Origin of the sequence: Pseudomonas sp. URMO17WK12:I7, assembly GCF_003269045.1 — a bacterium.
Lineage (GTDB): Bacteria > Pseudomonadota > Gammaproteobacteria > Pseudomonadales > Pseudomonadaceae > Aquipseudomonas > Aquipseudomonas putida_J.
On the sequence record NZ_QLTL01000022.1, the window covers coordinates 1 to 86,484 of the forward strand.

Consider the following 86,484-nt stretch of genomic DNA (forward strand, 5'->3'; position numbering starts at 1 on the left):
GGCGTGCGCCAACTCGAAGCCGGTCGCTGGTTCGAACTCACCCAGCACCCGCTGTACGAGCGCAAGGCAGCCGAGGCCCGGCAGTTCCTGCTGATCGAAGTGCAGTTCTTTGCCGAAAGCAACCTGCCCATGGCCCAGCAGCGCCGCGAAGCCCCCGGCAGTCTGGCACCCTTGTTCAAATCGGTACGCCCGGCACCGGACGATTCGCTGCTCGGCTCGAAGCTCAGCGAAGCCTCCTACGGCTTCTTCCTCAACACCTTCGAAGGCCAGTTGCACAGCGCGCCCTACCGCAGCCCGTTCGAGCACGCCAAGCCCACCTTTCCCGGCCCGCAAACTGCCGTGGTGTTCACCCCCTCATGCTCGCTGGCCCCACCGTCCTGAGAAAAAGCAGAAAGGCGGTAGCAGGCCTGATGTTCGATGAACTGTTGCTCAAGTCCAGGGGCAGCGGTAAGAGTGTCTATGCATTCAGCCTCGAATACCCCGGCACCCCAGGGTGCAGCCTGGAGCCCTACACCTTGCTCGAACTAAGCACCGTGGACAGCGGGCCTGGGTTCAAGAATGACGAACAGACCCTGCAGTTCTGGGATCGTTTGACGAGCAACTTGAAGCGCCTTATAGCGCTCAACCCTCCACGAACAGCAACCCGATCGCCAACAGCAACTGCACCGCAATGGTCCAGCTGAACCAGGCAGGCCGGCGCCCGCACAGCCAGACCACGGCATTGAGTACCAAGGTGATCACGTTGGTCAGCCAGAAGAACGTGAGGCCCCACATGACCGGGTCGCTCCCCAGAAAAGGCGCATAGCCACCTGAGTCGGCGGCGACATAGAGCGAGAACAGCACGCCGATTACCGCGATGGCGAGGGAGGTAAAGCTGAAGTAGCGCGACAAGCGGGTTGCAAAAGGCGTCATGCGGGGCGGTGCTCCTTGAAAAGGCGCAGTTTACCCAGAACCACCCACGCCACAAACCATGCCTGGCCGCCCCTGCCGTTGGAAATGCTGTTAACTTGAGCGTTCCCCACCGCCAAGGACTGCGCCATGTCGCCACGCCCCACTACCCCCACCGGTTTCGTCCGCGTCCGTGGCGCCCGCGAGCACAACCTGAAGAACATCGATGTCGACATCCCCCGCGACGCGCTGGTGGTGTTCACCGGTGTGTCCGGCTCGGGCAAGTCTTCGCTGGCCTTCTCCACCCTCTACGCCGAAGCCCAGCGCCGCTATTTCGAGTCTGTCGCGCCCTATGCCCGGCGGCTGATCGACCAGGTCGGCGTGCCGGATGTCGACGCCATCGAAGGCCTGCCCCCGGCCGTGGCGCTGCAGCAGCAACGCGGCACGCCCAGCGCACGCTCGTCGGTGGGCAGCGTCACCACGCTGTCCAGTTCTATCCGCATGCTCTACTCCCGCGCCGGCAGCTACCCGGCCGGGCAACCGATGCTGTACGCCGAGGACTTCTCGCCCAACACCCCACAAGGCGCCTGCCCGGAGTGCCATGGGCTGGGCCGGGTCTATGAAGTGACCGAAGCGACCATGGTCCCCGACCCTTCACTGACTATTCGCGAGCGTGCCGTGGCGGCTTGGCCGATGGCCTGGCAGGGGCAAAACCTGCGCGACATTCTGGTGACCCTGGGCTATGACGTCGACATCCCCTGGCGCGACCTGCCGCAGGAACAGCGCGACTGGATTCTCTACACCGAAGAGACGCCCACCGTGCCGGTGTACGCCGGCCTGACACCGGCGCAGACCCGCGCCGCACTCAAGCGCAAGCTCGAACCCAGTTACCAAGGCACCTTCAGTGGCGCCCGGCGCTACGTGCTGCATACCTTCATGCACTCGCAGAGCGCACAGATGCGCAAGCGCGTGGCGCAGTACATGCGCCCCAGTCCATGCCCGTTGTGCCAAGGCAAACGGTTGAAACGGGCGGCGCTGGACGTGACCTTTGCCAGCCGAGACATCGGCGAGCTGTCGCGGCTGCCGCTGCAGGCGCTGGCCGAGGTGTTTCGCCAGGTCGCAGCGCCGGGCTACCTGGAGCAGCACGATGACAACCTCACCCTGGAGAAACGCCTGGCCGCGCAACGCATCGCCAACGAACTGCTGGAGCGCATCGACACCCTGATCGACCTGGGTCTGGGCTACCTGGCGCTGGAGCGCAGCACGCCGACGCTGTCGTTTGGCGAACTGCAACGCCTGCGCCTGGCCACCCAGCTCAACTCGCAGCTGTTCGGCGTGATCTACGTGCTCGACGAGCCCTCCGCCGGCCTGCACCCGGCAGACAGCGAAGCGCTGTTCGATGCCCTGCAACGGCTCAAGCAGGCTGGCAATTCGGTGTACGTGGTGGAGCACGACCTGGACACCATGCGCCGCGCCGACTGGTTGGTGGACGTCGGCCCCGCTGCTGGCGAGCATGGTGGGCAGATCCTCTACAGCGGTCCGCCGAGCGGCCTGGCACAGGTGGAGGCTTCGCGCACCGCCGCCTACCTGTTCGCTGATCCGCAGCGCAACCTGCGCACGCCACGCCAGCCGCAAGACTGGCTGGCACTCGAAGGCATCTCCCGCAACAACCTCCACAACCTCAGCGCCCGCTTTCCGCTGGGTTGTTTCACTTCGGTCACCGGCATTTCTGGTTCGGGCAAGTCGAGCCTCGTCAGCCAGGCCCTGCTGGAGCTGGTCGGGGCCCATCTCGGTCATGCCGAGCAGAAGACCGAACCTGAAGAGCAAAGCCTTGAGGATGAACCTGAACAGATAAGTGCCGGGCGCGTCAGCGCAGGCCTCGACAGCATCAAGCGGCTGGTGCAGGTGGACCAGAAGCCGATCGGCCGCACGCCGCGCTCCAACCTCGCGACCTACACAGGGCTGTTCGACCACGTGCGCAAGCTGTTCGCCGCCACCGAGCAGGCCAAGGCCCGCGGTTTCGATGCCGGCCGTTTCTCGTTCAACGTGGCCAAGGGCCGTTGCGAAAATTGCGAAGGCGAAGGCTTCGTCAGCGTCGAGCTACTGTTCATGCCCAGCGTCTACGCGCCCTGCCCGACTTGCCATGGCGCACGCTACAACCCAGAGACGCTGGCGGTGAGCTGGCAAGGCATGAACATCGCTCAGGTGCTGCAACTGACCGTCGAGCAGGCGCTGGCGGTGTTCGCCGAGCAACCACCGGCGCGGCGTTGCCTGCAGGTGCTACAGGATATCGGCCTGGGCTACCTGCGCCTGGGCCAGCCGGCTACCGAGTTGTCCGGTGGCGAGGCGCAGCGGATCAAGCTGGCCACCGAGCTGCAGCGTGTGGCGCGTGGTGCGACCTTGTATGTGCTGGATGAGCCCACCAACGGGCTGCACCCGCAGGATATCGACCGCTTGCTGGTGCAGCTCAACCGGTTGGTCGAGGCGGGCCACAGTGTGGTGGTGGTCGAGCATGACATGCGGGTGGTGGCGCAGAGTGACTGGGTGATCGACATCGGGCCGGGGGCTGGGGATGCGGGTGGGCGGGTGGTGGCCAGTGGTACACCGCAGGTGGTGGCGGGGTGTGCTGACAGCCGTACTGCCGCGTTTCTCGCCCGGGCTTTGTAGAGCCGGTACCGGCCTCTTCGCGGCTAAAGCCGCTCCTACACGGGACGCGCATCTCCTGTAGGAGCGGCTTTAGCCGCGATGAGGCCGGCACAGGTGGATGAATCCTTCCTATACTTCCCCTGGCATCCCGCATGCCGTCTGCCCAAAAACGCGATACCTCACATAACAACAAATGAGGTGGCAAATGGTCTGGCAGCAAATCTACGACCCGTTCGCAAGCCCCGTGCTCTCCACGCTCATGGCCGCAGTGCCGGTGGTGGTGATGCTGGCAGCACTGGCCTTCTTCCATATCAAAGCGCACATCGCTGCCCTGCTCGCCCTGGGCTCGGCGCTGCTGATCTCGATCTTCGCCTTCGGCATGCCGGCCAACATGGCAGGCTCGGCTGCGCTGTACGGCGCTGCCAATGGCCTGCTGCCGATCGGCTGGATCGTGCTGAACATCATCTTCCTGCACCGGCTGACCACCGAGAACGGCTCGTTCAAGGTGTTGCAGGACTCGCTGGCACGCATCACCGACGACCGCCGCCTGCAGTTGCTGCTGATCGCATTTTGCTTCGGTGCTTTCTTCGAAGGTGCGGCTGGCTTCGGCACGCCGGTGGCGGTGACTGGGGCAATCCTTATTGGCTTGGGCTTCTCGCCGCTGGCGGCGTCCGGGCTGGCATTGATAGCCAACACCGCACCGGTAGCGTTCGGCGCACTGGGCACGCCGATCATCACCTTGGCCAAGGTCACCGGGCTGGATGAAATGGAGCTGTCGGCCATGGTCGGTCGGCAACTGCCGTTCTTTTCGGTGATTGTGCCGTTCTGGCTGATCTGGGCCTTTGCCGGCTGGCGCAAGATGCTCGAAGTGTGGCCGGCGATCCTGGTGGCTGGCGTCACGTTTGCGGTGCCGCAGTTCCTGGTGTCGAACTTCCACGGGCCCATGCTGGTGGACGTGATCGCCGCGTTGATCTCCATGGCCTGCCTGACCGCCTTCCTGAGGGTATGGAAACCGGCGACGGTGCACACATCGGCGGCGCTCACCGGGCGGGTCGACGATTCCAAGGTCGAGGACGACGGCAAAGCAGGCGCCGCGACCACCTTCGCCCAGAGCGACCCGCGCAGCGTGTTCAAGGCCTGGCTGCCCTGGATCATTCTCACTGTGTTCGTGTTCGCCTGGGGCACGGCGAGCTTCAAGAACCTGTTCGACACCCGCCCGGCGCTCGACCCAGCTAGCGGCGCGGCGATGCTCGACCCACAGGGCAAGCCGATGCGTGAAAGCAACCCGGTGTTTGCCCCGGTGTTCACCTTCGACGCGATCCACCAGCAGATCGAGAAGGTGCCGCCCGTTGTCCCGGCGCCTAAAAAGGAAGACGCCCAGTACAAGTTCACCTGGTTCACCGCCACCGGCAGCGGCATTTTCCTCGCGGCGGTGCTGGGCGGGCTGCTGATGGGCTACTCGCCACTGGCACTCGGGCGGCAGTACCTGCGCACGCTGTGGGTGGTGCGTTATTCGCTGATCACCATCGTCGCCATGCTGGCGCTGGGCTTCCTCACGCGCTACTCGGGGCTGGACGCAACCATGGGCCTGGCGTTCGCCGCCACGGGTATCTTCTACCCGATGTTCGGGACCCTGCTGGGCTGGCTGGGTGTGGCGCTGACCGGGTCGGATACGGCCTCCAACGTGCTGTTCGGCGGGCTGCAGCGGGTGACGGCGGAGCAGCTGGGGTTGAGCCCGGTGTTGATGGCGGCGGCCAACAGTTCGGGTGGGGTGATGGGCAAGATGGTCGATGCGCAGTCGATCGTCGTGGCCTCCACTGCGACCCGCTGGTATGGGCATGAAGGCGAGATTCTGCGCTATGTGTTCTTCCACTCGATCGTGCTGGCGGTGCTGGTGGGTGGACTGGTGACACTGCAGGCTTACGTAGCACCGTTCACCGCCATGGTGGTGGGCCGGTAACGGTAGGTCATGGGCTCTTCAGCGCCTGGGCGATCGAGCGCCGCCCGCGCGGCGCATCGCGGATAAATCCGCTCCTACGTTTGTTGCAACGTGGCCATGCCTGTGAGGCCATGGTTTTTAGCCTTGTTTGCAAGGCTCAAGACCTGCACCAGGGCGGGCAACCATGGCTTAACAGGTTCGGCACGTTGCAACAAACGTAGGAGCGGATTCATCCGCGATGCGCCGCGCGGGCGGCGATCGATCGCCCAGGCGCTGAAGACCTTGAGCCAACCACCTGTTCCCACACCCATCACCCCTGAAGTACAGTCAGCCCCATGGACAAATACACCCCGCGCCAGTGGCTCCCGCACGAGAAGCCCAGCCTCCCCGGCTCCCCTTCCACGCCTCTGCACACGCCGGCCAAGCGCCTGGCGTACGGGGTGGTCGGCCTGCTGGTGGCAATTACCGGTGGCCTGGGGAACGCACTGGTCACTGCCAACCTGGTGTTCCTTCAAGGCGCGCTGGGCGCGACCAGCGCCGAGATGGCCTGGCTGCCGGCGGCGTATGTGATGACCAACGTGTCGATCAACCTGCTACTGGTCAAGTTCCGCCAGCAGTTTGGTCTGCGCGCCTTCACCGAGGTGTTCCTGGTGCTGTATGCCCTGGTCACCTTCGCCCACCTGCTGGTCAACGACCTCAACTCGGCCATCGCGGTGCGTGCCGCCCACGGCATGGTTGGCGCGGCACTCAGCTCGCTGGGGCTGTACTACATGATTCAGGCGTTCCCTGAACGTTGGCGGCTCAAAGCCATGGTGCTTGGCCTGGGCGCCTCGCAGCTGGCCCTGCCGCTGGCGAGGATCTTCTCCGAAGACCTGCTGCAGATCGCCGAATGGCGTGGCCTGTACCTGTTCGAACTGGGCCTGGCACTGGCCGCTCTGGGCTGCGTGCTACTGCTCAAGCTACCCCCCGGCGACCGCTTCAAGACCTTCGAGCCGCTGGATTTCCTCACCTTCACCCTGATGGCCAGCGGCGTCGCCCTGCTGTGCGCCGCACTGTCGCTCGGGCGCATCGACTGGTGGCTGGAGGCGCCGTGGATCGGCGTTGCCCTGGCCTGCTCCATTGCCTTGATATTCACCGGCCTTGCCATCGAGCACAACCGCCAGAACCCGCTGCTGATGACACGCTGGCTGGGCAGTGGCGCGATCATCCGCCTTGGCCTGTGCGTGATACTGATCCGCATGGTCACCTCGGAACAGTCCACCGGCGCCGTGGGCTTCCTGCAGGTGTTGAACATGGGTAGCGAGCAGATGCGCTCGCTGTACTGGATCATGCTGCTCGGCGCCGTGGCGGGCCTGGCCAGCAGTGCGCTGACCATCGACCCCAAGCACCTGATCATCCCGCTGTTCGTTTCGCTGATGGCGATGGCCGCCGGGGCGTTCATGGACAGCAGCTCGAGCAACCTCACGCGCCCGGCGCAGATGTACTTCAGCCAGTTCCTGCTGGCTTTTGGCAGCACGTTCTTCCTCGGCCCGTCGATGGCCCTGGGCATCAGCCATGTGCGGGCCAACCCGCGCAACCTGGTGAGCTTTTCGGTGCTGTTCGGCATCTGCAACAACCTCGGTGGCCTGATCGGCGCGGCGCTGCTGGGCACCTTCCAGACCTGGCGCGAGAAATTCCATTCCAGCCACCTGATGGACCGCCTCAGCTACCTCGACCCCTTGGTCAACGCCCGAGTGCAAAGCGGCGGCGCCGGTTATGCCGGGATCCTCGCCGATCCGGCACTGCGCAGCGAAGCCGGCCTGCGCGTGTTGGCCGGCGCCGCCACCCGCGAGGCCAACGTGATGGCCTACAACGACGTGTTCGTGCTGATCGGCAGCATCGCCGTGCTGACCATGATCTGGATTACCATTCGCGGCTCCTGGCTATGGTACGTCGCCCGCCAGGCTGCTTCATCCGACTCCACCAGCGGTACTGCCAGCCGATGACCGAAGAAACCCGTACCACGACCACCACCGCCATTGCCGAAACCCCGGAAGGCAGCACCCCACCCAGCGAACCGAGCAGCCCGTTGCGCACGCGGCGGGTGCGCATCCTGTCCTCGATCAGCTTCGCCTGCGTGGCACTGGCCGGCATTTTGCTGGTGCTCTACGCCTGGAACCTGCCGCCGTTCAGCAGCGCCATCGAAAGCACCGAAAATGCCCTGGTGCGCGGCCAGGTGACGATCATTGGGCCGCAGCTAAGCGGCTATGTCGTCGACGTGCCGGTGCATGACTTCCAGTTCGTCAAGGCCGGCGACCTGCTGGTGCAACTGGACGACCGCATCTACAAGCAGCGCCTGGCCCAGGCCATCGCCCAGCTGCAACAGCAGCAGGCAGCGCTGGCCAACAACCTGCAGCAGCGCAAGAGCGCCGACGCCACCATCGCCCAACGCCAGGCGGCGATTGGCGACGCCTCGGCCCAGGCGACCAAGGCCAAGGCCGACCTCGGCCGCAACCAGGCGCTGGTCAGTGATGGCTCGGTATCGCGCAGCTCGCTGGACCTGGCCCGCGCCAGCGAGGCCGCCGCCGTCGCCAGCTTGGCCCAGGCCAAGGCCGCGCTGGAAATCGCCCGCCAGGACCGCGAAACGGTGGTGGTCAACCGCGCTTCGCTGGAGGCCTCGGTGGAAAACGCCAAGGCCGCCGTCGAGCTGGCCCGCATCGATCTGGACAACACCCGCGTCACCGCCCCGCGTGACGGCCAGCTGGGGCAGATCGGCACGCGCCTGGGTGCCTACGTCAATTCCGGTGCGCAGCTGATGCCACTGGTGCCCGATACCCTGTGGGTGATCGCCAACATGAAGGAAACCCAGATGGCCGACGTGCGCATTGGCCAGCCGGTTACCTTTACCGTCGATGCCTTGAACCACTTGAAGCTGTATGGCCACGTACAACAGATTTCGCCGGCCACCGGCTCTGAGTTCGCGCTACTGCAGGCCGATAACGCCACCGGCAACTTCGTGAAGATCGCCCAACGCATCCCGGTGCGCATCACCGTCGACCCCGGCCAGCCAGACGCCGCGCGCCTGCGCCCGGGCATGTCGGTGGTGGTGAGCATCGATACGCGCAACAAGGAATGACGCCCCCATGCAGTTGAACAACCTGATCCGCCGCCTGGACCTGGTCACCTTGCAGCTGTTCGTGGCCGTTCACGAAGCAGGCAGCCTGACCCGTGCTGCGGCGCGCGAGGCCATCGCGGTGTCTGCTGCCAGCAAGCGCCTGAATGAACTGGAGGGCGCGCTCGGCTCGCCGCTGTTCCTGCGCCAGGCCCGCGGCATGCAGCTCACCCCGGCCGGCGAGACCCTGCTGCACCATGCCCGGCGCATGCTGTTCAACCTGGAGAAGATCGGCCTGGAGCTGGGCGAGCACCTGCAAGGCGTGCGCGGTTACGTGCGGATGCTGGCCAACCTGTCTGCGATCATCCAGTTCTTGCCCGAAGACCTTGCCGCGTTCAGTGCCGACCATGCGCAGATCAAGGTCGACCTGGAGGAGCGCCCGAGCGGTGGCGTGGTCCAGGGCCTGCTTGACGGTGTCGCTGACCTGGGCATCTGCTCTGGCGACAGTGATACCCGCGACTTGCATGCCGTGCCCTACAAGCGCGACCAACTGGTGCTGGTGGTGCGCCAGGGGCATCCACTGGCAGAGCTACCGCAGGTGGCCTTTGCCGAGACCTTGGACAACGACTTCGTTGGCCTGCACTCGGCCAGTTCGATCAACATGCGCACAGTCGAGGCCGCACGCCGGGCCGGCAAGGTCCTGCGCCTGCGCATTCATGTGCCGAGCTTTGATGCGGTGTGCCGCATGGTGCAGGCCGACATGGGCGTGGGTATCCTGCCGCGCAAGGCCTTCGAACTGTTCGGTGGCGCACTCGGCTTGCGCGCCGTGGCCCTGAGCGACGACTGGGCCGAGCGCGAGTTGCTGCTGGTGGCACGCGAGCTGGAGGCGCTGTCGCCGGTAAGCCGGTTGTTGTTCGAGCAACTGCGGGGAGTCGAGCAATAGCCGCCAAAAGGTCGGTACATGAGCAGCACCAACCCTTCGCGTTTCGCGAACGGTAGTTGCCGACACAGGATTGGTGCCCTGCTTCTGCCAGCCTTACCCTCTACCTCAAAGTCCAAGAACAATGAGGTACGCAACATGCCCGCTCCCCTCGAAGGCATCCGGGTGCTGGAAATCGGCACGCTGATCGCCGCGCCCTTTGCCGCCCGCCTGCTCGGTGAATTCGGCGCCGAAGTGATCAAGATCGAAGCCCTGGGCCAGGGCGACCCCCTTCGCAAGTGGCGAAAGCTGCACGACGGCACTTCACTCTGGTGGTACCTGCAATCACGCAACAAGAAGTCCCTGGCGCTGGACCTCAAGGCCGCCGAAGGCCTGGCCATCGTCAAGCAGTTGCTGCAGGAAACCGACGTCCTCATCGAAAACCTGCGCCCCGGAGCCCTGGAAAAACTCGGCCTTGGCTGGGACGTACTGCATGCGCTCAACCCACGCCTGACCCTGGTGCGCATCTCCGGCTACGGCCAGAGTGGCCCGTACCGTGACCGCCCGGGCTTCGGCGCCATTGGCGAGGCCATGGGCGGCATCCGCTATACCACGGGCGAGCCTGGTGCCGCACCGGCGCGTGCCGGGGTCAGCCTGGGCGACTCGCTGGCCTCGCTGCATGCGGTCATGGGTGCCCTGCTGTCGCTGTTCAATGTGCGCGCCAACGGTGGGCTCGGCCAGGTGGTCGATGTGTCGCTGGTGGAAAGCGTGTTCAACCTGATGGAAAGCTTGATCCCCGAATACGACCTGCTTGGCCACGTGCGTGAGCGCAGTGGCGGCGCGTTGCCCGGTATTGCGCCGTCGAACACTTACCGCACTGCCGATGGCGCCTTTGTGGTGATCGCCGGCAACAGCGACCCGATCTTCCGCCGCCTGATGCAGGCCATCGGCCGGCCCGACCTGGGTGCAGCCAGCGAGTTCGCCCACAACGACGGCCGCGCCGCCCAGGCCGCGCGGCTCGACGACGCCATCGAACAGTGGACCCGCCAGCATTCGATCGACGCGGTGCTGGCCGCGCTGGAACTGGCTGAAGTCCCGGCCGGGCGCATCTACTCGGTTGCCGATATCGTCAATGACCCGCACTACCAGGCACGCGACATGCTGCTCGACAGCCAGTTGCCCGATGGCACCGCTGTGCGCATGCCGGGCATCGTGCCCAAGCTCTCCGCCACGCCAGGCCGTGTCGACTGGCAAGGGCCGGCGCTGGGCGAGCACACCGACGACGTGCTTGGTGGCCTGGGGTTCGCTGCCGCCGACATCGCCCGCCTGCGCAGCCAGGGGGTGGTGCAATGATCCCAGCCAACCCTGAGCAGCTGATCATCCAGGAAGTCGCACCGCGCGACGGCCTGCAGATCGAACCAACCTGGGTCGCCACCGAAGACAAGATCGCCCTGGTCGACGGCCTTTCACGCCTGGGCTTCAGCCGTATCGAGGCCGGCTCGTTCGTCTCGCCCAGGGCGATCCCGGCATTGCGCGACGGCGATGCGGTGTTCCGCGGCATACAGCGCCACCCGGGGGTGGTCTATGTAGCATTGATCCCCAACCTCAAGGGCGCCGAATTTGCCTTGGCGGCCGGCGCCGATGAGCTGAACCTCGTGCTGTCGGCCAGCCAGTCGCACAATCTGGCCAACATGCGCATGCGACGCGAACAATCGCTGGCGGGCTTCGGTGACATCGTGCAGGCCGTGCAGGGGCGGCCGGTCAGCCTCAATGCCACAGTGGCGACCGCCTTCGGCTGCCCGTTCGAGGGGCGCATCGATGAAGACCTGGTGCTGCGCCTGCTTGATGCGTACCTGGAACTGGGCGTGCACGGCGTGACCCTGGCCGACACCACCGGCATGGCCAACCCGCGCCAGGTCGAACGCCTGGTACGCCGCAGCCTGGAGCGGGTGCCGGCAGGCATGCTCACGCTGCATTTCCACAACACGCGGGGCCTGGGCCTGTGCAACGTGCTGGCTGCCTATGAAGCCGGGGCGCGTCGCTTCGATGCCGCCCTCGGCGGGCTCGGTGGCTGCCCGTTCGCCCCGGGTGCGTCCGGCAACATCTGTACCGAGGACCTGGCCAACCTGTGTGCCGAAACCGGCATCCCCACCGGCATCGACCTCGATGGCCTCATTCGCCTGGCGCGGGGCCTGCCTGCCCTGCTCGGCCATGAGGTGCCCGGCCAGCTGGCCAAGGCCGGCCGCAATTGCGACCTGCACCCGCTGCCGGCCGGCCTGCCCGCCTGATCCACTGCGGTAACCCGGGGTTCGCCCCACCAGACAACAAGAACAACAGGGCCGCCAACGTCGCGGCCCGACTGGAGAACACACAATGAGTCTTTCCGCCCTGCACACGGCTGCCGATGGCACAACCGACAGCGAAAAAGCCCTGGTGCGCAAGGTCGCCTGGCGGTTGATGCCGCTGATCATGGTCTGCTACCTGTTCGCCTTCTTCGACCGCATCAACATCAGCTTCGCCAAGTTCCAGCTGCAGACCGACCTGGGCTTCAGCGACACCGCCTATGGCCTTGGCGCCAGCCTGTTCGTGGTCGGTTATGTGCTGTTCGAGGTGCCCAGCAACCTGATGCTGTACAAGGTTGGCGCACGCCGCTGGATTGCCCGCATCATGATTTCCTGGGGGCTGGCCACGGCCGCGATGGTGTTCGTGAGCAACGAGTGGCAGTTCTATGCGCTGCGCTTCATCATCGGTGCCATGGAAGCCGGCTTTGCCCCGGGTGTGCTGTACTACCTGACGCTGTGGTTCCCCAGCCACTACCGGGGCCGCATCACCTCGTTGCTGTTCCTCGCTTCGGCCTTCGCCGGGCTGTTCGGTGCGCCGTTCTCGGGCCTGATCCTCGGCCACCTCGACGGTGCCTTGCAAATGCGCGGCTGGCACTGGCTGTTCCTGCTCGGCGGCCTGCCTTGCGTGGCCCTTGGTCTGTTGGTGCTGACCCGGCTCAAAGACCGCATCGAGGACGCCGGCTGGCTGAACCAGGCGGAAAAGCAGCTGCTGCTGTCGCGCATCGACCCGCCGCAGGCCGCCCATGGCCAAGGCTCGTTGCTGCAGGCCATCCGTATTCCGGGTTTCCTGACCCTGGGGCTGATCTACTTCCTGATCCAGATTGCATCCTATGGCCTGAACTTCTGGGCGCCGCAGCTGATCCGCAGTGCTGGTACCGAAAACCCGTCGATGATCGGTCTGCTGACGGCCATCCCCTACATCTGCGGCGCCATTGCCATGGTCGTGTGCGGGCGCCTGTCGGATGCCACGGGCGAACGGCGCTGGTTCACCGCCGGGCTGATCTCGCTGGGCGCGCTGGGCTTCCTCTGCGCCGGGCTGTTCGATGACAACACGCCGTTGCTGCTGGTGTCCCTCGGCCTGCTGGGCGCAGGTGTGGTGGCATCTATCCCGAGCTTCTGGGCATTGCCACCGAAACTGCTGGCCGGGGCTGGCGCCGGTGCAGCCGGGGGCATCGCCTTGATCAATACCTTGGGCCAACTGGGCGGTATCGTCAGCCCGGTACTGGTGGGCCGCATCCGTGACCTGACCGGCACCACCACACCGGCGCTGTACCTGATTGCCGGCGCCTGCGTGGTGACGGCGCTGCTGGTACTGTTCGCCCTGCCAGAGAAACTGCGCACACGGGATGTACCGAACCGTTGAGGCCCTTTCGCGGGCAGCCCGCCCCTACAGGAAAAGCAGTACCTGTGGGGCGGGCGTGCCCGCGAAAAAGCCGACACGGGTTCGAACTGTGAACCCGTTCGAGATGCCGTCTTGCCACGATTGCGCCGCTCTAGGCCGTGGGTTCTAATGCCCGACCCCGGCTTATCTTCGCCATCCAAGGACGCTTGAACATGTACAGGAAGATCGTACCGCTGGCGCTGCTGGCCACCCTGGCCGGCTGCTCGGACACCAAGGACGCCAGCGAGGCCAACTTCCACAAGGCGGCCCAGGCCTACCTCGACACGCAGTACCCCCACTGCTTCGTGGTCACCGATTTCCCCACCAAGACCCAGGACTTCGACGTCACCGGCACCAACAAGGCGCTGCATGCCCTGGCCAGAGTCGGTATCGTCAGCGAGCAGGAAATCTCCCGCGTCGAAGTGCCGGAGCGCCTGTGGCAACCGGCCCGCACCGATATCTACTATGCCTACGACCTCACTGACGAGGGTCGCAAGTACTACAAGGCCGATGCCCAGAAGATGCTAAACGGCCAGACCCGCGGCGGGCTGTGCTTTGGCAAGGCAGAGGTGACGGCGATCGAGCAGTTCAGCGAACCGGGGCAGATGATGGGCCACACCGTTGCCGATGTGACCTACGCCTACAAGATCACCGGCCTGCCGGACTGGGCGGCCAATGACGACGTCAGGGCCAACATCCGTGACCTGGGCACTGCCGTGGCGACCCTTGATAAGCCGGCCCGGGAAAAACGGGTAATGGTGCTGACCAACAAGGGCTGGGTGCACGAGCGTTTGTTCGACAAGTAAGGTTTACAGCCACCAGGCCAGAACCACCGGCAGCCAGAGGAACGACAGCACGGTCGAACACATCACCAGGTTCGCCACCTGCTCCGGCTGCCGGTTGGCGCGCACCGCCATCAGGTAATTGAACACCGCGACCGGCATCGCCGACTGCACCATCAGCACTGCCCGCTCCATGCTCTCCATGCCCAGGGCCGCGCCCACCGCCCAACCTACCGCCGCACCCAGCACGATGCGCACACCGCCCAGCAGCAGGCCGCCGCCGATATGCTGCGGGCGGATGCTGGCCAGCGACACGCCCAGGGTCAGTAGCATCAGCGGGATCGACATGCCGCCCAGCAGGTCGGCGGTGTTGGCCAGCCAGCGTGGCAGTTCGAAGTCGAGGAAGATGATCGGCATGGCGCCGGCCAGGCTGATGACGATCGGGTTGCGCAGCAAGGCCTTGAACGAGGCGACCGTGCCGGAAATGGCCATGCCCAGGGTGAACTGCACGATCGACAAGGTCAGGAAGAACGCCACCGCCAGGGCCAGGCCATGCTCGCCGAAGGCATACAGGCTGATCGGCAGGCCCATGTTGCCGGTGTTGGGGAACATGAATGCCGGCAGCAGCACCCGCCAATGCTGGCCCGAGACGCGGCACACCAGCAGCCCGGCCACAGCCATGCCCACGGTGCATAGCAGGCAGGCCATGGCCATGCTGGTGAACGCCGTAGCGTCCAGCTCGGTGCGGCTCAGGGTCGACAGCACCAGCGACGGCGTACCGACGGTCATGACCATGCGGGCGATGAATTCGGTGGGGTAATCAAGGCCTTTGCGGGCCCAGGCGTAGCCGATGCCGGCGACGATGAAGACCGGGGCGAGGACGGCGAACAGCGAAGCGAGCATGGGGCGGGCCTTCCTTGGTGAGAATGCCGATTATGCCGCAGCCTTGAGGAATCTGGGGCCGCTGCGCGACCCTTTCGCGACACAAGGCCGCTCCTACAGGAGATCGCACGTCCTGTAGGAGCGGCCTTGTGTCGCGAAAGGGTCGCGCAGCGGCCCCAAAGATGTCAGATCAGGGCACAAAGCTGTCGCATCCCGCCCTGCGTCGTCTCGTCGCAGGCCTTGGCCTCTTGGGCAAATCGATCACAACCCGTAGAATCGCGCTTCCTTTTCGCCCGTCGCCTTGAACGGTGGCAACCGGCAGCAACGACAGAGTCCAGGCCTGAACACATGGTGCCCATGTGAAATAGGCTCAACCGAATCCGCCCGGCCCCGCTCTTTCAGGGGCCAGCGGTTGAGTCTTGCCCAGGTCGCATCCAGCCCAGGCACATCCGTGCAGCTTTTTCGGCCCTTGATGGGTCCGTTTGGCGTGCGCGTTCGAAGAGGCGTTTTTCTGACCGCCACTCCAACTTGAGGTTTGTATGTCTCCGCGTTTGCTGGCCATGGCGCTGGCGCCCCTGCTCGGGCTGTTCATCATTGCCCTGGGCAACGGCTTCATGTCTTCCCTTACCACCCTGCGCCTGGACGCTGCCGGAGAATCGGCAACGACCATCGGCATCGTCTCGTCGACCTATTTCATCGGCCTGACCCTCGGGGCCATCTTCAACGACCGGCTGATCCTGCGCATCGGCCATATCCGCGCCTACACCAGCTTCGCCTCGCTGATCGCCGCTACCATCCTGCTGCAGGGGCTGTTCTACGACGTTACCTGGTGGTCGGTGCTGCGGCTGATCAATGGCTGGGCGGCGGTCGGTGTATTCCTGGTGATCGAAAGCTGGCTGCTGCTGGCCGGTGACGCGAAGATCCGCGGGCGCCTGCTGGCGCTGTACATGATTGCTTTCTATGGCGCAGGTGTGATCGCCCAGGCCGGCCTTGGCGAAATCACCCACCTGGGCGACAGCGCCCCGTTCATGCTTGCCGGCATGCTCGCCGCACTGTCGGTACTGCCGATCGTGATCCTGCCGCGGGTATCGCCACTGCTGGATCAGGTCGAGCCGCTCAAGCCACGGCAATTGCTGGGCGTTGCCCCGTCGGGGCTGGTCGGCTGCTTTGGTTCGGGTGTGGTCATTGCGGGTATCTACGCCCTGTTGCCGCTGTACCTGCAGCGCATCGGCCTGGATGTCGGCGAAGTCGGCAACATGATGGCCTGGGTGATCCTCGGCGCCATGCTGTTGCAATACCCGGTGGGGCGCTGGTCCGACCGCAAGGACCGCCAGGATGTGCTGATTGCCCTGGCCGGGCTGTGCATGGTGCTGTCGCTGGTCACGGTGTTCCTGCCTTCGGATTCGGCCCTGCTGCCGGCCATGCTGTTCCTGCTCGGTGGCGGCGTGTTCGCGCTGTACCCGGTGGCGGTCAGCCATGCTGCCGACCGGGCGCCATCCGACGCCCTGGTGCCGATGATCCAGGGCCTGCTGCTGATCAACTCGCTGGGCTCGGCCATGGCGCCGCTGGCGATTTCGCCGGCGATGACCGAATTTGGCGAAGTGGGGCTGTTCTGGGCCTTTGCCGTGGTCAACCTGGGCATGGTGTGCTTCTTCCTCTGGCGCCGCGGCAAGCGCCCGGCGGCGGAGCACCCGGCGCCGTTCACGGCATCGACCACCTTCTCGCCGACCGGCGCGGAGCTGCGGGTGACCGAGGACCTGATGCATGCGGCGCAGGAACACCCGCCCCTGGAGCCCACCGAAGCGGCTGCACCAACCGCGCAGCCAGACACCAAGTAAATGCAGGGGCCGCTTATTAGCGGCCCTTTTTTTTGACCGCCCGTCGCCCATGGGGCACCCCAGCCTCCTCCGCCAGCCAAACGAATGACAGATCATCCTCCCAGGAGACTTGCCATGACCCGCATTCATTCGCTGTTGCTCGCCCTCGCCATGGGTATCGCCACCACCACCAGCTACGCCGCGACGGACATGACCAATACCGACAGCCACCCGAAAACCGACCAGCGCGGTGGCAAGACTGCCGGTGAAGGTAGCAGTGTCAACAACCCGGGCGGTTCCAAGGACAACGACAGCAGCGACACCGGCAGCAATACCGATGCCGCCGACGGTGCCGCTGGCGGCTCCAACAGCACCGGCGAAGCCACAGGCTCCGGTGCCGGCCACACCGGGGGCACTGCCGAAGACCAGGACAGCCGCTGACCGGTAGCTGGTCTACACTGCGGCGCTAAGCCCTGCAGAGGAATCGCCATGAACCTCAAACCCTGGCTGCTCGCCGCCTTGCTGCCTTGCACTGCCATGGCTGCTGGCGGCGATTCTGCCGCGCTGGCGATCAGCTCGTCGTCATTCACCGATGGCGGTGTCATTGCCCTGCAGCAGGTCGGGCCCGACCCGGCCTGTGGTGCCGGTGAGGGGCGCACGCCACAATTGAGTTGGAAGAACCTGCCCTACGGCACGCAGTCGCTGGCCCTGGTGATGTTCGACCCGGACGGTGGCAAGGGCCTGGGGGTGGTGCACTGGATTGCCTACGACATCGACCCGTCGCTTGGCGCGCTGGAGGAAGGCGCCGGCTGGCAGACCAGCCAGGCACTGATCGTCGGGCGCAACTCGCACGGCACCATGACCTACCGCGGGCCTTGCCCGCCAGCCGGCGACAAGCCGCACCACTATGCACTGACCCTGATCGCTACCGACCTGCCGCTGGGCACCTTGCCCGAAGCACTGGACCGCAACGGCTTGCTGGAACTGCTGCAGGGGCATGCGCTAGGGGCGCAGAGCCTGGTTGGCCGGTACGGGCACTGATTGCCGAGACTGGCATTGCTTGTAGGAGCGGCCTTGTGTCCCGATAGGGCTGCAGAGCAGCCCCAGGATCTATGCGTTGGAGCAGAAGGTGCTGGGGCTGCTCTGCAGCCCTCTCGGGACACAAGGCCGCTCCTACAATGACCGCGTCCCATCAGCGCCAGTAACGCGAATCATCGACGATTTTCGCATGACTTTCGAACAACCCCGGCAGCTGTTCCTTGAGATAATCGATCCAGGTCCGCACCTTGGCATCCAGGTAATGCCGCGACGGGTAGATCGCATACAGCGCGTTTTCACGTAGCCGATACGGCGCCAGCAGCCGCCGCAGGCGCCCCTGTTCGATGGACTGGCTGGCGGTGTAGAACGGCAGCAGGCCGATACCCATGCCCAGTTCGCTGGCCACCAGCATGGCGTCGGCAACGTTGGTCAGGAAGCTGTCACGCGGGGCGATCACGCAGTGGTCGAGCCCCTGGGGGAACACCCAGTCACCTTCATGCATCGGATAGGCCATGCGCAGGCAGCGATGCTCGTGCAGATCTTCCGGCCGCTCGGGCACGCCATGGCTCTCAAGGTAGCTGGGCGCCGCGCAGGGGATGCTGAAGATGGTGCCCAACGGCACGGCAATCAGCTGCGAGTCGGGCAAGGCCTCGTCCACCGTGATCACCACATCATGCCCCTCGGCCAGCGGGTCGGGGTTGCGCTGGGACAGCGTCAGCTCGATGGCCACCTCCGGACATAGGGCGTTGTACCCGGCCACCAGCGGCATCAGCAGCATGCCCAGGCCGTGCGGGCAATGCAGGCGCAAGCGGCCACGCGGGGTGAGGTGCGCGCCGCGGGCTTCATCCATGGCCTCGTCGGTCAACGCCATGATCTGACGCGCCCGCTCAAGAAACCGCTCGCCCGCCTCGCTCATGCGCAGGCGCCGGGTGGTGCGGTGCAGCAGGCGGGTTTGCAGCTGGTTCTCAAGCTCGGCAACGATCCGCGACACCTGCGCCGCTGAAATGTCGAGGGCATTGGCGGCTGCAGCAAAGCTGCCGCACTCCACTACCCGAGCAAAGGTACGCATGGCGTGCAGCATGTCCATGGGGGTTCGGCTCCTAGATCGATCTTATTCGTACGTTCCAGGCAGGAATCTATCACGACTTAGCCCATTTATTGAGGATCACCAATGAATACATCATTGGTAAAACATTGGAAAAGGAGCCTGCCATGAAACGTTCTATCGCTTTTGTCGCCCTGTCTGCCGCCCTTGCCTCGTTTGGCGCCTTCGCCGATACGCCGGCCAGCCAGCCGACCGCCAGCAACTATGAGTACGGTATGCCGCTGGATGTGGCCAAGGTCATCTCGATCACCCCGGCCAGCAACGCCGCCGACTGCCAGGTCGGTACCGCGCACATGGTGTATGTCGACCACAAAGGCCAGAAACGCGAAATCGACTACCGCGAAATGGGCAACTGCTCGCAGCAGTGAGTCAGGCCAGTACCGCGTTGATCCAGCCAATCTGCCGAGCGAACTCACACAGTTTTTCCTGCGGGATGGCATCGCGGGCACGCTCGAAGTTGGCCAGGCTTTGCTGTTTCTGACCCAACATACGCTGCCACTTGGTCAGGAACGCCGGGCTTTTCTCACGCATCAGCACTGGGCCGAAATACAACTCCTCGGCACTGTAGGCCACCGCCTCGTCGGGTTCGGCCACGATGATCTCGTAGTCGAAACGGTTTTCCCGCAGCAGTTCTTCGCTGACGATCCGGTAGCCGTTATGCATCAGCCAGCTGCGCAGTTCGCGCTCATCGCCATTGGGCTGCAGGATCAGGCGCTCGTTGCCGTTCAGGCGCGCCTTGCCACGTTCTAGAATTTCGCACATGGTCTTGCCACCCATGCCGCACAGGCTGATGGCCGATATGCGGTCGTGGGGCTCGATGGCCTCCAGGCCGTCGGCCAGGCGCACGGTGACGGTTTCGCTCAGGCCATTGCGGCGCACGTTGCGCTGCGCTGACGCGTAAGGCGTCTGCGCCACCTCACCGGCCACCCCGGCTTCGATCACGCCCCGCAGCGCCAGTGCCACCGGCAGGTAGCCGTGGTCCGAGCCGATATCGGCCAGGCGCGCGCCTTGCGGCACATGCGCTGCCACACGCTCCAGGCGCATCGATAATGTCTGTTCGTTCAACTCCGGCCCCTTGCTCAACAATCGGCGGCGATTCTGACCGCCTGGGCTCGGTATTTCAATGCATAGAGGCCCAACGGCTCGACCCTTGCGGCCTGCTCGCGTAGGCTTGCCACTTTCCTTCCGTTGCAAGGCAAACCCCCATGGCAGATCTCATCTTCACACCGGATTCCGACGCCGAGTCCATTTCCTCCGACGTCGCCGAATACAACGGCATCCTTGTGACTACCCAGATTCCGGCCGATCTCGGCGCCGACATCACCCAGCAGAGCGAGAGCACCCTGCAGGCCCTGAAAGACGCGCTGGAAAAAGCCGGCAGCGGCATGGACCGGGTCATGCACCTGACCATCTACCTGACCGACATGGCCGACCGCGCCGCGTTCAACGAGGTCTACCAGCGCTTCTTCAGCAAGCCGTGGCCAGTGCGTGCCGCGGTTGGCGTGGCAGCGCTGGCCTACCCTGAGATGCGCGTAGAAGTCACCGCGATGGCTGCCAAACGTTAACCCGATTCGATCTGTGGTTGGCCCCTGGGGCTGCGTTGCAGCCCCCGCGATTCCAACCTTCAAAGCAGGACGCTGCATGCATTACCCCCCTTTTCGCCGCAAGGCCCTGATCGCCTTGCTGCCCGGCCTGGGCCTGTGCCCGCTGGCCCAAGCCGAAACCGCCACCACCTTCAACCTGCTGGAACCGGTGGTGGTCACCGGCACCTACACGCCCAACCCAAGCTTCGACCTGCCCTACTCCATCGACACCGTCGACCGCGACCAGATCGCCGATGGCCAACTGGGCGTCAACCTGTCGGAGGCGCTCAACCGCGTACCCGGCCTGGTAGTGCAGAACCGCCAGAACTACGCCCAGGACCTGCAGATTTCCTCGCGTGGCTATGGCGCCCGCTCGGCCTTCGGCATCCGTGGCATCAAGCTGCTCAGCGACGGTATCCCGGCCAGCACCCCGGATGGCCAGGGCCAGGCGGCCTCGTTGAACCTGGACGTGGCGGACCGCATCGAAGTGCTGCGCGGCCCGGCGTCTGCCATCTACGGCAGCAATGCCGGTGGCGTGATCCAGATGTTCTCCCGCGATGGCTCCGGCCCACCCAAGGTGGGCGCCGAAACCACCTTCGGCAGCGATGGCTTCAACAAGAACCACGTCTACAGCGAAGGCGGCAGCGAGCAGGCCGGCTTCCTGGTCGATGCCTCGCGCATGGACACCGACGGCTACCGCGACCACAGTGCCGCCCGCCGCGACCAGACCTTCGCCAAGGTGCACGTCAAACCGGACGCAGACAGCCGCCTGGCACTGATCTTCAGCACCCTGGAGCAGAACGGCACGCAAGACCCGCTCGGCCAGACCTGGGACGCCTACAAGCACGACCCACGCTCGGTGGCGGCGCGCGCCGAGGAATACAACACGCGCAAGAGCATCCACCATCAGCAGGTGGGCATGAACTACGAGCGCTATTTCGGCGATGCGACCCTGCAGTTCAACCTGTATGCCGGCAAGCGCAGCGTCATTCAGTACCTGTCGATCCCGAAGACGATTACCACATCCAAGGATGTCGTTTTACCGAATCCAGCTAATGCACGGGGCGGCGGCGTGGTCGACTTCGACCGCGAGTTCCACGGCGGCACCCTGCGCTGGATCCAGCCGGTCAGCGCCGCCCCCGGCAACCTGACGCTGACTTTCGGTGCCGACTACGACCGCAGCCGCGACGACCGCCGTGGTTTCCAGAACTTCAGCGGTAACACCCTGGGCGTGAAAGGCGACCTGCGCCGTGATGAACAAGACACCGCCACCAGCCTTGACCCCTATGTGCAGGCGCATTGGGAACTGGACCGCTGGACCGTGGATGCCGGCTTGCGCCACAGCAGCATGGAAATGGAAGTGGACGACCGCTTCCTGGCCAACGGCGATGCCAGCGGCTCGAAGAAATACCAGCGCACCACACCGACCCTGTCGGTCATGTATGCCTTTACCCCGGACCTGCACGGCTACATCAGCGCCGGCAAGGCCTTCGAAACCCCGACCCAGGCGGAGATGGCCTACGCTCCCGGGGCACTCGAAGGCTTCAACTTCGGCCTGGAACCGGCTACCAGTACCCAGTACGAACTGGGCCTGAAGATGCGCCCGGATGAACGCACGCGGATCAACGCGGCGATCTTCGAAATCCGTACCAAGGACGAGATCGTGGTCGCGGCTTCGACCGATGGCCGTACCAGCTACCGCAACGCCGGCAAGACCCTGCGCCGCGGCTTCGAGCTGAGCGTGCAGCGCGAGCTGAACGCGCAATGGCAGGCCAACCTGGCCTATACCCTGCTCGATGCCACCTATGACGAGGCCTTCACCCAGGGCACCGCAACCATCGACAAGGGCAACCAGCTACCGGGCGTGCCGCGCAGCAGCCTGTTCGGCGAGCTGGTGTGGAAGCCGCGCGACGGTATCAGCATGGGGCTTGAGGGGCAGTACCGCAGCAAGGTGTATGTCGAGGACACCAACGACCAGCATGCGGCGCCGGGTTATGCGGTGTTCAACTGGCGCACGCAGTTCCAGCAGCATGTTGGGCCGTGGACGTTCCACCAGCTGGTGCGCCTGGACAACTTGCTCGACCGCCAGTATGTGGGCTCGGTGATTGTCGGCGATGGCAATGGCCGCTATTACGAGGCGGCGCCAGGCCGGTCCTGGTATGCCGGCGCGGGGCTGGAATACCAGTTCTGACTGCTTAGGGGCTGCCCTGCAGCCTTTCGCGGGCATGCCCGCTCCCACAGGGACCTGACCTGGCCTGGAGCTGATGGAGAACCTGTGGGAGCGGGCTTGTCGGGGCGCCGAACCGCCGCGAAAGGGCCGGTACAGCCAGCACACCTCTCGGCACTCAAGGATGCCACCCGCCCTATTCCCCGCTACAATGCCGCCCTAAACCGTGACAGCCCGAACCTATAACGACATGTCCCTTCCAAAGAATCACCTGGAACTGCTCAGCCCTGCCCGCGACGTGGCCATCGCCCGCGAGGCGATCCTGCACGGCGCTGATGCCATCTACATTGGCGGCCCGAGCTTCGGCGCGCGCCACAACGCCTGCAACGAAGTCAGCGATATCGCCGAACTGGTCGAGTTCGCCCGGCGCTACCATGCACGCGTGTTCACCACCATCAACACCATCCTCCACGACAACGAGCTGGAACCGGCGCGCAAGCTGATCCACCAGCTCTACGACGCCGGCGTCGACGCGCTGATCGTGCAGGACCTGGGGGTGATGGAGCTGGATATCCCGCCGATCGAGCTGCATGCCAGCACCCAGACCGATATCCGCACCCTGGAACGGGCCAAGTTCCTCGACCAGGCCGGCTTCTCCCAACTGGTACTGGCGCGCGAGCTGAACCTGCAGCAGATCCGCACCATCGCCAGCCAAACCGACGCGGCCATCGAGTTCTTCATCCACGGTGCGCTGTGCGTGGCCTTCTCCGGCCAGTGCAATATCTCCCACGCCCAGACCGGGCGCAGTGCCAACCGCGGTGACTGCTCCCAGGCCTGCCGCCTACCGTATACCCTGAAAGACGACCAGGGCCGCGTGGTGGCGTTCGAGAAGCACTTGCTGTCGATGAAGGACAACAACCAGACCGCCAACCTGGCCGACCTGGTCGATGCCGGCGTGCGCTCGTTCAAGATCGAAGGCCGCTACAAGGACATGGGCTATGTGAAGAACATCACCGCCCACTACCGCAAGGAGCTGGACGCCATCCTCGAAGGCCGCCCGGAACTGGCCCGCGCCTCCAGCGGCCGTACCGAGCACTTCTTCCTGCCCGACCCGGACAAGACCTTCCACCGTGGCAGCACCGACTATTTCGTCACCGACCGAAAGGTCGACATTGGCGCCTTCGACTCGCCGACCTTCACCGGCCTTGCGGTCGGCGTTGTGGAGAAAGTCGGCAAGCGCGACCTGCAGGTGGTCACCGAAGTGCCGCTGACCAATGGCGACGGCCTCAACGTGCTGGTCAAGCGTGAGGTGGTGGGTTTCCGCGCCAACATCGCCGAGCCGCGTGGCGAGTTCGAGGAAGACGGCCAGAAGCGCTATCGCTACCGCGTCGAACCCAACGAAATGCCGGAAGGCCTGCACAAGCTGCGGCCGAACCACCCGCTGTCGCGCAACCTCGACCATAACTGGCAGCAGGCCCTGCTGCGCACTTCGGCCGAGCGCCGGGTCGGCGTGGAATGGCATGCGGTGCTGCGCGAACAGCGCCTGATGCTGACGGTGAGCAGTGAGGAAGGCGTCAGCGTGCAGGTGGCCCTGGACGGCCCGTTCGGCGTCGCCAACAAGCCACAGCAGGCACTGGACCAGTTGCATGACCTGCTCGGCCAGCTGGGCACCACGATCTACCACGCCAACAGCATCGAGCTGGATGCGCCGCAGGCGTTCTTCATCCCCAACTCGCAGCTCAAGGCCCTGCGCCGTGAAGCCATCGACGCGCTGACCGCAGCCCGTGTGCAGGCTCACCCGCGCGGTGCGCGCAAGGCCGAGACCACGCCAGCACCGGTGTACCCGGAGTCGCACCTGTCGTTCCTGGCCAACGTCTACAACCAGAAGGCGCGCGACTTCTACCACCGCCATGGCGTGCAGCTGATCGACGCGGCGTACGAAGCCCACGAGGAGCACGGCGAAGTGCCGGTGATGATCACCAAGCACTGCCTGCGCTTCTCGTTCAACCTGTGCCCCAAGCAGGCCAAGGGCGTGACCGGCGTACGTACCAAGGTGGCGCCGATGCAGTTGATTCAGGGCGATGAAGTGCTGACCCTGAAGTTCGACTGCAAGCCGTGCGAGATGCATGTGATCGGCAAGATGAAAAACCACATCATCGACCTGCCGACGCCAGGTAGCGCGGTGGCCCAGGTGGTTGGCCATATCAGCCCGGAAGATCTGCTCAAGACCATTCCCCGCGCCCCGCACTGATGTTCAGTCCGTGAGGCCCATTCGCGGCTAAAGCCGCTCCTACAGACGGCGCAATACCTGTAGGAGCGGCTTCAGCCGCGAAAGGGCCGCTCAGCGGCCCCGTTTTTTGTCTCAGAGAATCCCCAACCCGCGCGCGGTACGGTCCACCGCAATGCGGGTTTTCTCCACCAGCTCATCCAATTCGCTGTGGTTGGCCACCAAGGCCGGCGCCATGATCATCCGCCCCAGGGTCGAACGAATGATCACCCCTTCCTCGAAGCCATAAGTGCGGCACTGCCAGGCCAGGTCGTTTTCATTTGCATAGCGTTTGCGGCTGCCCTTGTCTTCGGCAAACTGCAGTGCCGCCACCAGGCCGGCGCCTTGCACCTGGCCAATCAGTGGGTGGTTGGCGAACACTTCGCGCAGGATGCGCTGCAAGTACGGGCCGGTGTCTTCCTTGACCTGGCGCACGATGCCTTCATCGCGCAGCGCCTTGAGGTTGGCGATGGCCACCGCTGCCGCTACCGGGTGCCCGGAATAGGTCAGGCCGTGGGCAAACACCCCGCCCCGCTCGACCAGTGCCTCGGCGATGCGCTTGCTCAGCACCAGGCCGCCCATCGGCACGTAACCTGAGGTCAGGCCCTTGGCGATCGACAGGGTGTCCGGCTCGAAGCCGAAGTATTCATGGGCGAACCACTCGCCAGTGCGGCCAAAACCACCGATCACTTCGTCGGCACACAGCAGCACGTCGTACTGGCGGCAGATGCGCTGGATTTCCGGCCAGTAGCTTTCTGGCGGGAAAATCATGCCACCCGCGCCCTGGAACGGCTCGGCGATAAAGCCGGCGACGTTCTCGGCACCCAGTTCAAGGATCTTCTCTTCCAGCTGCAGGGCGCAACGGCGACCGAACTCGGCCGGGGTCAGGTCACCGCCTGCGGCGTACCAGTAGGGTTCGTCGATGTGCGCCACATCCGGGATCATGCCGCCCATCTCATGCATGAATTTCATGCCGCCCAGCGCAGTGGCTGCGAGGGTCGAGCCGTGGTAGCCGTTCCAGCGGCCGATCATGATCTTCTTGCTCGGCTGGCCAACCACCTGCCAATAGCGGCGCACGGTGCGGATCAGCACCTCGTTGGCCTCGGAGCCGGAGTTGGTGTAGATGGCATGGCTGTAGTGGCCTGGCAGCAGGCTGAACAACAGCTCGGACAGTTCGATCACCGCCGGGTGGGTGGTGTGGAAGAACATGTTGTAGTAGGCCAGCTGGTCCATCTGCGTGGCGGCGGCGGCAGTCAGGTCCTTGCGGCCGTAGCCGAGCTGGGTGCACCACAGGCCCGACATGCCGTCGAGGTAGCGCTTGCCGTCGCTGTCCCACAGGTGCAGGCGCTCGCCACCGACGATCACGCGCGGGCCTTCGGCGTTCAGCGCCTTCTGGTCGAGGAAGGCGTGGATGTGGTGGGCGGCGTCGCCGGCCTGGTAGTCACGGGTATCGCGCTGGGCTTGCAGCTTGGCTTGGAACGGTGCGTTCATTGTTGTTCTCCAGGGTAAAACGCGGCGTGCAGTTGTCCCTGCCAGACCGCTGACAGTAAAAATCGGGTGGGGTGAAGCGGCGCGTTCAGCGCCTTCGCAGGTAGCTTTCCAGCGGGTCTTTGCTCAGGCCTTCCTGAGCCTGGGCGAGCGAGTCGATGAACAGCGAAAACAATTCGGACTGCTTGGCGATATCGAGCTTGGTGTACAGATTCTTGCGGTGGGTCTTGACCGTGTCTTCGCTGATGCCCAGGCGCTCGGCCAGGGAACGGGTCGAGTGGCCGCGCAGCAGGTACTGGGCGATGCGGCACTCGCGCTCGGTGAGCAAAGAGGAGCCGAAGTTGTTCAGTGCGGCGTTGATCTGCCGGCCCAGGGCGCTCTCGAAACGCCCGCCGATGGCGTCGACGTCGAGGTGGCTCCACTGCCGCCGTACGGTGGCCACGACCCACGGGGCCACGCACTTGAGGTCGTTGACCTGCTGACGGTCCAGGCGGCGGGTGCTGGCCAGGGCCACGGCGATGGTCAGGTGTTCGTCGAGCGGCACGATGAAGTTGAGCTCGTCTTCCAGGTGGGCGTGCTGGTAGAACGCCAGGTAGTACTCGCTGCGCTTGAAGTGGTCGGGGGCGACGTCGCTGAGGCGGTAGCAACCGGGGGCGATGCCGTCCATGCAGGCGCGGTAGAACGGGCACAGCAGGTAGTAGCCTTCAAGGTACTTGTGGATGTTGCCTTCTGGCAGCCAGGGGCCTTCCTCGTCCTTTTCGAACAACGCCGAGGGCAACCCTTTGCGTGGGTAGAGGAACACGGTGATGGCCTGGCATGGCGCAATCAGCTTGAGTGCGGCGAACAGCGCCTCGACAAAGCCGGGCGAGCCCTGAGCATCGACGACACGGGCCATCTGCGCATACCAGTCGGGCGATTTCAGCCGGTCTTTGCTCATTGTCGTGATCCCATGCCGGGGTTGTTGTGGTTGGAATTCTTGCATGGGGCAGTGGTACAGGCCATCACCCTTCGGGGTGAGGGGGGGGAAATTGGCTTGGAGCGGGTAGGTTTTCAACGACGGTCTTGCAGCGCCTATCCGATCGAGCGCCGCCCGCGCGGCGCATCGCGGATGAATCCGCTCCTACATCTATTCCGGGCCAATCAGTCCTGGGGATACACCGGTGTCCAGCTTGTTTGTTCCCTGCAATATCCAAGGTGACGCTGTTGCCGTACCCCTTTCTCCAGCCATGCGCCAAGGGTACGCGCGCCAAGGGCGCAGGAATAACTGGCCCGAAACAGATGTAGGAGCGTATTCATCCGCGATGCGCCGCGCGGGCGGCGCTCGTTCTCACAGACACTGCAATTCCATCGGCAAGCACCTATCAGCCCCTACGCATCCTCCCCTGCTGGATGCATAGCATTTGACGCCACTCGCGCCGCATGCTCTCCTTACGCCTTGCGTCAGGTGCCCCCCTTGGGGGTGAAACGGGAAATCGGTGCGTCACAGGCCCTCGCCAGGGCCGGGCAAATCCGGTGCTGCCCCCGCAACGGTAAGCGAGCGAAGCATCCAGACCACTGTGCCACGCAGTTCGGCATGGGAAGGTGATGCTTTTCAAGGAGCCCTGCTCCTCCTCGCAAGCCCGGAGACCGGCCTGGCGTTCATGAACACCCCGCGGTGGGCGGGCGCTGTCGCATTCCCTCGGGTGCCTCGCCCCCGGGGCTGCCGCGCCTGTCCCATGCCCTTACAAAAAGCAAAGCAGAGGATCGCGTCATGCCCATCACCAGCGCCAAACACAGCATCGCCACCCCCGTATCCCTCAGCCAGCGCATGGTCATCGCCGTCGGCGCCAGCCTGCTCGGCCTGTGCCTGGTCTACTTTGCCGGCTTCTCGCATATCGAAGCCGTGCACAACGCCGCGCACGACACCCGCCACAGCGCCGCCTTCCCTTGCCACTGAGGCTGCCATGATCAAGCGTATCGCCCGCACTGCCGGGTTCAGCGGCCTGCTCGCCGCCCTGTTGCTGACCCTGCTGCAAAGCTTCTGGGTCGCACCGCTGATCCTCCAGGCGGAAACCTACGAATCGGCCGCCCCCGCAGCCGAGCACCACAGCCACGGCGAAGAAGCCAGCGCCGGCCACAGCCACAGCGAAGAAGCCTGGTCGCCAGAGGATGGCTGGCAGCGCATCCTGTCGACCACCGGCGGCAATCTGGTGGTTGCCGTCGGCTTCGCCTTGATCCTCACCGCCCTCTACAGCCTGCGTGAACCGAGCCGCACCAGCACTGGCGCACTGTGGGGAATGGCCGGCTTTGCCGTGTTCTGCCTGGCACCGACCCTGGGCTTGCCACCAGAACTGCCAGGCACTGCCGCCGCCGACCTCGGTCAGCGCCAGAGCTGGTGGATCGGCACCGCAGCCGCCACCGCACTGGGCCTGGCATTGCTGGTGTTCGCCCGCCATGGGTTGCTCAAGGCACTGGGCGCGGTACTACTGGTAGTGCCCCACGTGGTCGGCGCGCCACAGCCGGAGGTCCACGAAAGCCTGGCCCCGCAAGCGCTGGAAAATCAGTTCAAGATCGCTTCCTGGCTGACCAACGCGGCGTTCTGGGTGGCCCTGGGCCTGCTCAGCGCCTGGCTGTATCGCCGCTCCAGCCACGCCTGATGGCTATCGACCCAACCCTGCCGGCGTTGTACGCCGGCTTCGGTTGCCGCCGGGGCTGCCCGGTGGAGGTTCTCGATACCTTGTTGCAGGAAGTGCTGCAGCGTCATGGCCTGAGCACCTCAGCGCTTCACGGCATTGCCAGCATCGCCGGCAAAGCCGATGAGCCAGGCCTGCAACAACTCGCCGCACGTCACGCCCTGCCGTTGCTGGTTTTCGATGCCGGGCAACTGCAGGCGTTCGAGCCACAACTCAGTCACCGCTCCCCTGTCGCCTATGCCCACAGCGGCTGCTGGGGCGTGGCCGAGAGCGCGGCACTGGCCCTGGCCAGCCTCAGTCACGCTCGCGCCACACTCAAGGTGGCCCGGCAGGTGCTCGGCCCCGCTACCCTGGCACTGGCCTGCAGCAGATAATCGCATTTTTCACCTATTCAAGGATTTGCCATGACGGTCTACTTCATCGGCGCCGGCCCCGGCGATCCGGAACTGATCACGGTCAAGGGCCAGCGCCTGATCCGCCAGTGCCCGGTGATCATCTACGCAGGCTCCCTGGTACCCGCCGCGGTGCTCGAAGGCCATCGTGCCGGGACGGTCATCAACAGTGCCGAACTTCACCTTGAGCAGATCATCGACGCCATCCGCGCCGCCCATGCCAAGGGCCAGGACGTGGCCCGGGTGCACAGTGGCGACCCCAGCCTGTACGGCGCCATCGGCGAGCAGATCCGCCACCTGCGCGAACTGGGCATCGACTACCAGATAGTCCCCGGGGTCACAGCCACCGCAGCCAGTGCGGCGCTGCTTGGCTGCGAACTGACCCTGCCGCAAGTGGCACAGACGGTCATCCTCACCCGCTACGGCGACAGCTCCCCCATGCCCGCAGGCGAACAGCTCGGCGACCTTGCCCGCCATGGCAGCACCCTGGCCATTCACCTCGGGGTCAAGCACCTGCCACGCATCGTCGAAGAACTGCTGCCCCACTACGGTCCCGACTGCCCGATCGCAGTGGTTCATCGCGCCACCTGGCCGGATCAGGACTGGGTGCGCGGTACGCTGGCCGATATCGTCGAGCAGGTTGCCAGCAAGGGCTTTCGACGCACTGCACTGATCCTCGTCGGCCATGTGCTCGGCGATGCACCGTTCACCGAGTCGGCGTTGTACCGCGCCGGCCACGCCCACCTGTACCGCCCCGGCGAGTAGCATTGCAAAGGCGACAAAGGGCGGAGCAGACTGCACATTCCACCAGACCGGAGGGATACCCATGCTGGAGCTGCGCCCTAATTGTGAATGCTGTGATGCCGATCTGCCGGGCGATAGCCCGGATGCGATGATCTGCTCTTTCGAATGTACCTTCTGCCGCCACTGCGCCCACAGCCGCTTGCAGGGGCGCTGCCCGAATTGCAGTGGCCAGCTGCTGGCCCGCCCAACACGGGTGGGCCAGGCCTTGAGCAACAACCCCGCCTCGACCCAGCGCGTCCTCAAGCCACACCCGGCCTGCGCCTGACCTTCCCCCCAGCACAGGTATCGTCGCCTCTGGCGATGCCTGTAACGGCATTTTTGTAGGAAATTTCTACAATACCGGCTTGCTTGTTCAACATATCTATACTCGCCATTACCTAGGATCCGGAATGGTCGTATCGTGCCGCACAGCAGAAAAAGCTTGCAGACGTCTCCTGATTGCTTCGGGGGGCCGACCACATTCCGACAGGAGTTAGTGACATGACAACAGTGCTGATCGTTGATGATCATGCCATCGTCCGTTTTTCCTTGCGCATACTGCTTGAGCGTGAGCGCTTCCGTGTCGTCGGCGAAGTCGACAATGGCAGTGAAGTGGCGCAGAAGGTGCGCGATTTGCGGCCCGATGTGGTGGTGCTGGATATAGGGCTCCCCGGCCTGGATGGCATGGAGGTCATCAAGCGCCTGCAACAACAGGAACCAGCACCGAAAATCATGGTGCTGACCGGGCAGGCCACCGATCTTTACGTACGCCGCTGCCTGGATGCCGGCATCGGTGCATTTGTCACCAAAGGCGAGGATCTGGACGCCGTAGTATTCGCCCTCAAGGCCCTGATCAAAGGCTACTCCACCTTTCCGCAGATGGCGGTCAACAGCAACACCCTGGAGAGCGAGCCTGAGCGCCTGAGCAGCCTGTCCAACCGTGAGATGGAAGTGCTGCGGCGCCTGAGCCGTGGTGAAAACAACAAGAACATCGGCGCCTGCATGAACCTCAGCGCCAAGACCATCAGCACCTACCGTGGTCGCATCATGGAAAAGCTCAAGACCGAGTCATTGGTGGAAATGGTTGATCTGGCCAAACGCAACCATGTCAACTGAACACCCGGGCAGTATGGAGCGTGTCCTGGCCTGCCTGACGCTGTTCATCACCCTGGCCTGCTTACCGCTCATGGCCTTCGCCGAAAGTGAACCACGGCATTTGCTGGCACGCGCCACCAGTGCCGCGCCCCCCCTGCAACTGGATGCAGCCGATCGCCAGTGGCTGCGCCAGCGCGGCGTCTTGTTGCTGGGAAGTTCCCGGCCAGATTACCCGCCGTTCGAGATCAACGTCAGCCCGGCTGATTATGAAGGCCTCAGTGCCGACTATGCCGGGCTGATCGCCGAACAGCTGGGCATCCCGATCGAAGTCAGGCGGTTCGGCAGCCGCCACGAAGCGATCGACGCATTGCGCACAGGCAAGATCGACTTGCTGGGCAGCTCCAATGGCTTCGAAGCAGCCGATGCCCAGCTCAGTCTCAGCGTGCCCTACGCCGATGATCTGCCAGTGATCGTGACGCGTCAGGATACACCCCTGAAGCTGAGCAACGACCTGGCCGGTTTACGCTTGGCAATGGTCGACCACTACCTGCCGGGCGAGACCGTTCGCGCGCTCTACCCTAAGGCACAACTGAGCCTCTATCGCTCGACCCTGGCAGGCCTGGCAGCGGTCGAGCTGGGTGAGGCGGACGCTTATCTGGGCGATGCCATCAGTACCGACTACCTGATTGGCAAAAGCTACCAAGGCACGATGAAGATCGACCATTTTTCACAGGTGGCACCCGCCAGCTTTGCCTTCGCTTTCGCCAATGACAATGTGCGGCTGCACCGCCTGGTCGACAGTGCCATGGCCAGGATCACCGAAAGCGAACGCCTGAATATCCTGCGCCGCTGGAGCAGCGGCAATACCAGCTTGTTGCTTGAGCGTCACCTGTCGGCACTGACAGACGAAGAGCTGAACTGGATAGCCCGCCATCCGACCATAAGCGTGCTGGTCGATACCGCCCTTGCCCCGCTGACCTTCAACGACGCCCAACAGCATATCAACGGGATTACCGTCGACCTCCTCAAACAAATTACCCTGCGCACCGGCTTGCAGTTCGAATTCATCGAACGAGACACCGTGCAGCAGATGGTCGAACAAGTTGCACGCGGAGAGGCACAGATGATCGGGGCACTGGGCTATGGCACAGAACGCGCGACGCAGCTGCGCTATACCCGCCCCTATCTGGTCAGCCCACGCGTGCTGGTGACCCGCATTCAGGCGCCCTCGCCCTTGCAAGATGGAAACCTCGATACGCAGCGCATCGCCCTTCTGCATGGCTCCCACCTGCGCGACGAAGTGATGCGCCGCTTTCCTCATGCGAAACTGGTCATGGTCAACAACCCCCTTGGCCTGATGGAAGCAGTGGCCAATGGCGATGCTGACGTCGCCTATAGCAGCTATATCAATGCCTCGTACTACACCAACCACGTATTCAAGGGGCAACTGCGTATCGCCAGTGTCATGGACGACGAGCCAGCTGCCGCCGCCTTCGCCGTGGCACCTGACCAGCCGCAACTGCAGGCCATCCTCGACAAGGCACTGATCAGTATTCCCCCAGAAGAGCTGGGTCAGTTGATAAACCGCTGGCACACCAGCACCTTGGTCAGTGACAGCCCTTGGCGCAACTACCGCACACTGACACTGCAAGTGCTGGTGCTGTCAGCCCTGCTGCTGGCGGGCGTGGTGTTCTGGAACAGCTACCTGCGCAAGTTGATCCACCAACGCACCGAAGCTCAACGCGCGCTCCAGACACAACTGGCCTTCAGCCGCGGGTTGCTGGAGCAGCTGCGCCAAGCCAAGGACGAAGCCGAACAGGCCAGCAAGACCAAAAGCGCGTTCGTGGCGACCATGAGCCATGAGATACGTACTCCCATGAACGCGGTGATCGGCTTGCTGGAGCTGGCACTGAATGACAACCGCTCTGGCCGTTGCGACACTCAGGTCCTGCAAACCGCTCACGACTCCGCCATCGGCCTGCTCGGGCTGATCGGCGACATCCTCGACATATCCCGCATCGAAACCGGGCACATGACCCTCCAGCCTGTAGCGACCGACCTGGTCGACCTGGTACGCAGCACGCTGCGGGTATTCGAGGGCAATGCACGGATAAAGGGCCTGCACCTGCAAAGCGAGCTGCCTGACGAGCCACTCTGGGTCCTGGCCGACCCGTTGCGGATCAAGCAGATCCTTTCCAACCTGCTGAGCAATGCGATCAAGTTCACTGACCGTGGCGACGTCGTGGCGCGCCTTGCATTCAAACCCTCGGCGGCAGGCGAAACCGTGCTGATAGAGTTGGGCGTGAGCGACACCGGCATCGGCATTGCCCCCCAGGATCAGGCGCGGCTGTTCAACACCTTCACCCAGGCCTCAGGCCCACGGGCCAGCCAGGGCGCTGGCCTGGGCCTGGTGATCAGCCGGACGTTGGCCGAGCTTATGGGCGGCAGGCTCGACCTGCAAAGCGTGGAAGGCGTCGGCACCCGCGTGCGCGTCCAGTTGCAGCTTGTACCGAGCGCGCCAGCCGCACCGGTGGAGCTCAACCAGGACGACGACGAAGCCGTCAGCGGGCAACTGAATGTGCTGGTGGTCGATGACTACCCTGCCAACCTGATGCTGCTGGAAAAGCAGCTCAACAGCCTCGGCCACCAGGTGACGCTGGCCGAAAATGGCGAAATTGCCCTGGCCTTGTGGCAAGCGCACACATTCGATCTGGTCATCACCGACTGCAGCATGCCGGTGATGGACGGCCATGAGCTGGCCCGCAGGCTGCGCCAGCTGGAGCAAGCCAGCGGGCAGCCCGCCTGCAGCATTCTCGGAGTGACAGCCAATGCCCAGGCCGAAGAGCGTCAACGCTGCCTGGAAAGCGGCATGGACGACTGCCTGTTCAAGCCCATCGGGCTGCGCACACTGAAGGCTCACCTGCCGCACCTGCGAACCAGCGCGCCGACGTCAGCCCCCAACACAAGCGGCTTCGACCTCAACGAACTGCGGCACCTGACCCAGGACGACCAGCAGCTGACCAGGCGCCTGCTCGAACAACTGACACACAGTGCCCAGCAAGACCTGGCCGCCCTGCAAGCGCTTGGCCCCGCCAGCGACCACGAGGCATTGCGTGCCCTTGCCCACCGTATAAAAGGGGGCGCCAAGATGCTGCGGGTACGTGGCGTGGTCAAGGATTGCGAAGCCATCGAACAGGCACACGCCCTGGGGCTGCCGACGGAGGCATTGCGCCTGCAGCTGGAAGCGAGCCTGCAGGCCTTGCTGAGGGAGCTGGGCAATTCCCTCAGTGCAATTGCAGCGTCGAGCTGATCTGGCTGATGGCGTCGACCACGTGGCGGGAGCCCTGCTGGATTTCCATGATCACCGTCCCCGCCTCGTTGGCCAGCTCAACGCCCCGCCCGGTACGTGACAGGCTCGACTGCATGCTGGCCACGGCGGTCAGCGACAGGTCGTGGTTCTGCCGCACCACATCGACGATCTCCAGCGTCGCCTTGCTGGTGCGCGCCGCCAGGCTGCGTACTTCATCGGCAACCACGGCAAAGCCGCGGCCATGCTCACCGGCCCGGGCCGCCTCGATGGCCGCGTTCAAGGCCAGCAGGTTGGTCTGGTCGGCGATACCACGGATAGTCAGCACGATCTGCCCGATCACATCCGATTGCTTGCTCACCGCATCGATGCTGCGCGCGGCATCATTGAGTTCCTGGGAAATCTGCTCGATCACCGCCACGGTCTGCTGCACCACCTCGGTACCCTTGCGCGCGCAGGCATCGGTCTGCACCGAGCTGGCGTGGGCTGCATCAGCGGCGCTCTGCTGGGTGCTGACCTGCGCGGTGATGTCGCTGGCAAACTTGACCACCTTGTACAGGCGGCCCTTGCTGTCGAAGATCGGGTTGTACGAGGCCTCCAGATAAATTGTCTGGCCCTGCTTGTTGACCCGTTCGAAGCGGTGCGAGTGATACTCGCCGCGATTGAGAGACGCCCAGAACTCGCGGTACGCGCTGGATTCGCGCTCATGGGGCAGGCAGAACAGCCCATGGTGACGGCCCTGCACTTCTTCGAGGGAGTAGCCCATTGTCTGGAGGAAGTTGCGGTTGGCTTTGATCACCCGCCCTTGCGGGGTGAACTCGACCACGGCCATGGAGCGACCAATGGCCTTGAGAAGGCTTTCGCTTTCATGTTCGTCCTTCACCCGCTGGCTGATGTCGGCCGCCACCTTGATCACGCTGGTAACCTGCTGTTGCTCGTTCACCACCGGCATGTAGCTGGCCTCCAGCCAGACTTCACGGCCAGCCTTGTCGACGCGTTCGAAGGTGCCGCTGATGGCCTTGCCTTGGCCCAGTTCCTGCCACAGTTGCTGGTACTCGGCACTCTTGGCATAGCCGGGGTCGCAGAACAGGCGGTGGTGCTTGCCACGCAGTTCATCAACGTTGTAGCCCATGGCCTGGCAGAACTGGGCATTGGCATCGAGGATGGTGCCGTCAGGGGCGAACTCGATCATCGCCATGCAGCGGCTTATGGCCGCGAGCTTCGCCTGGGCTTCGGCCAGGGCCTTGTGGGTGCGCTGAATCTCGATCAGGTCAGACTTGCGGTGGAAATCGAACATGGTGCCAGGATCCTCGATGCTCGGATTTTCCTGAGCATAGATCGGCATTTTTGCCGTGCAAGCCAGTTGATATCACTTTCTGATTAACCAGTTACAGGCAGGTCCTGAAAAACCTCATGAGCTCTCGCGCACCATCAGTTCAAAGCCAAGGTCTTGCTGCTCGGTTGCCACTCGCTTGCCATCGAGCAGTGCCAGCAATGCCTGTGCTGCGCCCCGACCAACGGCTGCCCTTGGGGTGCGAATAGAAGTAAGGCGCGGCACCATGTGCGCCGAGGCAGGCAAGTCGTTGAACCCAACCATTGCCACCTGGCGCGGCACCTCGATGCCTTGGCGCAACGCCTGCAACACCGCGCCCTGGGCAAGGTCGTCGTTACAGAAGAAGATGCCATCCACATCGGGGGCCTGGGCCAATAGCTGGCTGAACAGTTCGCTGCCCAATGCAATGGACGACGGTTGCGGTGCGAGGATCTCCAGCTCGCTGGCCAGCATGCCGGCTTCGGCAAGGGCCTGGCGGTAGCCTTCGGCACGCTGCATCACACGTGGGTCGAGCTGCGCGGCAATGAACGCAAGGCGCCGCCGGCCACGCGCAATCAGGTGGGCTGCGGCGGCCCGCCCTGCCTGCTGTTGGGAAAAGCCCACCGACAACGCGCCAGCCTCACCGCCCAGTTCCATCATGTGCACGCAGGGCACGCCGCTGGCTGCCAGCATCTGCCGCGACGCGTCGCTGCGGTCGAAGCCGGTCAGCAGCATGCCGCAGGGCTGATAGGCCAGATAATTGCGGATCAGGTTTTCTTCTTCGTCGATATCGTAGTGATAGTTACCAATCAGTACTTCGAGCCCACGCGGGCGCATCACCTCGTGGATGGCCTCCAGGGTGTCGATGAACAGTTGGTTGGACAACGACGGGATCAGCACCACTACCGATTGGCTGCGCGCCGACGCCAGCGCCCTGGCTGCATGGTTGGCGACGTAGCCCAGGGACGCGGCGGCGGCCATGACCTTTTCCACCAGTTCCGGGGCAACCGTGCTGACCCCGCGCAAGGCGCGCGAAGCGGTGATCGGGGAAACCCCGGAAAGCCTGGCGACTTCTGCCAGGGTGGGACGACCTGTGGTGCGGGAGCCTGTGCGGGTCATGGATGTTGTAATTTTACTACTTGCAGGAATGGGGAACGGCCACTAAGGTAGCGCTGTCTCAGGACGCAGGCAATGTAATCTTTGGTAGTGGCCACTACAGCGCTCTGCCAAGCGTCCATACTGCGTAAGGACAAGACCAATAACACCGGGGAGGTGGCGTTTCGTCAGCGACGAGACAGCGCTATCTCACCCCGCAGGAGGTACTGATGAATTCTCCCCTGTCCGCCATCGTGGTGATGGGCGTGGCCGGTTGCGGCAAAAGCTGCGTCGGTGATGCCATTGCCAAGCGAAGCGGCGGTCGCCTGATCGAAGGCGACGCCTTTCACCCTGCCGAGAACATCCGCAAAATGAGCGCTGGCATCCCTCTGGACGACGCTGACCGTGCCGGCTGGCTGGTGCGCCTGGGCCAGGAACTGCAAGCGACGGTGAAGTCTGGCGAACGGCCGATCCTCACCTGTTCGGCGCTCAAGCGGCGTTACCGCGACACCCTGCGCGCGGCAATGCCGGAGCTGGTGTTCGTATTCCTCGAGCTCACCCCCGCCGAAGCAGAAAAGCGCGTACTCGCCCGCCCCGGCCACTTCATGCCGGCCAGCCTGATCGACAGCCAGTTCGCCGCCCTCGAGGCGCCCCATGGCGAACCCCTGACCTTGCCGCTGGACGCCACTCAACCCATTGCGGTACTCGCCGAAACGGTAGACGCCTGGCTAAAGCCCTGCGGTGAGCGGAACCTGGCGCGGACTGCCTGAACCGGCGGTTTTTCCGGCTCACCAAAGACAGCGCTGTCTCGACGCCTGAAGGCGGCGAAAGTTCCATAAACGCTACGCCAAAAACAACGATAAGACCGAGGCATCAAAACCATGTTCGGACTGGCTACAGATACCTACCTGCTGCTCGACGCGCTGGTCACCATCGTCGGGCTGATCTTGCTGATCACCTATTTCAAGGTCCACCCCTTCGTCGCCCTCACCCTGGCCGCCGGTTTCCTCGGCCTGACCTCCGGCATGCCAGTGGCCAAGGTCATGAAATCGTTCCAGGACGGTTTTGGCGGGGTGCTCGGCTTCGTCGGTATCGTCCTCGCCCTGGGGACGATGCTTGGCAAGCTGATGGCCGACTCCGGTGGCGCCGACCAGATCGCGCAAACCCTGATTCGCGCCTTCGGCAAGAAGAAGGTGCACTGGGCAATGATGTTCGCCGCCTTCCTGGTGGGCATCCCGCTGTTCTTCGAGATCGGCTTCGTGCTGCTGATTCCGCTGGTGTTCATCGTCGCCCGGCGTTCCGGGGTGTCGCTGATCAAGATCGGCATCCCACTGCTGGCCGGCCTTTCCGTGGTGCATGGCCTGGTCCCGCCACACCCGGGCCCGCTGCTGGCCATCGGCATCTTCCATGCCGATATCGGCAAGACCATCTTCTATGGCTTGCTGGTCGCGTTGCCCACGGCAATTATCGCCGGCCCGCTGTTCGGCAACTTCATTGCCCGGTACATCCCCGGTAACCCGTCGCAGGAACTGATGGACCAGATTGCCAAGGAGTCGGACCAGAGCAACCTGCCCAGCTTCACCATCACCCTGGTCACCGTGCTGCTACCCGTGGCGCTGATGCTGCTCAAGACCTTCGCCGACGTGGTACTACCGGCCGAGCACATCTTGCGCCAGTGGATGGACCTAATCGGCCACCCGATCACTGCCCTGCTCGCGGCCCTGTTGCTGGCCTTCTACACCTTCGGCTCGGCCCGTGGCTTCAGCCGCCAGCAGATCATGAAGATGCTCGACCAGAGCCTGGCCCCGACGGCGGCAATCGTGCTGATCGTCGGTGCCGGTGGCGGCTTCAAGCAGATGCTGGTGGATACCGGCGTGGGCAACGTGATCGGGCAGATGGCCGTGCAGGCAGAGATTTCACCGATCATGCTGGCCTGGCTGGTGGCTGCGGTGATCCGTATCGCCACAGGTTCGGCGACTGTGGCGACCATTACCGGTGCTGGCATCGTCGCCCCGGTGATCGACCTGGTGCCTGGGGTCAACCGTGAACTGCTGGTGCTGGCCACCGGTGCCGGCTCGCTGATCCTGTCCCACGTCAACGATGCCGGCTTCTGGCTGGTGAAGCAGTACTTCAACATGACCGTGGCGGAAACCTTCAAGACCTGGAGCATGATGGAGACGATCCTGTCGATCGTCGGCATCATCTTCATCATGGCGCTGTCGACGGTGGTGTGACCGTTGATCGGGATCATGGCACCTGAGCACCTCGGGTAGGGCCCAACACAGATATGAGCCCTACCCTACGCAAAGGAGCCTGCCATGAACCGTTCAGCCCTGCTGCTGATTGCCCTGCTCACCTCGCCATTGGCCCTGGCGGTCGGCACCGGGCCGACCTACCCCGATGACCCGCACAACCCGGCGCCGCAGCCGGGTGTCGACAGTACCCTGAACCCAATCGAGAAACCCATGCCCAGGGATACCGACCCGCGTATCCAGGGCAATGACCCAGAGAGCCCCCCGGCCAGGCAGAATGACAACCGTGACTTGCCAGGGATGGATGGCAGCGGCTCGGAAGGAACCGGGGGCCAAGGCGCCAATGGAAGCAACGGTAGCCAGCGTTAATCCCCTTTGAACGCCAGCCAAACGAAACAACCTGTGGGAGCGGGTTTACCCGCGAAAGCGTCGGTGAATCCACCATCGCCTTTGCGTGTAAACCCGCTCCCACAGGTTGATCGTGAGGCGTCTACCACTGGCGTTTGTCAGGCCGGGTAAGCCCCAGCTTCTCGATACGATACCGCAGCATGTCCCGAGACAGGCCGAGCATGCGTGCCGACTTGGTGACATTCCAGTCGGTACGGTCCAATGTCTTGCACACAAGGTCCCGCTCCATGTCCGGCAGGCTGGTGCCGGGCTCCGGCTCATGCCTTGGCATTTCGTAAACGGTCGCGGTGGGCTGAGCTACCAGCGGCTCGTCGATCAAGGACGTGCACAGGTTCAGCTGATGCGCCTGCACCACCTCATTGGGCGCCAGCAGCACGGTCTGCTCCAGCATGTTGCGCAGTTCACGCACATTGCCCGGCCAGCTGTAGCTCAACATCAACGCTTCGGCCTCGGCACTGAAGCGCAGGTTCGGCTTGCCGTAACGGCGCCCGTGGTGCGCCAGGAAATGCCGGGCCAACAGCAGCACATCCTGGCCGCGGGCATACAGACGCGGCACTTTCAGGGCGATGATGCGCAAGCGGAAGAACAAGTCACGGCGGAACTTGCCTTGCTGCACCATCTGTTCGAGGTTGCAGTTGGTGGCGCTGATCACCCGCAGGTCGACCTTGCGTTCCTTGACCGCACCGATGCGGCGGATGCTGCGATCTTCCAGCAGTTTGAGCAGCTTGGCCTGTAGCACCAGGTCCATCTCGCCGATCTCGTCGAGGAACAGCGTGCCCCCATCGGCCGCTTCCACCAGGCCAACGCGGCGCTCCTTGGCGTCGGTGAACGCGCCCTTCTCGTGGCCGAACAGCTCGGCCTCAAGCAGGTTGGCCGGAATCGAGGCACAGTTGAACTCGATGAACGGCCCTTTGCTGCGCGAGCCGTCGAAATGCAGCGCGCGGGCAACCAGTTCCTTGCCGGTACCGGTCTCACCTTCGACCAACACCGGTGGCAGGTCGTCCATGGCCATGCGCCGCTCGGCATCGAGCACTTGCTGCAGGGTGTGCTTGAGGGTCAGCATCACTGGCGACTCACCGATCAGCGCCTGCAACCCAGACTTCTGCGCCTCGCGTTCCTGGTAGAACGACAGGGTGCGCTCCATGCGCTCGGCAGCCAGGGCCTTCTCCAGGGTCAGCTTGAGCTCGGCCAGCACCACCGGTTTGGTCAGGTAATGGAACGCGCCCTCCTTCATGGCCTGCACGGCGTCTTCGACATTGCCGTAGCCGGTCATCATGATTACCTTCAGGTCCGGCGCCTGCGACACCAAGGTGCGCAGCAGGTCGTGCCCGCTCATGCCGGGCAGCGAGTTGTCGGTCAGTACCGCATCGGGCTGGACCCGCTTGATCTGCTCCAGCGCCAGTTCCGCACTGTGGCAGAGCGTCACCTCGAAGCCCTTGAGGCTCAGATAGGTGCGAATGTTGTCGCCGAGGATTTCATCATCCTCAACTACCAGGATGCTGTGCTCCATGGTCCCCTCCCGCTGCGATATTGAAAGTGAGGCTGACGCGGGTTCCTTCCTCTTCTCGGCTGCTCAGGCTGACCGAGCCGCCAAAACGCTCCATGATCCGTTTGACCAGGGCCAGGCCTACGCCAAGGCCGCCTTGCTTGGTGGTGTAAAAAGGCTTGAACACCATTCTTTCCTGTAGCTGACTCATGCCCTTGCCGGTATCGCTGAGCAGCAGTTGCGCGCGCTCGCCATCCAGCGCGCAGACCTGCGCATGCAGGACGCCGCCCTTGGGCATGGCTTCAAGTGCATTGGAAAACAGGCTGTTGAGGATCTGCGTCAGCTGCAGGGGCTGGCTGGCCACCCACTGCGACTGTGGGCCTTCGAAGCTGAAACGTACGCCATTGCGCTCGATCTGCTGGGCAAAGGCCAGGTGGGTATCTTCGATGGCCGCCACCAGGTCCACCGCCTCGGCACAATCGCTGGTCGGGCGCAGCGACACTAGCAGCTCCCGTACCCAGCGCGACATGCGGTCGACCTGGGTGATGATGTCGTTAATGTTCTTCTGCGCCTGCGGGCTGGCAATTCCTTCCGCCAGCTCGGCGCTGGAGCGGATATTGGCCAGCGGGTTGCGCAAGCTATGAGCCACTGCCGAAGACATCTCGCCCAGTGCCACATAGGTTTCGCTGGCCACCAGCCGATCTTGTTGCTGCTGCAGCATGTAGGCGGCGCGGCGCACGATCCAGAACAGGCCGAAGTAGATCAGCGCCCCGCCCACCAAGGTCGAGGCCCAGATCAAAACGTAACCGCGCTGGATACGGCGCACCAGATCCTGCGGCTCCTTGTAGATCTCGACCATGGCCATGACCTGCTCGCCCTGGCTGTCGAACAAGGGGATGTAGTTTTCGATGAACAGGTAATTGGGCTCGCGCAGGAATTTCTGCTCTTCGCGGTCGTCTGCGGCTTTGTGGTAACTGGCCGATACCGCCTTGCGTGAGCGAAAGGCGCGGTTCAGGTCGCCGTCGGCTTCAATGCGTTTGCCGATCAGCTCGGGGTTGGTGGACCAGACGATGGTGCGGTCACGGGCATAGGCGTTGGCCAGCAAGATATCCGGCAAGTGTTCGACGTGGTCGAGAAACTCGACCCGGGTCGACTCGGCCAGGGCCGGGCTCACTTGCAGGTGCTGTTCATCCAGGCGCGGGTTGAGCAGTTCGCCCATGGTGGTGCCGGGCGGCAGCTGCGAATGGCGCACTTCGGCCAGGGCCAGCGACTGGATGAACTGGGCGGTGAGCATGGCATCGCGCTCGACACTGTCGCGCACCACGAAGCGGGTTGAGACGTAGCCCAGGCCGCCAGCCACCGAAGCGATAATCATCAGGCTGATCACCGAGAACCAGCGCAGCAGGTTGAACTCGCGAAGCGGCGCGGCCAGCCCACTGCTGCCAGGCAGTGCGGCGGGTTTTACCGGAACCTCTTCATCCAGCATCTGCATCGCGTCGTTCCCGTGCAGGGAGTCCGTTCATAAGGTGGTCATCGTACTGCTACCGACAGTAGCAGATTGATAGCACCTCACCAGGGCAGCTGCTGCCGCCATTTGCCGCGCGTTACCTGCTTCACGAACCTGCAAGAAGCCAGCCAGTACGGGAAAACAATGGTCAGATCAATATAAATCAACACGTTATGAGCTATTTATGATTTCCAGTAGAGGATGATCCCCCACATGTGGGTGGCGTTTACCCAAAAACTATTAAATATTTATTTTTCAGTTACTTACACTAATAGCACTACTTATTTTGTGATGAATTCACCAACCGAAAACTGAGCGAGACCCGCGTGCCATGGCCTTCGCTGCTACTCAACCGAACTGAACCGCCAAAACGCTCCATGATCCGCTTGACCAGTACCAGCCCCACACCCAGCCCGCCTTGCTTGGTACTGAAAAATGGCCTGAACGCCAAACGCTGCTGCTGTTCGTTCATGCCCTTGCCGCTATCGGCAAGGCGCAAGGTCAAGCTGCGGCGGTCGCGCTTGACCACTTCGATACGCAACCGCCCACCCTGCTCCATCGACTCCATGGCATTGGCGATCAGGCTGTTGAAGATCTGCCCGAGCAACGCTGGGTGGCCAAGTACCTGCACTGGCGGTATCGGTTGCACATCCAGGGTTACCCCGCTGCGCGTGAACGACACGGCATAACTCTGCAGGCTTTCCTGCAGCACCTGGGGCAAGTCGACCGGCACCGCTTCATCATTCAGCGGCCGCAAGGATTGCAGCAGTTGGCGAATCCAATGCGACATGCGGTCGACCTGGCTGATGATGTCGTTGATGTTGCGTTGCGCCGGGCCTTCATCGAAGGCCTGAGCCAGTTCGGCGCTGGAGCGGATGCTGGCCAACGGATTGCGCAGGCTGTGGGCCACCGCCGAGGACACCTCGCCAAGGGCCACATAGGTTTCACTGTTGATCAGGCGTTTCTGCTGCACCGCCATCAACCGCGCAGCGCGGCGCATGATGCCGTACAGGCCGATGTAGACCAGTGCCGCACCGATGGTGATGGCCAGCCAGATAAGAATCAGGCCATGCTCGATGCGCACGATCAGGTCGTGGGGCTCCTTGTAGATTTCCACCATCGCCGTGACGGTATTGCCATCGGCATCGAACAAGGGGATGTAGTTTTCGATGAACAGCTGTTCTGGCGGGGTCACGAACTTCCGTTCAGCGCGTGCCTGCTCGAAATTGTGGTAGCTGGCCGAAACCCGCATCTTGTACTCGAAAGCGCGGTCCAGGTCGTCATCAACTTCGATCAGCTTGCCCATCAACGCCGGGTTGGTCGACCAGATCACCGTGTGGTCCGGGGCATAGATATTGGCCAGGAGCATGTCCGGCAGGTGTGCGATATGGTCAAGGAACTCACCACGGGCCTTGCGCCGCGCCTCCGGGTCGACGTCGGGCATGGCCGTGCGGTCGGTGCGTGGGTCGAGCAGTTCACCCATGGTGCGCACATTGGGGATCGACACGTGGCGCACTTCGGCGTCGGCGATCGAAGTGATGAACTGCGCCGTAAGCAGGGCGTCGCGCTCGATGCTCTCATCGATGATGAACCGGCTGGAAATAAGCCCAAGGCCTGCCGCCACCGAGAGGATGATCGCCAGGCTCACCCAGGCATACCAGCGCAGCAGGTTGAACGGCCTGCGCGGGGCTGCGGCTTCATTGCCTGCGGGTGCCTCGATTGCTTCGGAACGGGGGGCGATGTCCATGACGGACTCCACTGCAGGGCACCTGTTGAAAGGTTATAGCCCAGAGTTGGGTAACCATGGCGCTGATTGCGGACGAGTTGCGCCACTTTCGCGACGCAAGGCCCGTTCAAAGTGGCGAATCATCGGCCAGCCCCTGCAGCTTGCGGTACTCGCGCAACACGTTCGGCACATAACGGCGGGTTTCGGCGAACGGCGGTACCGCACCGCGCCGCCGCACGGCATCCGGGCCTGCATTGTAGGCGGCCACGGCCAGGGTGATGTCATTGTCGAACAGGGTCAGCATGCGTTTGAGGTAACGCGCCCCACCCTGCACGTTGTCTTCGGGGTCAAGGAGGTCTTCCACGCCCATCTCCTTGGCCGTGTCTGGCATCAGTTGCATCAGCCCCACCGCCCCAGCCGCCGAACGGGCCTTTGGGTTGTAGCCAGATTCTGCCTTGATCAGCGCATGCAGCAGCGCCAGCGGCACATCGTAATCGCGGGCCGCCGCCGCCACCAGTTCGGCGTAAGGCCGCCCGGTGACCAACTGCGCGCCGGCCGGGCCAGCCTGGGCAAGGGGTTCGCTGATTACCCGTTCGTAGTGGCGTCCTGGCCGATGGACGTTGCTCAGTACATAGCTGCCATTGGCATCGACTGAAATGTACATGTCGGCCTGGGCGGTTGCCGCCACCAGCCAGGTCACTACCAGGATCACCACTCGCATGTCGGTCGCCTCCCCGCCGTGCTCTCCCCCGATATGGGGGAAATGCCCCGGAAAACCCGGGCTTTTGTCCTACGACGCAAGCACCATGCCGCTTGCCATGGCGCATGGCGCAAGGCCCCGAGGCAGACGTGCACGGCTGTTGCATGGGGCTTGGAAACGCGTGTCCCCATGCAGCGGAGGGCTTCACCATGCAGCGCAGATCCAACCCCCAACGTGGCTTCACCCTGCTTGAACTCCTGGTGGTCCTGGTGGTGCTCGGTTTGTTGGCCGGCATCGTCGCGCCCAAGTACTTCAGCCAGCTCGGCCGCTCGGAAGCCAAGGTGGCCAAGGCGCAGATCGAAGGCTTGGGCAAGGCCTTGGACCTGTACCGCCTGGAAGTGGGCCATTACCCCAACAGTGAGCAGGGCCTGCAGGCGCTGGTCACCGCCCCCAGTGGCGAGGCGCGCTGGTCGGGGCCCTACCTGCAGAAGGCCGTGCCGCAAGACCCATGGGGCCGCCCTTACATCTACCGCCAGCCCGGCGAAAACGGCGGTGAGTACGACCTGCTGTCGATGGGCAAGGACGGCCAACCCGGCGGCGATGGCGAAAACGCTGAAATCACCAGCTGGCAATGAGGAGAACGGCCATGCGCTATAGCCTCAAGGCCCTGGGCAGACAGGGCATTGTGCAGATACAGATCGACGCCGAGGACGCCGAACACGCGCGTCGCCAGGCCGAGCACCAAGGGCTGCGGGTGGTCAGCGTGCGCGGCCAGGGCAAAACCCTGCGAGGCCTGGGCTGGCGCCGCGCGGCGAGTTTCGACCTGGTGCTGTTCAGCCAGGAACTGACCACCCTGCTGCACGCCGGCCTGCCACTGATCGATGCCCTGGAGAGCCTGGCGGAAAAGTCCCCCCTCGGGGCCACGCGCAAGGTCCTGACGGAGCTGGTGCGCCAGCTCTATGAAGGCCGCTCGCTGTCCCAGTCACTGGCCCAGCAGCCGCGAGTCTTCCCGCCGCTGTATGTGGCACTGGTGCAGTCCAGCGAACGTACCGGCGCGCTGGGCGATGCCCTGGCCCGCTACATCGGCTACCGCCAGCGCCTGGACCTGGTCCGGCAGAAGCTGGTGGGCGCTTCGGTCTACCCGTTGTTGCTGTTGCTGGTGGGTGGTGGCGTGGTGCTGTTCCTGCTCGGCTATGTGGTGCCGCGCTTCAGCCTGGTGTTCGAGGGCATGGGTAGCGAACTGCCCTGGTTATCGCGGGTGCTGATGGATGTCGGCCTGTTCCTGCATGCCCAGCAGTTGCCGCTGGCACTGGCGGTTGCGGGCGGCATCGGTACATTGGTGGTACTGCGCCGCAACCCACGGGTACGGCGCTGTGCATCACGGCAACTGAGACGGTTGCCAGCCTTGCATCAGCGCCTGGTGATGTATGAACTGGCGCGGTTCTATCGCTCGCTTGGGATCCTGCTGCAGGGCGGCATCCCGATTCTCACCGCCATGGGCATGGCCCACGGGCTGCTTGGCAGCGCTTCGGCGCAAGGCCTGGAACAGGCCAGCCGACGCGTAGGTGAAGGGCTGCCGTTGTCGGACGCACTGGAGGCTGGCCAACTGGTTACCCCCGTGTCGCTGCGGTTGCTGCGGGCGGGGGAACAATCGGGGAACCTGGGGGAGATGCTCGAACGCTGCGCGGATTTCCATGATCAGGAAATCGGCCGCTGGGTGGAGTGGTTCGTGAAACTGTTCGAGCCGCTGCTGATGACCTTCATCGGGCTGCTGATCGGCGGGATCGTGATCCTGATGTACATGCCGATCTTCGACCTGGCTTCGAGCATTCACTGACCTCAGTAGTCGAACCGGTCCACCGCCCGCCGCCGCTCGTTGTCATCGCGCCGGTCATAACTGGCAGTGGTCTGGATGTTGGCATGATGTGCCAGCTTCTGCGCAATCGACAGGTCATGCTCTTCGATCACCCGGGTGATGAACGCCCGGCGAAAATCATGGGGCATGATCTTCACCCCCACCTGAGCGCCGCGCTGGCGGGCAATGTAGTAGATCGCATGCTTGGTGATACGTGCGCGGGTAATGTGGTTGCCACGGCGAATGCGGTTGAACAGGAACGGGTCGTCCGACGCGCCCTCGGGTAGCGCCTGCCGGCGCAGGTCCAGCCAGGCCTGCAGCTTTTCGAATGCCCAGGCCGGGGCGTACTTGATCAGCTGCCGGTTACCCTTGCCGGTGACCTGCAGGCTGCGCGCCTGGAAGTCGACCTGGTCGAGGTCGATATCCACCGATTCCGACTTGCGCATGCCGGTGCCGTAGAGCAAGGCGATGATCGCCGCATCACGCACGCCCTGCGGCCGCGGGTCGGCCTCGCACAAGTCCATCAGTTCGCGAATCAGGCTGCGCCGCAGGTTGCGCCCGGGCGGCAGGCGGCTGCCAGACGCCGGCTTGACCTCGCGGATGCGCAACAGTTGCTCGTGGTCGATCAGGCCTTGGCGCCATGCCTCGTTCATCACCCCGCGTACGGCATTTACATACAGCGATGAGCTGTTAGGTGCATAGCCATCGGCGCGCAATGCCGCGACCAGGCCAATCACATGGCCAGGCTCAAGCCGGTGCCAGGGTACATCGACGAGGTTGCAGTCGACGAAACCGAGGCGGTCGGCGGCATCCTGGAGGATGTAACGCATGGTCTGCTGGCTGGAGGGTGCCAGCCGGGCCAGGTATTGCAACAACGGGTTGTGGGGAAGGCTGGACACAACAACGAATCCTGAAGCGAATCAAAGCGAAGGCAGGCAATGTTACCGTAACCCGGCCAATTGATCGAACCGCCGGCCGCTGTGGTCTAGAGTGAGTTCACACTTCCTGCCTGCGAGCGCCCATGGCTTTCCACCGCCTCACCCGTACTCACCCCCGCCTGAGCATCGGTGCCGTTGCTGGCCTTGTCGGCGCCTGGTTCATTCCGGCCGATGACGCCATCCAGCGCACCCTCGCCGGCTGGAACCTCGGCGTCTGGCTATACCTGCTGCTGGTGCTCTGGCTGACCTGCCGAGCCACTCCCGAAACCGTGCGCAAAGTCGCCCGGGTCGAGGACGAAAATGCCGGCCTGGTGCTGTTCACGGTGTGCATCGCTGCCATCGCCAGCCTGGCCGCCGTGACCCTGCAGCTGGTCTCCAGTCGCGGCTTGCAAGGCAGCGCGCTGGCCTTGCACTACCTGTACACCGGGCTGACAGTGGCAGGTTCGTGGCTGCTGATCGGCTGCATCTTCAGCCTGCACTACGCCCGCCTGTTCTACACCGGCGACAGCAAAGAACCGGCGCTGCGGTTTGCCGACGGTGAGCGCAACCCGGATTACTGGGACTTCCACTACTTCTCGTTCACCATCAGCGTCGCCGTGCAGACCTCCGACATCGGCGTCGGCGGGCGCGGCATGCGCCGGGTGGTGCTGGCGCATTCACTGGTAGGCTTTGTGTTCAACACGGCGATTCTGGGCTTCACCATCAATATTGCGGCAGGCCTGCTCGGATAAAACGGGCCACATGTAAATGGCGACCTAGTAATTCTATCAGTTGTTCGGTAGACCGTACTCGATAGAATCATGGCATGACGATAGACAGAGACTGCCACGATGCCCCGCACACTTAAATCATCCGAACACCTTCAACGCGATCAGGCAAAATTACAAAATACCGCGCATTCAAATCGTTGCTATTCGGCTTATGGTTTTCATGCATGCTCCGCACTTTCTACAGGCCTCGCTTTCACAGGCCAGTTTCTGGACATGAAATCGGGCTGCTACTTACTGGGTAACGGATATCGTGCTTACAGCCCTCAGCGGATGCGGTTCAACCAGCCAGATGAAGCGTCGCCCTTCGGTCGGGGAGGGATAAATGCATATATGTACTGCCAGGGCGATCCCATCAATCGTATCGATCCAACTGGCCGTTTCGGCGAATGGCTCATCAACATGCTTGATGCTAGCTTCCCACGCGCCCGGACCGCCCCCCCTCCCGTACTCGTTAGGCAGATAAGCCAGGGGACGCCAACTCGTACCGCGTTCCCTGGTGTTCGTCGCAGAAACCATACAAGCATTGACATGCCAACAGAACAAGTTCGTTTTGAGAGCGTTAATCCCCAGCCACGAAGTTCTCAGCCTTCGGTAATTATCAACGAACTGAATTCCCCTCAAACATCGCAGCGCCTTAATCAGACTGGACTGGAACTACTAGATGCAATAAGTGATTTCCCTTCATTCCTATGGCCTAACTCCCTGGTCGGACCTGCGCTGTATTTTGCAGGTTCAGTACTAGGCGGACTAGCCTTGACACCGGTCATCGGGACATTGCCATCAGTTTTAGGGGCCAGCACGGTAAGCCTGGCCACCGTTATCTTGGCAACTCCTCTGGGTACTGAACTCATCCACCGTCCTGCACAGACCTTGCAGCTCATTAGGCAAGATCCTTCGGCAGTGATTCAACGGATGCATGGCCTTTAAGCATCGCATGTATTTCCTTTTTTCAGCTGAAGTCGTTTCTCGCATTTTGGCATCGGCATGCACCAAGTAATGCTAGCGCACTCAGAGGTAGGCTTTGTGTTCAACACGTCGATTCTTGGCGTCACCATCAACATTGCTGCAGGCCTGCTCGGCTAGCACACGCCCGGCACAGGCAGCGATGCGCCTGCAGGCTTGCTCCAGGCTTTCTGCATCCAGCACCAGCCCCATGCGCACATGGCCCGCCGCACTTGGTCCGAACGCATCACCCGGCAAAAGTGCCACACCCTCCTCCAACAGCAGGCGCTGGGCAAAGGCCTGGGCGCTCAGCCCAGTGGCACGGATATCGAGCATGACGAACATGCCGCCTGCCGGGCGATGGGCAAGCACTCCCGGGCAATCCACCAGGGCTGCACAGACACGGTCGCGCCGCTGCCGATAGGCCTCGCGCATCGCGTGCACGGCCGGTAACTCCTGCTCGAGTGCCGTCTGGACACCCGCCATGACGAACTCCGGCAAGCCGAACAGCATCGCCACGGCCAAGGTGGCGAGGTGTGTAATCAACGCTTGCGGGCCCACCACCCAACCCACCCGCCAGCCGCTCATGGCGTGGGACTTGGACACGCTGTCGATCAGCACGCAGCGCTCGGCCATGCCTGACAGACTGATCGGGTCTGCCGGCTCACCGTCGAACAGCAATCCGCTGTACACCTGATCGCACACCAGCCACAGGTCATGTTCCCGACACAGCTGCGCCAGCAGCGCCATGTCCTGCGGCGAGATGGCAGCGCCCGTCGGGTTATGCGGGGTGTTCAGCAGCAGGCCACGGGTACGCGGGGTTATCGCCCGGGCCACCGCCATCGGGTCAAGGCGAAAGCCCTGCTCAGGGCTGACAGGTACCTGCACGGACAGTGCCCCACAGGCACCTAGCACGCCTTGATAGGTGACATACATGGGCTCGGCGACGATCACCTCGTCACCGCCTTCGAACAGGCATTGGCAAACCGCATACAACGCGCACTGGGCTCCGGCGAGGACCATCACCTGGTCGGCCGAGACATGCGCGCCAGTGCGCCGGGCAATTGCCTGGCGCAGGGCCAGGCTGCCGTGCACGTCGCTGTAATGGGTCTCGCCACGCTGCAGGCTGGCTATGGCTGCCTCGACCACCGCTGCTGGCGTGTCGAAGTCCGGGTCCCCCACCGACAGCAGAAAGATCTCGCGCCCTTCGCAGCGCAGTGCCTGGGCCCGGTAGTGAATGTCCCACGCCGAAGCGGCGTCGCCGGCGATGCGTTGGGTGAGCGTGGAAAAGCGCATGACTGTCTCCTTGTCTGCCCAGCTCGCACCGCTCGTCCGAAAACGTTGTGTGCCTAATTACCCTAAAAATAGCAGAGCAAACCGGCAACCATGCGGACATGGTGCGGGGAAAACGTTTGCGTGGCCAGTTGCCGCCAGACGGCCCGCATGACCGCTCTGTGACCGCTGTCATGCATTAATACAATTGTCTTGTATTGCGCCAAACATGGGCTTTGGCAAGTGCTATGGTTAGGTTCCCGGCGGCCGAGCAAACGGCTTCCAATCACCGCGTCCAGGCTAGGACAAGGAGGCTGGCATGAACAAGATGACGTTCCCCAACGCCTGCCAGGTGATGCGCTGGCACTTCCATCCGCTGGGCTTCGAGGCCAGCATGGATGCGCCGCGCAGCATGGTCGCACGACTGTTTGACCGGGCCACGGGCCAGACCCTGCTGGCCATCGCCGGCATCCCTTGCACGGCAATCATGGCGGCAGCTGATGTCGAGCGCATCATCGAGGCCGTGGAAGCCGAGATGGAGGCCTTTGCACCGGCCTTTAGCCTGCTTGATGCAGGCTAGACAGCTGCCTCGCTTTTCTCACGCAACGCCTGCAACTTGCCCATGAACTGCTCGGCCGGCACCGGCTGACCAAGCAGGTAGCCCTGCAGTGAATCACAGCCCAGGCGGGTCAGGAAGTCCTGCTGGCGGTTGGTTTCCACCCCTTCGGCAACGATGCGCAGGCCCAGCGCCTGGCCCAGGGCGACGATCGCCGAGACAATCGCCGCGTCGTCACTGTCCTGCTCCAGATCACGCACGAAACCGCGGTCGATCTTCAGTTCGTTGGCCGGCAGGCGTTTGAGGTACATCAGGCTCGAATAACCGGTACCGAAGTCATCGATGGACAGGTCCACACCCATGTCGGAGAGCCGCTGCAGCACTCTCAGGCTGGCATCGGCGTCGTGCATGGCGGTGGTTTCAGTGATTTCCAGGGTCAGGCGGTTGGCCGGCAGGTGGTTTTCCCGCAGGGCACGGGCGACGCTGTCCACCAGGCCGGTGTGGCAGAACTGGATGGCCGACAGGTTGACCGCCATGCGCCAGTCCGCATGCCCCTGCTCGACCCACTGGCGCATCTGCCGGCAGGCTTCGCCCAGTACCCACTCGCCGATGGGGATGATCAGGCCGGTCTTTTCCGCCAGGCCTATGAAACGGTCCGGCAGCATCAGGCCGTGCTGTGGGTGCTCCCAGCGCAGCAAGGCTTCGGCACCGATCGGTGCGCAGGCCTGGGCGTCGAACTTGGGCTGGTAGTGCAGGCGGAACTGGCCTTGCTCCAGGGCTATGCGCAGGTCCTGCAACAACTGCAACTGTTGACGGGCGTTGCTGTTCATCGACGCGTCGAAGAAGCTGTAGCCGTTCTTGCCGGCACTCTTGGCGTGGTACATGGCGGCATCGGCGTTGCGCAGCAGTTCGAGCTGGTCCTGGCCGTTGCCGGGGTACAGCACGATCCCCAGGCTCGCCGTCAATTGCAGGTCGTGCTCGGCGACACGGAACGTGCGCGACACCAGGTTGACCTGCTTGACCGCCACATCCATGGCGTCTTCCGGCTCCTGCAGCTCCACGAGCAACACGAACTCGTCGCCGCCAATCCGCGCCAGGGTGTCCTGGCTGTGCAGATGGCCACGCAGGCGGGCCGCCACGGCCTTGAGCAGCAGGTCGCCGACATGATGACCAAAGGCATCGTTGACCGGCTTGAAACCATCAAGGTCGATGAACATCAGCGCAAAACAGCCGCCCTGCTCCGCCACCTTGCCAATCGCCTGTTCGATACGGTCGGACAACAGCGTGCGGTTAGGCAGCCCGGTCAGGGTGTCGTGCAGTGCCAACTGGGTCAGCTCCTGGTTGGCCAGGGTCAGCGAGTGGGCCAACGCTGCCGTGCGCGCCTCCAGCCGTGCATCCAGCACCGAGGTCAGCAAGGCCACGGCAAGCACCGCCAACGTGGTGATCAGCACCAGATAGACCAGGCCATCACCCTGCAGGCCGCTGGCCAACGCGCCGCAGTAGCTGCCCTCGGCAAAGTTCGCGGCGGCCATTGCGGTGTAGTGCATGCCGACGATCGCAACGCCCATCACCATGGCCGCCAGGCCGCGAATCTGGCGCACGTACGGGGTGTGCTGGCGCAGGCGGAAGGCTATCCACAACGCGGCTGCCGAAGCACCGACCGCGATGGCCAGCGAGGCGCCGAACAAGGTCGGGTCGTAATCGATGCCGGGCAGCATACGCAGCGCCGCCATGCCGGTGTAGTGCATGCAGGCGATGCCGGTGCCCATGATCAGCGCACCGAACGCCAGCTGCAGCTTGGGCAGGCTGGGCTGGCTGACCAGCCACAGGGCGAAACCTGAAGAGAGCACGGCAATCACGAGAGAAAGCACGGTCAGGCCGATGTCATACCCCAGGGCAATGGGCAGGCTGAAGGCGAGCATGCCGATGAAATGCATCGACCAGACGCCAATACCCATGGCCAACGCGCCCCCGCCCATCCACAGGTGCACGGCCCGGCCCTTGGCCGTGGCGATACGGCCGGTCAAGTCAAGGGCGGTATAGGAAGCGAGGATCGCCACGCAGAGTGAAATCAGCACAAGCGCAGAGGAATAACTACCGTTCAGCATTGGAAAATCCAGCCCGGGACAGGGGGCCCGAAAAAACTGACGATTGTACTCAAGCTTTGGCGAAACGCACGGGGTTTGTGCGAATGGGAATGGATCCAAAGAATGGTAAGGATCCTCAAATTGCTTGAGCTAGAGCGCTTTCGATGGCAAGTGCAGGCATATTGCCACTTGTCGGTTGGCTCGCCGCTTGCAGGCGCGGCCTTGCATCGCGAAAGGGCCGCAAGGCGGCCCCGGCGATATTGGCAGCGAAGCTGAAAACCGGGGCTGCTCTGCAGCCCTTTCGCGACACAAGGCCGCGCCTACAAACACCCGGCCACCCATCGAGCACGCTTCACTCCTGCTGGTCACTCCTGCTGGGCAAACGCCTGTTCGGCATCCCAGCCACCGCCCAGGGCGGCAATCAGTTGCACGCTGGCCACCAGGCGCCCTTGCAGCAGGGTCAACGCACTGCGCTCGTTACTCAGCGCGGTAGTCTGCACGTTGACCACGTCGAGGTAGCCGATCAAGCCGGCGCGGTACTGGTTCTCGGTCAGGCGCAACGATTCGCGTGCCGACTCCAGCGCTTGCTGGCGTACCACCGCTTCGTCAGCGTACACCTTCAACTGCACCAGGAAGTTTTCCACTTCCTTGAAGCCGTCGAGCACGGTCTGCCGGTACTGCGCCACCGTCTGGTCATACACCGCCCGGGTGCGGTCGACCTCGGCGCTGCGCTTGCCAGCGTCGAACAAGGTCAGCGCCAGTTGCGGCCCCACCGACCAGTAGCGGTTGGGCAGCTCGATCCAGTTGCTGAAGCTGCTGCTGGAATAACCACCACTCATGCTCAGGCTCAAGTCCGGGAAGTAAGCGGCACGCGCCACGCCGATATTGGCGTTGGCGGCCATCACGTTGCGCTCGGCCGAGGCGATGTCCGGGCGCCGTTCGAGCAGTTGCGACGGCAACGTCACCGGAATCTGCGGCAGCGCCGGAATCTGCTTGCTGTCGGCCAGGGAGAAATCAGCCGGGGCCTTGCCCAGCAACACGGCGATGGCGTTCTCGAACTGTGCGCGCTGCCAGATCAGGTCGATCAGGTCGGCCTGGGTGGACTTCAGCTGGGTACGCGCCTGGGCCACTGCATCCGGGCCAGCAACGCCGGCCCGGTACTGGTTTTCGTTCATCCGCAGCGAACGCTCATAGGTCGCGACGGTCGCTTCGAGCAAACGCTTCTGCTCGTCGATCACGCGCAGCTGCAGGTAGTTCTGCACAAGCTCCGACTGCTGACTGAGGCGGATCGCAGCCAGGTCGGCAAAGCTGGCCTCGGCACTGGCCTCGTTGGCATTCAGGGTCTCGCGCAGCTTGCCCCACAGGTCGATTTCCCAGCTGACGCCCAGCTGCGTGTTGTAGGTGTTGCGGATACCGCTGCTGTTGTTGGACAGGCTCGAGCTGGAACTGCCGGTGCCTTGTGCCGAGCGGTTCTTGCTGGCGCTCAGGTCCAGGCTGGGGAACAGCGACGCCCGGCTGCTGCGTACCAAGGCCTGGGCCTGGCGGTACTGGGCTTCCGATTGCGCAACGGTCTGGTTGCTGCGGTTCAGCTCCTCGACCAGCGCATTCAACCCGGCATCGCCGTAGATCTCCCACCAGGCGCCACGGGCGATGGCATCGGACGGGTTGGCCTGGGTCCAGCCCTCGGCCTGCTTGTACTGCGCCGGGGTGCTCAGCTCCGGGCGGTGGTAGTCCGGGCTCAGGGTACAGGCACTGAGCATGGCCACGCACAGCGCGGCGCCAGCCAGGCGTGAGCCCCGCCCATGGGTCAGCAGCTGCAAGGCTCGGTGAAGTGGGGTCTGGGCGAAGTTCATAGCGGCGTGTCCAGGGCGGCGTCGGTGCGTACACCGCGCCATTGGTTGAATCGGTGACGCAGGCGGTCCAGGTACAGGTACACCACCGGCGTCGTGTATAGGGTCAGCAGCTGGCTGACGACCAAGCCACCAATGATGGTCAGGCCCAGCGGCTGGCGCATCTCGGCACCTTCGGCGCGGCTGATCAGCAGCGGCAAGGCGCCAAGGATGGCCGCCAGGGTGGTCATCAGGATCGGCCGCAGGCGCAGCAGGCAGGCGCGGCGGATCGACTCTTCCGGGCTCAGGCCCTGGTGGCGCTCCAGTTGCAGGGCCAGGTCGATCATCAGGATGGCGTTCTTTTTCACCACGCCGATCAGCAGGAACAGGCCCAGCAACGAAATCAGGCTGAACTCGCCACCGGTGACGTACAGCGCGAGCAAGGCACCGACACCGGCCGAGGGCAAGGTCGACAGAATGGTCAGCGGGTGGATGTAGCTTTCGTAGAGGATGCCGAGCACCAGGTACACCAGCACCAGGGCACCGAGGATCATGAACGGCTGCCCTTCCTGGGTCTTGGCGAACGCACTGGCCGTGCCGCCGAGCTTGGCGATCACTTCCTCGGGCAAGCCCAGCTTGGCCACTTCCCGCTCTACCGCGGCCATGGCCTGGTCGGGGCTGTAGCCTTCGGCAACGTCGAAGGCGATGTCTTCGGAGGCGAACTGGCCTTCGTGGCTGACGCGGTCATTGGCCAAGCTGTTTTCGTAGTGGGCAATGGTCGACAGCGGCACCCGCGCACCCTCACTGGTGATCACCTGCACCTGTTCCAGTGTGCTCGGGTCCCAGGCGTATTTCGGGTTGATCTCCAGCACCACCTGATACTGGTTGAGGCTGTCGTAGATGGTCGAGATCTGCCGCTGGCTGTAGGCGTTGTTCAGCACGGCGGTGACCATGTCCATGTCGATGCCCAGGCGCTTGGCCTGGTCGCGGTCGACCACCAGCGTCACTTGCTGGGTACCGGAGCCGTCACGGGCGTCGATGGCGGTCAGTTCGGGCAATGCGCGCAGCGCCGCGACCACCTTGGGGAACCACTGGCGCAGGGCCGCCAGATCACCACTCTGCAGGGTATACAGGTATTGCGAGGACGTCTGGTCACGGCCACCGCCGCCCAGCTGCAGGTCCTGGTCGGCCATCAGGAACAACCGCCCACCCGGCACCTTGGGCATTTCCTTGCGCAGGCGTTCGATGACCTTCTGCGCATCGAGCTTGCGCTCGTTGATCGGTTTCAGGCGCACCAGCACCATGGCGTTGTTGGTGCCACTGTTGCCACCGATGAAGCCAGCCACGCTCTCCACTGCCGGGTCGGCGAGCAAGGCGCGGCGGTAGATTTCCATCTTCGGCTGCATCACGTTGAACGACAGACCGTCGTCACCGCGGATGAAGCCCATCAGCTGGCCCGTATCCTGTTGCGGCATCAGGGTCTTGGGCACCACCACGTACAGGGCGATGTTCAGGCCGATTGTCGCCAGCAGGCTGACCAGCGTCAGGCGCTTGTGGCGCAGGGCCCAGCCGAGGCTGCGGTCGTAGGCGCCGACCATGCGCTGGTGCGCTTTGTCGCTCCAGCGTTGCAGGCGTGTCTGCTCGGCGCGGTGGGGCGTGAGCCAGCGCGCGCAAAGCATCGGCGTGAGGGTCAGCGACACCACCAGCGAAACGATGATCGCCGCCGCCAGGGTGATCGAGAACTCCTGGAACAGGTTGCGCACGATGCCGCCCATGAACAGGATCGAGACGAACACGGCCACCAGCGAGACGTTCATCGACAGCAAGGTGAAGCCTACTTCCCGGGCACCGAGGAACGCCGCACGCATCGGTGGCTGGCCGTCCTCGATATGCCGCGAGATGTTCTCCAGCACCACGATCGCATCGTCCACCACCAGGCCGGTGGCAAGGATCAGCGCCATGAGCGACAGGTTGTTCAGCGAGAAGCCACAGAGGTACATCACCGCGAAGGTGCCCACCAGCGACACCGGCACCGCCAGGCTCGGGATCAGCGAGGCACGCAGGCTGCCGAGGAACAGATAGACCACCAGGATCACCAGCACCACGGCGATCAGCAGGGTGTGCTCGGCCTCCTTGAGGGTGGCCTTGATCACCGGCGAGCGGTCCATGGCCACATTCAGTTGCACACTGGCTGGCAGCAGCGACTGCAGGGCCGGCAGCTGTGCCTTGATCTGGTCGACGGTCTCGATGATGTTGGCGCCAGTCTGGCGGTTGACCACCAGCAGCACGGCGCTCTGGTCGTTGAAGAAGCCGCTGTTGTAGCGGTTCTCCACGGCATCGGTGACGGTAGCCACGTCAGACAGGCGCAGGATGGTGCCGTTCGACTGGCGGATCACGATCGGCTCGTAGTCCTTGGCGGTTTCCAGCTGGTCGTTGGCGCGCACCTGCCAGTTGCGCTCGGCGTCTTCGACGAAGCCCATGGGCCGGCGCTGGTTGGCGTTGGACACCGCCGTGCGCACCTCGTCCAGCGACAGGCTGTACTGGTTGAGCAGTTGCGGCTCGACGGCAATGCGCACCGCTGGCAGCGAACTGCCCCCGATCTGCACTTCCCCTACCCCGCTGACCTGGGCCAGGCTCTGCGACAGGATGGTGTCTGCCAGGTCGTACAGCTGGCCCTTCTGCAACACGCTGGACGTCAACGAAAGCACCATGATCGGCGCCTGCGACGGGTTGATCTTCTTGTAGGTGGGCATGCTGCGCATGCCGCTGGGCAGCAGGTTGCGCGTGGCGTTGATCGCCGCCTGCACCTCACGCGCGGCGCCGTCGATGTCACGGCCCATCTCGAAGCCGATGATCACCCGTGTAGAGCCCTGGTTGGAGCTGCTGGTCAGGGTGGTGACGCCAGCGATGCTGCCGAGCTTGCGCTCCAGCGGCGTGGCCACGGTGGCGGCCATGACCTCGGGGCTGGCACCGGACAGGTTGGCCGACACCACGATCACCGGGAAGTCCATCTGCGGCAACGGCGACACCGGCAGCAGGCCGAAGCTGACGCTGCCGAGCAGCATGATCGCCAGGCTCAGCAGCATGGTCGCCACTGGCCGGCGAATGAAAGGTCCGGACAGGTTCATGCCTCGGCCTGCTGCGCGTCAGCGGCCGGGCGCCAGCGGCGGGCCAGGCGGTCGAAATACAGGTAGATGACCGGAGTGGTGAACAGCGTCAGCACCTGGCTGACCAGCAGGCCGCCGACCATTACCAGGCCCAGCGGCTGACGCAGCTCGGCACCGGAGCCGGTGGCCAGCATCAGCGGCACGGCGCCGAACAGCGCGGCCAGGGTGGTCATCAGGATCGGCCGGAAGCGCAGCAGCGCCGCCTGGTAGATCGCATCATGGGGGGCCATGCCCTGGTTACGCTCGGCCTCGAGGGCGAAGTCGATCATCATGATCGCGTTCTTCTTGACGATGCCGATCAGCAGGATGATGCCGATGATGGCGATCATGCCCAGGTCGTTGCCGCTGAGCAGCAATGCCAGCAAGGCACCGACCGCCGCCGACGGCAAGGTCGAGAGGATGGTCACCGGGTGGATGTAGCTCTCGTAAAGCACGCCCAGCACGATATACATGGTCACTACGGCCGCCAGGATCAGCAGCAAGGTGCTCGACAGCGAAGCCTGGAACGCTTCGGCAGCACCCTGGAAGCGGGTCTGCACGCCGAGCGGCATGCCGATGTCCTGCTGCACCTGCTCGATCACCTTCACCGCTTCACCCAGCGACGCACCATGGGCCAGGTTGAACGACAGCATCACCGCCGGGAACTGGCCGATGTGCGAAATGGCCAGTTGCGCCTGACGCTGCTCGATGCGCGCCAGCGCCGACAGCCGCACCTGGCCGCCATCGGTGGCCTTGACGTGGATCGACTCCAGCGCCGACGGGCCAATGTTGGACGCGTCCTGCGACTGCAGCACCACCCGGTATTGGCTGGCCTGGGTATAGATGGTGGAAATCTGCCGCTGGCCGAAGGCGTCGTACAGGGCGTTGGTGATCTGCGACACCGTGATGCCAAGGCGGCTGGCCATGTCACGGTCGATCACCAGATACACCTGCAAGCCCTTGTCCTGCAGGTCACTGGCGACGTCCTTCAGCTCCGGGCGTTCCTGCAGGGCGTGCACCAGCTTGCCGCTCCACTGCGCCAGCAGGTCGGCGTCAGGCGAGGACAGGCTGAACTGGTACTGGGTACGGCTGACCCGGTCCTCGATGCTCAGGTCCTGCACTGGCTGCATGAACAGGCGGATGCCGACCAGCTTGTCGAGTTGCGGCTGCAGGCGGCTGATCACTTCACCAGCGGTGACATCACGCTCGCCGTGGGGCTTGAGGTTGATCAGCAGGCGCCCGCTGTTGAGCGTAGCGTTATCGCCGTCGACACCGATGTAGGACGACAGGCTCTGCACCGCCGGGTCCTGCAGGATGACCTTGCTCAGGGCTTGCTGGCGCTCGCTCATTGCGGCGAACGAGGTGGACTGCGGCGCCTCGGAAATACCCTGGATCACCCCAGTGTCCTGCACCGGGAAGAAGCCCTTGGGCACCACCATATACAGAAGCACGGTAAGCGCCAGGGTGGCCACGGCCACCAGCAGGGTCAGCGGCTGGTGCCTGAGCACCCACTGCAAACCACGGCCGTAATGCTCGATCAGCCAGTCGATCCAGGCACCGCTGGCGCGGTAGAAGCGGCCCTGCTCTTCTTCCTTGGGCTCACGCTTGAGCAGGCGCGCGCACATCATCGGGGTCAGGGTCAGCGACACCACCAGGGAAATCAGGATCGCCACTGCCAGGGTAATGGCGAATTCGCGGAACAGGCGGCCGACCACATCGGCCATGAACAGCAGCGGGATCAGTACGGCAATCAGCGAGAAGGTCAGCGAGATCAGGGTGAAGCCGATCTGCTTCGCGCCCTTGAGTGCCGCCTGCAGCGGCGTTTCGCCTTCCTCGATGTGGCGCGAGATGTTCTCGAGCATGACGATGGCGTCGTCGACCACGAAGCCGGTGGCGACGGTCAAGGCCATCAGCGTCAGGTTGTTGACCGAGAAGCCGGCCAGGTACATCACGCCGAAGGTGCCGATCAGCGACAGCGGCACGGCGATCGAGGGAATCAGGGTAGCGCTGAAGCGGCGCAGGAACACGAAGGTGACCATCACCACCAGCACGATGGCGATCAGCAGCTCATGCTTGACGTCCTCGACAGCGGCGCGGATGGTCTGGGTGCGGTCGGTGAGCACCGATACATCCAGGCCGGCTGGCAGGTTGTCGGTGATCGATGGCAGCAGCGCCTTGATGCGGTCAACCACCTCGATGACGTTGGCACCCGGCTGGCGCTGGATGTTCAGCAGCACGGCCTGGTTCTGGTTGGCCCAGGCGGCCAGGCGTTCGTTCTCGGCGCCGTCGACGATTTCGGCGACATCCTTCAGGCGCAGCGGCGCGCCGTTGTTGTAGGCCAGGATGAGGTTGGCGTATTCCGCAGGCGAGCGCAGCTGGTCGTTGGCGTCGAGCATCGATACCCGGGTCGGGCCATCGAAGTTGCCCTTGGGCTGGTTGACGTTGGATGCGCCGATCAAGGTGCGCACGTCGTCGAGGTTGAGGCCGTTGGCGGCCAGTGCGTCTACGTTGACCTTGATCCGCACCGCCTGGCGCTGGCCGCCGGCGATGCTGACCATGCCCACGCCGCTGATCTGCGCAAGCTTCTGCGCCACGCGGGTGTCGACCAGGTCGTTGAGCTTGGGTAACGGCATTGTCTTGCTGGAGATGGCCAGGGTCAGCACCGGGGTGTCGGCCGGGTTGACCTTGTTGTACACCGGCGGTGCCGGCAGGTCCGTGGGCAGCAGGTTGCTGGCGGCGTTGATCGCGGCCTGCACCTGTTGCTCGGCAACGTCCATGTTCATGTCCAGGCTGAAACGCAGGGTCAGCACCGAGGCGCCGCCGGAGCTGGTCGAGGCCATTTGCTCCAGGCCCGGCATCTGGCCGAACTGGCGCTCCAGCGGGGCGGTGACCGCGCTGGTCATCACCTGCGGGCTGGCACCTGGGTACAAGGTCATGACCCGGATGGTCGGGTAGTCGACCTGGGGCAAGGCCGACACCGGCAGCAGCTTGTAGGCGATCAGGCCGGCCAGAACGATGGCCAGCATGGTCAGCGTGGTGGCGACCGGGCGGAGGATGAACAGGCGTGACAGGTTCATGCGCCCGCCTTGGCTGCCGTTGTGCCGGAAGTCGCTTCACCGGTCTGTGCCGAACCCTTGGTGTCCTGGCCCTGCAGGTGCTGGCCGGGGGTGGTCGGCACTTGCGAGCTGTCCTCGACCACCTCGACCTTGGTGCCTTCACGCAGGCGGTCAGTGCCTTCCAGCACCAGGCGGTCACCGGCCTTGAGCCCCTCAAGGATGACACTGTTCTGGCCATCGCTGGCGCCGACCTTGAGCTTGCGGATATTGACCGTGTTCTGCTCGTTGACCACGTAGGCGAAGGTGCCGTCGTTGCCGAACTGCACGGCCGCAGCCGGGGCCATCACCACCTGTTTGAGGGTGTCGGCCAAGAGGCGCACATTGACGAACTGGTTGGGGAACAGGGCCAGGTCCTTGTTCTCGAAGCGGGCCTTGAACTTCAGGGTACCGGTGGTGGTGTCGATCTGGTTGTCGATACTGCCCAGCACGCCGGTCGACTGCAGTTTGCTGTCGGTGCGGTCCCAGGCTTCAACCGGCAGGCTGGCGCCGCTGCGGTAACGCTCTAGCACGGTGGTCAGCTCGGTTTCGGGCAGGGTGAAGGCGACACTGATCGGCTCGGTCTGGGTGATCACCACCAGGGCGGTAGTGTCGTTAGCTGCCACCAGGTTACCCAGGTCGAGCTGGCGCAGGCCCACACGGCCATTGATCGGCGCGCGGATCTGGGTGAAATCGAGGTTCAGGCGGGCATCGTTGACCTGGGCCTGGTTGGTCTTGACCAGCCCCTGGAACTGCGCGACCTGGGCTTCGGCGGTGTCGAGCGTCTGCTTGGCGATGCTGTCCTGGGCGTACAGGCCCTTGTAACGCGCCAGGTCGACCTGGGCGTTCTTCAGTTGCGCCTGGTTCTGCGCCAGGGTGCCTTCGGCCTGCTGCAGGGCTATGCGGTAGGAACGCGGGTCGATTTCGGCGAGCAGATCGCCGGCCTTGACCTGCTGGCCCTCCTTGAAGAGGACCTTCACCAGTTCGCCTGCCACACGGCTGCGCACATTCACCGTGTTGGTCGCGGTGACCGTGCCCAGCGCCTTGTAATAGAGCGGGAAGTCACCTACCCGCACCGGCTCGACGCGCACCGGCACCGGGTCGGTGGAGCCGCCGAAGCCCGGCCGGCCACCCATGCCCATGCCCACGCCCTTGCCGCCGCGCCCTTCACCGGCCGCTTTGTGGGCAGGCGTTGCCGCGGGCCACAGCCACCAGGCCAGCAGGGCCACCAGCAGCAGGATCAGCAGGCCGACGAGCCAGCGACGAGGGGATCGGGAATTGGACACTTGCATGGGTTGAACGAACCTTGTTCGGAAATGGCGGCTTGAGGAGGTTGAACGATAAGCACTGGCATCGTTATAGCAAAGGCTCTTTACCAGAGGTTTACCTTTGCCTGACGTTGCCAAAAGACTGAACTTTAAACGAAAACGGCCCGGAACGCGTTCCGGGCCGTTACTGGGTGTTGCTTGGAGCGATGGCGGGCTGACGAGTTCCTTTACCTGTTCCGGCCCTTTCGCGGGTAAACCCGCTCCCACAGGGATATCACAGCGTTCATGGGCTGCGCCGAACCTGTGGGAGCGGGTTTACCCGAGAAAGGGCCGGAGCAAGCTGAAACAGCCGCGCCTGCCCTCAATCCTTACTTCAATACAGCCAGGGCTGCATCGTAGTTCGGCTCGTCAGCGATTTCGCCAACCAGCTCGCTGTGCAGCACCTTGTCGTTCTCGTCCAGCACCACCACGGCGCGGGCAGCCAGGCCGGCCAACGGGCCGTCGGCGATGGCAACGCCGTAGCTTTCGAGGAACTCGCGGCCACGCAGCGTCGACAGGTTTTTCACGTTTTCCAGGCCTTCGGCACCGCAGAAGCGCGCCTGGGCGAATGGCAGGTCAGCCGAGATGCACAGCACCACGGTGTTGGCCACGTCGTTGGCCTGGGCGTTGAACTTGCGTACGGAAGTGGCGCAGGTCGGGGTGTCGACGCTTGGGAAGATGTTCAGCACCTTGCGCTTGCCGGCGTAGTCCTTCAGCGACTTGTCTGCCAGGCCTTCACCGACCAGGGAGAATGCCGGAGCCTGGGCGCCGGCCTGTGGCAGGTTGCCTTTGACCTGAACCGGGTTGCCTTTGAGGGTCACTTGAGCCATGACGAAATCCTTATGCTGGGTTTGAAAAGGACACTGAGTTAAGCATGAAGGCGGCCGGGTGCCTATGGGTACGTTGAAATTGTTCTATTGGCAGACAATTCTTGTGGACAAAAAAAAGCCCGGATGGCGACAAGCGCCCCGGGCTTTTTCTGATGCGGACAGTGAATCAGCCGATCAGGCTGTACACCACCGAGGTCAGCGCAACCAGGCCGATCACCACTACGAACACATTCGACAGCGTACCGCTGTACTTGCGCATCGACGGCACACGGCGGATGGCGTACATCGGCATGAGGAACAGCAGCACGGCGAGAATCGGGCCGCCGAGCGATTCGATCATGCCAAGGATGCTCGGGTTGAGCGTGGCGACAATCCAGCAAACCACCAGCATCAGTGCGGCGACCACCCGGTCTAGGGTCTTGGCACCCGGGCGTGCGCCGGTCTTGGCGATGATGCCCTTGAGGCCTTCACTGGCGCCGATGTAGTGGCCAAGGAACGACTTGGCAATGGCGACGAAGGCAATCAGTGGCGCGGCAAAGGCAATGGTCGGGTTGCTGAAGTGGTTGGCCAGGTACGACAGGATCGACAGGTTCTGCGCCTTGGCCTCGGCCAGCTGGGCACTGCTCAGGGTGAGCACGCAGCTGAACACGAAGAACAGCACCATCACCACCATCAGCAGGTGGGCGCGGCGCAGGATCTGGCCGCTGCGCTCGTCAGCGTGCTCGCCATAGCGGCGCTTCTGGTCGACGGCGAAGGCCGAGATGATCGGCGAGTGGTTGAACGAGAACACCATCACCGGAATGGCCAGCCACAAGGTGTGCAGGAAGGCCGAACCCGACGGCACTTGGGCGGCGCTGTCGAGGATGCCACCGGTCCAGTGCGGGATCAGGTACAGGCCCAGCAGCCCCAGGGCAACGATGAACGGGTACACCAGCAGGCTCATGACCTTGACCGTGGCCTGCTCGCCGCAGCGCACGATTGCCAGCAGGCCGAGGATCAGCACGAACGACAGGATGGCCCGTGGTGGCGGCGCCATGTGCAACTGGTGCTCCATGAAGCTGCTGACGGTGTTGGTCAGTGCCACGCTATAGATAAGCAGGATCGGGAAGATCGCGAAGAAGTACAGCACAGTGATCAGCGCGCCGGCCTTGATGCCGAAATGCTCTTCGACCACTTCGGTGATGTCGCCACCGCTGCGCCCGGACAGCACGAAGCGGGTGAGACCACGGTGGGAGAAGTAGGTCATCGGGAAGGCTAACGCGGCCAGGATCAGCAGCGGCCAGAAGCCGCCGAGGCCAGCGTTGATCGGCAGGAACAAGGTGCCTGCGCCAATGGCTGTGCCGAACAGGCCCAGCATCCAGGTGGTGTCGTTACGCGACCAGCTGCCGAGGGTGGCGGGGGTCGATTCTACAAAGCGTTGTTCAACGCTTGGGGCCTGCTCATTCATTCCGGGTGAAGCTCCACTCGCAAGACTGCAACAGGCTGAGAATGGCGAAATAGACGTCGCCCAACTCAACCGGATATAGAGGGGCGCGATTGTGCACGGAAAGGTTGCACTTGCGAAGCCCTTTTCCGAGGAGCGGTTGCACTTGTCTTTACAAGTGCGTTTTACAGAGGGGTTGTTTGTAGGTGCGGCCTTGTGGCGCGAAAGGGCTGCAAAGCGGCCCCGGCAGTTTGTGGCGTTGCACAAATCCGGGGCCTTTCGCGACAAAAGGCCGCTGCCACAAGGGCCGCGCAGGCCCGAGAATTACTTCTGAACGGCGGCGAAGGCTTCGGCAACCCGTTGCAGGTTGGCCGGACGCAGCCCGGACATGCACACCCGGCCGCTGTCGATCAGGTACACGCCGAACTCGTCACGCAGGCGACGCACCTGCTCGACGCTGAAGCCGGTGTAGCTGAACATGCCGCGCTGGCGCAGGAAGAACTGGAAGTCCTGGCCTGGCAGCAATACCGCCAGGGCATCGACCAGCGCCTGGCGCATGTCGAGGATACGCTTGCGCATCACTTCCACTTCAGCCGCCCACTGGGCGTTGAGTTCGGCATCGCCGAGCACGCCAGCTACCAGCTGGGCACCGAAGTTGGGCGGGCTGGAGTAGTTGCGACGCACGGTGGCCTTGAGCTGGCCGAGCACGCTTTGGGTGGTGGCTTCGTCGTCGCAGACCACCGACAAGCCCCCTACCCGCTCGCCGTACAGCGAGAAGATCTTGGAGAACGAGTTGCTGACCAGGCACGGCACGCCGGCACGGGCCATTTCGCGGATGGCGTAGGCGTCTTCCACCAGGCCTTCACCGAAGCCTTGGTAGGCGATGTCGAGGAACGGGATCAGCTGACGCGCCTTGACCACTTCCACCACTTGTTGCCACTGGCCCTGCTCGAGGTCGGCGCCGGTGGGGTTGTGGCAGCACGGGTGCAGCAGCACGATGCTGTTGGCCGGCAGACCCTGCAGGGCCTGCAGCATGCCATCGAAGTCGACGCCACGGCTGGCCTGGTCGAAGTACGGGTAGGTGTGCACCTTGAACCCGGCACCTTCGAAAATGGCGCGGTGGTTGTCCCAGGTCGGGTTGCTGACCCAGACTTCCGACTGCGGGAAGTAGCGCTTGAGGAAGTCGGCACCGACTTTCAGTGCGCCGGAACCGCCAACGGTCTGCACGGTGGCCACACGCTTGCCGGTCACGGCCGGGTGGTCGGCACCGAACAGCAGCGCCTGGATCGCCTGGCGGTAGCTGGCCAGGCCTTCCATCGGCAGGTACAGCGAGGCTTCGTGGTCAACACCGGCGATGCGCTTCTCGACCGCATCGACCGCCGCCAGCTGCGGCACCACACCGGCCTCATCGTAATACAGGCCGATACTCAGGTTGACCTTGTCGGCGCGCGGGTCGGCCTTGTAGGTTTCCATCAACGAGAGGATCGGGTCGCCGGCATAGGCATCGACATGTTTGAACACAGCGTGCAGCTCCTTGGATCAGGACAGTTCGGAAAGACTGCCCTGAGGATACCCGGAGTCGGGCCCAAGGAACATCACATAAGTGCAAGGTTGTCTATGCAACTTTGCACAGGGAAGATTTGCACTGGATTCTTCGCGGGTAAACCCGCTCCCACAGGGACGCACCCACCTTGAGCCCTGCGCTGCAGCTGTGGAAGCGGGTTTACCCCGCGAAAGGGCCGGTTCAACCGAGCAATTCCTTCAGGCCTTGCAACTCTTGTTCGGTCACCGCCACCCCTTCTCGCTCGGCCTGCTCCCGCTCGCGGTAGCGCCGCTCGCCCGGCATCCGCGATAACCCCGCGGCTTGCATATGCTCGACCAGCTCGCGGCTGCGCTGGGCAAACCGCTCACCCTCGGCCTTGCTCGGGTCAATGACGATGATCAATTGCCCGGTCCACGGCGTCTTCGCCCCCGGGTGCCCCGACCAGTCGAACTCCCAAGAGAAATGCCCGCCGGTCAGCGCCGCCGCCAGCAACTCGACCATCATCGACAGCGCCGAGCCCTTGTGCCCGCCGAAGGGCAACAATGCACCGCCCTCGAGAATGGCCTTGGGGTCGGTGGTCGGCAGGCCTTGGGCATCCACGCCCATGCCTTCGGGCAATAGCTGCCCGGCACGCGCGGCGATCTGCACGTCGCCGTGGGCCATGGCGCTGGTGGCCATGTCGAAAACGATCGGATCATGCCCCGCGCACGGCGCGGCGAAGGCGATGGGGTTGGTGCCGAACAACGGTTTGCGCGCACCGTGCGGTACCACGCAGGTCATGCTGTTGACCACGCTCAGCGCGACCAGGCCTTCATCAGCAAACGGCTCGACATCGGGCCACAGCGCAGCGAAATGGTGCGAGTTGTGGATCGCCAGCACGGCGATGCCGGCGCTGCGGGCCTTTTCCACCAGCAGCCCACGCGCCGCTGCCAGGGCGGGCTGGGCGAAGCCACCGGCGGCATCCACGCGCACGTAGCCTGGCGCCACATCGGTCACCTGTGGCGTGGCACGCCCGTCGACCCAGCCACTGGCCAAGGTCGAAACATAACCGGGAATACGAAACACGCCGTGGCTGTGGGCGCCATCGCGCTGGGCACTGGTGCAATTGTGGGCAAGCACGGTGGCCACCGCTTCGCTGCAGCCGTGGCGCTGAAAGATCGCTTGCAACAGCTCCTGCAATGCAATGAAGGGCACGCGCACGAGCGGGCTGGTGGAAGGTGCGGACATCTGTAGCTCCTTTCTTGGAATTGGAATGGCAACAGCGTGTGCAACGACAAAAACTTTCCGATAAGTGACAGCTATCTGTCAATTGTTGACGCCATGACAGAAAACAGCCATTTTCTATTCCACGCCTCGCCTGGAGCAGCAGCATGAGCCAACCGATCAAGCAACGCCTGGAAAACAGCCTGCCCGGGGCCGCCGCCTCAGGCCGCAAGATCGCCAGCTACATGCTCGCCAACCTGCACGAACTGCCGTTCCAGACCTCGGCCAGCATTGCTGCCAAGCTGGGTGTAAGCGAATCCAGCGTCGGTCGCTTCTGCCGCTCCCTCGGTTATGCCCATCTCAAGGCGCTCAAGCAAGACCTGCAGAGCGACCTCGGCGATGGGCCATGGCTGGTGGGTGATCGCCTGCAAGAATATCGCCAGAACGAGGACGTCAGCGACAACGCCGGCAGCCTGGAGCTGGAAATGGCCGCCCTGGTACGTGTCCACGAATACCGCCAAAGCGGCGCCTGGCACGCCGTGGCAAAACGCCTGGCGGAAAAGCCGCGGGTGTGCATCGCCGGCTTCCAGACCGAGCGCGGCATCGCCATGTGCATGAGCCACCTGCTGCAATACCTGCGCGACGGCGTACTGCTGGTCGATGGCAGCGCCGGGCACTTCGGCGACGTGCTGCTCGGGCGCAGCGAGGACGCCACCCTGGTGGTGTTCGAAGCCCGCCGCTATTCACGCCATGCCCTGCAGCTGTGCCAGAAGGCACGTGCCGCCGGCATCCCGGTCACGCTGGTGACCGACACCTTCTGCGACTGGGCTGATGCCCATGCCGACGAAGTGTTCCGCATCCCCACCGAATTCAATCTGTTCTGGGAATCCACCGCGACCATGCTGTCGTGGGTGCACCTGATGGTCAACGAGGTCTGCAAGAAGCTCGGGCCTGATGTTGAAAAACGCTTGGAAGCGACTGCCGCTCTACATAACGAGTTCGTCGGCTACACCTCGTGGCCCGCGGGCAAACAACAATAGCAAGAGTGCAAGAGGTGCGAGATGAACAAGACCATGGCCATGCTGGGTGCGTGCGCTTTGCTGCTGGCAGGCAACGCCAGTGCCGAAACCCTGCGCTTCGCCACCGAAGGTGCCTACCCGCCCTTCAACTATGTCGATGCCGATAACCAGCTGCACGGCTTCGACATCGACATCACCCACGCCCTGTGCGAACAGATGAAGGTCGAATGCACCCTGGTCGCCCAGGACTGGGAAGGCATCATCCCGGCCCTGATGGCGCGCAAGTACGATGCCGTGGTGGCGTCGATGATCGACACCGAGGAACGGCGCAAGAAGATCGCCTTCACCGACCACTACTACCGCACCCCACTGACCGTCGCCGTGGCCAAGGACAGCAAGATCAGCGACGCCCAGACCCGCTTCGACGGCTATACCGTCGGCGCCCAGTCGTCTTCGACCCAAGCCATCTATGCCGAAGACGTGTACGCCAAGGCCGGCGCCGACGTGAAACTGTACCCGACCATGGACGAGGCTAACGCCGACCTCGCCGCCGGCCGCCTGGACGGCGTGATCGCCGACAAGTTCCCGCTGCACGAGTGGATGAACAAGAACGGCGGTGACTGCTGCAAGATCCTCGGCGATGTTGCCGACACCAAGGCCGACGCCGCCATTGCCGTGCGCAAGGACGACGACGCCCTGCGCCAGCGGCTGAACAGCGCACTGGCCGCGATCGTCGCCAACGGCACCTACCAGAAGATTGCCAGCAAGTACTTTGCCTTCGATATCTACAACTGATCTTCGGAAAACTGCGCTATCGCTGTAGGAGCGGCCTTGTGTCGCGAAAGGGCTGCGTAGCGGCCCCAGGAATTATGCAACCGCACAGATTGCTGGGGCCGCTCTGCGGCCCTTTCGCGACACAAGGCCGCTCCTACACAGAAGTCGCGCAGCCCATCCAAGGGGTTCGTCATGCTCGATCAATTGTCCTTGCTGTCCTTCGCCAGCGGAGGCTGGGGCCAGGCGTTGCTGGCCGGCGCGCTGGTTACCGTTTCCCTGGCCCTGGCCTGCCTGCCCATCGGCCTGCCACTGGGCCTGGCGGTCGCCCTGGCGGCGCGCTCGCGCAAGCGCTTTGCGCGCGCCTGGGCTACCACGTTCTCCACCGTGTTCCGCGGCCTGCCCGAGCTGCTGACCTTGCTGATCATCTATTACGGCTGCCAGATCGCCGCGCAAAAGCTGCTGGCGGCGATGGGTTATGAAGGCGAGTTCCTGATCAATACCTTCCTGGCCGCGATGATCGCCTTCAGCCTGGTCTTCGCGGCGTTCTCCAGCGAAATCTGGCTGGCTGCGTTCAAGACCCTGCCCAAAGGGCAACTGGAGGCCTGCTCGGCCCTGGGCCTGAGCAAGCGCACCGGGTTCTTCAAGGTGGTGCTGCCGCAACTGACCCGCATCGCCCTGCCGGGGCTGTCGAACAACTGGCTGTCTCTGCTCAAGGACACCTCGCTGGTGTCGACCATCTCGCTGGTCGACCTGATGCGCCAGACCAACCTGGCGGTCAGCGTGACCAAGGAGCCGATGTTCTTCTATGGCGTCGCCTGCCTGGGTTACCTGCTGTTTTCGGCCGCCTCGGGACGGGTGTTCGCCTATATCGAACGCCGCAGCAACCGCCACCTGCAAGGAGCACGCGCATGAGTGCCGAACAACTGCTGGGCCTGGTGCTGGACCCGGACCTGCTGGACCGCTACGGCCCGCGCTTCGTCGATGGCCTGCTGGTGACTGCCAAGCTGGTGGCGATCTCCTTCAGCCTGGGCGCCGTGTTCGGCCTGCTGCTGGCCCTGGCGCGCCTGTCGCGCCACCAGCTGCTGCAGCGCATGGCGGCTGGCTACATCTACTTCTTCCGCGGCTCGCCACTGCTGGCACAGCTGTTCTTGCTGTATTACGGCCTGGGTTCGCTCAAGGGCTTCTGGCAGGACGTGGGCCTCTGGTGGTTCTTCCGGGAAGCCTGGTTCTGCACCTTGCTGGCGTTCACCCTGAACACCGCCGCCTACCAGGCCGAGATCTTCCGCGGCAGCCTGATGGCCGTCGCGCCGGGCCAGTACGAAGCGGCACGCGCGCTGAACCTCAAACGCTCGACCACCTTCTTCAAGGTGATCTTGCCGCAATCGTTGCTGGTGGCCATCGGCCCGCTGGGCAACGAGCTGATCCTGATGATCAAGGCCAGCGCCATCGCGTCCCTGGTGACCATCTATGACCTGATGGGCGTGACCAAACTGGCGTTCTCGCGCAGTTTCGACTTCCAGATCTACCTGTGGGCCGCGGTGCTCTACCTGCTGATCGTCGAACTGGTACGGCGCTTGCTCAAACACCTGGAAGCCCGCCTGGGCCGCCACCTGAACTGAACGAAGGATACATCCATGCATTGCCAGACCCTTGTTCTTGGCGCCGGCATCGTCGGCGTCAGCACCGCATTGCACCTGCAGGCTCGCGGGCGCCAGGTGATCCTGATCGACCGTGACGACCCCGGTAGCGGCACCAGCCATGGCAACGCCGGGCTGATCGAGCGCTCCAGCGTGATCCCCTATGCCTTCCCCCGGCAGTTTGGCGCCTTGCTGCGCTATGGCCTGAACCGCCAGCCAGATGTGCGCTACAGCCTGCTGCACCTGCCCAAGGCGGCTCCATGGCTGCTGCGCTATTGGCGACAGTCGGCGCCCGGGCGCCTGGCCGGGGCAGCGGCCGACATGCTGCCGCTGGTGCAGCGAAGCGTCGAGGAACACGACGCGCTGATCCAGGCGGCCGGCCTTGAAGGGCTGATCCAGGCCAAAGGCTGGATCGAGGTGTATCGCGACCCGGCGCTGTTCGAACAGGCCAAGGCCGAGCTCAAGGGCCTGGCCCGTTATGGCCTGCAATACGAAATCCTCGAACGCGGCCAACTGCAGGCCCGCGAGCATCAGCTCGACAGTGCCGTGGTCGGCGGCATCCACTGGCTCGACCCGAAGACCGTCAACAACCCGGGCGCCCTTACCCGTGGCTATGCCGCCCTGTTCGTGCAGCGTGGCGGGCAGTTCCTGCATGGCGATGCGCGCAGCCTGCGCCAGGCGGGCAGCCAGTGGCAGGTCGACAGCCAGCGCGGGCCGATTACCGCCGACGAGGTGGTGGCCTGCCTGGGCCCGCAGTCGGGCGAGCTCTACGAGCGCCTGGGCTACCGCATTCCGCTGGGCATCAAGCGCGGTTACCACATGCACTACGCCACCCGCGACGGCGCGCAGCTGCAGCATTCGATCTGCGACACCCAGGGCGGCTATGTACTGGCCCCCATGGCCCGCGGCGTGCGCCTGACCACCGGTATCGAGTTCGCCGCCAGCGACGCGCCGGGCAACGAAATCCAGCTCAGGCGCTGCGAGGCCCTGGCCCGCAAGCTGTTCCCGGCCCTTGGCGAGCGCCTCGATGACAAACCTTGGCTCGGCCGCCGGCCGTGCCTGCCCGACATGCGCCCGGTGATCGGCCCGGCGCCCCGGCACAAAGGCCTGTGGTTCAACTTCGGCCACGCCCACCACGGCCTCACCCTCGGACCGGTCAGCGGCCGCCTGGTGGCCGAGCTGCTTACCGGCGAACGCCCCTTCACCGACCCTGCGCCCTACAGCGCGGCACGTTTCGACTGACACCCAGCGGGAGAACAACAACATGACCGCCCCCATGAGCGTTGCCAGCCTTGCCCCCGAACCCGACCCACGCCCGGAGCTGATCCGCATCGAGGGCCTGAACAAGCACTATGGCGCCTTCCATGTGCTGCGCGACATCGACCTGCAGGTGCGCGAAGGCGAGCGCATTGTGTTGTGTGGCCCGTCCGGCTCGGGCAAATCGACGCTGATCCGTTGCATCAACCGCTTGGAGATCGCCCAGCAAGGCAGCATCCAGGTCGCCGGCACCGACCTGGCCGCCAATACGCGCCAGGCGGCCCAGGTACGCAGCGAGATCGGCATGGTGTTCCAGCACTTCAACCTGTTCCCGCACATGACTGTGCTCGACAACTGCCTGCTGGCGCCCACCAGTGTGCGCGGCCTGTCGCGCAAGGACGCCGAAGAACGGGCGCGCATGTACCTGAACAAGGTCGGCATCGAGAGCCAGGCGCACAAGTACCCCAGCCAGTTGTCCGGCGGCCAGCAGCAGCGCGTGGCGATTGCCCGGGCACTGTGCATGAAGCCGCGCATCATGCTGTTCGATGAGCCGACCTCGGCGCTCGACCCAGAGATGGTCGCCGAGGTGCTGGACGTGCTGGTGCAACTGGCTGGCACCGGCATGACCATGCTCTGCGTCACCCATGAAATGGGCTTTGCCCGCCAGGTGGCGGAACGGGTGCTGTTCCTCGAGGGCGGGCAGATCATCGAAGACAGCCCGCCCGAGGTATTCTTCAGCCAGCCGCGCACCGCGCGAGCCAAGGCCTTCCTGGCGCAGATACTCCACTGAGCCGCCGATCATTGCAGCGCTGCAATGATCCAACTGCGTCGTTAAATATTATTGACCTTACCCCCTGCCAAACCCTTGCCGGCTCAGGCCCGCAAGGGTTCAGCCCCCGTATTTCGGCGCCTTTACCGCTTTTTGCTCGTTTGACATATCGAACGGCTCTGGCAAGCTATCTACAAGCCCCGACCGGAATCGTCCACTGACGAACCGGCAGTGCTCGGGACTTCAGGTAGCACATCAAGGCCAAGAGCCGTGCACCTGCACAACAACGACAGGCAGAGCCCTGTCATAAGGTGACATATGTCCAACAGCAACATTGGCAACAAGCAACCCTCCCTGCGCAAACCCGTCGTCCTGATGACCATGGGCAGCCAAGAGCGCAAAGGCCATGACTATCAGGTCATGACCCACAAATACATCACCCCGCTGGTCGACTTCGCCGATTGCGTCCCGGTACTGGTGCCTACCTGCTGTGGCATCGAAGACCTCGAGACCTATCTGGACATGGCCGACGGCGTATACCTGACCGGTGCAGGCAGCAACATCGAGCCAAGCCTGTACGGCCAGGAAAACCAGACCCCGGGCAAAGGCCAGGACGTCAACCGCGACCTGTTCGACATCCCGCTGGTCAAGGCAGCGCTCAAGCGCGGCCTGCCAATCTTCGGCATCTGCCGCGGCATGCAGGAAATCAACGTTGCCCTGGGCGGCGACATCTACCAGAAGGTCTACGCCGAACCTGGCTTCAACGACCACCGGGAAAACCCGGAAGATCCGGTCGATGTGCAGTACGCCCAGGTGCATGGTGTGAAGATCAAGCCGGGCAGCTGGCTGCGTGAAACCCTGGGCACCGACGAGATCCGCGTGAACTCGCTGCACGGCCAGGGCCTGCGCAACCTGGGCGCCGGCATCGAGCCGATCGCCCACGCCGAAGACGGCCTGGTCGAGGCGATCCACGCCCCGAGCATCTCGCCGTTCCTGTTTGCCGTGCAGTGGCACCCGGAATGGCAAGCGGCGAAGAACCCTGATTCGATCAAGATCTTCCAGGCCTTCGGCGATGCCTGCCGCGCACAGGTGCGCAAAAGCCAGATCAAGCGCCAACAGGCCGCCTGATAGCCGGTTTCAGCTTCGTTAGCTTTGATCGCGGGGCGGCGCAAGGTCGCCCCCGCTTCCCCGGTCACCCTCTGCTGGTCCCAGAACACTTCCCGTGGAAGCGGGCGGCGGGCGTGTGCCTGTCTCCGCGATCGTTTTTTCATTCCCCCGCAAGAGATACGATGACTGCCCTGTGGTTGTCGTAAGATCTTCTGCGCCTGGGAGATCGAGCGCCGCCCGCGCGGCGCATCGCGGATGAATCCGCTCCTACATTTGTTGCAACGTGCAGAACCTGTTACGCCATGGTCGTCTGCCTTGGCGCCTGTCTTAAGCCCTGCATACAGGGCGGACAGCGGTGTCCCCACAGGAGTGATTGGCCCGAAACAGATGTAGCGCCGCCCGCGCGGCGCATCGCGGATGAATCCGCTCCTACATTTGTTGCAACGTGCCGAACCTGTTACGCCATGGTCGCCTGCCTTGGCGCCTGTCTTAAGCCCTGCATACAGGGCGGACAGCGGTGCCCCTACAGGAGTGATTGGCCCGAAACAGATGTAGCACCGCCCGCGCGGCGCATCGCGGATGAATCCGCTCCTACATTTGTTGCAACGTGCCGAACCTGTTACGCCATGGTCGTCTGCCTTGGCGCATGTCTTAAGCCCTGCATACAGGGCGGACAGCGGTGCCCCCACAGGAGTGATTGGCCCGAAACAGATGTAGGAGCGGATTCATCCGCGATGCGCCGCGCGGGCGGCGCTCGATAGGCGCACCCACACACATCCCGAGCCGTACCCCATGGCATCCCCGCAAAAAATTCTGCAAAAGGGACTAGTCATCGTGCAGGTTGTACGATAACTTACCTCCAACGCAGAACAACACCTTCACCCCAAGCGCCACAGGATGCCAACAACAATGAATCCACAAGAACTGAAATCCATCCTCTCCCACGGCCTGCTGTCTTTCCCGGTCACCGATTTCAATGCCCAGGGCGACTTCAACCAGGCTGGCTACATCAAGCGCCTGGAGTGGCTGGCCCCGTACGGCGCCAGCGCCCTGTTCGCCGCCGGCGGCACCGGTGAGTTCTTCTCCCTGGCCGCCAGCGAGTACAGCCAGGTGATCAAGACCGCGGTCGACACCTGCGCCAAGTCGGTGCCTATCCTCGCCGGCGTCGGTGGCTCTACCCGCCAGGCCATCGAATACGCGCAAGAAGCCGAGCGCCTGGGGGCCAAAGGCCTGCTGCTGCTGCCGCACTACCTCACCGAAGCCAGCCAGGACGGCGTCGCCGCCCACGTCGAAGCGGTGTGCAAATCGGTCAACATCGGTGTGGTGGTGTACAACCGCAACGTCTCCCGCCTGAACGCCAACCTGCTGGAGCAACTGGCCGAGCGCTGCCCGAACCTGATCGGTTACAAGGACGGCCTGGGTGACATCGAGCTGATGGTGTCGATCCGTCGCCGCCTGGGCGACCGTTTCAGCTACCTGGGTGGCCTGCCGACCGCCGAGGTGTATGCTGCGGCTTACAAGGCGCTGGGTGTACCGGTCTACTCGTCGGCGGTGTTCAACTTCATTCCGAAGACCGCGATGGACTTCTATCACGCTATCGCCCGTGACGATCACGCCACCGTGGCCAAGCTGATCGACGATTTCTTCCTGCCGTATCTGGACATCCGCAACCGCAAGGCCGGCTACGCCGTGAGCATCGTCAAGGCCGGTGCCAAGATCGCCGGTTACGACGCAGGCCCGGTACGCACCCCGCTGACCGACCTGACCGCAGAAGAGTACGAAATGCTCGCAGCGCTGATGGACAAGATGGGTCCGCAATAAGCGCACCCCGCGGCCTGCCATTGCCGCATCCGGAGTGGGCCCGCCCCGCTCCGGCTACAACTCGTGAGCCCGCACAAAAATAACTAGTGGGAGTATTACCAGCATGCAAGCGACTAAAAAGACGCATGTGCGCTACCTGATCCTGTTCATGCTGTTTCTGGTGACCACGATCAACTACGCAGACCGAGCAACCATCGCCATCGCAGGCTCCAGCCTGCAGAAAGACCTCGGCATTGACGCCGTCACCCTTGGTTATATTTTCTCCGCCTTCGGATGGGCTTACGTGGCCGGGCAAATCCCCGGTGGCTGGCTGCTGGACCGCTTCGGTTCGAAGAATGTCTACGCCTTCAGTATCTTCACCTGGTCGCTGTTCACCCTGCTGCAGGGCTTTGTCGGCGGCCTGCCGGTGGCCTGGGCAGTGGTGACACTGTTCACCCTGCGCTTTCTCGTCGGCTTTGCCGAAGCCCCGTCGTTCCCGGGCAATGCCCGTATCGTCGCGGCCTGGTTCCCGACCCAGGAACGCGGTACCGCCTCGGCGATCTTCAACTCGGCGCAGTACTTCGCCACCGCACTGTTCGCCCCGATCATGGGCTGGATCGTGTTCAGCTTCGGCTGGGAGCACGTATTCGTGGTCATGGGTGCGCTGGGCATCGTGTTCTCCATGGTGTGGCTGAAGACCATCTACAACCCGCGCCAGCACCCACGCATCAGCCAAAGTGAACTCGAACATATCGAGCAGAACGGCGGCCTGGTCGACATGGACCAGAAGCGCGGCAACGACGGCCCGAAATGGGGCTACATCAAGCAACTGCTGACCAGCCGCATGCTGCTGGGCGTGTACCTGGGCCAGTACTGCATCAACGCCATCACCTACTTCTTCCTCACCTGGTTCCCGGTGTACCTGGTGCAAGAACGTGGCATGACCATCCTCAAGGCCGGCTTCATCGCCTCACTGCCGGCGGTGTGCGGCTTCATTGGTGGCGTACTCGGTGGAGTGATCTCGGACTGGCTGCTGCGCCGCGGCAACTCGCTGACCTTCTCGCGCAAGCTGCCGATCGTCTGCGGCCTGTTGCTGTCGACCACCATGGTGTTCTGCAACTATGTGGACGCTGAGTGGATGGTGGTCGGTTTCATGACCCTGGCGTTTTTCGGCAAGGGCATCGGTGCACTCGGCTGGGCCGTGGTGGCAGACACCTCGCCCAAACAGATCGCCGGGCTGTCCGGTGGCCTGTTCAACACCTTCGGCAACATCGCGTCGATCACCACGCCGATTGTCATCGGTTACATCATCAGCGCCACCGGCTCGTTCAAGTGGGCCCTGGTGTATGTGGGCGCCAACGCCCTGGTAGCGGTGTTCAGCTACCTGGTGATCGTCGGCCCGATCAAGCGTATCGAACTGCGCGAAGATGCCCCAAAGCCACAGCCTGAGCCAGCCGCCAACGGCGAACTGGCCAGCTCGCGGCACTGAGTGAACACGCCCGCGCCGGCCAAAGCCTGCGCGGGCGGATGTACAAAAAGCCTGAGAACCTGACAAGTAGGGCCCAAACATGCAGTTGATCGAACATTCCGACTCGCCCCGCTACGTCCGCCTGCACGACGACGATAACGTCGTGGTGGTGGTCAACGACGGCGGCCTGGGCGAAGGCGCCCGCTTCGCCGATGGCCTGACCCTGGTCGAAGGCGTGCCACAGAGCCACAAGGTGGCCACCGTGCTGATCGCCAAGGGCGAGCCGGTACGCCGCTACGGGCAGATCATCGGTTATGCGCTGGAAGACCTGCGCCAGGGCAGCTGGGTGCAGGAAAGCCAGCTGGCCATGCCTGCCGCCCCGGAGCTGGACAGCCTGCCGCGCTGCGACGCGGTACCGGATGCCCTGCCAGCACTGGACGGTTTCACTTTCGAAGGCTACCGCAACGCCGACGGCACCGTCGGCACCCGCAACATCCTCGGCATCACCACCACCGTGCAATGTGTGACCGGCGTGCTGGAGCACGCGGTCAAGCGTATCCGCAGCGAACTGCTGCCCAAGTACCCCAACGTCGATGACGTGGTCGCCCTCACCCACAGCTACGGCTGCGGCGTAGCGATCAACGCCCGCGACGCCTATATCCCGATCCGCACCGTGCGCAACCTGGCGCGCAACCCCAACCTGGGCGGCGAAGCGTTGGTGATCAGCCTGGGCTGCGAAAAGCTCCAGGCCGGCCAGGTGATGCACGACAACGACCCGTCGGTGGACCTCAGCGAACCGTGGTTGTATCGCCTGCAGGACGCCAGCCTCGGCTTCGGCGAGATGATCGAGCAGATCATGGGCCTGGCCGAAACCCGACTGAAGAAACTCGACCAGCGCCGCCGCGAAACAGTGCCCGCCAGCGAGCTGATCCTCGGCATGCAGTGCGGCGGCAGTGACGCGTTCTCTGGCATTACCGCCAACCCGGCACTGGGCTTTGCCGCCGACCTGCTGGTACGGGCCGGCGCCACCGTGCTGTTCTCGGAGGTGACCGAAGTACGCGACGCCATCTACATGCTCACTTCGCGCGCCGAAAACCAGGAAGTCGCCGATGCCTTGGTGCGCGAAATGGACTGGTACGACCGTTACCTGCAACAAGGCGCGGCAGACCGCAGCGCCAACACCACGCCGGGCAACAAGAAAGGCGGCCTGTCGAACATCGTCGAGAAGTCCCTCGGCTCGATCGTCAAATCCGGCAGCGCCGCCATCCAGGGCGTGCTTGGCCCGGGCGAGCGGGTCAACCGCAAGGGCCTGATCTTCTGCGCAACCCCAGCCAGCGACTTCGTCTGCGGCACCCTGCAACTGGCCGCTGGGATGAACCTGCATGTGTTCACCACCGGCCGCGGCACGCCGTATGGCCTGGCCATGGCGCCGGTGGTCAAGGTCTGCACCCGTACCGAGCTGGCCCAACGCTGGCCAGACCTGATCGACATTGACGCCGGGCGCATCGCCAGCGGCCGCTCGACCATCGAAGCGCTGGGCTGGGAGCTGTTCCACTACTACCTGGACGTGGCCAGTGGCCGCAAGCAGACCTGGGCCGAACAGCACCGCCTGCACAACGACATCACCCTGTTCAACCCGGCACCGATTACCTGATGAGTCGGGCTGGCTCGCTACCCCATGTGTCGCGGTCCCTGTGGGAGCAGGTTTACCCGCGAAGCAGGCGACTCGGTGGATGGCACCGGCTTCGCCGGTGTTCGCGGGTAAACCCGCTCCCACAAGGGCCAGTCACGCCTGCCTGAATAGTCTTCACCCTTCAGCTACTTCTACAGGAGCACCCCATGCCTGAGATCCTCGGTCACAACTTCATCGCCGGCCAGCGCAGCGCTGCTGGCCCGCAACGCCTGCAGAGCCTGGACGCCACCACCGGCGAGGCCCTGCCCTACAGCTTCGCCCAGGCCACTGAAGGCGAAGTGGACCAGGCAGCCAAGGCTGCCGCCGCCGCATTTGTCGAATTTCGCAACCTGAAACCGGCCCGCCGCGCCGAGTTCCTCGACGCCATCGCTGCCGAACTGGACGAACTGGACGACGCCTTTGTCGCTATCGTCAGCCGCGAGACCGCCCTGCCTGCCGCCCGCATTCAGGGCGAGCGCGGCCGCACCAGCGGCCAGATGCGCCTGTTCGCCCAGGTGCTGCGCCGTGGCGATTTCCTCGGTGCGCGGATCGACCTCGCTCTGCCCGAACGCCAGCCGCTGCCGCGCGTGGATCTGCGCCAGATGCGCATCGGCGTTGGCCCGGTGGCCGTGTTCGGTGCCAGCAACTTCCCGCTGGCCTTCTCCACCGCCGGTGGTGACACCGCCGCCGCCCTGGCCGCCGGTTGCCCGGTGGTGTTCAAGGCGCACAGCGGCCACATGGCCACCGCCGATCTGGTGGGTTGCGCCATCCAGCGCGCCGCCGAGCGCACCGGCATGCCCAAGGGCGTGTTCAACATGGTGTTCGGTGCTGGCGTCGGCGAACCGCTGGTCAAGCACCCGGCCATCCAGGCCGTCGGCTTCACCGGCTCGCTCAAAGGCGGTGATGCCCTGTGCCGCATGGCCGCCGAGCGCCCGCAGCCGATCCCGGTGTTCGCCGAGATGTCCAGCATCAACCCGGTGATCATCCTGCCGGGTGCCCTGGCCAAGCGCGGCGAGGCCATCGCCCGCGAGCTGGCCGGCTCCGTGTGCATGGGGGCCGGGCAGTTCTGCACCAACCCAGGCCTGGTCATCGGCCTGCAATCGGCACAGTACAGCCAGCTGCTCGCCGACCTCGGCCAGCACCTGGACCAGCAAGCCGGGCAAACCATGCTTAACGCCGGCGGCCTGCGCAGCTATGTCGGCGGCCTGGAGCACCTGCACGCCCACGCGGGTATCGAGCACCTGGCCGGCCAGGCTCAGCAAGGCAGCCAGGCCCGTGCCCAGCTGTTCAAGGCCGATGCCCGCCTGCTGGTGGAGGCCGACCCGCTGCTGCAGGAAGAAGTGTTCGGCCCGACCACTGTGGCGGTCGAGGTCAAGGACCAGGCGCAACTGCGTGACGCCCTGCTTGGCCTGCGCGGCCAGCTGACCGCCACGCTGATCGGCGAGCCGGAAGACTTCGAAGCCTACGCCTGGCTGGTGCCGCTGCTGGAAGAGAAAGTCGGCCGTATCCTGGTCAACGGCTACCCGACCGGGGTGGAAGTGTGCGACGCGATGGTTCACGGCGGGCCCTACCCGGCCACCTCCGATGCCCGCGGCACCTCGGTCGGCACCCTGGCCATCGACCGTTTCCTTCGCCCGGTGTGCTACCAGAACTACCCGCAGGCGCTGCTGCCGGAGGCGCTGCGTGACGGCAACCCGCTGGGGCTGCGTCGCCTGGTCAATGGGCAGTGGAGCGAAGGCGCGGTCTGAGTACGAAAAAGGCCCTGCTTGCAGGGCCTTCTTTTTGCCTGTCTCGAGGCATGCGTCGCCTGTGAGAGCGAGCGCCGCCCGCGCGGCGCATCGCGGATAAATCCGCTCCTACATCTGTTGCAACGTGCCGAACCTGTTACGCCATTGTCGCCTGCCTTGGTGCATGTCTTGAGTCTTGCAAACCGGCTGACAACGATAGCCTCACAGACATGGCCACGTTGCAACAGATGTAGGAGCGGATTTATCCGCGATGCGCCGCGCGGGCGGCGCTCGATTTATGCCCCGCCGCATCAATCACGGCAAGCACCCTCAGCCCAACCTCATACCCCCTGCGCTTCGGCCTCTTCATGGGCCTGGCGCAAGCGCTCGCGGCTGTTGCTCAGGTGCATGCGCATGGCCATCTTCGCGCCTTCGCTGTCACGCCGGGCAATGGCTTCGTAGATCGCCTCATGCTCATGCATCAGGCGGCTCATGTAATGCGCCTGGTCATCATGGGCCAACCGTGCCGAATTCAGCCGGGTCCGCGGAATGATGCTGGTGCCCAGATGGTTGATGATATCGGCAAAGTAGTGGTTGCCGCTGGCCTGGGCAATACGCAGGTGGAACTGGAAGTCCGCCGACACCGCGTCAGTGGCATGCGCAGCACCCTCGTTGAGCTCGTCCAGTGCCGCGCGCATGCCGGCCAGCTCTTCGTCGCTGCGCCGTTGCGCCGCCAGGCCCGCCGACTCGATTTCCAAGGCGATGCGCAGCTCCAGCACCGCCAGCACCTCGCGCAAGGTCACCACGGTCGCCGGGTCGATGCGAAAGCCTCCGGTCGCCGGGGCATCCAGCACGAAGGTGCCAATGCCATGGCGCGTCTCGACCTGCCCGGCCGCCTGCAGCCGGGAGATCGCCTCACGCACCACGGTGCGGCTGACGCCCTCCTCGGCCATGATCTGCGATTCGGTCGGCAGCTTGTCGCCGCGCTTGAGCTGGCCGCTGCGAATGCGCTCGGTCAGCACCGTGACCAGTTCCTGGGCCAGACTGCGCGGTTTGCGCCGGGTCCTTGCCTGTACCTGCTGCTCTGTCATGCCCTGTATTTCACCTTGAAAGACAGCCGTCATGATAGCGCAAGCAGTTGTACGATCACATACACCCGACGCGGTATTTCATCAAAGCACTGCGCCAGGTGCACGCCCCAGCACGCGTGCGTATTCATCGCGAGCATTCTGCTCGGTGAACTCGCCCGCCCACTTCGCGACTACCACCGTCGCCACGCTGTTGCCGATGGTGTTGCACGCGGCCATGGCCATGGACATGAAGCGGTATACGCCAAACAACAGTGCCAGGCCTTCGACCGGCAACACCCCGATGGCGGTAACCGTGGCCGCAAACACCACGAAGCTACCACCCGACACTGCTGCCGCGCCCTTGGAGGTCACCAACATGATCGCCAGGATGCCCAACTGCTGCTCCCAGCCCAGCGGCACGCCGTAGGCATTGGCGATGAACAGCACGCTCAGCGACATGTACAGGGAGGTGCCATCGAGGTTGAAGGCATAGCCGGTCGGCAGCACCAGCCCCACGCTCTGCTTCGAGCAGCCGAACCGCTCGAGCTTCTGCAGCAGGCGTGGCAAGGCGCTTTCCGAAGAAGCGGTGCCGAGCACGATGAAAATCTCGTCCTTGATGTACGCCAGGAAACGCAAGAAGCTGAAGCCGGACAACCGGCACACCGCGCCCAGCACCACGAACAGGAAAAACGCCACCGCGACATAGAACATCAGCACCAGGTTGGCCAGCGACATCAGCACCGCCGAGCCATTGCTGCCCACGGCGTAGGCCACCGAACCGAAGGCGCCCAGCGGGGCGAACTTCATGATCAGGTTGATGAACTCGAAGAAGCATTCCGAGACGCGGTTCAGCCCGTCCTCGATCACTTGCCGGCGCTCATGCTTGAGCGCCAGCAAGGCGAAGCCGAACAAAACGGCGATCACCAGCACCTGCAGAAGCTGGCCACCGGCGAAGGCACCGACGAAGTTGTCGGGGAAGATGGCGTAGATGAAGTCCATGGTCGATGTCGGCGCGTGGCCCTTGGCGACCGCCGCTGTGGCGGCTGCCGAGGCGGCACTGCTGGCGTGGGCACCGTGCATGCCCGAGCCAATGCCGATCAGGTTGCCCCACAGCAGGCCGATGGCCAGGGCCAGGGTCGACAATACCTCGAAGTACACCAGCGCACGCCAGCCGACCTTGCCGACGCGCTTGATGTCGCCGGCCGACGCAATGCCATGGACCACGGTGAAGAACACCAGCGGTGCGACGGCGGTCTTGATCAGCTTGAGAAAGATATCCCCGAGGATCTTGAACTTGGCAGCGAGCTCGGGGGCGATGAAACCGAAGGCGATGCCCAGCAGCATCGCCGCGACGACCTGGAAGGTCAGGTCCTTGTACAACGGTTTTTTCAGCGTGGAAGACATGGCTGTATTCTCATTGTTCTTGTAGAAAACGACGGGGCCTGCTGCCAGCACGGGCCCCGGTAGCAATCAGCGAGCGACCGCACCCGGGCGGGCCAGCGCCAAGTCGACCATCTGCGGGGCCATGCCCAGGTAGTTGGTCGGGTCGCACAGGGCTTCCAGGGTGGCCAGGTCCAGGCGCGCAGTGGCCTCGCCTTGGGCCTGCAGGGCCTCGAGCAGGCTGATGCCCTGGTCGTTGGCCATACGGCAGGCGGCGTAGACCACGTCGTGCGCGACCTGGCGGCCAAGCGCCGGGGCCAGGCCCATCATCACCGCCTCGGCGACGATCAGGCCCTGGGTCATGTCGAGGTTCTTGCGCATGCGCTCGGTGCGCACGTCCAGGCCAGCCAGCATGAAGCGCGCCTGGCCCAGGGAGGCTGCGGTCAGGGCGAAGGCTTCGGGGATAGCAATCCACTCTGCCTGCCATGGGCCGGTGGAGCGCTCGAAGTCCTGGATCATCGCGTCAAGCATCAGCCCGGCCTGCTGGCGCACGCCCTTGGCGGCGGCATACATCAGCTCGCAGGAGATCGGGTTGCGCTTCTGCGGCATGGTGCTGCTGGCGCCACGGCCCTTGACGAACGGCTCATAGGCTTCGCCCAGCTCGCTGGTCATCATCATCATGATGTCCAGCGCCACCTTGCCCAGCGAGGCGGTGACCAGGCCGAGGAAGTTGAGGGTTTCGGCCAGGCCGTCACGGGCCACGTGCCAGGTCGCCTGCGGCACGCCCAGGCCCAGTTCGTCCATCAGCGCGGCCTGCACCGCCAGGCCCTTGTCGCCCAACGAGGCCAGGGTACCGGCGGCGCCGGCGAACTGCCCCACTTCCACCCGCGGGCGCAGCTCGACCAGGCGCTCGGCGTGGCGGTCGAACATGCTCAGCCAGACCGCGCACTTGTAGCCGAAGGTAATCGGCAGTGCGTGCTGCAGGTGAGTACGGCCGGCCATCGGCGTGTCGCGGTAACGCAGCGCCAGCTCCGCCAGCAGGCCGCGTACAGCCTGCACATCACGCTCGACGATGGCCAGCGCGGCACGCACCTGCAGGACCACGGCGGTGTCCATGATGTCCTGGGTGGTTGCCCCCCAGTGCACGTAGCGGCCAGCCTCGCCACAGAGCTTGGACAGCTGTTCCACCAACGGCAGGATCGGGTAGCCGACGATCTCGGTCTCGTGCTGCATCAATGCCAGGTCCAGCGAGGCGTAGCGCGACAGCTCGGCGATCTGTGCGGCCACTTCGGTCGGAATTACCCCGCAGCGTGCCTCGGCCTTGGCCAGAGCCACTTCAACTTCGATATAGCGCTCGATCAGCGCCTGGTCAGAAAACACGGCGCGCATCTCGGCGGTGCCGAACATGTCACGAAACAGGGTGGAATCGAAAACGGTGGTGGACATGGGCAGGGATCCTGAAATGTTGTTATTGAGCGTACATATTTATTATGTCCGTACATAATTCTTGCCCCAGCACTGATACACTGTCAACCGGTGCATTTGACGGGACTGACCGAAGGCATGAACGAAACGCGATACGCCGTGGTGGCCAAGGACTTGATGGAAGGCATCGCCAGCGGCCGTTACCCGGTGGGCAGCCTGCTGCCGACCGAATTCGAACTGTGCGATCTGTATGAAGTGAGCCGGCACACGGTGCGGGCGGCGATCAACCAGTTGCTCAACCAAGGGCTGGTGTCGCGCCGCAAGCGGGTCGGCACCCGGGTCGAGGCCAGCAGCCCGCGGGGCGGCTATTCACAGTCGCTGGCGACAGTGGCGGACCTTGCGCACCTGGCAGAAACCCAGCAACGGGAGATCCAGGATGTGCGCCACTTCGTCGCCGACCTGAGTGAAGCGGCGCGCCTGGGGCTGGTGCCGGGTGAGCATTACTTTTGCGTGTCGAGCATCCGCGTCGATCGCCAGCACAATGCCGCGCCTCTGTGCTGGACCGACGTCTACGCCCAGCGCGACTACGCCGAGGTCATTGAACTGGCCCGCGAGCATCCTGATCAGCTGATCGCAGCGTTGATCGAGCAGCACTATGGCCGGGCGATCGCAGTCGTCGACCAGCAGGTTCGGGCGGTGTTGCTGACGGCGGAAATGGCGCGTGAGCTGAAGGCTGAGGCAGGCTCTCCGGGGCTGAAGATCATCCGCCATTACCGCGAAGAAAACGGCGACCTGATGGCGGTTTCCGAGACCGTGCACCCGGATGATCGCTTCACGCTGGTAACCCAGATGCGCCGGGACAAGGCGACTGGCTGAACGTTTTCATGGTCTGTCTTGGCCAGTTCGCAGGTAAACCCGCTCCCACAGCGATTGCGCAAACCGTGTGGGAGCAACTGTCTTATTGTGGAAGCTGGCCTTGTCAGCGATGGGGCGCGTAGCGCCCCGAGCCCGACTCTGTCAGGCATCGCCAGCAAGGCTGGATCCTATGAGTGAACTACCTGTTCCTGCCAGGGCGTTCCAGTCTTGAGCATCGCGTTCAGCCGCACTATCAATACCCGCATGCACGCCACCACTGCTACCTTCGCGCATTTCCCCTGCGCTCGCAGCGCGTTGTAACGCTCGCTGAAGTCTTTGTTATGCCGGATCACCACCCAACAGGCCATATAGAGCGCCCGCCTGACTTGTGAGCGCCCACCCCAGATTGAACGCTTGCCCGACTGCTTGCCGCTGTCCTGATTGAATGGCGCAACACCGACCAAGGCGGCAATTTCCTTCGTATCCACCTGACCCAGCTCTGGCAGCAAGGCCATCAGCTTTCCGGCAGTAATCAGACCAATTCCTTTGACTTGCGTGAGCTGTTTGACACGATCATCAGGCAAAGCTGCTGCCTGCTGTGCGATCTCCTGTTCCAGCGCTCGAATTTCACCCTTCAGATAGGCAATGTGTTGTTCCAGCCG

General features: G+C 63.9%; 71 protein-coding genes, 2 pseudogenes and 1 riboswitch. Of the genes and pseudogenes, 45 read left to right on the top strand and 28 right to left on the bottom strand.

From position 1 onward, the window contains the following. Nucleotides 1–381, top strand: a pseudogene (locus H040_RS24235) (type VI secretion system Vgr family protein); the annotation flags it as partial. Nucleotides 382–410: 29 nt separating this feature from the next. Continuing rightward, nucleotides 411–683 (top strand): T6SS immunity protein Tli4 family protein, encoded by a 273-nt coding sequence (locus H040_RS28230; RefSeq protein WP_371260250.1) that lies wholly within the window; start codon nt 411–413, stop codon nt 681–683. Here the strand turns inward: H040_RS28230 and H040_RS24240 are convergent. After that, on the bottom strand, nt 622–912 hold the full coding sequence (locus H040_RS24240; RefSeq protein WP_027918989.1) for a hypothetical protein: 291 nt from the start codon (nt 910–912) through the stop codon (nt 622–624). The two genes, H040_RS28230 and H040_RS24240, sit on opposite strands and share 62 nt — an antisense overlap. 126 nt (nt 913–1,038) lie before the next feature. Here H040_RS24240 and uvrA point away from each other — a divergent pair, with 126 nt between their 5' ends. The 9 genes from uvrA (at nt 1,039) to H040_RS24290 (ending at nt 14,012) form a co-directional block, all read left to right on the top strand. After that, entirely contained in the window at nt 1,039–3,555 is a 2,517-nt protein-coding gene (gene uvrA / locus H040_RS24245; RefSeq protein WP_027918990.1) for an excinuclease ABC subunit UvrA, read from the top strand. Nucleotides 3,556–3,739: 184 nt separating this feature from the next. Next, nucleotides 3,740–5,494: an L-lactate permease gene (locus H040_RS24255; RefSeq protein WP_027918991.1), complete on the top strand. Its 1,755-nt coding sequence runs from the start codon at nt 3,740–3,742 to the stop codon at nt 5,492–5,494. A gap of 314 nt (nt 5,495–5,808) precedes the next feature. Then, nucleotides 5,809–7,458: an MFS transporter gene (locus tag H040_RS24260; RefSeq protein ID WP_027918992.1), complete on the top strand. Its 1,650-nt coding sequence runs from the start codon at nt 5,809–5,811 to the stop codon at nt 7,456–7,458. Next, on the top strand, nt 7,455–8,588 hold the full coding sequence (locus H040_RS24265) for an HlyD family secretion protein (RefSeq protein WP_027918993.1): 1,134 nt from the start codon (nt 7,455–7,457) through the stop codon (nt 8,586–8,588). Before H040_RS24260 ends, H040_RS24265 begins: the two co-directional genes overlap by 4 nt. Nucleotides 8,589–8,595: 7 nt before the next feature. Continuing rightward, nucleotides 8,596–9,507, top strand: a complete 912-nt coding sequence (locus tag H040_RS24270) for a LysR family transcriptional regulator (protein ID WP_027918994.1) — start codon at nt 8,596–8,598, stop codon at nt 9,505–9,507. A 135-nt stretch (nt 9,508–9,642) separates the two neighbouring features. After that, nucleotides 9,643–10,836, top strand: coding sequence for a CaiB/BaiF CoA transferase family protein (locus tag H040_RS24275; protein ID WP_027918995.1), 1,194 nt, complete (start codon nt 9,643–9,645; stop codon nt 10,834–10,836). Further along, nucleotides 10,833–11,771: a hydroxymethylglutaryl-CoA lyase gene (locus H040_RS24280; RefSeq protein WP_027918996.1), complete on the top strand. Its 939-nt coding sequence runs from the start codon at nt 10,833–10,835 to the stop codon at nt 11,769–11,771. The genes H040_RS24275 and H040_RS24280 overlap by 4 nt, the downstream gene beginning before the upstream one ends. A gap of 85 nt (nt 11,772–11,856) precedes the next feature. Next, nucleotides 11,857–13,188 carry an MFS transporter gene (locus H040_RS24285; RefSeq protein WP_027918997.1) on the top strand — a complete coding sequence of 444 codons (1,332 nt, stop codon included), beginning with the start codon at nt 11,857–11,859 and terminating at the stop codon, nt 13,186–13,188. A gap of 191 nt (nt 13,189–13,379) precedes the next feature. Continuing rightward, nucleotides 13,380–14,012: a hypothetical protein gene (locus tag H040_RS24290; protein WP_027918998.1), complete on the top strand. Its 633-nt coding sequence runs from the start codon at nt 13,380–13,382 to the stop codon at nt 14,010–14,012. 3 nt (nt 14,013–14,015) lie between these two features. Here the strand turns inward: H040_RS24290 and H040_RS24295 are convergent, their stop codons facing one another. Beyond that, a complete protein-coding gene (locus tag H040_RS24295; protein WP_027918999.1) occupies nt 14,016–14,891 on the bottom strand; it encodes an AEC family transporter in 876 nt (291 codons plus the stop codon). A gap of 518 nt (nt 14,892–15,409) precedes the next feature. On the opposite strand from H040_RS24295, the gene H040_RS24300 reads away from it, so the two are divergent. The 3 genes from H040_RS24300 to H040_RS24310 all read left to right on the top strand — a co-directional run bounded on the left by H040_RS24300 (nt 15,410) and on the right by H040_RS24310 (nt 17,728). Beyond that, nucleotides 15,410–16,708: an MFS transporter gene (locus H040_RS24300; RefSeq protein WP_027919000.1), complete on the top strand. Its 1,299-nt coding sequence runs from the start codon at nt 15,410–15,412 to the stop codon at nt 16,706–16,708. Between the two features lie 114 nt (nt 16,709–16,822). After that, a complete protein-coding gene (locus tag H040_RS24305; protein WP_027919001.1) occupies nt 16,823–17,128 on the top strand; it encodes a hypothetical protein in 306 nt (101 codons plus the stop codon). Between the two features lie 48 nt (nt 17,129–17,176). Then, the gene (locus tag H040_RS24310) at nt 17,177–17,728 is read left to right on the top strand and encodes a YbhB/YbcL family Raf kinase inhibitor-like protein (protein ID WP_027919002.1); all 552 of its coding nucleotides are present in this window, start codon (nt 17,177–17,179) and stop codon (nt 17,726–17,728) included. A gap of 151 nt (nt 17,729–17,879) precedes the next feature. On the opposite strand, the gene H040_RS24315 is transcribed toward H040_RS24310, so the two are convergent. Further along, a complete protein-coding gene (locus H040_RS24315; RefSeq protein WP_027919003.1) occupies nt 17,880–18,812 on the bottom strand; it encodes a LysR family transcriptional regulator in 933 nt (310 codons plus the stop codon). Nucleotides 18,813–18,937: 125 nt separating this feature from the next. On the opposite strand from H040_RS24315, the gene H040_RS24320 reads away from it, so the two are divergent. Next, complete coding sequence (locus H040_RS24320; protein WP_027919004.1) at nt 18,938–19,198, top strand: DUF2790 domain-containing protein; 261 nt, start codon at nt 18,938–18,940, stop codon at nt 19,196–19,198. 1 nt (nt 19,199) lies between these two features. Here the strand turns inward: H040_RS24320 and H040_RS24325 are convergent, their stop codons facing one another. Further along, nucleotides 19,200–19,895, bottom strand: a complete 696-nt coding sequence (locus H040_RS24325) for a tRNA (adenine(22)-N(1))-methyltransferase (RefSeq protein WP_027919005.1) — start codon at nt 19,893–19,895, stop codon at nt 19,200–19,202. Nucleotides 19,896–20,035: 140 nt separating this feature from the next. Here H040_RS24325 and H040_RS24330 point away from each other — a divergent pair, with 140 nt between their 5' ends. The 3 genes from H040_RS24330 to H040_RS24340 all read left to right on the top strand — a co-directional run bounded on the left by H040_RS24330 (nt 20,036) and on the right by H040_RS24340 (nt 24,831). Beyond that, complete coding sequence (locus H040_RS24330) at nt 20,036–20,395, top strand: RidA family protein (RefSeq protein ID WP_027919006.1); 360 nt, start codon at nt 20,036–20,038, stop codon at nt 20,393–20,395. Nucleotides 20,396–20,471: 76 nt separating this feature from the next. Further along, entirely contained in the window at nt 20,472–22,604 is a 2,133-nt protein-coding gene (locus tag H040_RS24335) for a TonB-dependent receptor family protein (RefSeq protein WP_033696214.1), read from the top strand. Between the two features lie 226 nt (nt 22,605–22,830). After that, a complete protein-coding gene (locus tag H040_RS24340; RefSeq protein WP_027919008.1) occupies nt 22,831–24,831 on the top strand; it encodes a peptidase U32 family protein in 2,001 nt (666 codons plus the stop codon). Nucleotides 24,832–24,942: 111 nt separating this feature from the next. Here the strand turns inward: H040_RS24340 and H040_RS24345 are convergent, their stop codons facing one another. Together H040_RS24345 and H040_RS24350 are read right to left on the bottom strand one after the other, a co-directional pair. Then, nucleotides 24,943–26,337, bottom strand: a complete 1,395-nt coding sequence (locus tag H040_RS24345) for an aspartate aminotransferase family protein (RefSeq protein WP_027919009.1) — start codon at nt 26,335–26,337, stop codon at nt 24,943–24,945. A gap of 85 nt (nt 26,338–26,422) precedes the next feature. Next, nucleotides 26,423–27,271: a helix-turn-helix transcriptional regulator gene (locus H040_RS24350; protein ID WP_027919010.1), complete on the bottom strand. Its 849-nt coding sequence runs from the start codon at nt 27,269–27,271 to the stop codon at nt 26,423–26,425. Between the two features lie 488 nt (nt 27,272–27,759). Next, nucleotides 27,760–27,983, top strand: a riboswitch (cobalamin riboswitch). A gap of 101 nt (nt 27,984–28,084) precedes the next feature. Between H040_RS24350 and H040_RS24355 the strand changes: the two genes are divergently transcribed. The 7 genes from H040_RS24355 (at nt 28,085) to H040_RS24385 (ending at nt 34,586) form a co-directional block, all read left to right on the top strand. Continuing rightward, on the top strand, nt 28,085–28,270 hold the full coding sequence (locus H040_RS24355; protein ID WP_027919011.1) for a CbtB domain-containing protein: 186 nt from the start codon (nt 28,085–28,087) through the stop codon (nt 28,268–28,270). A gap of 7 nt (nt 28,271–28,277) precedes the next feature. Then, the gene (locus H040_RS24360) at nt 28,278–28,970 is read left to right on the top strand and encodes a CbtA family protein (RefSeq protein ID WP_027919012.1); all 693 of its coding nucleotides are present in this window, start codon (nt 28,278–28,280) and stop codon (nt 28,968–28,970) included. 17 nt (nt 28,971–28,987) lie between these two features. After that, on the top strand, nt 28,988–29,380 hold the full coding sequence (locus H040_RS24365) for a cobalamin biosynthesis protein (RefSeq protein ID WP_027919013.1): 393 nt from the start codon (nt 28,988–28,990) through the stop codon (nt 29,378–29,380). Nucleotides 29,381–29,410: 30 nt separating this feature from the next. Further along, complete coding sequence (gene cobM / locus H040_RS24370; RefSeq protein ID WP_027919014.1) at nt 29,411–30,163, top strand: precorrin-4 C(11)-methyltransferase; 753 nt, start codon at nt 29,411–29,413, stop codon at nt 30,161–30,163. A 61-nt stretch (nt 30,164–30,224) separates the two neighbouring features. Further along, entirely contained in the window at nt 30,225–30,467 is a 243-nt protein-coding gene (locus H040_RS24375) for a DUF1272 domain-containing protein (protein ID WP_027919015.1), read from the top strand. A 215-nt stretch (nt 30,468–30,682) separates the two neighbouring features. Next, nucleotides 30,683–31,297 (top strand): response regulator transcription factor, encoded by a 615-nt coding sequence (locus tag H040_RS24380; RefSeq protein ID WP_027919016.1) that lies wholly within the window; start codon nt 30,683–30,685, stop codon nt 31,295–31,297. 13 nt (nt 31,298–31,310) lie between these two features. Further along, nucleotides 31,311–34,586, top strand: a complete 3,276-nt coding sequence (locus H040_RS24385) for a transporter substrate-binding domain-containing protein (protein ID WP_027919017.1) — start codon at nt 31,311–31,313, stop codon at nt 34,584–34,586. Here the strand turns inward: H040_RS24385 and H040_RS28235 are convergent. From H040_RS28235 to H040_RS24395, 3 genes and pseudogenes are all read right to left on the bottom strand, one after another. After that, nucleotides 34,561–35,055, bottom strand: coding sequence for a methyl-accepting chemotaxis protein (locus tag H040_RS28235; protein ID WP_371260252.1), 495 nt, complete (start codon nt 35,053–35,055; stop codon nt 34,561–34,563). The genes H040_RS24385 and H040_RS28235 overlap by 26 nt on opposite strands. A 42-nt stretch (nt 35,056–35,097) precedes the next feature. After that, nucleotides 35,098–35,928 (bottom strand): annotated as a pseudogene (locus tag H040_RS28240) (PAS domain-containing protein); the annotation flags it as partial. Between the two features lie 66 nt (nt 35,929–35,994). Further along, complete coding sequence (locus H040_RS24395; protein WP_027919019.1) at nt 35,995–37,014, bottom strand: LacI family DNA-binding transcriptional regulator; 1,020 nt, start codon at nt 37,012–37,014, stop codon at nt 35,995–35,997. Between the two features lie 206 nt (nt 37,015–37,220). Here H040_RS24395 and H040_RS24400 point away from each other — a divergent pair, with 206 nt between their 5' ends. From H040_RS24400 to H040_RS24410, 3 genes are all read left to right on the top strand, one after another. After that, nucleotides 37,221–37,760, top strand: coding sequence for a gluconokinase (locus H040_RS24400; RefSeq protein ID WP_027919020.1), 540 nt, complete (start codon nt 37,221–37,223; stop codon nt 37,758–37,760). 111 nt (nt 37,761–37,871) lie between these two features. Beyond that, nucleotides 37,872–39,224: a GntP family permease gene (locus H040_RS24405; protein WP_027919021.1), complete on the top strand. Its 1,353-nt coding sequence runs from the start codon at nt 37,872–37,874 to the stop codon at nt 39,222–39,224. 84 nt (nt 39,225–39,308) lie between these two features. Beyond that, a complete protein-coding gene (locus H040_RS24410) occupies nt 39,309–39,611 on the top strand; it encodes a hypothetical protein (protein ID WP_027919022.1) in 303 nt (100 codons plus the stop codon). A 121-nt stretch (nt 39,612–39,732) separates the two neighbouring features. Here H040_RS24410 and H040_RS24415 read toward each other — a convergent pair whose 3' ends face one another. The 4 genes from H040_RS24415 to H040_RS24430 form a co-directional block, all read right to left on the bottom strand. Continuing rightward, nucleotides 39,733–41,160 carry a sigma-54-dependent transcriptional regulator gene (locus H040_RS24415; protein WP_027919023.1) on the bottom strand — a complete coding sequence of 476 codons (1,428 nt, stop codon included), beginning with the start codon at nt 41,158–41,160 and terminating at the stop codon, nt 39,733–39,735. Then, on the bottom strand, nt 41,135–42,628 hold the full coding sequence (locus tag H040_RS24420; RefSeq protein ID WP_027919024.1) for a sensor histidine kinase: 1,494 nt from the start codon (nt 42,626–42,628) through the stop codon (nt 41,135–41,137). Before H040_RS24420 ends, H040_RS24415 begins: the two co-directional genes overlap by 26 nt. A 292-nt stretch (nt 42,629–42,920) precedes the next feature. Beyond that, on the bottom strand, nt 42,921–44,390 hold the full coding sequence (locus tag H040_RS24425) for a sensor histidine kinase (RefSeq protein ID WP_027919025.1): 1,470 nt from the start codon (nt 44,388–44,390) through the stop codon (nt 42,921–42,923). 106 nt (nt 44,391–44,496) lie between these two features. Further along, nucleotides 44,497–45,090, bottom strand: coding sequence for a transglycosylase SLT domain-containing protein (locus H040_RS24430; protein ID WP_027919026.1), 594 nt, complete (start codon nt 45,088–45,090; stop codon nt 44,497–44,499). 188 nt (nt 45,091–45,278) lie between these two features. Here H040_RS24430 and gspG point away from each other — a divergent pair, with 188 nt between their 5' ends. Both gspG and H040_RS24440 read left to right on the top strand, forming a co-directional pair. Then, nucleotides 45,279–45,704 carry a type II secretion system major pseudopilin GspG gene (gene gspG, locus H040_RS24435; RefSeq protein ID WP_027919027.1) on the top strand — a complete coding sequence of 142 codons (426 nt, stop codon included), beginning with the start codon at nt 45,279–45,281 and terminating at the stop codon, nt 45,702–45,704. A gap of 11 nt (nt 45,705–45,715) precedes the next feature. Next, nucleotides 45,716–46,906 (top strand): type II secretion system F family protein, encoded by a 1,191-nt coding sequence (locus H040_RS24440; RefSeq protein WP_027919028.1) that lies wholly within the window; start codon nt 45,716–45,718, stop codon nt 46,904–46,906. A gap of 2 nt (nt 46,907–46,908) precedes the next feature. On the opposite strand, the gene H040_RS24445 is transcribed toward H040_RS24440, so the two are convergent. Beyond that, nucleotides 46,909–47,823, bottom strand: coding sequence for a site-specific integrase (locus H040_RS24445; protein WP_027919029.1), 915 nt, complete (start codon nt 47,821–47,823; stop codon nt 46,909–46,911). Between the two features lie 122 nt (nt 47,824–47,945). Between H040_RS24445 and H040_RS24450 the strand changes: the two genes are divergently transcribed. Next, entirely contained in the window at nt 47,946–48,593 is a 648-nt protein-coding gene (locus tag H040_RS24450; protein ID WP_027919030.1) for a DUF1345 domain-containing protein, read from the top strand. Between the two features lie 99 nt (nt 48,594–48,692). Then, entirely contained in the window at nt 48,693–49,559 is an 867-nt protein-coding gene (locus tag H040_RS24455) for an RHS repeat-associated core domain-containing protein (protein ID WP_081784291.1), read from the top strand. An 81-nt stretch (nt 49,560–49,640) separates the two neighbouring features. Here H040_RS24455 and H040_RS24460 read toward each other — a convergent pair whose 3' ends face one another. Then, on the bottom strand, nt 49,641–50,870 hold the full coding sequence (locus tag H040_RS24460; protein WP_027919031.1) for a pyridoxal phosphate-dependent aminotransferase: 1,230 nt from the start codon (nt 50,868–50,870) through the stop codon (nt 49,641–49,643). 295 nt (nt 50,871–51,165) lie between these two features. On the opposite strand from H040_RS24460, the gene H040_RS24465 reads away from it, so the two are divergent. Further along, complete coding sequence (locus H040_RS24465) at nt 51,166–51,426, top strand: DUF1652 domain-containing protein (protein ID WP_027919032.1); 261 nt, start codon at nt 51,166–51,168, stop codon at nt 51,424–51,426. Here the strand turns inward: H040_RS24465 and H040_RS24470 are convergent. The 9 genes from H040_RS24470 to H040_RS24515 form a co-directional block, all read right to left on the bottom strand. Continuing rightward, nucleotides 51,423–53,510 (bottom strand): putative bifunctional diguanylate cyclase/phosphodiesterase, encoded by a 2,088-nt coding sequence (locus H040_RS24470; protein ID WP_027919033.1) that lies wholly within the window; start codon nt 53,508–53,510, stop codon nt 51,423–51,425. The two genes, H040_RS24465 and H040_RS24470, sit on opposite strands and share 4 nt — an antisense overlap. 344 nt (nt 53,511–53,854) lie before the next feature. After that, entirely contained in the window at nt 53,855–55,342 is a 1,488-nt protein-coding gene (locus H040_RS24475; RefSeq protein WP_027919034.1) for an efflux transporter outer membrane subunit, read from the bottom strand. Continuing rightward, on the bottom strand, nt 55,339–58,446 hold the full coding sequence (locus tag H040_RS24480; protein WP_027919035.1) for an efflux RND transporter permease subunit: 3,108 nt from the start codon (nt 58,444–58,446) through the stop codon (nt 55,339–55,341). Before H040_RS24480 ends, H040_RS24475 begins: the two co-directional genes overlap by 4 nt. Beyond that, on the bottom strand, nt 58,443–61,541 hold the full coding sequence (locus tag H040_RS24485) for an MdtB/MuxB family multidrug efflux RND transporter permease subunit (protein WP_027919036.1): 3,099 nt from the start codon (nt 61,539–61,541) through the stop codon (nt 58,443–58,445). The genes H040_RS24480 and H040_RS24485 overlap by 4 nt, the downstream gene beginning before the upstream one ends. Next, nucleotides 61,538–62,848: an MdtA/MuxA family multidrug efflux RND transporter periplasmic adaptor subunit gene (locus H040_RS24490; protein ID WP_027919037.1), complete on the bottom strand. Its 1,311-nt coding sequence runs from the start codon at nt 62,846–62,848 to the stop codon at nt 61,538–61,540. Before H040_RS24490 ends, H040_RS24485 begins: the two co-directional genes overlap by 4 nt. A gap of 344 nt (nt 62,849–63,192) precedes the next feature. Continuing rightward, nucleotides 63,193–63,693 carry a thiol peroxidase gene (gene tpx, locus H040_RS24500; protein WP_027919038.1) on the bottom strand — a complete coding sequence of 167 codons (501 nt, stop codon included), beginning with the start codon at nt 63,691–63,693 and terminating at the stop codon, nt 63,193–63,195. A gap of 166 nt (nt 63,694–63,859) precedes the next feature. Continuing rightward, nucleotides 63,860–65,140, bottom strand: coding sequence for a serine/threonine transporter (locus tag H040_RS24505; protein ID WP_027919039.1), 1,281 nt, complete (start codon nt 65,138–65,140; stop codon nt 63,860–63,862). 300 nt (nt 65,141–65,440) lie between these two features. Next, nucleotides 65,441–66,637, bottom strand: a complete 1,197-nt coding sequence (locus tag H040_RS24510; protein ID WP_027919040.1) for an amino acid aminotransferase — start codon at nt 66,635–66,637, stop codon at nt 65,441–65,443. Between the two features lie 223 nt (nt 66,638–66,860). After that, nucleotides 66,861–67,886 (bottom strand): Ldh family oxidoreductase, encoded by a 1,026-nt coding sequence (locus H040_RS24515; protein ID WP_027919041.1) that lies wholly within the window; start codon nt 67,884–67,886, stop codon nt 66,861–66,863. 143 nt (nt 67,887–68,029) lie between these two features. Between H040_RS24515 and H040_RS24520 the strand changes: the two genes are divergently transcribed. The 11 genes from H040_RS24520 to H040_RS24575 all read left to right on the top strand — a co-directional run bounded on the left by H040_RS24520 (nt 68,030) and on the right by H040_RS24575 (nt 81,113). Continuing rightward, nucleotides 68,030–68,902, top strand: coding sequence for a MurR/RpiR family transcriptional regulator (locus tag H040_RS24520; protein WP_027919042.1), 873 nt, complete (start codon nt 68,030–68,032; stop codon nt 68,900–68,902). 21 nt (nt 68,903–68,923) lie between these two features. Continuing rightward, nucleotides 68,924–69,676: a transporter substrate-binding domain-containing protein gene (locus H040_RS24525; protein WP_027919043.1), complete on the top strand. Its 753-nt coding sequence runs from the start codon at nt 68,924–68,926 to the stop codon at nt 69,674–69,676. 171 nt (nt 69,677–69,847) lie between these two features. Next, entirely contained in the window at nt 69,848–70,567 is a 720-nt protein-coding gene (locus tag H040_RS24530) for an ABC transporter permease (protein ID WP_027919044.1), read from the top strand. Beyond that, the gene (locus H040_RS24535) at nt 70,564–71,274 is read left to right on the top strand and encodes an ABC transporter permease (RefSeq protein WP_027919045.1); all 711 of its coding nucleotides are present in this window, start codon (nt 70,564–70,566) and stop codon (nt 71,272–71,274) included. Before H040_RS24530 ends, H040_RS24535 begins: the two co-directional genes overlap by 4 nt. A gap of 15 nt (nt 71,275–71,289) precedes the next feature. Next, nucleotides 71,290–72,534 carry an NAD(P)/FAD-dependent oxidoreductase gene (locus tag H040_RS24540; RefSeq protein ID WP_027919046.1) on the top strand — a complete coding sequence of 415 codons (1,245 nt, stop codon included), beginning with the start codon at nt 71,290–71,292 and terminating at the stop codon, nt 72,532–72,534. Nucleotides 72,535–72,556: 22 nt separating this feature from the next. Further along, a complete protein-coding gene (locus H040_RS24545) occupies nt 72,557–73,339 on the top strand; it encodes an amino acid ABC transporter ATP-binding protein (RefSeq protein WP_027919047.1) in 783 nt (260 codons plus the stop codon). Nucleotides 73,340–73,636: 297 nt separating this feature from the next. After that, a complete protein-coding gene (locus H040_RS24550) occupies nt 73,637–74,446 on the top strand; it encodes a gamma-glutamyl-gamma-aminobutyrate hydrolase family protein (protein WP_027919048.1) in 810 nt (269 codons plus the stop codon). Nucleotides 74,447–75,334: 888 nt separating this feature from the next. Further along, nucleotides 75,335–76,246: a 5-dehydro-4-deoxyglucarate dehydratase gene (gene kdgD, locus H040_RS24555; protein WP_027919049.1), complete on the top strand. Its 912-nt coding sequence runs from the start codon at nt 75,335–75,337 to the stop codon at nt 76,244–76,246. Between the two features lie 103 nt (nt 76,247–76,349). Further along, entirely contained in the window at nt 76,350–77,714 is a 1,365-nt protein-coding gene (locus tag H040_RS24560) for an MFS transporter (RefSeq protein ID WP_027919050.1), read from the top strand. 79 nt (nt 77,715–77,793) lie between these two features. Then, nucleotides 77,794–79,347 carry a galactarate dehydratase gene (gene garD, locus H040_RS24565; protein ID WP_027919051.1) on the top strand — a complete coding sequence of 518 codons (1,554 nt, stop codon included), beginning with the start codon at nt 77,794–77,796 and terminating at the stop codon, nt 79,345–79,347. Between the two features lie 185 nt (nt 79,348–79,532). Further along, complete coding sequence (locus H040_RS24575; RefSeq protein WP_027919052.1) at nt 79,533–81,113, top strand: aldehyde dehydrogenase (NADP(+)); 1,581 nt, start codon at nt 79,533–79,535, stop codon at nt 81,111–81,113. A 320-nt stretch (nt 81,114–81,433) separates the two neighbouring features. On the opposite strand, the gene H040_RS24580 is transcribed toward H040_RS24575, so the two are convergent. From H040_RS24580 to H040_RS24590, 3 genes are all read right to left on the bottom strand, one after another. Beyond that, nucleotides 81,434–82,183 (bottom strand): FadR/GntR family transcriptional regulator, encoded by a 750-nt coding sequence (locus H040_RS24580; RefSeq protein WP_027919053.1) that lies wholly within the window; start codon nt 82,181–82,183, stop codon nt 81,434–81,436. A gap of 81 nt (nt 82,184–82,264) precedes the next feature. After that, nucleotides 82,265–83,566, bottom strand: a complete 1,302-nt coding sequence (locus H040_RS24585) for a cation:dicarboxylate symporter family transporter (protein ID WP_027919054.1) — start codon at nt 83,564–83,566, stop codon at nt 82,265–82,267. A gap of 66 nt (nt 83,567–83,632) precedes the next feature. After that, on the bottom strand, nt 83,633–84,988 hold the full coding sequence (locus H040_RS24590) for a class-II fumarase/aspartase family protein (RefSeq protein WP_027919055.1): 1,356 nt from the start codon (nt 84,986–84,988) through the stop codon (nt 83,633–83,635). A gap of 117 nt (nt 84,989–85,105) precedes the next feature. Between H040_RS24590 and H040_RS24595 the strand changes: the two genes are divergently transcribed. After that, a complete protein-coding gene (locus H040_RS24595; RefSeq protein WP_027919056.1) occupies nt 85,106–85,843 on the top strand; it encodes a GntR family transcriptional regulator in 738 nt (245 codons plus the stop codon). 167 nt (nt 85,844–86,010) lie between these two features. Here H040_RS24595 and H040_RS24600 read toward each other — a convergent pair. After that, the coding region (locus H040_RS24600) for a transposase (protein WP_146746760.1) at nt 86,011–86,484 on the bottom strand (474 nt) is incomplete at its 5' end.

Excerpts from the sequence above, each read along its gene's own strand:
- H040_RS28230 (WP_371260250.1), top strand. The coding sequence starts at position 411 with ATGTTCGATGAACTGTTGCTCAAGTCCAGGGGCAGCGGTAAGAGTGTC.
- H040_RS24240 (WP_027918989.1), bottom strand. The coding sequence starts at position 912 with ATGACGCCTTTTGCAACCCGCTTGTCGCGCTACTTCAGCTTTACCTCC.
- uvrA (WP_027918990.1), top strand. The coding sequence starts at position 1,039 with ATGTCGCCACGCCCCACTACCCCCACCGGTTTCGTCCGCGTCCGTGGC.
- H040_RS24255 (WP_027918991.1), top strand. The coding sequence starts at position 3,740 with ATGGTCTGGCAGCAAATCTACGACCCGTTCGCAAGCCCCGTGCTCTCC.
- H040_RS24260 (WP_027918992.1), top strand. The coding sequence starts at position 5,809 with ATGGACAAATACACCCCGCGCCAGTGGCTCCCGCACGAGAAGCCCAGC.
- H040_RS24265 (WP_027918993.1), top strand. The coding sequence starts at position 7,455 with ATGACCGAAGAAACCCGTACCACGACCACCACCGCCATTGCCGAAACC.
- H040_RS24270 (WP_027918994.1), top strand. The coding sequence starts at position 8,596 with ATGCAGTTGAACAACCTGATCCGCCGCCTGGACCTGGTCACCTTGCAG.
- H040_RS24275 (WP_027918995.1), top strand. The coding sequence starts at position 9,643 with ATGCCCGCTCCCCTCGAAGGCATCCGGGTGCTGGAAATCGGCACGCTG.
- H040_RS24280 (WP_027918996.1), top strand. The coding sequence starts at position 10,833 with ATGATCCCAGCCAACCCTGAGCAGCTGATCATCCAGGAAGTCGCACCG.
- H040_RS24285 (WP_027918997.1), top strand. The coding sequence starts at position 11,857 with ATGAGTCTTTCCGCCCTGCACACGGCTGCCGATGGCACAACCGACAGC.
- H040_RS24290 (WP_027918998.1), top strand. The coding sequence starts at position 13,380 with ATGTACAGGAAGATCGTACCGCTGGCGCTGCTGGCCACCCTGGCCGGC.
- H040_RS24295 (WP_027918999.1), bottom strand. The coding sequence starts at position 14,891 with ATGCTCGCTTCGCTGTTCGCCGTCCTCGCCCCGGTCTTCATCGTCGCC.
- H040_RS24300 (WP_027919000.1), top strand. The coding sequence starts at position 15,410 with ATGTCTCCGCGTTTGCTGGCCATGGCGCTGGCGCCCCTGCTCGGGCTG.
- H040_RS24305 (WP_027919001.1), top strand. The coding sequence starts at position 16,823 with ATGACCCGCATTCATTCGCTGTTGCTCGCCCTCGCCATGGGTATCGCC.
- H040_RS24310 (WP_027919002.1), top strand. The coding sequence starts at position 17,177 with ATGAACCTCAAACCCTGGCTGCTCGCCGCCTTGCTGCCTTGCACTGCC.
- H040_RS24315 (WP_027919003.1), bottom strand. The coding sequence starts at position 18,812 with ATGGACATGCTGCACGCCATGCGTACCTTTGCTCGGGTAGTGGAGTGC.
- H040_RS24320 (WP_027919004.1), top strand. The coding sequence starts at position 18,938 with ATGAAACGTTCTATCGCTTTTGTCGCCCTGTCTGCCGCCCTTGCCTCG.
- H040_RS24330 (WP_027919006.1), top strand. The coding sequence starts at position 20,036 with ATGGCAGATCTCATCTTCACACCGGATTCCGACGCCGAGTCCATTTCC.
- H040_RS24335 (WP_033696214.1), top strand. The coding sequence starts at position 20,472 with ATGCATTACCCCCCTTTTCGCCGCAAGGCCCTGATCGCCTTGCTGCCC.
- H040_RS24340 (WP_027919008.1), top strand. The coding sequence starts at position 22,831 with ATGTCCCTTCCAAAGAATCACCTGGAACTGCTCAGCCCTGCCCGCGAC.
- H040_RS24345 (WP_027919009.1), bottom strand. The coding sequence starts at position 26,337 with ATGAACGCACCGTTCCAAGCCAAGCTGCAAGCCCAGCGCGATACCCGT.
- H040_RS24350 (WP_027919010.1), bottom strand. The coding sequence starts at position 27,271 with ATGAGCAAAGACCGGCTGAAATCGCCCGACTGGTATGCGCAGATGGCC.
- H040_RS24355 (WP_027919011.1), top strand. The coding sequence starts at position 28,085 with ATGCCCATCACCAGCGCCAAACACAGCATCGCCACCCCCGTATCCCTC.
- H040_RS24360 (WP_027919012.1), top strand. The coding sequence starts at position 28,278 with ATGATCAAGCGTATCGCCCGCACTGCCGGGTTCAGCGGCCTGCTCGCC.
- cobM (WP_027919014.1), top strand. The coding sequence starts at position 29,411 with ATGACGGTCTACTTCATCGGCGCCGGCCCCGGCGATCCGGAACTGATC.
- H040_RS24375 (WP_027919015.1), top strand. The coding sequence starts at position 30,225 with ATGCTGGAGCTGCGCCCTAATTGTGAATGCTGTGATGCCGATCTGCCG.
- H040_RS24380 (WP_027919016.1), top strand. The coding sequence starts at position 30,683 with ATGACAACAGTGCTGATCGTTGATGATCATGCCATCGTCCGTTTTTCC.
- H040_RS24385 (WP_027919017.1), top strand. The coding sequence starts at position 31,311 with ATGGAGCGTGTCCTGGCCTGCCTGACGCTGTTCATCACCCTGGCCTGC.
- H040_RS24395 (WP_027919019.1), bottom strand. The coding sequence starts at position 37,014 with ATGACCCGCACAGGCTCCCGCACCACAGGTCGTCCCACCCTGGCAGAA.
- H040_RS24400 (WP_027919020.1), top strand. The coding sequence starts at position 37,221 with ATGAATTCTCCCCTGTCCGCCATCGTGGTGATGGGCGTGGCCGGTTGC.
- H040_RS24405 (WP_027919021.1), top strand. The coding sequence starts at position 37,872 with ATGTTCGGACTGGCTACAGATACCTACCTGCTGCTCGACGCGCTGGTC.
- H040_RS24410 (WP_027919022.1), top strand. The coding sequence starts at position 39,309 with ATGAACCGTTCAGCCCTGCTGCTGATTGCCCTGCTCACCTCGCCATTG.
- H040_RS24415 (WP_027919023.1), bottom strand. The coding sequence starts at position 41,160 with ATGGAGCACAGCATCCTGGTAGTTGAGGATGATGAAATCCTCGGCGAC.
- H040_RS24420 (WP_027919024.1), bottom strand. The coding sequence starts at position 42,628 with ATGCAGATGCTGGATGAAGAGGTTCCGGTAAAACCCGCCGCACTGCCT.
- H040_RS24425 (WP_027919025.1), bottom strand. The coding sequence starts at position 44,390 with ATGGACATCGCCCCCCGTTCCGAAGCAATCGAGGCACCCGCAGGCAAT.
- H040_RS24430 (WP_027919026.1), bottom strand. The coding sequence starts at position 45,090 with ATGCGAGTGGTGATCCTGGTAGTGACCTGGCTGGTGGCGGCAACCGCC.
- gspG (WP_027919027.1), top strand. The coding sequence starts at position 45,279 with ATGCAGCGCAGATCCAACCCCCAACGTGGCTTCACCCTGCTTGAACTC.
- H040_RS24440 (WP_027919028.1), top strand. The coding sequence starts at position 45,716 with ATGCGCTATAGCCTCAAGGCCCTGGGCAGACAGGGCATTGTGCAGATA.
- H040_RS24450 (WP_027919030.1), top strand. The coding sequence starts at position 47,946 with ATGGCTTTCCACCGCCTCACCCGTACTCACCCCCGCCTGAGCATCGGT.
- H040_RS24455 (WP_081784291.1), top strand. The coding sequence starts at position 48,693 with ATGCCCCGCACACTTAAATCATCCGAACACCTTCAACGCGATCAGGCA.
- H040_RS24460 (WP_027919031.1), bottom strand. The coding sequence starts at position 50,870 with ATGCGCTTTTCCACGCTCACCCAACGCATCGCCGGCGACGCCGCTTCG.
- H040_RS24465 (WP_027919032.1), top strand. The coding sequence starts at position 51,166 with ATGAACAAGATGACGTTCCCCAACGCCTGCCAGGTGATGCGCTGGCAC.
- H040_RS24470 (WP_027919033.1), bottom strand. The coding sequence starts at position 53,510 with ATGCTGAACGGTAGTTATTCCTCTGCGCTTGTGCTGATTTCACTCTGC.
- H040_RS24475 (WP_027919034.1), bottom strand. The coding sequence starts at position 55,342 with ATGAACTTCGCCCAGACCCCACTTCACCGAGCCTTGCAGCTGCTGACC.
- H040_RS24480 (WP_027919035.1), bottom strand. The coding sequence starts at position 58,446 with ATGAACCTGTCCGGACCTTTCATTCGCCGGCCAGTGGCGACCATGCTG.
- H040_RS24485 (WP_027919036.1), bottom strand. The coding sequence starts at position 61,541 with ATGAACCTGTCACGCCTGTTCATCCTCCGCCCGGTCGCCACCACGCTG.
- H040_RS24490 (WP_027919037.1), bottom strand. The coding sequence starts at position 62,848 with ATGCAAGTGTCCAATTCCCGATCCCCTCGTCGCTGGCTCGTCGGCCTG.
- tpx (WP_027919038.1), bottom strand. The coding sequence starts at position 63,693 with ATGGCTCAAGTGACCCTCAAAGGCAACCCGGTTCAGGTCAAAGGCAAC.
- H040_RS24505 (WP_027919039.1), bottom strand. The coding sequence starts at position 65,140 with ATGAATGAGCAGGCCCCAAGCGTTGAACAACGCTTTGTAGAATCGACC.
- H040_RS24515 (WP_027919041.1), bottom strand. The coding sequence starts at position 67,886 with ATGTCCGCACCTTCCACCAGCCCGCTCGTGCGCGTGCCCTTCATTGCA.
- H040_RS24520 (WP_027919042.1), top strand. The coding sequence starts at position 68,030 with ATGAGCCAACCGATCAAGCAACGCCTGGAAAACAGCCTGCCCGGGGCC.
- H040_RS24525 (WP_027919043.1), top strand. The coding sequence starts at position 68,924 with ATGAACAAGACCATGGCCATGCTGGGTGCGTGCGCTTTGCTGCTGGCA.
- H040_RS24530 (WP_027919044.1), top strand. The coding sequence starts at position 69,848 with ATGCTCGATCAATTGTCCTTGCTGTCCTTCGCCAGCGGAGGCTGGGGC.
- H040_RS24535 (WP_027919045.1), top strand. The coding sequence starts at position 70,564 with ATGAGTGCCGAACAACTGCTGGGCCTGGTGCTGGACCCGGACCTGCTG.
- H040_RS24540 (WP_027919046.1), top strand. The coding sequence starts at position 71,290 with ATGCATTGCCAGACCCTTGTTCTTGGCGCCGGCATCGTCGGCGTCAGC.
- H040_RS24545 (WP_027919047.1), top strand. The coding sequence starts at position 72,557 with ATGACCGCCCCCATGAGCGTTGCCAGCCTTGCCCCCGAACCCGACCCA.
- H040_RS24550 (WP_027919048.1), top strand. The coding sequence starts at position 73,637 with ATGTCCAACAGCAACATTGGCAACAAGCAACCCTCCCTGCGCAAACCC.
- kdgD (WP_027919049.1), top strand. The coding sequence starts at position 75,335 with ATGAATCCACAAGAACTGAAATCCATCCTCTCCCACGGCCTGCTGTCT.
- H040_RS24560 (WP_027919050.1), top strand. The coding sequence starts at position 76,350 with ATGCAAGCGACTAAAAAGACGCATGTGCGCTACCTGATCCTGTTCATG.
- garD (WP_027919051.1), top strand. The coding sequence starts at position 77,794 with ATGCAGTTGATCGAACATTCCGACTCGCCCCGCTACGTCCGCCTGCAC.
- H040_RS24575 (WP_027919052.1), top strand. The coding sequence starts at position 79,533 with ATGCCTGAGATCCTCGGTCACAACTTCATCGCCGGCCAGCGCAGCGCT.
- H040_RS24580 (WP_027919053.1), bottom strand. The coding sequence starts at position 82,183 with ATGACAGAGCAGCAGGTACAGGCAAGGACCCGGCGCAAACCGCGCAGT.
- H040_RS24585 (WP_027919054.1), bottom strand. The coding sequence starts at position 83,566 with ATGTCTTCCACGCTGAAAAAACCGTTGTACAAGGACCTGACCTTCCAG.
- H040_RS24590 (WP_027919055.1), bottom strand. The coding sequence starts at position 84,988 with ATGTCCACCACCGTTTTCGATTCCACCCTGTTTCGTGACATGTTCGGC.
- H040_RS24595 (WP_027919056.1), top strand. The coding sequence starts at position 85,106 with ATGAACGAAACGCGATACGCCGTGGTGGCCAAGGACTTGATGGAAGGC.